Source organism: Thauera sp. ZXT1-4 (genome assembly GCF_052598215.2).
This window is the reverse complement of the sequence record NZ_JBQWSN020000013.1, coordinates 1-100,203: the sequence shown is the minus strand read 5'-3', so window position 1 is coordinate 100,203 and position 100,203 is coordinate 1. Positions and strand designations below refer to the sequence as shown.

At 67.2% G+C, this 100,203-nt stretch carries 83 protein-coding genes, 3 tRNA genes, 1 other RNA gene and 1 riboswitch; of the genes, 51 read left to right on the top strand and 36 right to left on the bottom strand.

The features are described from left to right. Positions 1-149 precede the first annotated feature (149 nt). Positions 150-653 (bottom strand): DciA family protein, encoded by a 504-nt coding sequence (locus tag ACUH78_RS11880; protein WP_435750288.1) that lies wholly within the window; start codon positions 651-653, stop codon positions 150-152. A 42-nt stretch (positions 654-695) separates the two neighbouring features. On the opposite strand from ACUH78_RS11880, the gene secA reads away from it, so the two are divergent. The 6 genes from secA to ACUH78_RS11850 all read left to right on the top strand — a co-directional run bounded on the left by secA (position 696) and on the right by ACUH78_RS11850 (position 11,729). Further along, the gene (gene secA / locus ACUH78_RS11875; protein ID WP_435750289.1) at positions 696-3,431 is read left to right on the top strand and encodes a preprotein translocase subunit SecA; all 2,736 of its coding nucleotides are present in this window, start codon (positions 696-698) and stop codon (positions 3,429-3,431) included. Between the two features lie 342 nt (positions 3,432-3,773). Continuing rightward, a complete protein-coding gene (argJ, locus tag ACUH78_RS11870) occupies positions 3,774-5,012 on the top strand; it encodes a bifunctional glutamate N-acetyltransferase/amino-acid acetyltransferase ArgJ (RefSeq protein WP_435750290.1) in 1,239 nt (412 codons plus the stop codon). 201 nt (positions 5,013-5,213) lie between these two features. After that, positions 5,214-7,274, top strand: a complete 2,061-nt coding sequence (locus tag ACUH78_RS11865; protein WP_445333557.1) for a TonB-dependent receptor plug domain-containing protein — start codon at positions 5,214-5,216, stop codon at positions 7,272-7,274. A 5-nt stretch (positions 7,275-7,279) separates the two neighbouring features. Beyond that, positions 7,280-8,248: an ABC transporter substrate-binding protein gene (locus ACUH78_RS11860; protein ID WP_435751539.1), complete on the top strand. Its 969-nt coding sequence runs from the start codon at positions 7,280-7,282 to the stop codon at positions 8,246-8,248. Next, positions 8,245-9,552: a diguanylate cyclase gene (locus ACUH78_RS11855; RefSeq protein ID WP_418364203.1), complete on the top strand. Its 1,308-nt coding sequence runs from the start codon at positions 8,245-8,247 to the stop codon at positions 9,550-9,552. Before ACUH78_RS11860 ends, ACUH78_RS11855 begins: the two co-directional genes overlap by 4 nt. Before the next feature lie 113 nt (positions 9,553-9,665). Further along, a complete protein-coding gene (locus ACUH78_RS11850; RefSeq protein ID WP_445333556.1) occupies positions 9,666-11,729 on the top strand; it encodes a TonB-dependent receptor plug domain-containing protein in 2,064 nt (687 codons plus the stop codon). A gap of 19 nt (positions 11,730-11,748) precedes the next feature. Here ACUH78_RS11850 and apaG read toward each other — a convergent pair whose 3' ends face one another. Beyond that, positions 11,749-12,132 carry a Co2+/Mg2+ efflux facilitator ApaG/CorD gene (gene apaG / locus ACUH78_RS11845; protein ID WP_445333555.1) on the bottom strand — a complete coding sequence of 128 codons (384 nt, stop codon included), beginning with the start codon at positions 12,130-12,132 and terminating at the stop codon, positions 11,749-11,751. Positions 12,133-12,200: 68 nt separating this feature from the next. On the opposite strand from apaG, the gene purB reads away from it, so the two are divergent. Continuing rightward, entirely contained in the window at positions 12,201-13,577 is a 1,377-nt protein-coding gene (gene purB, locus ACUH78_RS11840; RefSeq protein ID WP_445333554.1) for an adenylosuccinate lyase, read from the top strand. Positions 13,578-13,687: 110 nt separating this feature from the next. Further along, positions 13,688-14,005: a DUF2322 family protein gene (locus ACUH78_RS11835; RefSeq protein WP_418364199.1), complete on the top strand. Its 318-nt coding sequence runs from the start codon at positions 13,688-13,690 to the stop codon at positions 14,003-14,005. A 104-nt stretch (positions 14,006-14,109) separates the two neighbouring features. Here the strand turns inward: ACUH78_RS11835 and secF are convergent, their stop codons facing one another. The 5 genes from secF to queA all read right to left on the bottom strand — a co-directional run bounded on the left by secF (position 14,110) and on the right by queA (position 19,646). Beyond that, entirely contained in the window at positions 14,110-15,042 is a 933-nt protein-coding gene (secF, locus tag ACUH78_RS11830; protein WP_418364198.1) for a protein translocase subunit SecF, read from the bottom strand. Between the two features lie 20 nt (positions 15,043-15,062). Next, complete coding sequence (gene secD / locus ACUH78_RS11825; protein WP_445333553.1) at positions 15,063-16,916, bottom strand: protein translocase subunit SecD; 1,854 nt, start codon at positions 16,914-16,916, stop codon at positions 15,063-15,065. Between the two features lie 144 nt (positions 16,917-17,060). Continuing rightward, the gene (yajC, locus tag ACUH78_RS11820) at positions 17,061-17,387 is read right to left on the bottom strand and encodes a preprotein translocase subunit YajC (RefSeq protein ID WP_418364196.1); all 327 of its coding nucleotides are present in this window, start codon (positions 17,385-17,387) and stop codon (positions 17,061-17,063) included. 92 nt (positions 17,388-17,479) lie between these two features. After that, on the bottom strand, positions 17,480-18,592 hold the full coding sequence (tgt, locus tag ACUH78_RS11815) for a tRNA guanosine(34) transglycosylase Tgt (RefSeq protein ID WP_445333552.1): 1,113 nt from the start codon (positions 18,590-18,592) through the stop codon (positions 17,480-17,482). After that, entirely contained in the window at positions 18,582-19,646 is a 1,065-nt protein-coding gene (queA, locus tag ACUH78_RS11810) for a tRNA preQ1(34) S-adenosylmethionine ribosyltransferase-isomerase QueA (protein WP_435751542.1), read from the bottom strand. Before queA ends, tgt begins: the two co-directional genes overlap by 11 nt. A gap of 80 nt (positions 19,647-19,726) precedes the next feature. Between queA and ACUH78_RS11805 the strand changes: the two genes are divergently transcribed. After that, a tRNA-Leu gene (locus ACUH78_RS11805) sits at positions 19,727-19,811 on the top strand. 165 nt (positions 19,812-19,976) lie between these two features. Here ACUH78_RS11805 and nhaR read toward each other — a convergent pair. Continuing rightward, positions 19,977-20,873 (bottom strand): transcriptional activator NhaR, encoded by an 897-nt coding sequence (nhaR, locus tag ACUH78_RS11800; RefSeq protein ID WP_435749776.1) that lies wholly within the window; start codon positions 20,871-20,873, stop codon positions 19,977-19,979. A 152-nt stretch (positions 20,874-21,025) separates the two neighbouring features. Between nhaR and ACUH78_RS11795 the strand changes: the two genes are divergently transcribed. The 4 genes from ACUH78_RS11795 (at position 21,026) to tilS (ending at position 24,670) form a co-directional block, all read left to right on the top strand. After that, positions 21,026-21,364: an HPF/RaiA family ribosome-associated protein gene (locus ACUH78_RS11795; protein WP_418364192.1), complete on the top strand. Its 339-nt coding sequence runs from the start codon at positions 21,026-21,028 to the stop codon at positions 21,362-21,364. A 99-nt stretch (positions 21,365-21,463) separates the two neighbouring features. After that, a complete protein-coding gene (locus ACUH78_RS11790; protein WP_418364191.1) occupies positions 21,464-22,129 on the top strand; it encodes a Bax inhibitor-1/YccA family protein in 666 nt (221 codons plus the stop codon). 170 nt (positions 22,130-22,299) lie between these two features. Beyond that, entirely contained in the window at positions 22,300-23,265 is a 966-nt protein-coding gene (locus tag ACUH78_RS11785) for an acetyl-CoA carboxylase carboxyltransferase subunit alpha (protein ID WP_418364190.1), read from the top strand. Positions 23,266-23,347: 82 nt separating this feature from the next. Continuing rightward, positions 23,348-24,670, top strand: a complete 1,323-nt coding sequence (gene tilS / locus ACUH78_RS11780) for a tRNA lysidine(34) synthetase TilS (protein ID WP_435749775.1) — start codon at positions 23,348-23,350, stop codon at positions 24,668-24,670. A 3-nt stretch (positions 24,671-24,673) separates the two neighbouring features. Here the strand turns inward: tilS and ACUH78_RS11775 are convergent, their stop codons facing one another. Both ACUH78_RS11775 and ACUH78_RS11770 read right to left on the bottom strand, forming a co-directional pair. Beyond that, positions 24,674-25,279 (bottom strand): response regulator transcription factor, encoded by a 606-nt coding sequence (locus tag ACUH78_RS11775; RefSeq protein WP_418364188.1) that lies wholly within the window; start codon positions 25,277-25,279, stop codon positions 24,674-24,676. Beyond that, complete coding sequence (locus ACUH78_RS11770) at positions 25,272-27,284, bottom strand: sensor histidine kinase (RefSeq protein WP_435749774.1); 2,013 nt, start codon at positions 27,282-27,284, stop codon at positions 25,272-25,274. Before ACUH78_RS11770 ends, ACUH78_RS11775 begins: the two co-directional genes overlap by 8 nt. A gap of 240 nt (positions 27,285-27,524) precedes the next feature. On the opposite strand from ACUH78_RS11770, the gene ACUH78_RS11765 reads away from it, so the two are divergent. The 19 genes from ACUH78_RS11765 to ACUH78_RS11675 all read left to right on the top strand — a co-directional run bounded on the left by ACUH78_RS11765 (position 27,525) and on the right by ACUH78_RS11675 (position 46,556). After that, positions 27,525-28,529: a TRAP transporter substrate-binding protein gene (locus ACUH78_RS11765; RefSeq protein ID WP_435749773.1), complete on the top strand. Its 1,005-nt coding sequence runs from the start codon at positions 27,525-27,527 to the stop codon at positions 28,527-28,529. A 76-nt stretch (positions 28,530-28,605) separates the two neighbouring features. After that, positions 28,606-29,301, top strand: coding sequence for a TRAP transporter small permease (locus tag ACUH78_RS11760; RefSeq protein ID WP_418364185.1), 696 nt, complete (start codon positions 28,606-28,608; stop codon positions 29,299-29,301). Positions 29,302-29,314: 13 nt separating this feature from the next. Continuing rightward, complete coding sequence (locus ACUH78_RS11755) at positions 29,315-30,601, top strand: TRAP transporter large permease (protein WP_418364184.1); 1,287 nt, start codon at positions 29,315-29,317, stop codon at positions 30,599-30,601. A 221-nt stretch (positions 30,602-30,822) separates the two neighbouring features. Continuing rightward, positions 30,823-31,248: a nucleoside-diphosphate kinase gene (ndk, locus tag ACUH78_RS11750; protein WP_153160961.1), complete on the top strand. Its 426-nt coding sequence runs from the start codon at positions 30,823-30,825 to the stop codon at positions 31,246-31,248. A gap of 132 nt (positions 31,249-31,380) precedes the next feature. Further along, on the top strand, positions 31,381-32,517 hold the full coding sequence (gene rlmN, locus ACUH78_RS11745) for a dual-specificity RNA methyltransferase RlmN (RefSeq protein ID WP_435749772.1): 1,137 nt from the start codon (positions 31,381-31,383) through the stop codon (positions 32,515-32,517). Next, the gene (gene pilW, locus ACUH78_RS11740) at positions 32,514-33,323 is read left to right on the top strand and encodes a type IV pilus biogenesis/stability protein PilW (RefSeq protein WP_435749771.1); all 810 of its coding nucleotides are present in this window, start codon (positions 32,514-32,516) and stop codon (positions 33,321-33,323) included. Before rlmN ends, pilW begins: the two co-directional genes overlap by 4 nt. Positions 33,324-33,328: 5 nt before the next feature. Further along, complete coding sequence (locus ACUH78_RS11735; protein WP_445333550.1) at positions 33,329-34,345, top strand: RodZ domain-containing protein; 1,017 nt, start codon at positions 33,329-33,331, stop codon at positions 34,343-34,345. A gap of 10 nt (positions 34,346-34,355) precedes the next feature. Further along, a complete protein-coding gene (ispG, locus tag ACUH78_RS11730; RefSeq protein WP_445333549.1) occupies positions 34,356-35,615 on the top strand; it encodes a flavodoxin-dependent (E)-4-hydroxy-3-methylbut-2-enyl-diphosphate synthase in 1,260 nt (419 codons plus the stop codon). 56 nt (positions 35,616-35,671) lie between these two features. Further along, positions 35,672-36,976, top strand: a complete 1,305-nt coding sequence (hisS, locus tag ACUH78_RS11725; protein ID WP_445333548.1) for a histidine--tRNA ligase — start codon at positions 35,672-35,674, stop codon at positions 36,974-36,976. Between the two features lie 2 nt (positions 36,977-36,978). Further along, on the top strand, positions 36,979-37,623 hold the full coding sequence (locus ACUH78_RS11720) for a tetratricopeptide repeat protein (protein ID WP_418364369.1): 645 nt from the start codon (positions 36,979-36,981) through the stop codon (positions 37,621-37,623). A gap of 3 nt (positions 37,624-37,626) precedes the next feature. After that, a complete protein-coding gene (gene bamB / locus ACUH78_RS11715; RefSeq protein WP_418364178.1) occupies positions 37,627-38,769 on the top strand; it encodes an outer membrane protein assembly factor BamB in 1,143 nt (380 codons plus the stop codon). A 13-nt stretch (positions 38,770-38,782) separates the two neighbouring features. After that, a complete protein-coding gene (gene der / locus ACUH78_RS11710) occupies positions 38,783-40,111 on the top strand; it encodes a ribosome biogenesis GTPase Der (RefSeq protein WP_445333547.1) in 1,329 nt (442 codons plus the stop codon). Positions 40,112-40,225: 114 nt separating this feature from the next. After that, positions 40,226-40,462: an RNA chaperone Hfq gene (gene hfq / locus ACUH78_RS11705; protein ID WP_418364176.1), complete on the top strand. Its 237-nt coding sequence runs from the start codon at positions 40,226-40,228 to the stop codon at positions 40,460-40,462. A gap of 51 nt (positions 40,463-40,513) precedes the next feature. Next, positions 40,514-41,683, top strand: coding sequence for a ribosome rescue GTPase HflX (gene hflX / locus ACUH78_RS11700; RefSeq protein ID WP_418364175.1), 1,170 nt, complete (start codon positions 40,514-40,516; stop codon positions 41,681-41,683). A gap of 14 nt (positions 41,684-41,697) precedes the next feature. Continuing rightward, on the top strand, positions 41,698-43,002 hold the full coding sequence (hflK, locus tag ACUH78_RS11695; protein WP_418364174.1) for an FtsH protease activity modulator HflK: 1,305 nt from the start codon (positions 41,698-41,700) through the stop codon (positions 43,000-43,002). Then, positions 43,002-43,883, top strand: coding sequence for a protease modulator HflC (hflC, locus tag ACUH78_RS11690; protein WP_418364173.1), 882 nt, complete (start codon positions 43,002-43,004; stop codon positions 43,881-43,883). The genes hflK and hflC overlap by 1 nt, the downstream gene beginning before the upstream one ends. A gap of 7 nt (positions 43,884-43,890) precedes the next feature. After that, the gene (locus ACUH78_RS11685; protein WP_418364172.1) at positions 43,891-44,076 is read left to right on the top strand and encodes a DUF2065 domain-containing protein; all 186 of its coding nucleotides are present in this window, start codon (positions 43,891-43,893) and stop codon (positions 44,074-44,076) included. 7 nt (positions 44,077-44,083) lie between these two features. Continuing rightward, positions 44,084-45,241: an ATP phosphoribosyltransferase regulatory subunit gene (locus ACUH78_RS11680; RefSeq protein WP_445333546.1), complete on the top strand. Its 1,158-nt coding sequence runs from the start codon at positions 44,084-44,086 to the stop codon at positions 45,239-45,241. 4 nt (positions 45,242-45,245) lie between these two features. Continuing rightward, a complete protein-coding gene (locus ACUH78_RS11675; protein ID WP_435749762.1) occupies positions 45,246-46,556 on the top strand; it encodes an adenylosuccinate synthase in 1,311 nt (436 codons plus the stop codon). Positions 46,557-46,744: 188 nt separating this feature from the next. Here ACUH78_RS11675 and ACUH78_RS11670 read toward each other — a convergent pair. Continuing rightward, a tRNA-Leu gene (locus ACUH78_RS11670) sits at positions 46,745-46,829 on the bottom strand. A gap of 150 nt (positions 46,830-46,979) precedes the next feature. Further along, positions 46,980-47,064: transfer RNA gene (locus ACUH78_RS11665), tRNA-Leu, on the bottom strand. Positions 47,065-47,103: 39 nt separating this feature from the next. On the opposite strand from ACUH78_RS11665, the gene rnr reads away from it, so the two are divergent. From rnr to ACUH78_RS11625, 8 genes are all read left to right on the top strand, one after another. After that, the gene (gene rnr / locus ACUH78_RS11660; protein WP_445333545.1) at positions 47,104-49,803 is read left to right on the top strand and encodes a ribonuclease R; all 2,700 of its coding nucleotides are present in this window, start codon (positions 47,104-47,106) and stop codon (positions 49,801-49,803) included. Further along, the gene (gene rlmB / locus ACUH78_RS11655) at positions 49,796-50,548 is read left to right on the top strand and encodes a 23S rRNA (guanosine(2251)-2'-O)-methyltransferase RlmB (RefSeq protein ID WP_445333544.1); all 753 of its coding nucleotides are present in this window, start codon (positions 49,796-49,798) and stop codon (positions 50,546-50,548) included. The genes rnr and rlmB overlap by 8 nt, the downstream gene beginning before the upstream one ends. 127 nt (positions 50,549-50,675) lie before the next feature. After that, a riboswitch (cobalamin riboswitch) is annotated at positions 50,676-50,869 on the top strand. A gap of 49 nt (positions 50,870-50,918) precedes the next feature. Continuing rightward, complete coding sequence (gene bluB, locus ACUH78_RS11650; protein ID WP_445333543.1) at positions 50,919-51,746, top strand: 5,6-dimethylbenzimidazole synthase; 828 nt, start codon at positions 50,919-50,921, stop codon at positions 51,744-51,746. A 77-nt stretch (positions 51,747-51,823) separates the two neighbouring features. After that, entirely contained in the window at positions 51,824-53,167 is a 1,344-nt protein-coding gene (locus tag ACUH78_RS11645; protein WP_445333542.1) for a nitrate- and nitrite sensing domain-containing protein, read from the top strand. A gap of 422 nt (positions 53,168-53,589) precedes the next feature. Beyond that, the gene (nirB, locus tag ACUH78_RS11640; RefSeq protein WP_445333541.1) at positions 53,590-56,103 is read left to right on the top strand and encodes a nitrite reductase large subunit NirB; all 2,514 of its coding nucleotides are present in this window, start codon (positions 53,590-53,592) and stop codon (positions 56,101-56,103) included. Between the two features lie 53 nt (positions 56,104-56,156). Continuing rightward, positions 56,157-56,468, top strand: a complete 312-nt coding sequence (nirD, locus tag ACUH78_RS11635) for a nitrite reductase small subunit NirD (protein WP_418364165.1) — start codon at positions 56,157-56,159, stop codon at positions 56,466-56,468. A gap of 61 nt (positions 56,469-56,529) precedes the next feature. Beyond that, complete coding sequence (locus ACUH78_RS11630) at positions 56,530-57,342, top strand: formate/nitrite transporter family protein (protein ID WP_445333540.1); 813 nt, start codon at positions 56,530-56,532, stop codon at positions 57,340-57,342. A gap of 67 nt (positions 57,343-57,409) precedes the next feature. After that, positions 57,410-59,152 carry a bifunctional protein-serine/threonine kinase/phosphatase gene (locus tag ACUH78_RS11625; protein ID WP_445333539.1) on the top strand — a complete coding sequence of 581 codons (1,743 nt, stop codon included), beginning with the start codon at positions 57,410-57,412 and terminating at the stop codon, positions 59,150-59,152. Positions 59,153-59,308: 156 nt separating this feature from the next. Here ACUH78_RS11625 and ACUH78_RS11620 read toward each other — a convergent pair whose 3' ends face one another. From ACUH78_RS11620 to ACUH78_RS11600, 5 genes are read right to left on the bottom strand one after another with little or no spacing between them, the layout of a single operon-like run. Continuing rightward, positions 59,309-59,746, bottom strand: coding sequence for a hypothetical protein (locus ACUH78_RS11620; RefSeq protein ID WP_445333538.1), 438 nt, complete (start codon positions 59,744-59,746; stop codon positions 59,309-59,311). A 56-nt stretch (positions 59,747-59,802) separates the two neighbouring features. Then, positions 59,803-61,692 carry a PHA/PHB synthase family protein gene (locus ACUH78_RS11615; RefSeq protein ID WP_445333537.1) on the bottom strand — a complete coding sequence of 630 codons (1,890 nt, stop codon included), beginning with the start codon at positions 61,690-61,692 and terminating at the stop codon, positions 59,803-59,805. A 30-nt stretch (positions 61,693-61,722) separates the two neighbouring features. Continuing rightward, complete coding sequence (locus tag ACUH78_RS11610; RefSeq protein WP_445333559.1) at positions 61,723-62,850, bottom strand: ABC transporter permease; 1,128 nt, start codon at positions 62,848-62,850, stop codon at positions 61,723-61,725. Between the two features lie 32 nt (positions 62,851-62,882). Then, positions 62,883-65,732 carry a ribosome-associated ATPase/putative transporter RbbA gene (gene rbbA, locus ACUH78_RS11605; protein WP_445333536.1) on the bottom strand — a complete coding sequence of 950 codons (2,850 nt, stop codon included), beginning with the start codon at positions 65,730-65,732 and terminating at the stop codon, positions 62,883-62,885. Between the two features lie 44 nt (positions 65,733-65,776). After that, a complete protein-coding gene (locus ACUH78_RS11600; protein ID WP_445333535.1) occupies positions 65,777-66,844 on the bottom strand; it encodes an HlyD family secretion protein in 1,068 nt (355 codons plus the stop codon). A gap of 297 nt (positions 66,845-67,141) precedes the next feature. Between ACUH78_RS11600 and ACUH78_RS11595 the strand changes: the two genes are divergently transcribed. The 6 genes from ACUH78_RS11595 (at position 67,142) to ACUH78_RS11570 (ending at position 72,938) form a co-directional block, all read left to right on the top strand. After that, positions 67,142-68,290 carry an MlaE family ABC transporter permease gene (locus tag ACUH78_RS11595; protein ID WP_445333534.1) on the top strand — a complete coding sequence of 383 codons (1,149 nt, stop codon included), beginning with the start codon at positions 67,142-67,144 and terminating at the stop codon, positions 68,288-68,290. Between the two features lie 11 nt (positions 68,291-68,301). Further along, on the top strand, positions 68,302-69,138 hold the full coding sequence (locus tag ACUH78_RS11590; protein ID WP_445333558.1) for an ABC transporter ATP-binding protein: 837 nt from the start codon (positions 68,302-68,304) through the stop codon (positions 69,136-69,138). Position 69,139: 1 nt separating this feature from the next. Beyond that, entirely contained in the window at positions 69,140-70,081 is a 942-nt protein-coding gene (locus ACUH78_RS11585; protein WP_445333533.1) for an MlaD family protein, read from the top strand. After that, a complete protein-coding gene (locus ACUH78_RS11580) occupies positions 70,078-70,734 on the top strand; it encodes an ABC-type transport auxiliary lipoprotein family protein (protein WP_445333532.1) in 657 nt (218 codons plus the stop codon). Before ACUH78_RS11585 ends, ACUH78_RS11580 begins: the two co-directional genes overlap by 4 nt. Positions 70,735-70,996: 262 nt before the next feature. Then, a complete protein-coding gene (locus ACUH78_RS11575; RefSeq protein ID WP_445333531.1) occupies positions 70,997-72,010 on the top strand; it encodes a 4Fe-4S binding protein in 1,014 nt (337 codons plus the stop codon). 178 nt (positions 72,011-72,188) lie between these two features. Further along, a complete protein-coding gene (locus ACUH78_RS11570) occupies positions 72,189-72,938 on the top strand; it encodes an MBL fold metallo-hydrolase (RefSeq protein WP_445333530.1) in 750 nt (249 codons plus the stop codon). 12 nt (positions 72,939-72,950) lie between these two features. On the opposite strand, the gene ACUH78_RS11565 is transcribed toward ACUH78_RS11570, so the two are convergent. The 6 genes from ACUH78_RS11565 to ACUH78_RS11540 form a co-directional block, all read right to left on the bottom strand. Further along, entirely contained in the window at positions 72,951-73,841 is an 891-nt protein-coding gene (locus ACUH78_RS11565; RefSeq protein WP_445333529.1) for an ADP-polyphosphate phosphotransferase, read from the bottom strand. Positions 73,842-73,908: 67 nt separating this feature from the next. Beyond that, a complete protein-coding gene (gene mgtE, locus ACUH78_RS11560; protein WP_445333528.1) occupies positions 73,909-75,591 on the bottom strand; it encodes a magnesium transporter in 1,683 nt (560 codons plus the stop codon). A 52-nt stretch (positions 75,592-75,643) separates the two neighbouring features. After that, positions 75,644-77,077 carry a cardiolipin synthase gene (cls, locus tag ACUH78_RS11555; RefSeq protein WP_445333527.1) on the bottom strand — a complete coding sequence of 478 codons (1,434 nt, stop codon included), beginning with the start codon at positions 77,075-77,077 and terminating at the stop codon, positions 75,644-75,646. 83 nt (positions 77,078-77,160) lie between these two features. Further along, positions 77,161-77,967 carry a mechanosensitive ion channel family protein gene (locus ACUH78_RS11550; RefSeq protein WP_445333526.1) on the bottom strand — a complete coding sequence of 269 codons (807 nt, stop codon included), beginning with the start codon at positions 77,965-77,967 and terminating at the stop codon, positions 77,161-77,163. A 4-nt stretch (positions 77,968-77,971) separates the two neighbouring features. Beyond that, positions 77,972-79,429 (bottom strand): hypothetical protein, encoded by a 1,458-nt coding sequence (locus ACUH78_RS11545; protein WP_445333525.1) that lies wholly within the window; start codon positions 79,427-79,429, stop codon positions 77,972-77,974. Between the two features lie 45 nt (positions 79,430-79,474). After that, positions 79,475-81,382 (bottom strand): SLC13 family permease, encoded by a 1,908-nt coding sequence (locus ACUH78_RS11540; RefSeq protein WP_445333524.1) that lies wholly within the window; start codon positions 81,380-81,382, stop codon positions 79,475-79,477. Between the two features lie 207 nt (positions 81,383-81,589). Here ACUH78_RS11540 and ACUH78_RS11535 point away from each other — a divergent pair, with 207 nt between their 5' ends. Continuing rightward, positions 81,590-82,936 carry an MFS transporter gene (locus ACUH78_RS11535; RefSeq protein WP_445333523.1) on the top strand — a complete coding sequence of 449 codons (1,347 nt, stop codon included), beginning with the start codon at positions 81,590-81,592 and terminating at the stop codon, positions 82,934-82,936. A gap of 30 nt (positions 82,937-82,966) precedes the next feature. On the opposite strand, the gene ACUH78_RS11530 is transcribed toward ACUH78_RS11535, so the two are convergent. From ACUH78_RS11530 to ACUH78_RS11520, 3 genes are all read right to left on the bottom strand, one after another. Further along, positions 82,967-85,669 (bottom strand): cation-transporting P-type ATPase, encoded by a 2,703-nt coding sequence (locus ACUH78_RS11530; protein ID WP_445333522.1) that lies wholly within the window; start codon positions 85,667-85,669, stop codon positions 82,967-82,969. Positions 85,670-85,863: 194 nt separating this feature from the next. Beyond that, positions 85,864-87,279 carry a TonB-dependent receptor gene (locus ACUH78_RS11525; protein ID WP_445333521.1) on the bottom strand — a complete coding sequence of 472 codons (1,416 nt, stop codon included), beginning with the start codon at positions 87,277-87,279 and terminating at the stop codon, positions 85,864-85,866. Between the two features lie 29 nt (positions 87,280-87,308). Further along, positions 87,309-88,127: an NADPH-dependent oxidoreductase gene (locus ACUH78_RS11520; RefSeq protein ID WP_445333520.1), complete on the bottom strand. Its 819-nt coding sequence runs from the start codon at positions 88,125-88,127 to the stop codon at positions 87,309-87,311. Positions 88,128-88,473: 346 nt separating this feature from the next. On the opposite strand from ACUH78_RS11520, the gene ACUH78_RS11515 reads away from it, so the two are divergent. Together ACUH78_RS11515 and ffs are read left to right on the top strand one after the other, a co-directional pair. After that, positions 88,474-90,165, top strand: a complete 1,692-nt coding sequence (locus tag ACUH78_RS11515) for an AMP-binding protein (protein WP_418364147.1) — start codon at positions 88,474-88,476, stop codon at positions 90,163-90,165. A gap of 67 nt (positions 90,166-90,232) precedes the next feature. Continuing rightward, positions 90,233-90,331, top strand: an RNA gene (gene ffs / locus ACUH78_RS11510) — signal recognition particle sRNA small type. 103 nt (positions 90,332-90,434) lie between these two features. On the opposite strand, the gene ACUH78_RS11505 is transcribed toward ffs, so the two are convergent. Further along, complete coding sequence (locus ACUH78_RS11505; RefSeq protein ID WP_445333519.1) at positions 90,435-91,337, bottom strand: ZIP family metal transporter; 903 nt, start codon at positions 91,335-91,337, stop codon at positions 90,435-90,437. Between the two features lie 230 nt (positions 91,338-91,567). On the opposite strand from ACUH78_RS11505, the gene argB reads away from it, so the two are divergent. Further along, a complete protein-coding gene (gene argB / locus ACUH78_RS11500) occupies positions 91,568-92,470 on the top strand; it encodes an acetylglutamate kinase (RefSeq protein WP_418364145.1) in 903 nt (300 codons plus the stop codon). A 105-nt stretch (positions 92,471-92,575) separates the two neighbouring features. Here argB and ACUH78_RS11495 read toward each other — a convergent pair whose 3' ends face one another. Beyond that, entirely contained in the window at positions 92,576-93,013 is a 438-nt protein-coding gene (locus ACUH78_RS11495; RefSeq protein ID WP_418364144.1) for an Hsp20/alpha crystallin family protein, read from the bottom strand. 99 nt (positions 93,014-93,112) lie between these two features. Between ACUH78_RS11495 and ACUH78_RS11490 the strand changes: the two genes are divergently transcribed. Beyond that, positions 93,113-93,364, top strand: coding sequence for a cysteine-rich CWC family protein (locus ACUH78_RS11490; RefSeq protein WP_435749744.1), 252 nt, complete (start codon positions 93,113-93,115; stop codon positions 93,362-93,364). On the opposite strand, the gene ACUH78_RS11485 is transcribed toward ACUH78_RS11490, so the two are convergent. The 8 genes from ACUH78_RS11485 to ACUH78_RS11450 all read right to left on the bottom strand — a co-directional run. Further along, on the bottom strand, positions 93,297-93,695 hold the full coding sequence (locus tag ACUH78_RS11485; RefSeq protein WP_445333518.1) for a barstar family protein: 399 nt from the start codon (positions 93,693-93,695) through the stop codon (positions 93,297-93,299). The two genes, ACUH78_RS11490 and ACUH78_RS11485, sit on opposite strands and share 68 nt — an antisense overlap. Positions 93,696-93,720: 25 nt before the next feature. Then, positions 93,721-94,095, bottom strand: a complete 375-nt coding sequence (locus ACUH78_RS11480) for a guanyl-specific ribonuclease (protein WP_445333517.1) — start codon at positions 94,093-94,095, stop codon at positions 93,721-93,723. Continuing rightward, positions 94,092-95,747: a response regulator gene (locus ACUH78_RS11475; RefSeq protein WP_445333516.1), complete on the bottom strand. Its 1,656-nt coding sequence runs from the start codon at positions 95,745-95,747 to the stop codon at positions 94,092-94,094. The genes ACUH78_RS11480 and ACUH78_RS11475 overlap by 4 nt, the downstream gene beginning before the upstream one ends. A 140-nt stretch (positions 95,748-95,887) precedes the next feature. After that, entirely contained in the window at positions 95,888-97,687 is a 1,800-nt protein-coding gene (aspS, locus tag ACUH78_RS11470; protein WP_445333515.1) for an aspartate--tRNA ligase, read from the bottom strand. A gap of 80 nt (positions 97,688-97,767) precedes the next feature. Next, a complete protein-coding gene (locus tag ACUH78_RS11465; protein ID WP_435749740.1) occupies positions 97,768-98,394 on the bottom strand; it encodes a DUF502 domain-containing protein in 627 nt (208 codons plus the stop codon). A gap of 15 nt (positions 98,395-98,409) precedes the next feature. Continuing rightward, positions 98,410-98,664, bottom strand: a complete 255-nt coding sequence (locus tag ACUH78_RS11460) for an FmdB family zinc ribbon protein (RefSeq protein WP_418364137.1) — start codon at positions 98,662-98,664, stop codon at positions 98,410-98,412. Between the two features lie 131 nt (positions 98,665-98,795). Continuing rightward, entirely contained in the window at positions 98,796-99,647 is an 852-nt protein-coding gene (locus ACUH78_RS11455) for a prepilin peptidase (protein ID WP_418364136.1), read from the bottom strand. Positions 99,648-99,650: 3 nt separating this feature from the next. Next, on the bottom strand, positions 99,651-100,203 hold a 553-nt coding region (locus tag ACUH78_RS11450; protein ID WP_445333514.1), incomplete at its 5' end, for a type II secretion system F family protein.

The window sequence follows — 100,203 nt, the reverse complement described above, 5'->3', positions numbered from 1 at the left end:
ATGAAACCGGACAGATCACGTGCTACAAGTCCGGACAGTTTATGTGCTCCCTACATGTCGTGACTGCCGAGTTGTGTGGTGATCAGCGGGCGCGTATGGTGCCGGTCAGCCACTTCCCATGCCTGAACGCCGCGGCCGCAGCGGGCGCGTCATTGCGTTCGGGCGCGGCGTGCGAGGCGCTCGATCGCGCTGCGCAGCTCGGAGTCGGCGGGTAGCGAGGCGGCGAAATCCGTGAGGTGGTCGAGGCTGGCGCCGGAGAGCTTGCGCTGCGTGGCGGGGCGCTCGGGAGGGGGCATAGCGTCGGGGCTGAGAATGCGCACCTTGATGCCCTGCACGCTATGGCCCGCCATGCGCAAGTGCTCGGTCAGGCGAGGCAGGATCTGCTTGAGGCGCACTGCGGCGGCGGCCGTCTGCGCGAAGACCACGAGATGCTCGTCCTTGAGGTTGCCCACCCGGTACTGCGCGATGGCCTGCGCCGGCAGGGCGGTGGCGAGCGCGGACTCCAGCGCGGTTTGCAGGCGGCGCAGCCGGCTGGCGTGGTCCTGCAGCCGGGCGAGGGTTTCGCCGCTGCCAAGAAAGCGTCGTAGCGGATTGCTCATGTAGGGCGAGGCGCGGTCCCGATGGAGGCGCGATGAGGTGCATCGGATTGCCATGATAAACTCCCGCCTTTGCCGAATCGACCTCGACCCCAAAACATGATCTCCGGCCTGCTCAAGAAGATTTTCGGTAGTCGCAACGACCGCCTCATCCGCCAATACAAAAGCACCGTGCGCAAGATCAACGCGCTCGAGCCGGAGATGGCCGCCCTGTCCGACGAGGCCTTGCGTGGCAAGACCGCGGAGTTCCGCCAGCGCGTGGCCGACGGCGAGACGCTGGACGCCCTGCTGCCCGAGGCTTTCGCGGTGGTGCGCGAGGCCGGCAAGCGGGTGCATGGCATGCGCCACTTCGACGTCCAGCTCGTTGGCGGCATGGTGCTGCACAACGGCAAGATCGCGGAGATGCGCACCGGCGAGGGCAAGACCCTGGTCGCGACCCTGCCGGCCTACCTCAACGCGCTTGGCGGCAAGGGCGTACATGTGATCACGGTCAACGACTATCTGGCCAGTCGTGACGCGGAGTGGATGGGGCGGATCTACGGTTTCCTCGGCCTGACCACCGGCTGCAACCTGTCGCGCATGCCGCACGACGAGAAGCAGGCCGCCTACGCAGCCGACATCACCTACGGCACCAACAACGAGTTCGGCTTCGACTACCTGCGCGACAACATGGTCTATGCGGCAAATGAGCGTGTGCAGCGCGGGCTCAACTTCGCGATCGTCGACGAGGTGGACTCCATCCTCATCGACGAGGCGCGCACGCCGCTGATCATCTCGGGGCAGGCCGAGGATCACACCGAGCTCTACCTCAAGATGAACCAGGTCGCGCCCATGCTGAAGAGGCAGGAAGGCGGGCTGGACGACAAGGACGCGGTGCTCGAGCCCGGCGACTACACCGTCGACCTCAAGGCCAATCAGGTGCTGCTTACCGAGCAGGGCCACGAAACCGCCGAGCAGATCCTGGTGCGCATGGGCATGCTGGCCGAAGGCACCAGCCTGTACGACCCGGGCAACATCCTGCTGGTGCACCACCTGTATGCCGCGCTGCGTGCGCACGCCCTCTACCACAAGGATCAGCAGTACGTGGTGCAGAACGGCGAGGTGGTGATCGTCGACGAGTTCACCGGCCGCCTGATGGCCGGCCGGCGCTGGTCGGACGGCCTGCACCAGGCGGTCGAGGCCAAGGAGGGTGTGCGTATCCAGGCCGAAAACCAGACCCTGGCCTCGATCACCTTCCAGAATTACTTCCGCATGTACGGCAAGCTCGCCGGCATGACCGGCACGGCCGACACCGAAGCCTACGAGTTCCAGCAGATCTACGGCCTCGAGACGGTCGTTATCCCGACCAACCGCCCGATGCAGCGCAAGGACGGGAACGACAAGGTCTACCGCACCGCGAAGGAGAAGTGGGATGCGGTGATCGAGGACATCCGCGGCTGCGTCGAGCGCGGCCAGCCGGTCCTGGTGGGCACCACCTCGATCGAGACCAACGAATTCCTCGCTGCGGAACTGAAGAAGGCGAAGATCGCCCACCAGGTGCTCAACGCCAAGCAGCACGACAGCGAAGCGCAGATCGTCGCCCAGGCCGGTCGTCCGGGCATGGTGACCATCGCGACCAACATGGCCGGTCGCGGCACCGACATCGTGCTCGGCGGCAACATCGAGAAGCCGGTTGCTGCCGTGCGCGAGGATGCGAACCTGTCCGACGCCGACAAGGAGGCGAAGATCGCCACCCTGCGCGCCGACTGGCAGAAGGTGCACGACCTGGTGATCGCCAACGGCGGCCTGCACATCATCGGTACCGAGCGCCACGAGTCGCGCCGCATCGACAACCAGTTGCGCGGCCGCGCCGGCCGGCAAGGGGATGCGGGTTCCAGCCGCTTCTATCTGTCGCTGGAAGACCCGCTGATGAAGATCTTCGCCGGCGAGCGCCTGAACGCGATCATGGTGCGGCTGAAGATGCCCGAGGGCGAGGCCATCGAGCACGCCATGGTCACGCGCTCGCTCGAGTCGGCGCAGCGCAAGGTCGAACAGCGCAACTTCGATATCCGCAAGCAGTTGCTCGAGTACGACGACGTCTCCAACGACCAGCGCAAGGTGATCTATCAGCAGCGTAACGAACTGCTCGAGAGCGAGGACATCTCGGACACCGTCCGCGCGATGCGTCAGGGCGTGCTGCACGAGATCTTCCGCCGCTACGTCCCTGCCGACAGCGTGGAGGAGCAGTGGGAGATCCCCGCACTGGAACAGGCGCTGCTCGGCGAGTGCCAGTTGCGCGTGCCGGTGGGTGAATGGCTGAAGGCCGAGCCCAGCCTGGACGACGACGCCATCCTGGAGCGCGTCATTCAGGCCGGCGAGGAAGCCTACGCCGCCAAGACGGCGATCGTCGATCCGGCGGCTTGGCACCAGTTCGAACGCAATGTGATGCTGCAGAGCCTGGACAACCATTGGCGCGAGCACCTCGCCGCGCTGGACCACCTGCGCCAGGGCATCCACCTGCGCGGCTATGCGCAGAAGAACCCCAAGCAGGAGTTCAAGCGCGAGGCCTTCGAGTTGTTCGAGTCCTTGCTGGACACCGTGCGCGCCGACGTCACCAAGATCCTGATGACGGTGCAGATCCGCACCGAGGCGCAGCTCGAAGAAGCCGAGAAGCCGCAGCAGGTCGAGAACGTGCAGTATCAGCATGCCGACTATGACGAGGCACTGGGCACGGGCGATGGCGAGAAAGGAGCGGCGCAGCCGCAGGTCAACGCCGGCCCCAAGGTCGGGCGCAATGATCCCTGCCCTTGCGGCTCGGGCAAGAAATACAAGCACTGCCACGGTAAGCTCAGCTGAGCCGGGCCCGGGGAGGACGACTGTCCGCGCCGGGTAAGGGTGTGAGCGAACGAGGGGGGCGGTTCCGGAAGGAGCCGTCCCCCTCGTTCGTTCAGGCACGCGGTCATGCGCACGTATTTCGGGTCGACGTTTTTCGCTGCGCTGGCCCGCATGAAAGCGGTCATCCGGCGTTGTAGGCATGCCTGTCGCATCGGCTTGCCGGCCTGGCAGACGGGGCGGGGGGGCGTGCGGCGTTTCCGCCGCTTGCGCCAAACCCTTTCCGGTAGCCTGAATCCGCTATCATTCGGCGACTCGACGCCGCCGGCCTTCCCGCTGCCGGTGTGTGCACTTCCGGAGATCCGCATGGCCGTCAATCTGAACACCCCGAACCCCGCCGATCTGCTGCCCGTTGGGGGCGTCCGCCTTGGTGTTGCCGAGGCGGGCATCCGCAAGGCCAACCGCCGCGATCTCACGGTCATCGCGCTGGAAGAAGGGAGCCGCGCCGCGGGCGTGTTCACCACGAACCGCTTCTGTGCCGCGCCCGTTCAGGTGTGCAAGGCGCACCTTGCGGGCGGCGCGATCCGCGCGCTGGTGATCAACACGGGGGTGGCCAATGCCGGTACCGGCGAGCCGGGCCTGGCCAACGCGAATGCCACCTGTGCCGCGCTGGCGCAGGAGATGGGTATCGAGGCCGGCCAAGTGCTGCCGTTCTCGACCGGGGTGATCCTCGAGCCGCTGCCCATGGACCGACTGGTCGCGGGTCTGCCGAGGGCGGTGGCCGACCTGCGCGCCGAGGGCTGGTTCGACGCTGCGCATGCGATCATGACCACCGACACGCTGGCCAAGGCAGTGTCGAAGCAGGTGCAGATCGGCGGCTGCACGGTCACGCTCACGGGTATCAGCAAGGGGGCGGGCATGATCAAGCCGAACATGGCGACCATGCTCGGCTTTCTCGCCTGCGACGCGGCAGTGTCCCAGGCGCTGCTCGAGGGGCTGGTCAAGGAAGCGGCCGACCTGTCCTTCAACAGCATCACCGTGGATGGTGACACCTCGACCAACGACTCCTTCGTGCTCATCGCCACCGGTGCTGCGGGCAATGCCGAGATCACCGACGCAGCGAGTGCCGACTACAAGGTGCTGCGCGATGCGGTGGTCGAGGTCTCGATCGCGCTTGCTCAGGCCATCGTGCGCGACGGTGAGGGGGCGACCAAGTTCATGACTATTGCCGTGGAGGGGGGCAAGGATCGGGAGGAGTGCCGCAAGGTCGCCTACGCAGTGGGACATTCGCCCCTGGTCAAGACCGCCTTCTTCGCTTCCGACCCCAACCTTGGACGCATCCTCGCTGCAATCGGCTATGCGGGTATCGATGATCTCGACGTGTCAAAGCTGCGCGTGTGGCTTGGCAGTCCTGAGGAATCCGTGCTCGTGGCAGAGCACGGCGGGCGGGCGGCGAGCTATGTCGAGGCGGCCGGCGCACGGATCATGCAGCACGCCGAACTCACGGTGCGCATCGATCTTGCGCGCGGCGATGCCGCGGCGACCGTCTGGACCTGCGATTTTTCGTACGATTACGTGAAGATCAACGCGGATTACCGCAGCTGATCCGCAATAAGGCGTTGCCGTTCCGGCCAGCGAGGGCGTGACGTGCTTCACTGGCCGAGCCGGATGCCCCGCTGCAGTGTTTCCGTTCCGGGCACAATCCGGCTCGTGGAGCGCGGAGGCGTCAGGGGACGGAGCGTGGGTAAACCGAGCCTGCAGAGAGAGCGAGGCATGAAGAGATTGTATTCGGGGGGCAGGCGTGGCATGCACAGGACCGTCGCGGCTTTGCTCGCGTCGTCCTGCCTGCTCGCGCCGGCGGTGAGGGCGAGCGGCCCCTTTTTCGACGAGATCCCGCTCGTGCTGACGGCGTCGCGACTTGCGCAGTCGCCGCTGGATGCGCCAGCGCCTGTCACGATCATCGATCGCGAGATGATCGCGGCCTCGGGTTTTACCGAGATCCACGATCTGTTGCGTCTGGCACCTGGTTTTCTGGTCGCCGATATCGCCGATTCGCAGCCTTCGGTCGCGCGTCATGGGCTCGGCGATGCTTACGATCGCCGGATCAAGGTCATGATCGACGGGCGCACCATCAACAGCCCGCTGTGGGGCGACACCCGGTGGGACAGCCTGCCCTTGCGCGTCGACGATATCGAGCGCATCGAGGTCGTGCGTGGGCCGAACGGCGCTGCCTATGGGGTGAATGCCTACCAGGGGGTGATCAACCTCATCACCCGTGCGCCAGCGACGGAGGCGGGCAAGACGGTGATCCTGCGCGCCGGCAAGGACCGCTTCTACGACTACGGGGTTCGCATCAACGGCGCGGCTGAGGGCGCACTCGACTGGAGGCTCTCGGCTTCGCGCCGCTCGGCGGTCAATTTCGAATCCCATTTCGAGAATCTGCCCACGTTCAAGCGCTGGCACGGGGCGGAAAGGCTGACGCGTAATGTGGCGAACTTCAATGCGGCGCTGCAGATGACGCCGCAGGATAGCCTCGCGCTACAGCTGGGCTTCAGCGAGGGGCCGAGCTGGCGCGGATCGCCCGACTACGATGACTTCCCCGAGCATGTCGAACGCGACCGTTCCCTGTATCTGCAGGCCGGTTGGGAGCGCGCGATTGGCATCGACTCCCTGCTGAGTGTGCAGTTCTATCATCAGAACGAGCGTTCCCGGGGCAACTGGCCGGTGCGCCAGGTCGACCCTGCGGGCGTGCTGCACACTTTCGGCACAGACCGCGACAGCGAGGTGCAACGCAACGACCTCGAGCTGCAATACAGCACGCGCCTGTCCGCATCCCTGACCGGCATGCTCGGCCTGGGCCTGCGCTCGGAGCGTGCGCGATCGCTGGGGCTCTTCGGTACGAGCGACTGGCTCGACGCGACCCATGGGCAGATCTTCGGCAGCGTGGAGTGGAGGCCCATCGAGGCCCTACGGCTGAATCTTGGCGGGACCTTCGAGGATCATCACTACAGCGGCGGCTTGTTCTCCCCGCGGCTTGCGGCCAATTACATGCTGGACCAGACGTCTGCGCTGCGGGTGTCGGCCGGCACGGCGTATCGGGCCCCGAGTCTGATGGAGTCGCGTGCGTTCCAGACATACCGTGAAGGGGACCTGATCCGCCGGATCCTGTTCCGGAGCCTGGGGCCACTCGAGGCGGAGCGCATGCGCTTCGTCGACCTGGGCTACATGGCGCAGCTCCCCTCCCTGGGGCTGACGCTGGATGCACGGGTCTTCCGCGAGCACTACGAGCGCTTCATCGACGACCGGAGCTGCAGGACCTACCCGCAGGGCTTCGATCTCGGCACGCTGCCGGACGACTACCAGCTTGCGGCCTGCAAGGCCGAGTCTCCGTCCAATTTCCAGCCGTTCGCGCTCGGCCAGAAGGCCTTCTACTTTTTCAACGGCAACGATTTCCGCATGACCGGTGCCGAGTTCACCGTAGACTGGCGGCGGCCGGGGTGGGGGCGCGTGATTCTGTCGCAAGCCTTCGTCCGCATCGACAAGGGTGCGCCCTACACCGACCAGGACATCCCGAACAGCGCACCGCATGCGACCACATCGCTGCTGCTGATCAAGGAGTTGCCCGACCGCTGGCGGGCCAGCGCCGGCTATTACCACAACGGTGAGTATTACTGGATGAACGGTGGCGACTACATTCCGCGCACAGACCGCTTCGATCTAAAGCTCGCCAAGCGTTTCGGTCCGCCGGGCAGCGAAAACGAGTTCTCGATCACCGCGCTCAGCGTGAAGGGCTCGTATCCGGACTTCCATGGCGGGAAGTACCGCCACCAGCCCCGGCTGTTCGCCTCCCTGCAGATCGGATGGTGATGTCCATGCACGGAATGACCGGTGGCATGCGATGCTGGGCCCGGGCGCTGCGCCCGATGGCCTTCGTCGCTGCGCTGGTCGTGCTCGTGCTCGCAGCCCCTGTGGCGCGGGCGGTGGAGGTTGCGCTGCTGCTGTCCGAGAACAGTGGGCCCGAGCAGCAGTTCGCCGATGCCTTTCGTGCAGCCTTGAAGCCGGGCGCCCATCGTGTCGTTCATGCGGGCGCAGTGCGCGAGGGGATGAAGGTGGATGCGCTCTCGTCGGCCGGTCTGGTGCTGACCACCGGGGCGCTTGCGGCGGAGATTGCGCTGCGGGATACCGATCGACCGGTGCTGATGGTGCTGGTGGGCATCCGCGAGGTGCAGCGGCTACAGGCCGCCTACCCCGCGCGCAGCGTGGGTGCGGTCGTGCTGGACCAACCGCCCGAACGCCATATGCGCTTGATCCGCGCGATCCTGCCCGAGGAGGCAAGAATCGGTGTGCTGATGGGGCCCGAGAGCCGTTTTCAGGAGCAGGAGATCCTGCGTGCGGCCGAGGATACGGGCTTCGTGGTCGAGTTGGCCGATGTTGCGGATCCGAAGGAACTGGTGGGGGCGCTGCAGGCGGTGCTCGATAAGGCTGGGGCCCTGCTGCCGCTCCCGGACGGGCTGGTGTCGAGTCCGGGCGCGGCCCGTACGATCCTGCTGACCAGCTACCGCTATCGGCGGCCGATCTTTGCCTTTTCGTCCGCCTATGTGAGCGCAGGCGCCCTGGCTGCGGTGTTCAGTTCTGCGGAGCACATCGCGAGCGACATCGCGGATCTGCTTGGGTCCGAGTCGGTGCGGGCGGGGGATGTCGCGCCCCTGTTGTCCGTGCTGCGCTTTCCCGAGCGCTTCGACGTGGCCGTGAATCGTACCGTGGCGCGTGCGCTCGGGATCGTCGTTCCGGAAGAGGACGTGCTGCGTGAACGCGTGGCGGGCGGGGAGGGCACGCGATGAACTGGCTGCGCAGCTTTTCACTCGGACGCAGGATGATTCTGGTGCTGCTCATGCCCAGTGTGCTGTTCGCGCTCGTGCTGGGTGGCTTGTTCCTCCACCAGAGCAGCCGCGATCTTGATGAGGCGACCCTGGCACGTGGGCGCGCGATCGTCAGCTTCCTTGGTCCTGCGGCGGAGTATGTGCTGGTCTCGGGCAATCCGATGGTGCTGGAGGGCTTGATGGCGCGGGCGCTGGAACAGCCCGATGTGTCGGCTGTCGCGTTCTATGACGCCGAGGGGGCCTTGCTCGGCGTTGCCGGTCGCGGGCTGGCAACATTGCCTGAAGCAGCTCGCGCGGCGAACGGCGACGAGGTCGTGGTCGAGGTGAACAAGGGGCATCTGAGCTTTGCCGCCGCAGTGCTGAGCCTTGCACCGGAGGTCGAGGATTACCCTGCGCCTGGCGGAGCCGCGCCCGCGGAGCGTCTCGGCTGGGTGCAGGTGGATCTGGATACCAGTGTCCGTGACGCCGCCAAGCGGCGGCTGTTCCTGGTCGTGGGCGCGGTGGCTGCGCTGGCGCTGCTCAGTGCGATGTTCATGGCGCTGCGCCTGGCGCGCTCGGTCGCCAACCCGGTGGAAGCCTTGGTGCGCGCGGTCCGCCGCATGGCCGCGGGCGATCTGAAGACGCGCGTTCCGGCACAGTCGGGGAGTGGAGAATTGCGTGCGCTCGAGTCCGGGTTCAACGCGATGGCGGAGTCGATCGCCGAGAGCCAGCGCACACTGCAGGCGCGTATCGATGAGGCGACCGCACTGCTGGCGCATCAGGCCCGCCACGACCCCTTGACTGGCCTGCCCAACCGGCGCGCGTTCGAGGAGTCGATCGAGCAGGCGGTGACCACGCACCGCCGCGCGGGTGATCAGGTGACCTTGCTGTACATCGACCTGGATCACTTCAAGCCGGTGAACGACACCTGCGGTCACGCCGCGGGCGACCGGCTGCTGTGTGAGCTGGCAGGACTGCTGCGCATGCGCCTGCGGGTCGGCGACCAGGTCTTCCGTATCGGCGGCGACGAGTTTGCGGTGATCCTGCGTGGCTGTGCGCGGGACGATGCCCTCGTGATCGCCACTTCACTGTGCGAGACCGTGGGTGGGCATGACTTCGTGTGCGATGACCAACACTTCATGGTTGGAGCGAGCGTGGGGCTTGCACGCATGGAGGAGGGGCTGGATGACGCATCGATGCTGATGCAGGCGGCCGACCACGCTTGTTATGCCGCGAAACACGCCGGCCGTGGGCGAGTCGTCGAGTATGGACAGCATCGGGTCTGAACCATCGGGGTGCCGGCGGGAGCTCGCCGCCCATTGGCGGCAGGCAGGGAGAGCAGGATGAATCGCAGCAGGGGATCGGACCGCAGTGCAACGGCCAGGGCCGGGTGGGGCGCATGAAGCGTGGCGCCGTGCCCCGTCCGGCCTTGGCGCGTCTGGCTGCGGGGCTTGCTATGGCAGCCGGTGCGGCGGCGCCCGAGACTGTGCGCGCCGACTACGACATCTTCTTCGGCGCGCTCCCCGTCGTGGCTTCCGTCAGCCGCCTGCCGCAGCGCCTGGAAGATGCACCTGGGGCCGTCACGGTGATCGATCGCGCGATGATCCGTGCTTCGGGCGCGCGCTCTCTGCACGAGGTGTTCCGCCTGGTGCCGGGTTTTCAGACCTTCACGCCGAGCGACAAGCCTGCGCGTGTCAACTACCACGGCGTTACGGATGACACGGATTACTCACCGCGCGTCCAGGTGCTCGTCGATGGGCGCTCGTTGCATTCGCCGCTCTTTCGCGGCGGCATGAACTGGGAGCTGGTGCCGGTTGCGCTCGATGACATCGAGCGCATCGAGGTGGTACGGGGCTCGAACACCACCTCGTACGGCACCAATGCCTTCCTCGGCGTGATCAATATCGTCACCGTGGCGCCCGCCTTTGTGCAGGGCTGGTCGGTGGCCACCCGCCAGGGGAGTGGTGGTGTGCGCGATTACAGTGTGCGCGGTGGCGGTGCCCTTGGAGAAAGCGGTCTTTTCCGGTTGAGCGTCGAGGAGCGCGCGGACGACGGCCTGGACTACCGGGCCGTTGCGCCGGCCGATCGCGACTGGCGTGATCAGAACCGCTCCCGCTTGTTCGATTTCAGGGCTGAGTTCCAGCTTGCTGCGCGCAGCTTGCTGGAGCTGCAGTTCGGCCGTGTCGAAGCACGCCACCTTGTTGGGCGGCTCGCGATCAACGACGACGGCACCGCCATCGGGCCCCGTGCATCCGACCCGCTGCGGCCCTCGGATCAGGCATCGACCTGGGTGCAGGCACGCTGGTTGCAAACCTTGTCCGAGACTGCAGACCTTTCGCTGCGCTACACCCATCACGTGGATCGCCTCGATGCGGGTTTCGCGGTCGAGGGTCGGCCGGAGCTGGGGCGTCTAAACCCGAGCGGGGGGCGTGGCGTACGCCATGAACTGGAGGCGCTCCATACCTTTCTGCCCGCCGACTCGCTGCGCATGGTATGGGGCGGGGGCTGGCGGCATGATGCGCTCGAGTCGTCGACCATGCTCCATGGCATCGGCCGTGTCAGCCGTGATGTCGGCCGTCTGTTCGCCAACATGGAGTGGAAGCCGCGCGACTGGTTCACCGGCAACGTCGGCCTGTCCCATGAGTACGATTCGCTCGCGGGCGAACACCTCGCGCGGCGGGCCAGCGCGAGCTTCCACTTCGACGGGCAGAACACGGTCCGTCTGGGCTACGTGCGAGCCTGGCGCACGCCGGGCACGCTCGATTACACGGCCAACCAGATCGACCGACGCGGGCAGATCGAGTGGGCGGGCAACCCAGCGCTACCGGCCGAAGGGCTCGACAGCTGGGAGCTCGGCTACCTCGGAGACTGGTCCGCGGCGCGCATGAGCCTGGACGTGCGTGTCTTCCGGGAGCGCTTGAGCGACCGCCAGATCCACCGCATCAGGACGACTGCGACCGGCCCGGATACGGTGCAGGCAGTTCATGATCTGGAAATTCGTGGTCAGGAACTGCAATGGAAATGGCAGCCGGTCGACGCCACACGGATCGTGGTCGGGCATGCCCATGTCGACATCGACGCCGGGTTCAGCGCGATCGGGAGCGCCCTCAACACCACGACCGGAAGCAATTTCGCCGGCCCTGCGCGGGCCGCCCTATATTTCGCCTTGTCCGAGCAGTCGGCGCCGCGGCGGGCCACTTCGCTACTCTGGATGCAGCGTCTGCCGCTGGGGCTGGACCTTTCGGTGGCGCGGTACTGGGTGCACGACATCAAATGGACCCGTAACACCGAAACCGACAGCTACAACCGCACCGACCTGCGCCTCGCCTATCCGATCAAAGGAATCGCCAGCGGCGGCGAGATCGCCTACACGGTGCAGTCGCTCAACGGCGCACACGCCGAAGAGCGCATGGAGCGCATCGTCGGTCGCCAGCACTGGTTGTCCCTGCGGCTGGATTTCTGACGCACATCTCCCGGCGCGCTCAGTGCAGGGCGCGGGGCATCGCCAGTGTGAAAGGGGGAATTTCCGCTTCGAAACGGTCGGTGCCGTCCCCGAGCATGTGGTAGCGCCCCTGCATGGTGCCGACCGGGGTTTCGAGCACGCAACCGCTCGTGTAGCGGAAGCTCTGCCCTGGCGCGAGCGTGGGTTGCTCACCGATCACCCCTTGGCCGTGTACTTCCTGGACCTTGCCATTGCCGTCGGTGATCACCCAGTGACGGGCGATCAATTGGGCTGGGGCCGTGCCGGTGTTGCGGATCGTCACGTGATAGGCGAACACGTAATGGTTGTCCTCCGGGCGGGACTGTTCGGCGACGTATTCCGCGACGGCAGTGACTTCGATCCGGTAGTGCTCCTGGGTACTCATGGTTTTTTGTTCTCTGGTGCGGGGAGGGGAGGCGTTAAAATATCAGCTTTTTCCCGGAAGCCCACGCCATGTCCAATGCCGTTCCGTCCCCGCTGACCGCCCTGTCCCCGCTCGATGGCCGCTACCACGGCAAGGTCGCCGGCCTGCGCGACCATTTTTCCGAGCATGGCCTGATCCGCAATCGCGTCAAGGTCGAGGTCGAATGGCTGAAGGCGCTCGCGGCCGAGCCCGCGCTGGCGGAGATTGCGCCCTTTTCGGCGGCAACGGTGGCCGAGCTCGACGCTGTGGTGGCGAGCTTCTCGACCGAAGACGGCGAGGCGGTGAAGGCCATCGAGGCCACCACCAACCACGACGTCAAGGCCATGGAATACTGGCTCAAGAAGCGCCTCGGCCACAACGCCGAGGTGATGAAGGTGTCCGAGTTCATCCACTTCGCTTGCACCTCGGAGGACATCAACAACACGTCGCACGCGCTGATGCTGGCCGAAGGCCGCGACCGCGTGCTGCTGCCGGCCCTCGATGCGGTGATTGCGCGCTTCCGCGAAGTGGCGCACGCGCTCGCCGACCTGCCGATGCTGTCGCGCACCCACGGCCAGCCCGCCAGCCCGACCACGCTCGGCAAGGAGATGGCCAACATCGCCGCGCGCCTGATGCGCGCCCGCGCCGCCATTGCTGGCGTCGCGATGTGCGCCAAGTTCAACGGCGCGGTGGGCAACTACAACGCCCACCTGTCGGCCTGGCCGGAATTCGACTGGGAGGGCTTCAACCGGCGCTTCATCGAGTCGCTCGGGCTCACCTTCAACGAGTACACCATCCAGATCGAGCCGCACGATGCCATGGCCGAGTTGTTCGACGCGGTCGCGCGCGGCAACACCATGCTGATCGACGCCTGCCGCGACATCTGGATGTACATCTCGCTCGGCTACTTCAAGCAGAAGCTCAAGGAAGGCGAGGTCGGCTCCTCGACCATGCCACACAAGGTCAACCCGATCGATTTCGAGAACGCCGAGGGCAATTTCGGCCTCGCCAACGCAGTGCTCAAGCACTTCTCCGAGAAGCTGCCGATATCGCGCATGCAGCGTGACCTCACCGACTCGACCGTGCTGCGCAACATGGGCGTGGGCTTCGGCCACACCGTGCTCGCGCTCGACAGCTGCCTGCGCGGCCTGGGCAAGCTCGAGGCCGAGCCCGCTCGCCTGGCGGCCGACCTGGACGAGTGCTGGGAGGTGCTCGCCGAACCGGTGCAGACCGTGATGCGCCGCTACGGCATCGAGAATCCCTACGAGCAGCTGAAGGCCATGACGCGCGGCAAGGGCATCACGCGCGAGGCACTGCACGACTTCATCCGCACGCTCGCCATCCCCGCCGAGGCCCGTGACCACTTGCTGGCGATGACGCCGGCGAGCTATGTCGGCAAGGCGGCCGAGTTGGCGCGGCGCATCTGATCCCTGTTTGACCGGGCCGACCCTTCAAACCGGCCCTTGCTGTGCAATCCGCGTTACAAACCATCCCGGCGCCACCCTCGAGGTGGCGCCGTCACGACAAGGAGCCCGCAATGGCCTTCGCCGACAACCTCAAGACCCTGCCCGGCATCTCCCACCTCGCTGCACTGAACCTGATCGATGCCGCCGACGCGGTCGTCGCCACCATCGAAAACAAGCCCGGCCAGGCCGGTTCGCTGGCGGTCTACAATCACCTTGCCCAGCTCTACGGCGCCATCAGTCCGGAAGCGGCCAGGAAGGGCCTGGAGCTCTACGCCGAGCACAGCGAGGACGCTCGCAGCAACCCCGGAAAGCATCCCAACATCGACCGTTTGATCGGCCTGATTGAGCGAGGAGAGACGCTCAGGGTGAAGCAGGTTTTTGCGATGTGAGATCTTGCGCGGCGCATGAGTGCTCAAGATTTCAGCGTGGATCGCTCCGCCCGGAAAGACAAAGGCGCCCGCAGGGCGCCTTTGTCTTTCCGAAGAGGGCGGCCTCAGACCACCGCCTCTTCCTTCTCCTTCTTCGGCTTGATGAACTGTTCGCGCGAAACGCCCAGCCACATCACCAGCGGGCTGGCGACGAAGATCGAAGAGTAGATGCCGAAGCAGATGCCGATGGTCAGGGCGAGCGCGAAGTAATACAGCGTTTCACCACCGAAGATCAGCATCGAAACCACCATCATCAGGGTGCTGCCGTGGGTGATCACGGTGCGCGAGATCATTGCCGTGATCGCGTGGTCGAGCACGGCCGGCGTGTCCATGTTGCGCTTCTTCTTGAAGGTTTCGCGTACGCGGTCGAACACCACCACCGACTCGTTCACCGAATAGCCCAGCACCGCCAGCACCGCCGCCAGCACTGGCAGCGAGAACTCCCACTGGAATGCGGCGAAGAAGCCGATGATGATGATCACGTCGTGCAGGTTGGCGATGATCGCCGACGCAGCGAAGCGCCACTCGAAGCGTGCGGCAAGATAGACCATGATGCCGATGATCACCAGCAACAGCGCCATTGCGCCGTCGGTTGCGAGTTCCTTGCCCACCTGCGGACCCACGAACTCCACGCGGCGCAGCTGCGCTTCGGGGCCTTCGACGGACTGCAGGGTGGCCATCACGCGCTCGGAGATGCGGCTGGTGTCCAGGTCCTCGCGGTTGGGCATGCGGATCAGGATCTCGCGCGCACTGCCGAAGTTCTGCACTTGCGCGTCGGGGTAGCCGTCGCGCGCGAGCGCCTGGCGGATGTCCTCGATGCGCGGCGGTTCGGCGTAGCCGATCTCGATCAGCGTGCCGCCGGTGAACTCGACCGAGAGGTTGAGGCCGCGCAGCACGATGAAGAACACCGCGAGCACGAAGGCGAGGGTGGAGACGATGTTGAACTTCAGCGCATGGCGCATGAAGGGGATGTCGGATCGCTGACGGAAAAATTCCATGATCTTTTCTTCCTTGCCCCTTAGTTGGCCGACTGGCCCAGGTGCAGCTTGGTTACCTTGCGCTGGCGGCCGTAGATGAAGTTGATCGCCATGCGCGACACCATGATGGCGCTGAACATCGAGGTCAGGATGCCGAGGCAGTGCACCACGGCGAAGCCGCGCACCGGGCCCGAGCCGAACACCAGCAGTGCCACGCCTGCGATCAGGGTGGTGATGTTGGCATCGAGAATGGTGTCGAAGGCGCGGTCGTAGCCCGCTGCGATGGCCGCCTGCGGGCTGGCGCCGTTGCGAAGCTCCTCTCGGATACGCTCGTTGATCAGCACGTTGGCGTCGATCGCCATGCCGAGCGTGAGCGCCATGGCCGCGATGCCCGGCAGCGTCAGCGTGGCCTGCAGCAGCGACAGCAGCGCCACCAGCAGCACCAGGTTGAAGGTGAGCGCAACCACCGAAACCAAACCGAACAGGGTGTAGTACACGATCATGAACACCGCGATTGCGAGGAAGCCCCAGATCACCGAGTTGGCGCCCTTGGTGATGTTCTCGGCGCCCAGGCTGGGACCGACGGTGCGTTCCTCGATGATCTCCATCGGCGCGGCGAGCGAGCCGGCGCGCAGCAGCAGGGCGACGTCGTTGGCCTCCACCGTGGACATCTGGCCCGAGATCTGCACCCGGCCACCGCCGATTTCGCTGCGGATCACCGGCGCGGTCACGACCTCGCCCTTGCCCTTTTCGAAAAGCAGGATGGCCATGCGCTTGCCGACGCTCTCGCGCGTGACGTCGCGGAAGATGCGCGCGCCGGCGGCGTCGAGGGTGAGGTGCACCGCGGGTTCGTTCGTCTGGCCGTCAAAACCGGGTTGCGCATCGGTAAGACGGTCACCAGTGAGCACGACCTGCTTCTGCACCAGCAGTGGCGAACCGCCGCGCTCGTTGTAGAGCTCGGTGCCGAAGGGCACGCTGCCAGCGAGCGCCTGCTCGATCGCGCCGGGGGTGTCATCCACCATGCGCACTTCCAGGGTTGCGGTGCGGCCCAGGATGTCCTTGGCCTTGGCGACGTCCTGCACCCCGGGGAGCTGCACCACGATGCGCTCGGCCCCCTGCTGCTGAATCACCGGCTCGGCGACGCCGAGTTCGTTGATGCGGTTGTGCAGGGTGGTGATGTTCTGCTTGATCGCGAACTCGCGCATGGTCTGCTGCGCCTGTGCGGTGAGCGTTGCGACGAGCTTGAAGTCGTCTGCGGCGTCGTCGCGGTCGGCGAGCTGCAGGTCGTTGGTCGAGTCCAGGATGGCGCGCCGGCCAGCTTCGCGCTGCGCAACATCGCGGAAACGGATCACGACCGTGTTGCCCTCGCGGGTGATGCCCGCGTGGCGCACGCTCTTGTCGCGCATCAAGGTGCGCAGGTCGCCCGTGGTGGAGTCCAGACGCTTGGTAAGCGCGCCGGGCATGTCGACCTCGAGCAGGAAGTGCACCCCGCCGCGCAGATCGAGGCCGAGATACATCGGCAGGGCCTGGATCGAGGTGAGCCAGGTCGGTGAGGCCGACAACAGGTTCAGCGCGACGACGTAGGATGGGTCGGCAGGGTCGGGGTTGAAGGCCTGCTCGATGACGTCCTTTGCGCGGAGCTGCGTTTCGGTGTCGCGGAAGCGGGCACGCACGCTATTTGCGTCGGAGAAGATGCCGGTGTGCTCGATGCCCGCTGATTTCAGTGCATTGCCGACACGGTCGGTGGTGGTTGCGGGGTCGAGCCTGAGTGTGGCCTTGGCGCTGGACACCTGCACCGCCGGCACCTCGCCGTAGAAGTTGGGCAGGGTATAGAGCAGGCCCCAGATCAGCACGAGGCCGATCAGGATGTTCTTCCAGAGAGGGTAGCGATTCATCGTCGGCGGGAGAGTGGGTGGAGCGAGGCCCGGGGCGCTGCTGCGGCCTGTCTGGCCTGCTGTGTGCAGGCGGTGAAGGCGGCGGGCAGCTGCGGCGGACTGGCGACGTGCCGACGGCGGGACCGTCGGCTGTCGCCGCGGAGATTACAGCGCCTTCAGCGAGCCTTTGGGCAGCACGGTGGCGACGGCCTGTTTCTGCACGGCCACCACGGTGTTGGGGGCGACTTCGACCTGCACGAAACTGTCGCCTACCTCGACGATACGGCCAGCGATACCGCCGCCGGTCACGACCTCATCACCCTTGGAGAGCGCCTCGACCATGGCCTTGTGCTCTTTTGCGCGCTTCATCTGCGGGCGGATCATCAGGAACCACAGCACCACGAACATCAGGATCAGGGGCAGCAGGCCCATCAGGCCACCCGTAGGGTCGGCAGCGCCAGCGGCTTGGGCGTAGGCATTTGAAATCAGCACGTTGAAACTCCGGTTAGGCAGAAAAGCGTTGAAGTATAGCAGTAGCCGGGACGGTGCCCGGAATGGGTGAGACGGTGCAGGCGCGCAGGGGTTCAGGCGGTTCCGGTCGCTCGCTCGCTGCGGAAGCGCTGCACACAGGCTGCGAAGGTGCCGGCGGCGATGGCCTCGCGCAGCTCCGACGTCAGCGTCTGGTAGTAGCGCAGGTTGTGCACCGTGTTGAGCATGCTGCCGAGGATCTCGCCGGTGCGGTGGAGGTGGTGCAGGTAGGCGCGGCTGAAGTTTCGGCAGGTATAGCAGTCGCAGGAGGGATCCAGCGGCCGCGTGTCGGCCTTGTGCACCGCGTTCTTGATCTTGATGTCGCCGTAGCGGGTGAACAACCATCCGTTGCGCGCATTGCGGGTCGGCATCACGCAGTCGAACATGTCGATGCCGGCGGCGACGCCGTCAACGATATCCTCGGGCGTGCCCACGCCCATCAGGTAGCGCGGCTTGCCTTGCGGCAGGCGCGGCGCGGTGTGGGCGAGGATGCGCGCCATGTCTTCCTTGGGTTCGCCCACCGACAGGCCGCCGATGGCGAAGCCGTGGAAGCCGATCTCCTCGAGCACGCCCTGCGATTCGTCACGCAGGTCCTCGTACATGCCGCCCTGGACGATGCCGAACAGCGCGTTCCTGTTTTCCAGGCGATCGAACTCGTCGCGCGAGCGCTTGGCCCAGCGCTGTGACAGGCGCATAGACTTGGCGGCCTCGTCGCGGGTGGCGGGGTAGGGCGTGCATTCGTCGAAGATCATCACGATGTCTGAGTTCAGCACCGTCTGGATCTGCATCGAGATCTCGGGCGTCAGGAACAGCTTCGCGCCGTCGATCGGGCTGGCGAACTTCACGCCTTCTTCGGTGATCTTGCGCAGCGCGCCGAGGCTGAAGACCTGGAAGCCGCCGGAGTCGGTGAGGATGGGCTTGTCCCAGGCCATGAAGCGGTGCAGGCCCTGGTGCTCAGCGATGATGTCCAGCCCCGGGCGCAGCCACAGGTGGAAGGTATTGCCCAGGCAGATTTGCGCGCCGATGTCGGCGAGCATGGCCGGCGTCATCGCCTTGACCGTGCCGTAGGTGCCGACCGGCATGAAGACCGGGGTTTCGACCAGGCCGTGGGCAAGTGTCAGGCGGCCGCGGCGGGCGCCGCCGTCGGTGGTCAGGAGTTCAAATTGCATCGTTTTCGGATTCGTTGCGGCGGGTGATGAACATGGCGTCCCCGTAGCTGAAGAAGCGGTAGCGCTGCTCGACCGCGTGCGCGTAGGCGCGGCGCATGCTGTCGAGGCCAGCGAAGGCCGCGACGAGCATCAGCAGCGTGGACTTGGGCAGGTGGAAATTGGTCACGAGCGCATCGACCACCTGGAAGCGGAACCCGGGGAGGATGAAGATCTCCGTCTCCCCGCTGCCGGCTTCGATCGGGCCGTCCTGCGCCGCGGCTTCGAGCGCGCGCATGCTGGTGGTGCCGACTGCGATCACACGTCCGCCCGCTGCACGGGTGGTGGTGATAGCGTCAACGGTTTCCTGCGGAATCACGTAGCGCTCGCGGTGCATGCGGTGCTCGCCGAGGTCGTCCACGCGCACCGGCTGGAAGGTGCCGGCGCCCACGTGCAGGGTGAGCCAGGCGCACTTTGCACCACGTGCGGCGATACGTTCGAGCAATGCCTCGTCGAAATGCAGGCCGGCGGTGGGCGCGGCGACCGAACCCGGTTCGCGTGCATACACGGTCTGATAGCGGTTCTCGTCGGCTTCACCGGCGGCGCGCTGGATGTACGGCGGCAGCGGGAGCTTGCCGTGGCGCTCGAGCAGGTCGAAGAGGTTTTCCCCGCGCGGGAAACTCAGGTGGAAGAACTCGCCCACACGGCCCAGCACCTCGACCTCGAAGGCGTCTGCCAGACGCAGTCGGCTGCCAGTCTTGGGTGACTTGCTCGCGCGCACCTGGGCGAGCGCCTCGTGCGGGCCGATCGCGCGCTCGATCAGCACCTCTATCTGGCCGCCGCTGTCCTTGACGCCGTGCAGACGGGCATGGATCACGCGGGTGTCGTTGAAGACCAGCAGGTCGCCGGGATGGATCAGGTCGGCCAGTTCGCCGAAGTTTGCGTCGGAGAGCGCGGGTGCAGCGCCGGTGTGGGGGTTCACCACCAGCAGCCGGCTCGCGCTGCGCTCGGGCAGCGGTTCCTGCGCGATCAGTTCGGTCGGCAGCGCATAGTCGAAATCGTTGAGCGTCAGGGGCATGATGTGGGAGGTCTGGCGTCTGGTTGGCGTACGGCCTGCTTGCCGCGCCGAGGATTGTTCGGAGATAATGCGCGACCCGTGCCGGGATGGCGGAATCGGTAGACGCAGCGGATTCAAAATCCGCCGCCGCAAGGTGTGTGGGTTCGAGTCCCACTCCCGGCACCAGCTTCAAGCGCTCTCATCGCTGCAGGCGGCTCTTGCGTGCACGGCTGAATCGTCGATCCAGTCCGAGCGCTGCGGCCGGCCCGCGATTCTGTAGCGTGCGTGGCGGAAAATCAAATCTGCCGCCCGGGCCCAGCCGCGGGTTGCGGTCCCCCGCAAACGACGCATTCAGCCGAATTTTGTCTTCTCCCGCGCGGCATCGCTGATGGCGCGGACTGCCGGATGCGTCAGCCTGCGTTCGACCGAGATCGCGTAATAGGTTTCCGTCACGCCACTGGCGTCCCCCAGGAGTACCAAGCCACTCTGGCGGCACAACTGCTCGCCGACCAAGGATGCGCTGGGGAAGATACCTGCGCCGGCCTCCGCGAACGCGCGCATCAGCGCGCTGTCGTCGAATTCGCCCACGATGCGTGGATGCAGGCCGGCCGCTTCGATCCAGCGCAGGAGCGGGCCGCGCACGCTTGCTTCCACCCCCGGCAGCAGCAGGGGGGCGCCGTTGAGCTGTGCCGGGAAGTCGCCCTGCAGCGATGCTGCCAGTTCAGGCGCGGCATAGAAGCCGATGGTCGACTCGCCCAGCGCATGGCTGAACCCGCGTACGCCCATGTTCGGCGGCAGTGGGCTGTCCGCAAGCACCACGTCGAGCTTGTGGATCGCCAACTCACCGAGCAGCGCATCGAACTTGCCTTCCCTGCACACGATTCGCATGGGGTCGGGCAGGTCCAGGGACGGCGCGAGCAGCAGCCAGGCGATGGCCTTGGGGACGACGTCGGCGATCCCCACGCGGAAGGGTACGGTGCGGCCGGTGGCGCGGCTGCGCAGGGCTTCTTCCAGTTCGCTGCCAAGGCGGAAGATCTCTTCCGCATAGTCCAGCACCATGCGCCCGGTTTCGGTCAACTCCAGCCCCCGCCCCTGGCGCTTGAAAAGGTTGACGCCGAGGTCCGTTTCCAGACTGGCGATCTGGCCCGACAGAGTTTGTGGGGCGAGTCCGGAACGTTCTGCCGCGCGCACGATCCCACCCGCACGTGCCACGGCCCAGAAGTGGTGCAGCTGTTTGTAGTTGAGCATGGCAGTGTCCCCGGATGGCTGGCGTGGTCAATACTTCGAAAAAATCAGATGAACATTCTGTTGAACTGAGATTTTATCGAACAGTCTGAGCGGTAGTATCCATCGGAGCACAGGGCCCGATGGATCCGTGTGACAACAACAGGAGACTGAACATGCGTATCGACCTGCAATGCGATGGTGTTGAAGCCGCCCCCGGCCTGCGCGAATACGTGGCGCGTCGAATGAAATTCGCAGTCGGCCGTTTCCGCGACCACATCCAGTGGGCGCGCGTGAAAGTCGCCGACGTGAACGGTCCCAAGGGCGGCGTCGACAAGCGTTGCGTGGTACAACTGCGACTGCGCAACCTGCCCGACGTGGTGTTCGCCATCAACCAGCTCGACGTGCGCGCCGCGGTCGATGAAGCGGCCGACCGGGTCGCCCGCGTACTCGCGCAGCGCGTGCGCCGCCATCAGCGTCCCGATCGCACGGCCGGGGCCGTCATGCCGGCCTGAGTTTCGCCGCAGGCCATCGCCTGAACGGCCGGGCAGTGCCACGTGTCGGGACCGGCCCCAAAACAATTCACACTCTCTTCCTTAGGAGGACATTCGATCATGGAAAACCGCATCACAGGCTTCGGCCGTGCCGAGGCTTCGGTCCTGCAGACCAACAAGGTCATCCGCAACACTTACATGCTGCTGTCGCTGACGCTCGCGTTCTCGGCGCTGACTGCCGGTGTGTCGATGGCGATGGGCGCGCCGCGCCTGGGCATCCTGATCACCCTGGCCGGTTACTTCGGCCTGCTGTTCGCCACGACCAAGTTCCGTAACAGCAGCCTCGGTGTCGTCTTCGTGTTCGCGCTGACCGGCTTCATGGGCTTCACGCTCGGCCCGATCATCTCTGCCTACCTGTCGCTGCCGAATGGCAGCAGCATCGTGATGCAAGCCATGGCCGGCACGGCGGCGATCTTCCTGGGCCTGTCCGCCTATGCGCTGACCACCAAGAAGGACTTCTCCTTCATGGGCGGCTTCCTGATGGTGGGTATCCTGGTGGCCTTCCTCGCTGGCCTGGGCGCGATCTTCTTCTCGATCCCGGCGCTCTCGCTGACCGTGTCCGCCGCCTTCGTGCTGCTGATGTCGGGGCTGATCCTGTATGAGACCAGCAACATCATCCATGGTGGTGAAACCAACTACATCATGGCAACCGTGTCGCTGTTCGTGTCGATCTTCAACCTCTTCACCAGCCTGCTGCACCTGCTGGGCTTCGCCAACAACGAGTGACCCCCTCCTCCCCGGTCACGACCGGGCCGAGGCGCACCGGGGCGGCTGCCGCAAGGCGCCGCCCCGGTGTTCTTTTGAGGTCTGCCTGCTTTTGCGCCGCAGCATGCAGTGCTCGCGTGGCACAACGCAGGCGTTACAATGGCGGACATTTTTGACTTGGACAGGCCGGGATGAAGACCACCTTTCTCGATTTCGAAACGGCGATCTCCGAACTTGAGGAAAAGATCGACCAGCTGCGTTTCGTGCAGGACGATCCGGCGGTCGACATCTCCGACGAGATCAAGCGGCTCGAGACCAAGAGCCAGTCGCTGACCAAGGATCTTTACGCCAAACTGACGCCCTGGCAGGTCGCCCAAGTGGCGCGTCACCCGCAGCGTCCCTACACGCTCGATTACGCGAGCCTGATCTTTACCGACTTCCAGGAACTGCACGGCGACCGCAGCTACGCCGACGACAAGGCCATCGTCGGCGGCCTGGCGCGCTTCAATGGCCAGGCCTGCGTGGTGATCGGCCATCAGAAGGGGCGCGATACCAAGGAAAAGATCGCGCGCAACTTCGGCATGCCGCGGCCCGAGGGCTACCGGAAGGCCATGCGCCTGATGAAGATGGCCGAGAAGTTCGCGCTGCCGGTGTTCACCTTCGTCGATACGCCGGGTGCCTATCCCGGCATCGGCGCCGAGGAACGCGGCCAGTCAGAGGCGATCGGCCACAGCATCTACCTGATGGCCGAGCTCAAGACGCCGATCATCAGCACCATCATCGGCGAAGGCGGTTCGGGTGGCGCGCTCGCGATCGCGGTGGCCGATCAGGTGCTGATGCTGCAGTACTCGGTCTACTCGGTGATCTCGCCCGAGGGCTGCGCCTCCATCCTTTGGAAGAGCGCAGAAAAGGCCGCTGATGCTGCCGAGACCATGGGCATCACCGCACAGCGCCTGAAGTCGCTCGATCTGGTCGACAAGGTCGTGGACGAGCCGGTGGGCGGCGCGCATCGTGATCCGCGCGTGATGGCGGCGACCCTGAAACGCGCACTGACCGATGCCTTACGCGAGCTCGAGGTGCTGACGCCGTCCGAGCTGGTTGCTCAGCGCTACGAGAAGCTGATGCGCTACGGTCGCTTCAAGGACAAGGCGGCCTGAGGCCTTATCGCGCCTGGGGCCGGCGGCATTGCGCTTGCGCCTCGGGTGGCGCGTGTCCTGGAGCCGGCGCTGGCAGCGCACCGTGACCGTCACCGACGTACCCGCCGCAGTTTCGGCTGCGCTGCGCCTTGCAGGCGTGGGGCAGGGGAGCCGGCTGTGCTGTGCGCTCTCCGGGGGGGTTGATTCCGTCGTCCTGTTCGAGGCCTTGCGCGTAGTGCAGGGAGCGCTCGGGTTTTCGCTCAGCGCAGCCCACGTTCACCACGGCCTGAGCGGGAACGCACCGGCCTGGGCCGAGGCTTGTCGGGTGCGCTGCGCGCAGGCTGGCGTTCCGTTTCAGATCCTTGCGGTGGAGGTTGTACGCGATGGGGGGCAGGGGCTCGAGGCCGCCGCCCGCAGCGTGCGCCTGGCGGCACTGCGGGCGTTGCCCTGTGACTGGCTGGTGTTCGGCCATCACCAGGATGATCAGGCCGAAACCCTGCTGTTCCGTCTGTTCCGTGGCGCAGGTGTGCGGGGCGCCTCGGCCATGCAGGCGCTGCAGCCTGCCGCAGGCGGAGTCCCCGGCAGCCTGCGCCCCCTCCTGGGGCTGCGTCGGGCGCAGATCGTCGGCTGGGCGCGCGCTTGCGGCCTCGACTGGGTGGAGGACGAAAGCAACGCTGACCTGCACTTCACCCGCAATGCGATCCGCCATCGCCTGCTGCCGGTGGCGGGCGAGATCTTTCCCGCCGCGGTGCCTGCGCTGGCACGCGCAGCCGCGAATTTCGCAGAGGCCGATACGCTGCTTGGGGCGCTGGCGGAAATCGATCTGCAGGCCTGCGGAGGGGAGGCGCTCTCGCGTACCGCGCTGCGCGGGCTGAGTGCCGCGCGTCAGGCCAACCTCGTGCGCTGGCGGATGCAGGCGGCGGGCGTGCAGGCGCCCCCGGCGCGCAGACTGGCTGAAGCGCTACGCCAACTGGACGCGCTACCCGCCGAACGCGCGCTCGACATCGGGCTCGGTGCGTGGGCCTTGCGCGCTTACCGCGACCGTGTGTGGCTGGAGCCGGCGCAAGGACCGCTGCCCGCGCCCCGCGCGTGGGTGGGCGAGGCGGTGCTGCCCTGGGCCGGAGATTCGGTGCGTTTCGAATCCGTGGTGGGTGAAGGGCTGAGCCTCGCGCGCCTGGAGGGTGCAGCGCAGCGTGTGCTGGCGCCGCGGCAGGTCGGCATGCGGCTGCGCTTGTCCGCACAGCGTCCGCGGCGAGAGCTGCGCAAGCTGTGCCAGGAGGCCGGCATCCCGGTCTGGCTGCGTGAGCGCCTGCCGGTGCTCTGGGTGGACGGGGTGCCGGCCTGGGTCGGCGGCCTGGGGGGGGCGGTGGAGTTCTCCGCCGCTGAGGACGAGCCTGGAGTGGTGTTGCGCTGGCCGGCGGGCTGAGTATCAGCCGCGCAGCGTGGTCAGCAACTGCGCCAGCTCGACCGCCGAGCGCACCGCCATCTTGTCGAAGATGCGCGAGCGATGCGCCTCCACCGTACGCATCGAGATCGCCAGTTCGTCGGCGATGACCTTGTTGTACTTGCCCTCGAGGATCAGGTTCATCACCTCTCGTTCGCGCTGTGTCAGCGTCGACAGCCGCGCTTCCACCGTTTCCCGACTGGCGGCTGCGCGCAGGCGCTCGTTGTCGGCGGCGAGGGCTTTCTCGACCAGATCGACGAGGTCATGATCGTTGAATGGCTTCTCGATGAAGTGGAACGCCCCTTTCTTCAGCGCCGAAACGGCCATCGGTACGTCGCCGTGACCGGTGATGAAGATAACCGGCAGCTCGCAGCCGCGCGCGAGCAGGGTGTCGAAGCACTCCAGGCCGGTCATGCCCTGCATGCGGATGTCGAGCACGATGCAGCCGCGCCACTCCGGCTGCCAGGCCTGCAGGAACTCCTCGCCGCCCGGCCAGGTCCGGCACGCGACGCCGCGCGTCTTGAACAGCCATTGCAGGGCATCGCGAATGGCTTCGTCGTCGTCGATGATGTGGGTGCAGGCATCAGTCATGCGCGTCGTTCTCAACGGGGAGCGATAGGGTGAAGATGGTACCGCCCCCGGGGCGGGCACCGAAAGCCAGGCGGCCGTGGTGGAGCTCCGCGATCGAGCGGCAGATGTTCAGCCCCATGCCCATGCCCTCCTGCTTGGTGCTGAAGAAAGGCTCGAAGAGCCGCGCTGCGGCCTCCTCGCTGATGCCCGTGCCGCGGTCGCCGACGGCCACGTTGACGAAGCGGCCTTCCTGGCCCGTGCAGATGTCGACGCTGCGCGCGGCGAGCGGGGTGTCATGCATCGCATCCATCGCGTTGCGCACCAGGTTGACCAGGATCTGCTCGATCATCACCGCGTCCGCAGGCACGCTTGGCAGTGCGGGGGCCAGCTGAACGCGCAGCTGAACATGGCGCTTGCGCGCGTCCGCCTCGATCAGGCCGACTGCGTCGCGCACCACGCCGTTCAGGTCGAGCGGCACCCGCTTGGGCTCCGAGCGGCGCACAAAGTCATGCACCCTGCGGATGATCTCACCCGCACGTCGTGCCTGCCGGCCGATGCGCTCCTGAATGTCGAGCAGTTCTCCACGGTCGATGGGCTGCGCGCTCTCGAGGCGATTGACGCAGCCGCTGCTGTAGCTCGCGATCGCTGCCAGCGGCTGGTTGAGTTCGTGCGCGAGCGTGGAGGCCATCTCGCCCATGGTGATCAGGCGCGAACTCTGCTGCAGGCGCTCCTCCTGCTGCCGTGCCTGCTCGCGTGCACGCTTCTGCTCGGTAATGTCGAGCACTGAACCCATCCATCCCGAATGCCGGCCAGCGGCGTCGATGAGCGGCGCTTCGAAGACGAGCGCGTCGAGCGCCTCACCGTTCTTGCGCCGCAGCCGGACCTCGGTGCCCTCGGGGTCGCTGCCCGCAGCCATGATCTGGCGATGCAGCTCGAGGGTCTGCTCCAGGTTCTCCGGGTCCCAGTACGGCATGGGTGGCCGGAGCCCGATCAGCTCCTCGCGCTCGAAGCCTGTCATCCGGCAGAAGGCGGAGTTGACGTAGGTGAGCCGCCCGTCCAGATCACGGGCGCGCATGCCGGTGAGCATCGAATCCTCCATCGCCTTGCGGAAGGCTGATTCGGAGCGCAGTGCGAGCTCGGCCTCCTGACGTCGGGCGAGCTGGCGGCGCAACTGGGTCACGCTCCAGACGATGATGATCGCGAGCAGGACGATCGATGCCCCCAGCAACATCGGTATCCAGCGCGTGTCGGATCGGTACGCGGTGATCTGCAGCATCAACCCATGACCTGGGGGGTCGAAGGGCATGGTGTAGGCGAGGCTGGAGGAGACCGGTGCAACCTTGGATTTGGAGGCGATCTCCCTTTCGTCGGCATCGAGCACGGCCACCCGGTAGCGTTCGGAAAACCACCACGGCAGTTCGCGCATGACCAGGTCGGGCAGCGAATAGACGCCTACCACGACGCCGAGCGGTTCGTCATCAGACCAAACCGGCACATACACGTCGAACAGCGGCAGGCCGCCGGGGCCGATGTAGTGCGCCCCATACACTGCGCGCCCGATGCTGCTCGCGAGGCGGAAACCCGTTTCGCGCGCGTCGGCCTGGCTTTCGCCGTTGCCGCTGCGGGCTGGAGGGGGGCGGTCGCCCGTCAGCGGTGGGATGGCGCCAGCCAGCTTGCCTTCGGGGGATAGCCACAGGATGCGGATCAAGCCACGCTCCTGGCCGAGAAGGGCTGCGACGCGGGCCTCGGTCTGGGGCTCGAGTGCTTGCGGGCCGAACAGTTCGGGGCCGATTTCCTGCAGATGGATCTCGTTGCGGTCGAGATGGAAGCGCAGGTTCTGCTCCATCCACAGCACGTCGTTGATCAGGGTCGTGCGCTGCTCGTCGGCGTCGTAGGCGCGGGTCAGCCAGACCAGGGCGGCAATGGCAGCGAGGAACAGCGCGAGGCTCAGGTACGGCAGGTACTGCAGCCACTGGCGGCGCGGGAGGTGCGGGAAGGGCGAAAGATGGGAGACTGGGGCGTTCATGTGCCGGGTGGAGAGGCGCCGGGTAAAGAAGAGGTGTCGGGGCGAGGGTGGCTGAGGAGGGCGGGTCGTGGCAGGCGGCCTGCGGTTTTCACGGTTGCGGACATCCACAATAGCAGTCCGCCGGACCCGAAAGGATACTGATTCAGGGCACAGCAAAACTTATCGCCGTGTCCCTCACGCGCCCGGCAGCCGCCGGAACGCTCAAGGAATTCAAGCCGTTCTCTCGGAGGAGATGTGTTCATGAAGATTCGTGCGCTTCTGGTTGGCCTGGCGGCCGTGGGACTATCGGCAACTGCGGTTGCAGCAGACCCGATCGTGATCAAGTTCAGCCACGTCGTGGCCCAGGACACGCCCAAGGGTAAGGCCGCGGAAAAATTCAAGGAGTTGGCCGAGCAGTACACCAACGGCGCGGTCAAGGTCGAGGTCTACGCCAACAGCACGCTGTACAAGGACAAGGAAGAGATGGAAGCACTGCAACTCGGCGCCGTCCAGTTGCTCGCACCGTCGCTCGCCAAGTTCGGCCCTCTGGGTGTGCGTGAGTTCGAGGTTTTCGACCTGCCCTACATCTTCGACGGCTACGCCACGCTGCACAAGATCACCAAGGGGGCGGCCGGCCAGCAACTGCTCGCCAAGCTCGAGCCCAAGGGCATCAAGGGGCTGGCGTTCTGGGACAACGGCTTCAAGTCCCTCTCGGCCAACTCGCCGATCCGCACGCCCGACGACCTGAAGGGCAAGAAGATGCGCATCCAGTCGTCCAAGGTGCTCGAGGAGCAGATGCGCACCGTCAAGGCGCTGCCGCAGGTGATGGCATTCTCAGAGGTGTACCAGGCGCTGCAGACCGGCGTGGTCGATGGCACCGAGAACCCGCATTCCAACCTGTTCACCCAGAAGATGCATGAAGTGCAGAAGCACATGACGCTGACGGACCATGGCTATCTGGGCTATGCCGTCATCACCAACAAGAAGTTCTGGGAGGGCCTGCCCGCAGAAGTTCGCACCCAGCTCGACAAGGCGATGGCCGAGTCGACCGACTATGCGAACCAGATCGCGAAGGAAGAGAACGACAAGGCTCTCGAGGGCGTGCGTGCTTCCGGCAAGACCGAGATCTACACGCCGACCGCAGAAGAGAAGGCTGCCTTCATGAAGGCACTTGCCCCGGTGCACAAGAAGATGGAGTCGCGCATCGGCGCCGACCTGATTCAGTCGATCTACAAGGAAACCGGCTTCGATCCCTCCAAGCTGTAATCGAGTCTTCTAGACGCCCAGTAGCGCCCGTCAGGCCACGCAGACCAGACGGGCGTTTTTTCGGGGGAAAACAATCATGAACAAGCTTCTCGACCGCCTCGAGGAGTTCATCATCGGCGCCCTGATGGCAGTGGCGACGATCGTGATCTTCATCTCGGTGGTGCACCGCTATATGTCCGGGTACGAAATCCCGGGGCTGCAGGACTGGCTGCTCGAGCTGAACGTCGGCTGGGCGCAGGAGTTCTGCATCATCCTTTTCGTGTGGATGGCGAAGTTCGGCGCCGCCTATGGCGTGCGCACCGGCATCCACGTCGGCGTCGACATCCTGGTGAACAAGCTCACTGGTGCTTCGCGAGCCGCCCTCATCCAGACCGGTCTGGTGTGCGGGGTGGTCTTCACCGGTCTCATCGGCCTCTTCGGCGCGCTCTTCGTGTGGGAGAACGGCCTGGCCTACGAGACCCTGACCCTGCTCGGTCGTGACGCCGGAGATTTCTTCGAAGGTCCGACGACGCCCGATCTCGAGTGGCCGACCTGGATCGTGTACTCCGCAGTGCCGCTGGGTTCCTTTCTGATGTGCTACCGCTTCGTGCAGGTGATGGTGAGCTTCGCCCGTACAGGCGAATTGCCCACGCACGATCACGGTCATGTCGAAGGTCTGGACGAAGACGACGACGAAAGCGTGCTGCTCGGCGGAGAGGCGATCTCCATCGCCGAGGACATCGAGCACGCTCGCCATGACGGGGACGTGAAGCGTCCGGGTCAGGGCAAGTGAGGAGGACGAAGAAATGACCAATACGATTGCAATCTTCGGCCTGCTCGTCGTCCTCATGGCGATCGGCATGCCGGTGGGTGTGGCGCTCGGCCTCACCGTGCTGAGTTTCATGTTCATCTTCACCGACGTGCCGCTAGAGTCCGTGGCGCTCAAGATGTTCACCGGCATCGAGAAGTTCGAGATCATGGCGATCCCGTTCTTCATCCTCGCGGGCAACTTCCTCACCCACGGCGGGGTGGCGCGGCGCATGATCAACTTCGCCACCGCCATGGTCGGCCACCTGCGTGGCGGCCTGGGCATGTCGGCGGTGCTGGCCTGCGCGCTGTTTGCCGCGGTGTCGGGTTCGAGCCCGGCCACCGTGGTGGCGATCGGCTCGATCCTCATTCCGGCCATGATCAAGCAGGGCTACCCGGTGCGCTTCGGTGCCGGCGTGGTGGCTTCGGCCGGCGGTCTGGGCATCCTGATTCCGCCGTCCATCGTCATGGTGATGTATTCGGTGACGACCAACTCCTCGGTCGGTGCGCTGTTCATGGCGGGCGTGATTCCGGGCCTGCTGCTGGCCTTCATGCTCGGGCTGACTACCTGGTACGTGGCGCGCAAGAACAACTACCCGGTGATGCCGTCGGCAACTTGGGGCGAGCGCATCAAGCACTTCCGCAAGGCCTTCTGGGGCCTGATGCTGATCGTCGTGGTGATGGGCGGTATCTACTCGGGCATGTTCACCCCGACCGAGGCTGCGGCGATGAGCGCGGTGTATGCCTTCTTCATTGCGGTGTTCGTGTATAAGGATCTGACCTTCAAGCAGATCCCGCGGGTGCTGCTGGATTCGGCGAACATGAGCGCGATGCTGCTGTTCATCATCGCCAGCGCGGTACTGTTCTCCTTCATCCTGACCAGCGAGCAGATCCCTCAGCGCATGGCCGACGCCATCGTCGCCAGCGGCATGGGGCCGATCGGCTTCCTGATCGTGGTGAACATCCTGCTGCTGGTGGCTGGCGCGCTGATGGAGCCGTCATCGATCATCCTGATCCTGGCGCCGATTCTTTTCCCGGTTGCGGTGGCGCTGGGGATCGATCCGATCCACTTCGGCGTCATGATCGTGGTGAACATGGAAATCGGCATGATCACGCCGCCGGTAGGGCTGAACCTGTTCGTCGCCAGCGGCGTGACCAAGGCCGGCCTGACCGAGATGAGCAAGGCAGTCATGCCGTGGCTGTACACGATGCTGGTGTTCCTGATGCTGATCACTTACATCCCGAGCATTTCCACCTTCCTGCCCAAGGCGCTCGGCATGATGTAAGCGTCCTGGCCCGGTCGCGTCAGGCGATTCGGGGGGCTGGTCGCTGCAATCCCCGCGGGGCGGTCAAGCCCGGCGGGGATTTGCGCTTTTGACGGCCGCGCATTTGCGCCGGCTTACATTCGCACGCACCGCGTGCGCATCGGTGTCACGCGAAACCTGTTAAAATTTCGCGCTTTTTTCTTAACCTCGCGCTTCGTACAAGCGCAGTCCCGGAGTTTTCCATGGCAATCGAACGCACCCTGTCCATCATCAAGCCTGACGCCGTCGCCAAGAACGTGATCGGCCAGATCTACGCCCGCTTCGAAGGCGCTGGCCTCAAGGTCATCGCCGCCAAGATGGCTCACCTGTCCGAGCGTGAGGCCGGCGAGTTCTACGCCGTGCACAAGGAGCGTCCCTTCTTCAAGGATCTGGTGTCCTTCATGACCTCAGGCCCGGTGATGATCCAGTGCCTGGAAGGCGAGAATGCCATCGCCAAGAACCGTGAACTGATGGGCGCCACCGACCCGAAGAAGGCCGACAAGGGCACCATCCGCGCCGATTTCGCCGAGTCGATCGACGCCAACGCCGTGCACGGCTCCGACGCGCCCGAGACGGCTGCCGTGGAAGTGGCGTTCTTCTTCCCGGGCATGAACGTTTACTCGCGCTGAGCGGTCCGTACCAACGGCCCGTCGCGCACGCTTCGCGGTGCCTTCCGCACCGCGTGCGGCGTGTTCGGGCCGTTTGCATTACGGTCGGTCCGTCATTGCGGGCCTCCGCTACCGACAAGTGAAGTTTCAGGCATGAGCACTCCCAATCCGGTCAATCTGCTCGATTTCGACGTCGACGGCCTCGTCGCCTGGTTTGCCGGGCTGGGCGAGAAGCCGTTCCGTGCCCGCCAGGTGATGCGCTGGATGCATCACGAGGGTTGCGACGATTTCGATGCGATGACCGACGTCGCCAAATCCCTGCGCGCCAAGCTCAAGGACATCGCCGTGATCCGCCCGCCGGTGCCGGTGCGCGACTCGATCTCGGCCGACGGCACGCGCAAGTGGCTGCTCGACGTGGGTAACGCCAACGCGGTCGAGACCGTGTTCATCCCTGAAACCAGCCGCGGCACGCTGTGTGTGTCGTCGCAGGCCGGCTGTGCGCTCGACTGCGCTTTCTGCTCGACCGGCAAGCAGGGCTTCAACCGCAACCTCAGCGCGGCGGAGATCATTGGCCAGCTCTGGCTGGCCAACAAGCTGCTCGGTGCCGCCCGCGATGAAGCGCAGGATCTCGAAACCGGCGAGAAGGACAACGGGCGCATCATCAGCAACGTCGTGATGATGGGCATGGGCGAGCCGCTCGCCAACTTCGACAATGTCGTCACTGCGTTGCGCCTGATGCTCGACGACCACGCCTACGGCTTGTCGCGCCGCCGCGTCACGGTGTCGACCTCTGGCATCGTGCCGGCGATGGATCGCCTGCGCGAGGAATGTCCGGTGGCGCTTGCGGTCTCGCTGCACGCCTCCAACGACACGCTGCGCGACCGTCTCGTGCCGATCAACCAGAAATATCCCTTGCGCGAACTGATGGCCGCCTGCCAACGTTACCTCGAGCGCGCGCCGCGCGATTTCGTCACCTTCGAGTACGTGATGCTCGACGGCGTCAACGATAGCGATGCGCACGCGCGAGAGCTGGTGGCGCTGGTGCGCGACACGCCGTGCAAGTTCAACCTGATACCGTTCAATCCTTTCCCGAACTCGGGTTTCCAGCGTTCACCCGCGGAGCGTATCCGCCGCTTTGCCGGTATCCTGATCGACGCCGGAATCGTGACCACGACGCGCAAGACCCGCGGAGACGATGTCGACGCAGCTTGCGGTCAGCTCGCCGGACAGGTTCAGGACAAGACCCGGCGCACGGTTCGGCTGCAGCCGGTCATGGAGGAACGCAAATGAAATCCAGATGGATGCTCGCCGCACTCGCGGCCGCCACGCTCACGGTGGGGGGGTGCGCCACGCAGCAGGGGGGCGGGGTAGCCGAGCCGTCTTCCACAGGGAGTCGGCCGATGTCGGACCTCACGCCGACCACCCCGCTCGAGCGCAGTGCGCGCGTACATGTGGACCTGGGCATGGCCTACTTCGAGATCGGTCGCTACGACGTGGCGATCGACGAAGCGCGTGTCGCCCTCGCCAGCAGCCCTTCGTATGCGCCGGCCTTCCACCTGCTCGGCTTGGCCTACATGCTCATCGAGGAGAACACCGGCGCGCGCGAGAACTTCGAGCGTGCGCTGCGTGAAGCACCGGGCGATCCCGATTTCAACAACAGCTATGGCTGGTTCCTGTGCACCCAGGGGCAGATCCCGCAGGGGCTGGAGCGGCTCGCGATCGCTGCGCGCAACCCTTATTACCGCTATCCCACCCGCCCGCTCACCAACGCTGGTCTGTGTCATTTGCGTGCGAACGAGGATGCCGCGGCGGAGGTGCAGTTCGTGCGTGCGGTCCAGGCGGACCCGGCCAACGGTGACGCGATCTACCAGCTCGCTGACATCGCTTACCGGGGCGGTCGTTACGAAGAGGCGCGCAGCCATCTCATCCGTCTCCACCAGCAGCAGGGGCCGAGTCCCGCGTCTGCCTGGCTGGGCTTGCGTACCGAGCGCCGCCTGGGCAACGGAGATGCCGAACAGAGCTACGCCGCGCAGTTGCGCAGCCGCTTCGGCGAATCGCCTGAAACCAAACTGCTGGAGCGGGGGGCGTACGAGTGAGCGACATGCAAGATCAGAGCCTGCACAAGCCTGCGACCATGGTGTCCTCGCCCGGGACAGTGTTGCGCGGCGCGCGTGAAGCGCGCGGGGAGAGCGTGGGCGAGGTGGCCTTTGCGCTCAAACTCAGCCCGCGCCAGATCGACGCGATGGAGAACGACGATTTCGCTGCCCTCCCGGGCATGGCCTTCGTGCGTGGCTTCATGCGCAACTATGCGCGCTACCTCGGTATCGACGCAGCGCCCCTGCTGGAGGCGGTGCAGCGCCTGGTCGATGTCGATACCCCGGACCTGTCGCCGATCCGTAATGCCGAAGGGCAGATCCCCATGGGGGACGCGCGTCGTAGCGGAGGCTTTCCCTTTGGCGTGGTGGTCGTGCTTCTGGCGGTGGCCCTTGCCGTCGGCTGGTATTTCGATTGGTTCCGTACCGAGCCGGTGACCGCGGTTCTGGAGCCCGCGCCCGACTTCGTGCCGGCTCCGGTGCAGCCGCTCGACATGCCGCTTGCGGAGCCGGCGCTGCCGCCCGCAGCGGCGGAGGACGATTCGGCTGCACAGCAGGCGGCTGCCGTGACGCCGGATGCCGGCGGTGCAGCGGACCAGGTCGACGGAAAGGACTCGGCTGCTGAAGCGTCGGCTCCGGCTCCGGCTCCGGCTCCGGCTCCGGCTGTGGCGCCGGCAGCCGAAGCGACCGCCCCCGCAGGCGTTGAGAACGAAACGAACGCAGCGGATGCGGCGGGTACCGAAGCGCCGGAGCCCGCCGCCGCGCTGGTGGATGGGGCCGAAGCGACTGCCGGAACGCTTGGCTTCCGGTTTGCGGCCGACTCGTGGATCGAGGTGCGTGACGGCAAGGGCACGATCCTGCATTCCGGCGTCAACCGGGCGGGGAGCGCGCGCACGGTGCAAGGCACGCCCCCGTTCGCGCTGGTGGTGGGCAACTCCGCCAGTGTGACCCTCGAACACGACGGCAAGCCGGTCGATCTCGCGGCACATACGCGCGGCTCGGTTGCACGTCTGACCCTTCCCTGAAGAACGACCCATGAATCCGCAACAGGACCTCGAACCGATCGAAACCGGCGCACTTGGTCGCCACCGCACCCGCGCGGTGCGGGTGGGGCAGGTGCTCATCGGCGGTGATGCGCCGGTGGTGGTGCAGTCGATGACCAACACGGACACCGCCGACGTGCTCGCCACCGCGATGCAGGTTGCCGAACTGGCGCGAGCGGGTTCCGAGATCGTTCGCATCACGGTCAACAACGAGGCCGCAGCGGCGGCGGTGCCGAAGATCCGCGATCGTTTGCTCGCGCTCAACATGGACGTGCCGCTGGTCGGCGATTTTCACTACAACGGTCACAAGCTGCTCACGGATTTCCCGGCCTGTGCCGAGGCGCTCGCCAAGCTGCGCATCAACCCGGGCAACGTGGGTGCGGGTGCCAAGCGCGACCCGCAGTTCGCCGCCATCGTCGAACTCGCCTGCCGCTACGACAAGCCGGTGCGCATTGGCGTCAACTGGGGCAGCCTCGACCAGTCGGTGCTCGCGCGCATCATGGACGAGAATGCCAAGCGTGCGGAGCCGCGCGACGCCGGCGCGGTGATGCGCGAGGCGCTCGTCGTTTCCGCGCTCGAATCCGCCGCCAAAGCCGAGGAATACGGCCTCGGCCGCGACCGCATCATCCTCTCCGCCAAGGTCTCCAGCGTGCAGGATCTGATCGCGGTGTACCGCGACCTCGCGCGCCGCAGCGACTACGCGCTGCACCTCGGGCTCACCGAGGCCGGCATGGGCAGCAAGGGCATCGTCGGCTCCACCGCCGCGCTTGCGGTGTTGCTGCAGGAGGGCATCGGCGACACCATCCGCATTTCGCTCACCCCTGAGCCGGGCGGCAGCCGGACGCAGGAGGTTGTGGTCGCGCAGGAGATCCTGCAGACCATGGGCCTGCGCGCCTTCACGCCCATGGTTACCGCCTGCCCGGGCTGCGGGCGGACCACCAGCACCTTCTTCCAGGAGCTTGCCTCGGGCATCCAGGCGTATGTGCGTGCGCAGATGCCGGTTTGGCGCGACCAGTACGATGGCGTGGAGAACATGACGCTCGCCGTGATGGGCTGTGTGGTCAATGGTCCGGGCGAGTCCAAGCATGCGAACATCGGCATCTCGCTGCCCGGTACCGGCGAGTCACCGGCGGCGCCGGTATATGTGGACGGCGAAAAGGTGGTGACCTTGCGCGGCGACAACATCGCAGCGGAATTCAAGGCCATCGTGGACAACTACGTGGCCACCCGATACGTCAAGAAGGGCGCCTGAGCGCCCCGATCGAGAACGACAACCGCGTTTCAGCGCGAAACAGAAGAACAGAACAGATGAGCCAGACCTTGCAGGCCGTGCGCGGGATGAACGACATTCTCCCCGCCGATGCCGAAACCTGGGAATATTTCGAAGACATCGTCCGCGACTGGCTGCAGAGCTACGGCTACCGCCCCATCCGCATGCCGCTGGTCGAGCCCACCCCCTTGTTCAAGCGCGCGATCGGCGAAGTCACCGACATCGTCGAGAAGGAGATGTACTCCTTCGAGGATGCGCTCAACGGTGAGCAGTTGACCTTGCGCCCGGAAGGCACTGCCTCCTGCGTGCGCGCTGCGATCCAGCACAGCCTGATCCCCTCGGCCGGGCCGCAGCGGCTGTACTACTACGGCCCGATGTTCCGTCATGAGCGCCCGCAGAAGGGGCGTTACCGACAGTTCCATCAGATCGGCGTGGAGGCGCTCGGCTTCGCCGGCGCGGATACCGACGCCGAGCTGATCCTGATGTGCGCGCGCTTGTGGGAGGACCTTGGCCTGGAGGACGTTTCGCTCGAGATCAACTCTCTCGGCGCGCCTGAGGAGCGGGCGTTGCATCGCGCCGCGCTGATTGCCTATCTCGAACAGCACCAGGACCGACTCGACGAGGACGGCAAGCGTCGCCTGCACACCAATCCGCTGCGCATCCTGGATACCAAGAACCCCGAGCTGCAGGCGATTGTCGAGGCGGCCCCCAAGCTCGCCGATTACCTTGGCGAAGAATCGAAGGCGCATTTCGATGCGGTGCAGGTCTTCCTCAAGGATGCCGGCATCCCCTACCGCATCAATCACCGCCTGGTACGCGGTCTGGACTATTACAACCGCACCGTGTTCGAGTGGGTCACCACCCGCCTCGGCGCGCAGGGAACGATCTGTGCCGGTGGGCGCTACGACGGCCTGTTCGAGCAACTGGGCGGCAAGCCCCAGCCGGCCGCAGGTTTCGCGATTGGCATCGAACGCCTGCTGCTGCTGTGGCAGGCTTGCGGTGGTGAGGCCGAGCGGCCGCTTCCCGACGCCTATGTGGTCAGCGTGGGCGAGCAGGCGCAGCGCGTGGCGATGCGCGCCGCGGAATCGCTGCGCGAGCATGGCTTCGCGGTGCTGATGCACTGCGGGGGCGGCAGCTTCAAGTCGCAGATGAAGAAGGCCGACGCAAGCGAGGCGCCGGTGGCGATCGTGATCGGCGAGGACGAGGCTGCGGCGGGCGAGGTCGGCCTCAAGCCCTTGCGCGGTGCGGGCGCGCAGCAGAGGGTTGCGCTCGACGGGCTGCCCGAAGCGATGGCGGCATTGCTGTATTCCGAAGAACCCGAACAGGATGAACAAGGGGCTTGATGATGGCGGTCTACGATCTCGAAGAACAGGAACAGATATCCGAGCTCAAGGCGTGGTGGGCCCAGTATGGCAACTTCGTCGTCACCCTCGCGGTGCTTGCCGCGCTGGCCTCGGTGGGGTGGCAGGCCTGGCAGTGGTATCAGAACCGCAACGCGGCCGAAGCAGGCACGCTGTATTACGCGGTCCAGCAGGCGGCCGAGAAGCAGGATGCGCAGAAGGCGCGGGAAGCCGCAGGCCGGCTGATCGGAGAGCATGGCGGCAGCGTCAGCGCGCAACTGGGCGCGCTGCTCTCGGCGGCGATGCAGTTCGAGGCGGGCGATCTGGACAACGCGCGCGCCCAGCTCGAATGGGCGGCCGAGAAAGGGTCGGATCCGGCCCTGCGGGATCTCGCCAGGCTGCGCCTGGCAGCCGTCCTGTTGCAGGCCGGTGAGCCCGAGGCCGCACTTGCGCGCTTGCAGGCTGCGCCGACCGTGGCTTTCATGGCACGCTTCGACGATCTGCGTGGCGACATCCTCGCGGCGCAGGGAAAGGCGGCCGAGGCGCGCGCAGCGTGGCAGGCTGCGATCGATGCGCTCGCCGCACAAGGGGATGATGCCGCCAGCCTGCGTGAGGTGGTGCGCGTGAAACTCGAATCGCTTGGAGCCTGATCGATGAAAGCAATGAACGCTCGGCTCCTGCCCCTGCTCGCGGCTGCGCTGCTCGCGGGCGGCTGCTCATCCCTGAACCCCTTCTCCAGTTCGGCGCCCAAGCCGGCGGCGCTGCAGGATTTCACCCCGAGCGCCGAGCTTGCGGTGAGCTGGCGGGCCAGCGTCGGCAGTGCGGGTGAGTACCGCTTCCAGCCCGCAGTCTGGGGGGATAGCGTCTATGCCGCAGGGCATCGGGGCACGGTCGCCCGCTTCGAGGGCGGTCGCCAGGTCTGGGGCGCCGATACCGATATGCGTCTGTCCGCTGGCGTAGGTACGGACGGACGCCTGGCTGCGGTCGTGACCACCGACGGCACCGTGATCGCGCTCGACGCCCAGACTGGCGCGGAACGCTGGCGCGCACCGGTAGGGGCGGAAGTGCTCGCGCCCCCCGCGGTCAGCCTCGAGTTCGTGATCGTGCGTGCTTCGGACAATCGCCTCATCGCCCTCGACGCGCGCGACGGGAGCCAGCGCTGGACCTATCAGCGCAACAACCCGCCGCTTGCGCTGCGCAGTTTCGCGAGCGTGGTCATTGAAGGCCCAGTGGTGCTCGCCGGCTTTCCGGGGGGCAAGCTCGGCGTGATCAACCTTGCCAATGGCGGCGCGATCACTGAACTCAACGTGGCGTTGCCGCGCGGCGCGACTGAACTGGAGCGTGTGGCCGACATCGTCGGCACGCCGGTGGTCGGACGGCGGGAAGTGTGCGCCGTTGCCTACCAGGGGCGTGCCGCCTGCTTCGATACGTCGAGCGGAAATCCCCTGTGGGCGCGTGACTTCTCGAGCAGCGTGGGGATGGACCGCGACGCCCGCTTCGCGATGATCACCGACGACCGGGATGCGGTACATGCGCTCGACGCGTCCAGCGGCGCCAGTGTATGGAAGCAGGATGCGCTCGCGCGCCGTGCAGTTTCGCGCCCGCTGATTGTCGGCGATCACGTGATCGTGGGCGATGTCCAGGGTTATGTCCATGCACTCACGCGCGATACCGGCAGCTTCGCCGCGCGCGACCGTGCGGGCAACGATGCGATTTCCGCCGATCCGGTAGCGTATGGTCGCGGATTCGTCGTGCAGGGCGCGGGTGGTGACATCACCGCCTACGAAGTCCGTTGAGGCAAGCGAACCCGTGAAACCCACCATTGTTTTGGTCGGCCGTCCCAACGTCGGCAAGTCGACCCTGTTCAACCGCCTCACGCGTACCCGCGACGCGCTGGTCGCCGACCAGCCTGGCCTGACCCGTGACCGCCACTATGGGGTGGGACGCGTCGGTGAGCGCGACTACCTTGTGGTGGATACCGCAGGCTTCGATCCTGTGGCCAAGGACGGCATCATGCACGAGATGGCGCGCCAGGCCGAACAGGCGATCGCCGAGGCGGACGTGCTGCTGTTCCTGGTCGATGGTCGTGCCGGACGAACTCCGCACGACGAGAACATCGCTGCGCGCCTGCGCCGCGCGGGGCGCCCGGTGCATCTGGTCGTGAACAAGGCCGAGGGGATCGACCGCGCGATGGTTGCCGCTGACTTCCATGCGCTCGGGCTGGGCGACCCGCTGCCGGTATCGGCCGCGCACGGCGATGGCGTCAAGCAACTTGTCGAGCTTGTGCTCGCGCCCTTCCCGGTAGACGACGAAAAGGCGTCCTCCGAGGATGAAGGGCCGCGTGTGGCGATCGTCGGGCGTCCCAACGTCGGCAAGTCCACGCTGGTCAATACCTTGCTCGGCGAGGAGCGAGTGATTGCCTTCGATCTCCCGGGTACCACCCGCGACGCGATTTCCATTCCCTTCGAGCGCGGTGGCAAGCGCTACACTCTGATCGACACCGCCGGGCTGCGCCGTCGCGGCAAGGTGTTCGAGGCGGTTGAGAAGTTCTCCGTGATCAAGACCCTGCAGGCCGTGCAGGAGTCCAATGTGGTGGTGTTGGTGCTCGATGCCGCGCAGGATATCTCGGATCAGGATGCACACATCGCCGGCTTCGCGCTCGAGGCCGGGCGCGCGCTGGTGGTGGCGATCAACAAGTGGGATGCGGTGGATGACTACCGGCGCGAGCGCCTCAAGGCCGACATCGCGCGCAAGCTGTCTTTCCTGTCTTTCGCGCGCTTCCACCAGATTTCCGCGCTCAAGTCGCAGGGCATCGGGGGGCTGCTCGCATCGGTGGATGCCGCCTATGCCGCCGCCACGGCCAATCTGTCCACGCCGCGCCTGACGCGCGCGCTGCAGCAGGCCGTCGCGCGCCAGGCGCCGCCGCGACATGGCATGGCCCGCCCAAAGATGCGCTATGCGCACCAGGGGGGCATGAACCCGCCGGTGATCGTCATCCACGGCAACGCGCTGGACGATATCCCGCAGTCCTACGAGCGCTATCTGGAGCGCTGCTTCATGGAGGCCTTCAAGCTCCAGGGTACGCCCTTGCGCGTTCAGTTCCGCACCACGCACAATCCTTACGCAACCCGGAGTTGACGAAATTCCGGCGAGAGCCTTTTTCCACACCCGGATTTCGTAGCATACTGCCATGTCGCAGCGCAGCAACAAATCCACAACATTCTTATAAACACAATATAAAGAGGTTCAATAATGAGCAACAAAGGGCAACTCCTGCAGGACCCCTTCCTGAACACCCTGCGTCGCGAACACATCCCCGTGTCGATCTATCTGGTCAATGGCATCAAGCTCCAGGGCCAGATCGAGTCCTTCGATCAGTATGTCGTGCTGCTCAAGAACACCGTCACCCAGATGGTCTATAAGCACGCCATCTCCACTGTGGTGCCTGCGCGCCCGGTCGTCATCCAGCAGGAAGAGGGCGGCAACTGAGCCCCGTGACGAAGCTGCGAGCCGGTCGCGCGCCGGCCGCAGGAGGCGCGCATGTTTGAGCGCCCCGCGTCCGGCGAACGCGCGGTCCTGGTTCAGCTTGATCTTGGCCAGGGTGCGATCGAGGAGCGGCTCTCCGAACTGAAGCTGCTCGTCGGCAGCGCCGGCGCGAGCGTCGAGGCGGTCGTCCAGGGGCGGCGTGCGGCGCCCGACTCCAAGCTCTTCGCCGGCAGCGGCAAGGTGCAGGAGGTCGGCGAGGCGTTGCGCGCCCACGGCGCGGACATCGTGATCTTCAATCACGCGCTGTCGCCGGCGCAGCAACGCAACCTCGAGCGCGAGCTGCAGTGCATGGTGATCGATCGCACGGCGCTCATCCTCGACATCTTCGCCCAGCGCGCGCGCAGCCACGAAGGCAAGCTACAGGTGGAACTCGCCCAGCTCGAGCATCTGGCTACCCGCCTGGTGCGCGGCTGGACACACCTCGAGCGGCAGAAGGGCGGCATCGGCCTGCGCGGCCCGGGCGAAAAGCAGCTCGAAACCGACCGCCGCCTGCTGGGTACGCGGGTCAAGATGCTCAAGTCCCGGCTCGCGCAGATCGAGAAGCAGCGCAAGGTTCGGCGACGCGCCCGGGAACGCCGAGACGTTCTCTCTGTCTCTCTCGTCGGGTACACCAATGCGGGCAAGTCCACCCTGTTCAATGCGCTGACCAAGGCCGGCGCCTATGCAGCCGATCAGCTCTTCGCCACCCTCGACACCACCTCCCGCCGGCTTTACGTCGGCGGCGACCGGAGTGAGGAGGGGGCAGGCGTGAATGTGGTGCTGTCGGACACGGTGGGTTTCATCCGCGATCTTCCGCATGCGCTGGTTGCGGCCTTTCAGGCCACGCTCGAGGAAACGGCGCAGGCAGACCTCCTGCTGCATGTCGTCGATTCTGCGAGTGAGGATCGCGACGCGCAGATCGAGGCGGTGAACCTGGTTCTCGCCGAGATCGGTGCGGCCGACGTGCCGCAGATCCTGGTGTGGAACAAGGTCGACCTCACGCGGGCGGCTCCAGCGGTCGAGCGTGGGGACTGTGATAAGATCAGGCGCATTTTTTTGAGCGCCCGAACGGGGGAAGGTCTCGACCTGCTTCGCGACGCGCTCGCCGAAGTGGCGCGCCAGACCTTTGGTGACAAGGCCGGCCGGAATGACGGCACGGCGGAAGGAAGACCACAACAACCGTGATAACAGGCATTCTCATGTCACTCAACGATCCACGCTGGGGTAGCCAGGGCGGCGGCGATGGCGACCGCGAAGACGGCAACCGCGGCGACGACCATCGCAATGACGATCTCCGCGGCGACCGCAATCGCGGAGCGAACCAAGGCCCGCCCGACCTCGAAGAGGTATGGCGCGATTTCAATCAGCGCCTGACGGGCATGTTCGGCGGCAAGCGCAATGACCGTCGCCCTGCCGGCGGTGGTGGCAATGGCGGGGGCGGCGGTCCGCAGTTGCCGAGCTTCTCGTTCAAGCAATTCGGTGGTGGCATCGGTGTGCTGCTCGTGCTTGTGCTCGTCGTCTGGCTTGCCAGCGGCTTCTACACCATCGACGCCAACCAGCGCGGCGTGGTGCTGCGTTTCGGCGAGTACGTCTCCACGACCGAGCCAGGCCTGCGCTGGCGCCTCCCGGCACCGATCGAATCGCATGAGGCGGTTGACCTGACCGGCGTGCGCACCGTCGAGGTAGGGTATCGCGCGTCCGAGCGCAACAAGGTGCTGCGCGAAGCGCTGATGCTGACCGATGACGAGAACATCATCAACATCCAGTTCGCCGTGCAGTGGGTGCTTAACAGCCCCGAGAACTACCTGTTCAACAACCGCTTTCCCGATGAGGCAGTGGCGCAGGCGGCCGAAACCGCGATGCGCGAGATCGTCGGCAAGAGCCGCATGGACTTCGTGCTGTACGAAGGACGTGAGGAGATCGCTGCGACTGCGCACGAGCTGATGCAGCGCATCCTCGATCGCTACGAGACGGGGATCCAGATCAGCCGTGTCACGATGCAGAACGCCCAGCCACCGGAGCAGGTGCAGGCTGCATTCGATGATGCCGTCAAGGCCGGTCAGGACCGCGAGCGACAGAAGAACGAGGGTGAGGCGTATGCCAACGACGTCGTTCCGCGTGCGCGGGGTACAGCGTCGCGCCTGATCGAGGAAGCCAATGCCTACCGTGAGCGCGTGGTCGCTAACGCAGAAGGTGAGGCGAGCCGCTTCAATCAGGTGTTCGCGGAGTACAGCCGCGCGCCGGAAGTCACGCGCGAACGCCTGTACATCGAGACCATGCAGCAGGTGCTTTCCAATACCTCCAAGGTCATGGTCGATGCGCAGGGCAACGGCAACCTGTTGCTGCTGCCGCTCGACAAGCTGATGCAGCAGAGCAGCACCGGTCCGGCGCCGGTCAAGGTCGACCCGCAGTCGGCGGCGGGCCTGTCCGCAGATGCGCCGATGCCATCTTTCGACCCGCGCAACCGGGATGGAATGTTCAGTCGTGAGCGGGGGGTTCGGTGATGCGTGACAAGATGTCCCTGATTGGTGGCGTGCTGGTGTTCGCCGGCCTGATTGCCTCGATGTCGTTGTTCACCGTGGATCAGCGCCAGTATGCGATCGTGTTCCAGCTTGGCGAGATCAAGGAGGTCATCTCCGACCCCGGTCTCAACGTCAAGCTGCCCTTCATCCAGAACGTGCGCTACTTCGACAAGCGCATCCTGACCATGGATACGCCGGAGCCGGAGCGCTTCATCACCTCCGAGAAGAAGAACGTGCTGGTCGACCACTTCGTGAAGTGGCGCATCATCGACCCCCAGCTGTACTACGAGTCGGTGGCTGGTGACGAGGCGCGGGCCCGCACCCGGCTGACGCAGACGGTGAACGCCGGCCTGCGTGAGGAATTCGGCCGCCGTACCGTGCATGACGTGGTGTCCGGGGAGCGCGATGCAATCATGGAGCAGATGCGCGAGCGCGCCGACCGCGACGCCCGCACCATCGGCGCGCAGATTGTTGACGTGCGTCTGAAGCGCGTCGATCTGCCCAATGAGGTGTCGGAATCGGTCTACCGCCGCATGGAGGCAGAGCGTACGCGCGTGGCCAACGAACTGCGTTCTCTGGGCGCCGCGGAAGCCGAGCGCATCCGCGCGGATGCCGACCGTCAGCGCGAGGTCATCATCGCCGAAGCCTACCGATCCTCGCAGGAGATCAAGGGTGAAGGCGACGCGAAGGCGACGTCCATCTATGCCGAGGCCTTTGGCAAGGACACGGACTTCTATGCCTTCTACCGCAGCCTGGAAGCCTATCGTTCCAGCTTTGCGGGCAAGGACGATGTGATGGTCGTAGACCCGAGCTCGGATTTCTTCCGTTTCCTCAAGGACTCAGGGGGCGCTGCGCGCAACTGACGCCCGCATGGGAAATTCGCTCCTGACCGCCTTCGCGCTGATGCTGATCATCGAAGGCCTGTTACCCTTCGTCGCGCCGGCCGCCTGGCGCGACACCTTTTTGCGCCTCGCCAGCATGGCGGACGGCCAGATCCGCTTCATCGGGCTGACCTCCATGCTGCTGGGGGTGATCCTGCTCTTCCTCTTCCTCTGACACGCTCATGCGCTGGGTATTGCCCGATCACATTCAGGACGCCCTGCCGTCCAACGCTCATCAGCTCGAAACCCTGCGCCGCAGGCTGCTCGACGCTTTCCGGTTGCGCGGCTACCAGCTCGTGATGCCGCCCATGCTGGAGTATCTGGACTCGCTGACCACCGGCGCCGGCCAGGATCTCAAGCTGCGCACCTTCAAGCTGGTCGATCAGCTCTCTGGACGCACGATGGGTGTGCGCGCGGACATGACGCCGCAGGTCACCCGCATCGACGCCCACCTGCTCAATCGGCAGGGGGTGTCGCGGCTGTGCTACTGCGGCAGCGTGCTGCATACCGTGCCCTCGTCGCTCACCGCCACGCGCGAGCCGATCCAGGTCGGTGCCGAGGTTTACGGCCATGCCGGCGTCGAAGCCGACATCGAGATCCTGCGCCTGCTGGCGGAGGTGCTGCGCCTGGCCGAAGTGCCCGCCTCGCGCATCGATATCAGCCACGTCGGCCTGTTTCACGCGCTGGTCGCGCGTACCGGCCTCGTCTCCGAGCGTGAGGTCGAACTCTTCGACCTGATCCAGGCCAAGGACGTACCGGAGCTGCGCAGGATGCTCGCTGACGTGCCCGAGCCGGTGCGTGGCGCGCTGCTCGCCCTGCCGGGTCTGTATGGTGGCGCCGAGGTGCTGGATGAGGCGGCTGCGCGGCTGCCGCAGGATGCAGAGATCGCTGGCCCGCTCGGAGAACTGCGTGCGCTCGCGCGTGCCCTCGCCGATCTGCCGGTGAGCTTCGATCTATCCGACCTGCGCGGCTATCACTATCACAGCGGCATCGTGTTCGCCGCTTATGGTGCGGACTCGCCTGCAGCGCTTGCGCTGGGTGGGCGCTATGACCGGGTGTCCGAAGCGTTTGGGCGCGCGCGTCCGGCGACCGGATTCAGCCTCGATCTGCGCGAGCTTGTCTGGCGTCTGCCCCAACTGGCGCCGATGACGGGCGCGATTCTGGCGCCCCTCGAAGGCGACGCGGCGCTGGCGGAGGAGGTGGGGGCATTGCGCGCGCGTGGCGAGATCGTCATGAATGCGCTGCCCGGGCACGAAGGAACTTGGAACGAAGCCGGCTGCGACCGGCAACTGGTGAAGCGGGGCGATCGCTGGGCGATCGTGCCGTTACAGGGAGAGTAAAAAAATGGCAAAGAACGTCGTCGTCGTCGGCACCCAGTGGGGAGACGAAGGCAAGGGCAAGATCGTCGATTGGCTGACCGACCATGCGAAGGGCGTCGTGCGCTTCCAGGGCGGACACAATGCCGGTCATACGCTGGTGATCGGGCAGACCGAGTACAAGCTCAACCTCGTGCCCTCGGGTATCGTGCGTGAGGGCGTGGCCTGCTTCATCGGCAACGGTGTCGTGCTCGATGCGCATCACCTGCTGTCCGAGATCCGCACGCTGGAGGCCGGCGGCATCAAGGTGCGCGACCGTCTGCGCATCAGCCCGGGCTGCCCGCTGATCCTCGGCTACCACAGCGCGCTCGACCGCGCGCGCGAAGCCGCCAAGTCCGCGGACGACAAGATCGGCACCACCGGCAAGGGCATCGGCCCCACCTACGAGGACAAGGTGGCGCGCCGCGCGCTGCGTGTGTACGACCTGTTCGATCGTGCGCGCTTCGCCGCCAAGCTCAAGGCCAATCTCGAATATCACAACTTCGTGCTGACGCAGCACCTCGGTGCCGAGCCGGTCGATTTCCAGGCCGTGTTCGACGAGGCGATGGCGGACGCCGAAGAGTTGCTGCCGATGGTGGCCGACGTCTCCGCCGAGCTTTACGCGATCAACAAATCGGGGGGCTCGCTGCTGTTCGAGGGTGCGCAGGGTACGCTGCTCGACATCGACCACGGCACCTATCCCTTCGTCACCTCGAGCAACTGCGTGGCCGGACAGGCCGCGGCGGGCTCGGGCGTCGGGCCCAGCCGCCTGCACTACGTGCTGGGCATCACCAAGGCGTATTGCACCCGCGTCGGCGGCGGCCCGTTCCCGACCGAACTCGACATCGAAACCAAGGGCGTGCCGGGCGAGCAGATGTCGACCAAGGGTCGCGAGTTTGGCACCGTTACCGGTCGCAAGCGCCGTTGCGGCTGGCTGGATCTTGCTGCGCTCAAGCGTTCGATCATCATCAACGGCGTGACCGGCCTGTGCATCACCAAGCTCGACGTGCTCGACGGCCTCGAGGAACTCAAGCTCTGCACCGGCTACATGCTCGACGGCAAGCGCATCGACCTGCTGCCCATGGGCTCGGAAGAGGTCACGCGCTGCGAGCCGATCTACGAAACCATGGCGGGCTGGAGCGGCACGACCTTTGGTGCGCAGAGCTGGGACGCTCTGCCGCAGGAGGCACGCGCCTATCTGCACCGCATCGAGGAGATCTGCGAGATCCCGATCGACGTGATCTCCACCGGCCCCGAACGCGACGAGACCATCCTGCGGCGCCACCCGTTTGGTGCCTGATCGAGGTTTGCAGCCGAAGCAGGCCCTCGCGGGCGTGCTCAAATCTGTGGGGGCGGGCGTGTCCGCGAGTGTTGCCTGCACCGCAGGCGTTCGTGGATGCGCCCGCTCCCACAGTGCTTTCGAGTCGCTTCGCGTGAGCAGAGCGGTGAACGAAAAAAGCCGGCTTTCAGCCGGCTTTTCCCTGCAACTGGTGCCCAGAAGAGGACTCGAACCTCCACGCCTCGCAGCGCTAGTACCTGAAACTAGTGCGTCTACCAATTCCGCCATCTGGGCAGGGACGCGCATAATAGCAAAGTCGCTCGCGTGCGTGAAGCGATTTGTCGGTTTCTCTGCTGCGAGCCCCGAAGCCGTACGACAGTGGACAGAGACGGACAACAACAGACAACAAAAAAGCCGCTCCGAAGAGCGGCTTTCCTGTGAAACTGGTGCCCAGAAGAGGACTCGAACCTCCACGCCTCGCGGCGCTAGTACCTGAAACTAGTGCGTCTACCAATTCCGCCATCTGGGCAAGAAGACGCGCATTATAAGCACGAAATGAAGATTGTCAATGACTCGCAAAACGAAACAAACTGAAAAGAAACGTGGCAACGCTGCCGCACCTGCAACAAAGAAAGCCCCTGCGGCGCGCAAGTCCGAGCCCAGGAAGGCGTCCTGTGACCGGGCTGGCGCTGCCGCCAAGCGCGCGGACGCGCGCACGGCGCCGCAGACAGCCAGCCACGAAAAGCCCGTTCGCGGTCCGGGGCGCAGCCGCGCGGCGCGCAAGGCCGCCGCAGTACAGGCGAGCGCGATCCGCCTCGCGGACCCCTTCCACGCCCGCGAGGCGATGCAGTACGAGAACCCGCTCCCCAGCCGTGAGTACGTGTTGCAGGTTCTCACCGATCGCGGTGTTCCGATGCCGTTCTCGGAGCTCAGTGCCGCGCTCGATATCGCTCCCCATGAGCTGGAGCACTTCGATCGCCGACTGCGTGCGATGGAGCGCGACGGCCAGCTCATCCGCAACCGGCGTGATGCTTACCTGCTGCCTTCCAAGGCGGACCTGATCAAGGGCCGCGTCGAGGGGCACCCCGACGGTTTCGGCTTCGTGCGTCGCGATGACGGTGAGCCCGACATCTTCCTCGGCCCCAAGGAGATGCGCGAGGTACTCCATGGCGACCGCGTCATCGTGCGCATTTCCGGCACCGATCGGCGTGGCCGCCCCGAAGGCAAGCTGGTAGAAGTGCTGGAGCGCGCCAACACTCGCGTCGTCGGCCGCGTCATCAACGAGCACGGCGTAATGATCGTCGTGCCCGAGAATCGCCGCCTGGCGCAGGACATCCTGGTCGCCCCCGGTGGGCGCAAGAAGCCCGAGCCGGGCCAGATCGTCACCGTCGAGCTGGTCGAGCAGCCCACCAAGTACGCCCAGCCGATCGGCCGCATCGTCGAGGTGCTCGGCAACTATGCCGACCCCGGCATGGAGATCGAGATCGCGCTGCGCAAGCACGACCTGCCCTTCGAGTTCTCGTCCGAGGCCAAGGCGCAGACGCGCAAGCTGCCCGACGTTGTGCGCAAGAAGGACTGGGCCGGCCGCGAGGACCTCACCAAACTGCCGCTGGTGACCATCGACGGCGAGACCGCGAAGGACTTCGACGACGCGGTGTATTGCGAGCGCCAGGGCAAGGGCTACCGCCTGATCGTCGCGATTGCCGACGTCTCGCACTATGTGGACGCCGCCAGCGCGCTCGACAAGGACGCCTTCGACCGTGGCAACTCGGTGTACTTCCCGCGCCGCGTCATCCCGATGCTGCCCGAGAAGCTCTCGAACGGCCTGTGCTCGCTCAACCCCCAGGTCGAGCGCCTTGCGATGGTCGCTGACATGGCCATCTCGGCCACCGGCGAGATCAAGAACTACCGCTTCTACCCCGCAGTGATCTGGTCGCACGCGCGCCTGACCTACACCAAGGTCGCCGCCGCGCTGTACGAGCAGGATCCGGCGGTGCGCGCCGAACTCTCCGCGCTGCTGCCCCACCTCGAGAACCTCGACAAGCTCTTCCGCGTGCTGCTCAAGGCGCGCGCCAAGCGCGGCGCGATCGACTTCGAGACCACCGAAACCCGTATGATCTTCGACGATAACGGCAAGATCGCGCAGATCGTGCCCGAGGTGCGCAACGACGCCCACCGCCTCATCGAGGAGTGCATGCTCGCCGCCAACGTGTGTGCGTCCGACTTCCTCGCCACCCGCGAGCACCCGGCGCTGTACCGTGTCCACGACAGCCCCTCCGAGGACAAGCTCGCCAAGCTGCGCGAGTTCCTCAAGGAGTTCGGCCTCGGGCTGGGCGGCGGTGACGAGCCGCGCGCGAGTGATTTCGCGAAGCTGCTCGAGCAGGTCAAGGATCGCCCCGACGCCCAACTGCTGCAGACCGTGATGCTGCGCTCGTTGAAGCAGGCGATGTACAGCCCGGACAACGTCGGCCACTTCGGCCTCGCCTACGAGTCCTACACCCACTTCACCTCGCCGATCCGGCGCTATCCCGATCTGCTGATCCACCGCGGAATCAAGGCCGCGCTCGGCGGTGACCAGTACCGCCCGGGCGACTGGGAGCAGATCGGCCTGCACTGCTCGATGACCGAGCGCCGCGCCGACGAGGCCACCCGTGACGTGGTCGCCTTCCTCAAGTGCTACTTCATGCAGGACCGCGTCGGTGAGGAGTTCACCGGCAGCGTGTCGGCGGTCGTGCCCTTCGGCCTGTTCGTCGCGCTCGACGACATCTTCATCGAGGGCCTGCTGCACATCTCGGATCTCGGGAGCGACTACTTCCACTACGACGAGATGCGCCACGCGCTCATGGGCGAGCGCACCGGCAAGCAGTTCCGCCTCTCCGACCGGGTCAAGGTGCAGCTCGTACGGGTGGATATGGCGACCAACAAGATCGACTTCCGCCTCATTGAAGGGCAGCTGCCGGCCGAGCCGAAGGCGCCTGCGCAGCCCGTCGAAGTGCCAGCCGCGGCTGCGGCGCCGGCAGAGAGCAAGAAAGCGCGCAAGCCGCGCGCCGCCCGTGCGAAGAAGTCTGCCGGCGCGCCGCCCCTCGAGGTGAGCGCTGTCGTGTCGGAAGCCGCCGAGCCGAAGCCCCGCAAGGCGCGTACGAAGAAGTCCGCCGCCGAACCAGTCGCCGTAGCCGCAGCCGAAGCGCTAGAATCCGCGCCCGCAACCGCGGCTCCGGCACGACGCGTCCGCCGCAAGACCACCACCAAGGGCACCGACCGTGGCTAAAGCACCCGAGAACACTCCCACCAAGCTGATTTACGGCTTCCACGCGGTTTCTGCCAAGCTGCGCCACGCGCCCGAATCGGTGCTGGAGATCTACCTCTCCGGTGACCGCAAGGACGCGCGGGTGAAGAAGTTCATTGCCCAGGCCGAGGCTGCCGGTGCGCGCATCCTGCAGAGCGAGGGCGACAAGCTCGACGGCATGGTGGGCACCCGCCGCCACCAGGGCGTGGTCGCCAAGGTCGACGCCACCCGGCGCGAGATCAAGCTCGCCGATGTGCTCGACAGCCTGGACGAGAACGCGCTGATCCTGGTGCTCGACGGCGTGCAGGATCCGCACAACCTCGGCGCCTGCCTGCGCGTGGCCGACGCCGCCGGCGCGCACGCGGTGGTGGCGCCCAAGGACCGCGCGGTGGGCCTCAACGCCACCGCGATCAAGGTCGCCAGCGGCGCCGCCGATACCGTGCCCTACATCACCGTGACCAACCTTGCCCGCGCCCTGCGCGAGATGCAGGACGCCGGCGTGTGGGTCGTCGGTGCCGCAGGCGAAGCCGACCAGTCCATCTACGACATCGACCAGAAGGTGCCGGTGGCGTGGGTGCTCGGCGCCGAAGGCGACGGCCTGCGGCGCCTCACCCGCGACACCTGCGATGCGCTTGCCCGCATCCCCATGCACGGCAGCGTCGAAAGCCTCAACGTGTCGGTGGCAAGCGGGATCTGCCTGTTCGAGGCGCGCCGCCAGCGGGGCTGAAAGCGGCCGGGTGCTTTGACCGTTTGCTTGTCCGGTCCGCGCCCGGCATTCAGCGTGCGGGTGCTGCAGGAACGCACTGACCCAGCGCACGTCTTTTGCCGCGGCAGCCCGTTTGCGGCTAAGCTTGCGCCCCTGTTTGCTTCGAGGTGCCCGCGCGCTGCGCGGGAGAATCGGGAAGGTGGTGCAAACCCACCGCGCGCCCAGCGCCGTGAAGGGGATTGTCCGGGCAAGGTTCGCCCAGCCACTGGTCCGCAAGGACCGGGAAGGCGTCCGGATGAGTTGATCCGCAGCCGGAAGACCGGCCTCGAAGTGCACCCAGCAGCCGCCTGGTCGGTGGCTGTCCACTGCTCGACGACAAGGGGAATACTTCATGAGCAGCCCGACGCAGGCGCATGCCGCGCCGGCGCGTACCCACGCGCCCGCATTTACCCAAGAACCGGTCACGAACGACCTGGCCGGCAGCGCCGGCCCCGCGCGCTTCCAGGCCGATCCGCGCTTCGATGCGGCCGAGCGCGACGCGGTCTATCGCGCCATCCATACCCGCCGCGACGTGCGTGGCGAGTTCCTGCCCGATCCGATCCCCGACGAGGTGCTCGCGCGTGTGCTCGATGCCGCTCATCACGCGCCCTCGGTCGGCTTCATGCAGCCCTGGGATTTCATCGTGGTGCGCTCGCGCGCGGTGCGCGAGCAGATCCATGCTGACTTCCTTGCCGCGCACGCCGAGGCCGAACAGATGTTCGACGAAGGCAAGCGCGACACCTACCGCAACCTGAAGCTCGAAGGCATCCTGGAATCGCCGGTGAACATCTGCATCACCTGCGACCGCAGCCGCCATGGGCCGGTGGTGATCGGCCGCACCCACATCGGTGCGATGGACGTGTACAGCGCGGTGTGTGCGGTGCAGAACCTGTGGCTGGCCGCGCGTGCCGAGAACCTCGGCGTGGGCTGGGTCAGCATCCTGCACCCGCAGGCGCTGCGCGAGGCGCTGGGCATCCCGCGTGAGATCGTGCCGATCGCCTACCTGTGCATCGGTCACGTGAGCGCGTTCCACGCCCGGCCCGAACTCGAGGCTGCGGGCTGGTTGCCGCGCATGCCCTTGCCCGAGTTGCTGCATTTCGATGGCTGGCAGGGGCCCGCGGACGAGGCTGGCGAACAGCTCATCGAGCAGGTGCGGAAGCTGCCTCCTCACCCGCGCTGACGCTGGCTGCGCACGGCTCTTGCTTGGTTCTACCCCTGCGGCCTCGGCCGCAGAACAAGAACCCTCGGGAGCCCCGTATGAAATCGACCCTGGCCTTTCTCGTCGCTGCTCGTCGCAGCGAGATCCACGAGCTGGAACAGCTTGCGCGCAGCTGCGAGCTCGTCCAGCTCGTGGGCGAACTCGTGCACCGCCTGCAAGGCGAGCGCGGCGCCTCGAACCTTTTTCTGGCTTCCGCGGGCGTGCGCTTCGGTCCGGAGCGGAAAGAGCATGCCGAGGCAAGCCGCAGCGCGGAGGCGGCCGTGCGCGCCTGGCTGGGGCGGCCGGAGATCCGTGACGCCGTGCCAGGTTTCGCTGTGGCCGGCGGCGCTCGGCTGTTTACCCGTATCGCCCTTGCGCTGCACCGCGTCGACATGCTCCCCGATCTGCGCGAGGCGATCGTGCGCCAGCGCTGCTCAGTCGCCGAGGCGACAGCGCACTTCAGGCGGACCATCGCCGCCCTGCTGGCGCTGGTGTTCGAGGCGGCGGACGTGGCAGCCGATCCCGCGATTTCACGGCTGCTCGTGGCGCTGTTCAACCTCATGCAGGGCAAGGAACTCGCTGGCCAGGAGCGTGCGCTGGGCACTGCAGTGTTTGCTGCGAAGGCCGATCCGGCAGTGGATGGTCCCCCGCTGCTGTACCTGATCGAGGGCCAGGAGGCGTGCTTCCAGCGCTTCGAGGCCTTTTCTCCGGAGGATGTGCGGACGGCCTGGCGGGGCGTGCAGCAGGCGATGCCGCTCGTCGAACTGGAGCGCCTGCGCCGCAAGCTGCTTGCAGATGGGCAGGATGCTGCGGGCGTGCCCGAGCGGGCCCAGGACTGGTTTGCCTGCTGCTCGCTGCGCCTCGACCGCGTGCGGGAGGTCGAAGCGCTGCTTGGTGTGGCACTGAGGACGGAATGCCTGCGGCGCAGCGAGGCCCTGCAGGCAGATCCGGATGACCCGCAGCGGCTCGCATCTGCACTGGACGGACTGGACGGACTGGACGCCGCAGGGGCCACGCCCGGCGTGCGCATGGGTGAAGAAGGAGCGGAGGAAGGACGCGCCGGTGAGTTCGGCGGGCTGAATGGTGGGCTGGAGGGCGGGGCGGGCAGGCCCGCGGTGCCCGATCCGATGGGGCCGCGTCTGGCCGCTTCGATCGTCGACGTACTGCATGCGCAGTCGCGCCGGCTGCAGGCGATGACTGACGAACTCGCTGCCGTACGTGCGAGCCTGGAGGAGCGCAAGCTCGTCGAGCGCGCGAAGGGGGTGCTGATGCGCCACCAGGGGCTCGCCGAGGATGAGGCCTACCGCCTGCTGCGGCAGACGGCGATGAACCAGGGGCGCCGCATCGTCGAGGTTGCCGAGGCCGCGCTCGCGATGGAGGCATTTCTGCCGGGGCGGAGCTGAGGACAGCCTGCTGCGTTGCGATGGCTGGGCTCCCGCCGCGGCATTGCGTTGCGGGGCATGAGCCATGCGCGCCTGAGCTGCTGGTGCGGATTGCACCATCGGCGTGCATCGGGGTTCGACTGCTGCACTGCAGCAGTGCGGTCGAAGAGCTTGCGAGGCCGGACGTTCGTGCGAGCTGCAGCGCAGAAACCGGATCTATGCCCCGGATTCCGGGCCTGTCCCGCGGCCTGCCCGGCTTGGCATGTTTGATGCTTTGAAGTGTTCAGCAACCGGCCAAAGGCGGTCGGGCACCCGGCAGCGAGCGCTGCCCAGAACTTTCCAGCTTCAGGACAACGGCGTCCATTCCGCTACGGCCCAAAGGGCTGGGCGGAGTGGACGCCGTTTCCGTTTCGAACGTACTGGCCTTGTCGCGGAGAAGCACCATGAAGAAGATGAAACTCGTCCTTGTCGGCAACGGTATGGCTGGCGTGCGCACGATCGAAGAGCTGATCAAGCTCGCGCCCGACCTCTACGACATCACCGTGTTCGGTGCCGAGCCGCACGGCAACTACAACCGCATCCTGCTCTCGCCGGTGCTGGCCGGCGAGATGACCCTGCCCGAGATCATGCTCAACGATCTCGACTGGTACCGCGACAACGGCATCAAGCTGCATGCGGGCAGCACGGTGACGAAGATCGACCGGGTGAGGCGCAGGGTGGTCGCCGAAGCCAAGGACGGCAGCGTCACCGAGGCCGACTACGATCGGCTGCTGCTCGCTACCGGCTCCACGCCCTTCATCCCGCCCATCCCCGGCAACGATCTGCCTGGCGTGCTCGGTTATCGCGACATCGCCGATACCGAGGCGATGATCGAGGCCGCCGGCAAGTACCGCCACGCGGTCGTCATCGGTGCCGGCCTGCTCGGCCTGGAGGCCGCCAATGGACTGATGCTGCGTGGCATGGACGTGACCGTGGTGCACATCGGTGACTGGATCATGGAGCGCCAACTCGACAAGGTGGCAGCCGACATGCTGCAGGCCTCGCTCGAAGCCAAGGGCATGAAGTTCCTGCTCGCACGCCAGACCGAGGCGCTGCTGCCGGCGCGCAGCGCCCATGGCGACACCGGTGGCGAGGAGGGTGCCGGGGGTGCCGGGCGCGTGGGTTCGGTGCGCTTCAAGGACGGCATGGAGATCGCCGCCGACCTGGTGGTGGTCGCCGCAGGCATCCGGCCCAACTACGCGCTCGCCGAGTCGGCCGGCCTGTACTGCGGCAGCGGGCGGGTGCGTGGCATCCACGTCTCCGACACCCTGCAGACCGTCACCGACCCGCGCATCTACGCGGTCGGTGAGTGCGTGGCGCACCGTGGCGTCGCCTACGGCCTGGTGGCGCCGCTGTTCGAGCAGGGCAAGGTGTGCGCCAACCACCTCGCCAACCATGGCATTGGGCGCTACCTCGGCTCGGTGACCTCCACCAAGCTCAAAGTGACTGGCATCGACGTATTCTCGGCGGGCGACTTCAGTGGCGGCCCGGGCACCGAGGACATCGTGCTGCACGACAAGCTGGGCGGCGTGTACAAGCGGGTGGTGCTCAAGGACGACCGCATCGTCGGCTCGGTGCTGTACGGCGACACCGCCGACGGTTCCTGGTACTTCCAGCTCATGAAGGACCGCCAGAGCGTTCATGAGCTGCGCGGCCAGCTCATGTTCGGCCAGAACCGCTTGGGCGACGCCGGCCACAAGGGCGAGAACCGCGCCGCCAGCATGCCCGACAGCGCCGAGGTGTGCGGCTGCAACGGTGTGTGCAAGGGCACTATCGTCAAGGCGATCAAGGAGAAGGGCCTGTTCTCCCTCGACGAAGTGAAGAAGCACACCAAGGCGGCATCGTCCTGTGGCTCCTGCACCGGGCTGGTCGAGCAGATCCTCGCGTCCACGGTGGGCGGCGCCTACCAGGCGGTGAGTGCGAGCGACAAGCCGGTGTGCGCCTGCACCGAGCATTCGCACAAGGTGGTGCGCGAGGCGATCTACAAGCACCACCTCGTCACCAAGGAGGCGGTGTTCGGCATGCTCAACTGGAAAACGCCCGACGGCTGTGACAAGTGCCGCCCGGCGATCAACTACTACCTGATCTCGTCCTGGCCGCACGAAGCGAAGGACGACCCGCAGTCGCGCTTCATCAACGAGCGCGCCCACGCCAACATCCAGAAGGACGGCACCTACTCGGTGGTGCCGCGGATGTGGGGCGGGGTGACTACGCCGGCGGAGCTGCGCGCCATCGCCGACGCCGCCGAGAAGTACAAGGTGCCCACGGTCAAGGTCACCGGCGGCCAGCGCATCGACCTGCTCGGCATCAGGAAGGAGGACCTGCCTGCGATCTGGGCCGACCTCAACGCCGCTGGCATGGTCTCCGGCCACGCCTATGGCAAGTCGATCCGCACCGTGAAGACCTGCGTCGGCGCCGAGCACTGCCGTTTCGGCACCCAGCTCGCCATCGACATGGGCATCAAGCTCGAGAAGATGCTGTTCGACATGTACGCGCCGCACAAGGTCAAGCTCGCTGTCTCCGGCTGTCCGCGCAACTGCGCGGAGTCCGGGATCAAGGACGTGGGGGTGATCGGCGTCGATTCCGGCTACGAGATCTATGTCGGCGGCAACGGCGGCATCAAGACCGAGGTGGCTCAATTCCTGTGCAAGGTCGGCAGCGACGAGGAGGTCATGGAGTATTCGGGCGCTTTCCTGCAGCTCTACCGCGAGGAGGGCTGGTATCTCGAACGCACCGTGCATTGGCTCAACCGTGTCGGCCTCGACTACGTGAAGGCGCAGGTCGTGGAGGACGCCGAGAACCGCCGCCGGCTGCACGCGCGCCTGCTCGACGCCCTCAAGAACGCCCGCGACCCCTGGCAGAGCAGCCGCGAGGGCGAGGCGGCCAGGCAGTTCATCCCGATCCGGGTCGAGGCGTGATCGGCGCCATCGTCCCGCTTGCCACCTGACCCATCCGAACGAAGGAATCCATCATGACCGACTGGAAGCGCATCTGCCTGCTCGAAGACATCCCCCGCCTCGGCGCGCGTGTCGTGCAGCGCCCCGGCGAGGAGGACATCGCCATCTTTCGCAACGCCGAGGACGAGGTCTTCGCGCTGCACGACAAATGCCCCCACAAAGGGGGACCGCTGTCGCAGGGCATCGTCCATGGCCGCAAGGTCACCTGCCCGCTGCACGGCTGGAACATCGGCCTCGAGGACGGCCAGGCGGTGGCGCCCGACAGCGGCCATTGTGGCCGTTTCGCGGTGAAGGTCGAAGGTGGGGAGATCTTCCTCGCAATCTGAGACCCCGTATCCCCAACCCCACACGCCTGCAGAACGACAACGCACACAGAGAGAAGAAATCATGGCCTACCTTGCTCCCTCCGAATTCGTCACCAAGATGGTCGACGCTGGTGAATCCAAGATCTGCATGGCGCCACGCGACGTCCTGATTCGCGCTTTCATGGCGGGCGCCATCCTCGCCCTGGCCGCGGTGTTCGCGGTCACCGCTACCGTGATGACCGGGCAGCCGCTGGTTGGCGCGATCCTGTTCCCGATCGGGTTCTGCATGCTCTATCTGCTCGGATTCGACCTGCTCACCGGCGTCTTCGTGCTCACCCCGCTGGCCTGGCTGGACAAGCGCCCCGGCGTCACGATCAAGGCGATCCTGAAGAACTGGGGCCTGGTCTTCATCGGCAACTTCGCCGGTGCGCTGACCGTGGCCTTCATGATGGCCTTCGTGTTCACCTATGGCTTTTCGACCGAGCCCAACGAGATCGGCCAGAAGATCGGCCATATCGGCGAGGAGCGCACGCTCGGCTATGCGCAGTATGGACTCGCCGGCTGGCTCACCATCTTCATGCGCGGCATGCTGTGCAACTGGATGGTGTCGACCGGCGTGGTGGGTGCGATGATCTCGACCACGGTGAGCGGCAAGGTGATCGCGATGTGGATGCCGATCATGCTGTTCTTCGCGATGACCTTCGAGCACTCGGTGGTGAACATGTTCCTGTTCCCCTCCGGGCTGATGATGGGCGGCGAGTTCTCGATCATGGACTACATGATCTGGAACGAGATTCCGGTGGTGCTCGGCAACCTTGTCGGCGGTCTCGCCTTCACCGGGCTCACGCTCTACACCACGCATGTGCGCACCGCGCCCAAGCGCAGCTTCAGCTGATCCGCTGCGTGGGCTGTCGAATCCTCCCCGGCGCGGCGAGGCGCCGGGGTTCCATCGTGGATCGAACATGAGCACAGGACTCGCCGTTCGCGTCGGCCAGCATTCGACGGCCGGACGCAAGCAGCGCAACCAGGACTTTCACGGCGTCTGCATGCCGCAGGGCGCCGAGCTCGCCGCCAAGGGCATCGCGTTGGCGCTTGCCGATGGCATCAGCAGCAGCGACGTGAGCCTGGCCGCCGCCCAGGCCGCGGTGGATGCCTTCGTCACCGACTACTACTGCACGTCCGCGGCCTGGTCGGTGCGCACCGCCGCGCTGCACGTGCTCTCCGCCACCAACGCCTGGCTGCACGCGCAGACGCGCCGCAGCGAACACCGCTTCGACCGCGAGCGCGGCTATGTATGCACCTTCAGCGGGCTGATCCTCAAGTCGACCACCGCGCACCTGTTCCACATTGGCGACGCGCGCATCCACCGCTTGCGCGATGGCCGAATCGAGCGGCTCACCGAGGATCATCGCGTGCGCGTGTCGGCCGAAGAGAGCTATCTCGCCCGCGCCCTCGGCATGGATCGTCGGGTGGATGCGGATTACCGCGCGCTCGCGCTCGAGCGGGGCGACCTCTTCATGCTCTCTACGGACGGTGTGCACGACTACGTGGACATGGGCTTTGTCGCCAGCGCGATCGCCGCGGCTGAAGGGCTTGATGCCGCGGCGCGCACGATCGTGGGCGAGGCCCTGCGCCGCGGCAGCCCCGACAACCTCACCGTGCAGCTGGTCGAGATCACGGCCCTGCCCGATGCGCAGGCGGGCGAGCTCGGCCGCCGACTCGCCGAGCTGCCGCTCGCTCCGGCGCTGCAAGCCCGCATGCGGCTCGACGGCTACACCATCGTGCGCGAATTGCATGCCAGCGCCCGCAGCCATGTCCATCTGGCGGTGGACGACGAGAGTGGGGTGCGTGTGGCCATCAAGACGCCGTCCATCGAGCTGCAGCAGGACCCCGCCGCACTCGAGCGCTTCCTGCTCGAGGAATGGATCGCGCGCCGGATCGACTCGCCTCACGTGCTACGCCCATGGCTGCCGGAGCGCCCGCGCAGCTGCCTCTATGTGGTCACCGAGTTCGTCGAAGGCCGCAGCCTGCGCCAGTGGATGACCGACCATCCGCGGCCCGCGCTCGACGCCGTGCGGGACATCGTGCGCCAGACCGCGCGCGGGCTGCAGGCCTTTCACCGCCAGGAGATGCTGCACCGCGACCTGCGCCCCGAGAACATCATCATCGACGCCTCGGGGACGGTGCGCATCATCGACTTCGGTGCGGTGAGCGTGGCCGGCATCGCGGAGTGCGCTGGCGCGGGCGAGGTCATTGAGATGGCCGGTGGCGTTCCCGGCGACAGCGCCTACGCCGCGCCCGAGTATTTTCTCGGCGAGCCCGGCTCCATGCGCGCCGACCTGTTCTCGCTGGCCGTGATCGCCTACGAGCTGCTCACCGGCCGGCTGCCCTACGGCGTCGCGCCGGCGCAGTCGCGCACGCGCGCGGCGCAGCGCCGGCTGCGCTACCGGTCGGTGGTGGACGACGAGCGCGAGATTCCAGCCTGGGTCGACGATGCGCTCGCGCGTGCGCTCGACCCCGACCCGGCGCGGCGGCAGGCGGCGCTGTCGGAGTTCGTGCATGCACTTCATCACCCCGACCCCGATCACCTGCGCCGCCTGCGACCGGCGCTCATCGCGCGCGACCCGGCGAAGTTCTGGAAGCTGCTCGCGATCGTCGCCTTGCTGGCGAATCTGGTGTTGCTGCAGCGGCTTTTCGGGGGTTGAAGAGGTTTCGGGGGCAGAAAAGAAAAAAGCCCGGAAATCTTTCGATTTCCGGGCCAAATCCACACCAAAGGAGGAGGGTGGAGGAGACAGGTGCAATACTAGGCGAGATTTTTGTGCAGTGCAACAAAAAATAGTGCTTCATCCATAAGTGAATTTTTACTTGCTGTCGATCCGGCCCATGTTTGAAGCGCTGGCGAGCAGGGATTCGAGCGCCGCGCTCACCGGCATCGCGCTGCCGGCCTGTTTGAGCGCGTGCGTGCTGTCCTGCTGCCAGCGCGAGAACACATGCTGGATGTCGGCGATCAGCGCCGAATGGTTGGCGACCGCCATCTCGGCGAGGTGCAGCGCGGCGCAGTTGCGGTGCTGCAGGGCTTTCCAGCCGAGGTCGCCGGCGTTGACACCGAATTGCTGCCAGTCCGGTGCGTCGAGCGTGCGCGTGACGGCGGATTCGATGTCTTTGGCGCAGCCGTCGAGCATGCGGTTCTGCGCCTCGCTCCAGCGCAGGGCGTTGCGCCGCAACAGGTCGCACAGGCTGAAGTTGAGCTCGAGGTTGGCCTTGAACAGGGCGAGGGTGGTGTGGGGGTCGAATTGCATGAATCAATCCTCGGTGAGGGGACGAACGCCAGCGCGTGAGGGGATGGGGTGAGGGGTCATTTCTCGTGCACATAGCGCCCGGGGGCGTCTTCAAGTTCAGGATAGCCCTGCTCGGGGGCGCCGAGCGCGGGCGGGGCGGTGGGCGCCCCCGAGCGCGCCGCGAGCCAGGCCTGCCAGGCCGGCCACCACGAGCCCTCGTGCCGCGGTGCGCGTTGCAGCCAGTCCTCGGGGGGCGTGTAGTTGTCACCTGCGGGGCGGGTGAGAAGCTGATAGTTGCGCCGCGGATGACCGGGCTCGCTGACGATGCCGGCGTTGTGACCACCGCTGGTGAGCACGAAGCGGATCTCGGCCGGCACCAGGTAGTGCAGCTTGTACACCGAGCGCCAGGGCGCGACGTGGTCGGTGAGGGTGGCGACGCAGAAAACCGGCAGGTCGATGTCGGACAGCGCCACCGGCCTGCCGCCCACCGGGTAGCGCCCCTCGCTGAGGTCGTCGTTGAGGAAGAGCCGGCGCAGGTACTGGCTGTGCATGCGCGCGGGCATGCGCGTGGCGTCGGCGTTCCAGGCCATGAGGTCGTTCATCGGGGCACGCTCGCCCATCAGGTATTCGCCGACGATGCGCGACCACAGCAGGTCGTTGGAGCGCAGGATCTGGAAGGCGCCCGCCATCTGGCCGGCGGTGAGGAAACCGGTCTCCTCCATCTGCGCCTCGAGCAGGCTGACCTCGCTCTCGTCGATGAAGAGCGCGAGCTCGCCCGGCTCGGTGAAGTCGGTCTGCGCGGTGAACAGCGTCATCGAGCCCAGCCGCTCGTCGCCGTCGCGCGCCATCGCAGCGGCGGCGATCGCGAGCAGGGTGCCGCCCAGGCAGTAGCCGGTGGCATGCACCTTCTGCCCCGGGACAATGGCATTGATCGCGTCGAGCGCGGCGAAGAAGCCGAGCTGCAGGTAGTCGTCCATGTCGAGCTCGCGCTCGTCGACGCCGGGGTTCTTCCACGAGATGCAGAACACCGTGTGGCCCTGATCGACCAGATACTTGATCAGCGAGTTGTGCGGCGACAGGTCGAGGATGTAGTACTTCATGATCCACGCCGGCACGATCAGCACGGGCTGAGGATGCACCTTTGCGGTGGTGGGCGTGTACTGGATGAGCTCGATCAGGCGGTTGCGCAGCACGACCTTGCCCGGGGTGGCGGCGACGTCGCGGCCGACGACGAATTCGTCCGCTCCGGCCGGAGGCGCGCCCGAGAGGCTGCGCTCGAGGTCCTCGACGGCGTGCACCGCGCCACGCACCAGGTTGGCGCCGCCGCTGGCCAGCGTCTGGCGCAGCACCAGCGGGTTGGTGGGCAGGAAGTTGCCCGGCGAGAACATGTCGAGCAACTGGCGTGCGGTGAACGCGACCACGTCCTCGTGATGGCGCGACACGCCCGAGACGCCGCGGGTGGCGGCGTCCCACCATTCCTGGGTGAGCAGGAAGGACTGGTGCATCAGGTTGAAGGGCCACTGGTGCCATTCCGGCGCCTTGAAGCGGCGGTCCTGCGCGGGCGGTTGCACGCACTCGTGCGTGGGCGTGCCCGGTGGCGTGGCGGCGGCCTCCTGTGCGTAGCGCAGCAGGCGGCGCATCTGTTCGAGGGCCAGGTTGGCGAGCTCGATGCGCTTGCCCGGCGACAGCGCGAGGTGGCCCGCCCAGTCCGCGCTCGCCAGCATCAGGGCGATCGGCGACACCGAGGAGGTGGCGCGGGCGAGCGCGGCGTGCACGCGGCGGTCGAGCGGGTTGCGCTCGGGCGGCGGGGCGAAAGGCTCGGCGAGGCTGCGGCGCGCCCGGGCTGCGGGCGTGGCTGCCGGCGCTGGCACCGGGCGGGTCGCCGGGCGCGCCTGTTTTGCGGCGGGGGCGGATTTGCGACGGGTGCGGGGGGCTTTGGTGGTGGCCTTGGGCGTGGGGTCGGTCATCGGCGTTCTCCTGGTTGCGGACCTCGTGGGTCAGTTCTGCATCGTTCCGATCGTGTGGCGCAGGCGGTGGTGGGCGAGGGTGAGAAATACCGCGCCGATCGCCGTCACCATGACGAAGGATGGCCACACCACGTCCACCCCCGCGCCACGAAACAGGATGGACTGCGCGAGTGACACATAGTGCGTGGTCGGCGCCAGCGCCATGATGGTCTGGATGGCTTCGGGCATGCTCTCGCGCGGGGTCACGCCGCCGGACAGGATCTGCAGCGGCAGCAGCACCAGGATGGACATCAGCCCGAACTGCGGCATGCTGCGCGCGATCGTGCCCATGTAGATGCCGATCGAGGCCGCGGCGAACAGGTAGAGCAGGGTGCCGGCGCCGAACAGCACGGCCGAGCCGGTCACGGTGATGCCGAGCACGCCCTTGACCATCACCTGCAGCGAGAACGACGAGGCCACCAGCACCACCACGCCCATCGACCAGATCTTGGACAACATGATCTCGAGCGAGGTCACCGGCATCACCAGCAGGTGCTCGATGGTGCCGTGCTCGCGCTCGCGGATCAGTGCCGCGCCGGTGAGCAGGATGCCCAGCATGGTGACGTTGTTGATGATCGCGTTGATCGCGGCGAACCAGCTCGCCTGCAGGTTTGGATTGAACATCGCGCGCGGCACCAGCTCGACCGGCTGTGGCACCGGGGCGCGCACGCGCTGCACGAAGGCGCGCACCTCGTCGTCGATGATGCTCTGGATGTAGCCGGTGCCGGTCTGTGCCTGGCTCTGGCGGGTGGCGTCGACGTTCAACTGCAGCGCCGGGCTGCGGCCGGCGAGCACGTCGCGCTGGAAGTCGGGCGGGATGTCGAGGACGAAGGTGTGCAGCCCGGCGTCCATGCCGCGGTCCATGTCGGCCAGCCCGACGTGCACGGGCGGGATGAACTGCGGCGGCTGCAGCGCGGCGATGATGCGGCCGGACAGCTGCGAGCGGTCCTCGTCCACCACCGCGATCGAGGCGCGGTTCAGGCTCTCGGGCTTGGCGCGCGCATCGGCGTAGATCGAGGCGCTGAACATGAACACGATCAGGAACATCAGCGCCATGTCGCGCGACAGGCTGCGAAACTCCTTGACGCCGAGGTGCCAGGTGTTGCGCAGGTGGGTCATCGCCTTCGTGCTCATCTCGCCCTCGCTTTTTCTCACGTCGCCTGCTTTTTCAGCAGCGCCGCCGACAGCAGCGTGAGCACCGGGATCGCCAGCAGCAGCGGGACGAAGGCGCCGCCCAGCTCCGCGAACCCGAGCGCCTTCGAGAAGGTGCCGCTGGCGATGGTGAGGAAGTGGGTGGTGGGGTAGATCGCGCCGATCCAGTAGCCGCCGCCCTCGAGCGAGCTCACCGGGTCCATCAGCCCGGAGAACTGGATCGCCGGCAGCAGGGTGCCGATCGAGGTGCCGGCGAGCGCGGCGACCTGGCTGTTGGTCAGCGTGGAGGCGAGCAGGCCCAGGCCGGTGGTGGCGGTGACGTAGAGCAGCGCGCCAGCGGCCAGCGCGAGGAAGCTGCCCTTGAACGGCACCTGGAACAGCGTTACCGCGAGCCCGAACATCAGCACGAAGTTGAACATCGACAGCGCGATGTAGGGCAGCTGCTTGCCGACCAGAAACTCGAGCTTGGTCACGGGTGTGGTGTACACGTTGAGGATGGAGCCGAGTTCCTTTTCACGTACCACGCCGAGCGCGGTGAGCATGGCGGGGATGAACACCAGCAGCAGCGGGATCACCTTGGGCACCATCGACACCAGGCTGAGCAGCTCGGGGTTGTAGCGGTAGCGCGGCTCCACGCTGGCGAGCGCGCGCACCGGGCCGGCGCCCGACTCGGCGATCACGTCGGCGAGCGTCTGCGCGTGCACGCCGGCGACGTAGGCGCGCGCGAGCTCGGCGCGCAGCGGCATCGAGCCGTCCAGCCACACCGCTACCTGCGGCGCCTTGCCACGGGCGAGGTCGCGGCCGAAGCCGGGCGGGATCTCGACCGCCATCGCCAGCGTGCCCGCACGCATGCGCGCATCGAGGTCGGCGTGGCTGGCGAGCGGTGGCTGCTCGAGGAAGTAGCGCGAGCCCGCGATGCGCAGCGTGTAGCGCTGGCTCGCCACGCTGCGGTCGTGGTCGAGCACTGCGTAGTGCAGGTCTTCCACGTCCATGGTGATCCCGTAGCCCATGACCAGCATCAGCACCAGGCTGCCGAGCAGCGCCAGCGTGAGCCGCACCGGGTCGCGGCGCAGCTCGGTGGCTTCGCGCGCGGAAAAGCTCAGCAGGCGGGCGAGGCTGAAGCGGGCGATGCGGTCGGCATCGTGCGTTGGCAAAGGCCGCTGGCGAGCGCGGTCGCCGCCGCTGACGCTGCCGCTGACACCCTCGCCCTCGCCAGCGCTGGCGGAGGCAACGCTGGGCGGCCGGGGCTCGGCCGCCGCCTCGCCGCTCGCCTCCTCCAGGTAGCGGATGAAGGCCTCTTCCAGGTCGTCGGTGCCGCGTGCTGCGGCGAGCGCCGCCGGGCTGTCGCTGGCGAGGATGCGGCCGGCGTGCATCAGCGAGATGCGGTCGCAGCGCTGGGCCTCGTTCATGAAGTGGGTGGTGATGAAGATGGTGACGCCATCCTTGCGCGACAGATCGACGATCAGCGCCCAGAAATGGTCGCGCGCCACCGGGTCGACGCCCGAGGTGGGCTCGTCGAGGATCAGCACGTCGGGCCGGTGCAGCACCGCCACCGCAAGCTGCAGGCGCTGGCGGATGCCGAGCGGCAGGGCGTCGGGCTGGGCATCCATGACCGGGTCGAGGTCGAAGCGCTGAGCGAGCTCGGCGATGCGCGCCGCGCCCTCGGCCGCGGGCAGCTCGAACAGGCGCGCGTGCAGGTCGAGGTTCTGCCGCACCGAGAGTTCGCCGTAGAGCGAGAAGCCCTGCGACATGTAGCCGACGCGGCGGCGGGTGGCGATGTTCTTCGCGTCGAGCCGGCCGCCGAGCAGCAAGGCCTCGCCGGCGCTCGGTTCGAGCAGGCCGGTGAGCATCTTCATCGTGGTCGACTTGCCGCAGCCGTTCGAGCCGAGAAAGCCGAAGATCTCGCCGCGCCGCACCTGCAGATTGACGTCGTCCACCGCGACGAAGTCGCCGAAGCGCATCTGCAGGCCGCGCGCCTCGATGACGATCTCGCCCGCGCTGTGCGGCGGAATTTCGAGGCGGTGGTGGTCGCGCCTGCGCGCCTCGGGCAGCAGCGCGATGAAGGCTTCTTCCAGCGTGTCGGCGCCGCCGGCGGCGCGCAGTTCGTCCGGTGTGCCGGTGGCGAGGACGCGCCCGGCGTCCACCGCCACCAGCCAGTCGTAGCCCTCGGCCTCTTCCATGTAGGCGGTGGCGATGAGCACGCTCATGCCCGGGCGGTCGGCGCGGATGCGCTCGATCAGCGCCCAGAACTGCCGGCGCGACAGCGGATCGACGCCGGTGGTGGGCTCGTCGAGGATGAGCAGGTCGGGGTCGTGGATCAGCGCGCAGCACAGGCCGAGCTTCTGTTTCATGCCGCCAGAGAGCTTGTTGGCGGGGCGGTCGGCGAAGGCGCTCATGCCGGTGGCGGCGAGCAGGTCGGCGATGCGGCGTGCGCGCTCGGCCGCGGACTGGCCGAACAGGCGGCCGAAGAAGTCGATGTTCTCGAACACCGACAGCGTGGGGTAGAGGTTCCTGCCCAGGCCCTGCGGCATGTAGGCGATGCGCGGGCACACGCGGGCGCGGTGGCGGGCGTCCGCCATGTCGCCGCCGAGCACTTCGACCCTGCCGTGCTGGATCTTGCGCGCGCCGGCGATCAGGCCGAGCCAGGTGGATTTGCCCACGCCGTCCGGGCCGATGAAGCCGACCATGCGCCCGGCGGGAATGTCCAGGCTGACGGCGTCGGCGGCGAGGGTGTCGCCATAGCGGTGGCGGACCTCGCGCAGACGCACCACCGGCGGCGCCGGGGCGGGCGAACCCGCGGCGGCGGGGGGCGCAGCACAGTCGGCAGACGTGGCCGGCGGGGGCCTCATAGCTGTGCCTGCCGAGCGCGGCGGCGTCTCGCCCTGGCCCAGGCTCACGGCAGCCTCACCTGCAGCTCGGCCGGCCAGTCACGCTCGGCATCCATGCGCACATGGGCCATGCCGGGCAGGCCGGTCTTGACCTGTTCGGGGTACTTCGCCAGCAGATCGGGGTCGATGCGCGCCTTGACGCGGAACACCATCTTCTGGCGCTCGCTCTGGGTCTCGACCGTCTTCGGCGTAAATTGCGCGACGCTGGCGACATAGGAGACCCTGGCCGGGATCACGAAGGCCTGCGCGGCGTCGAGCACGATGCGCACCTCGGTGCCGAGCGCGACACGGCCGGCGGCCATCTCGGGCAGGAAGAAGGTCATGTACACGTCGCCGACGTCCACCAGGCTCAGCACCTTGCCGCCGCCGCCCACCACCTCGCCCGGCTGCACCACGCGGTACTGCACGCGACCGCTGCGCGGGGCGCGCAGCTCGCCATCGGCGATCTCGGTGGCGATGCGCGCGACCACCGCCTCGGTGGCGCCGATCGCGGCCTCGGCCTGCTGCACCTGCGCCTCGGCGGCGCGCACGCCGGCGCGGGCGGCGGCGATCTGGGCCTGGGCGACGCTGATGTTGGCCTCGGCGCTGCGGGCGCGGGCGGCATCGTCCTCGACCTTCTGCGCCGAGGTGGCGCGGTCGGCGAGTAGGGCGCGTGAGCGCGCTGCGGTGCTGCGCGCGATGTCGAGCTCGGCGCGGCGCTGCACCAGCACCGCCTCGGCCATCGCGACGTCGGCCTGGCGCTGGGCGACCAGGGCGCGGGCGGTCTCGCGCGCGCTGACGGCGTTGGCGACCTCGGCGCGCGCCTGGGCGAGCTGGGCCTGCAGGCCCCTGACGTCCATGCGCGCGACCACGTCGGCCTCGCGCACGAAGTCGCCCTCGTTCACCAGGATCGCGTCTACCCGACCGGGCGCCTTGGCGGCGACGTCGACCTCGGTGGCCTCGATGCGGCCGTTGCCGCGCACGAAGCTGCCGTCGTCCGCGGCAGGGCGGAGGAACTGCCACGCGCCCGCCGCCGCAATGACCACCACGCCGACCCCGATCCAGGCGAGCCGGCTGCGTTGTGCTGTGTTCATGGAAATCACCTTGGAATCATGCCGCCCGTGTTACCGCGCGTGCATCTCGGTGCAGCGTCGTCGGGCGCCGTCAAGCGCTTGGCAACAGGGGCGCAGAACGCTGCCCTTGATGCCGGATGGGGGAATTATGCGCCCGTCTGCGGCGTTGCACCAAGCCGGCGCGCCGGATGCGATTGCTTCGTCCGGCGATTGCCCCGCCCGGCGGGCCTGCGGACAGCGGCTGTTGTATCATCGCCTCCTTGTCAACCGAGGCCCTTGTAGCGCATGCCGCGAAGTCCCGAACCTGCAGACCGTTCCATGCCCGCGTCCGGCCCCGGCGAGATCGAGTTTGTTGCGACCGAGGGCGGCGCGCGGCTGTGCGTACGCGGCGAGTGGACGCTCGCGCACCACGGGACGCTCGCCGAGCGCGTGCGTGCGCTGAGCGCGCAGGCGGGGGCCGGCGAGGCGGCGACGGTGGATGTCGACGGCCTGGCGGCGCTCGACACCGCCGGCGCGCGCCTGCTGCACGCGCTGCTCGGCCCCGAGCGCATCGCCGCGCTGCTCGCCGACGAAACCGCCCTGCCGCGCGAGCGGCGCGCGCTGCTCAAAGCGGTGGCCGATGCGCTTGCCGAGCCGCCCGTGCCCGCGGTCGGCACCCAGGGCAGCGCGCTCGGCGACGTGCTCGCCGATACCGGCGAGGCCATGGTGGCGTTCTGGCGCCACCTCGCGGGTATCACCGGCTTCATCGGCCTGATCCTCGAGACCGCGCTGCGCGTGGCGGTGCAGCCGCGGCGCTGGCGCATGACCGCGCTGGTCGCCAACCTCGAGCGCACCGGGCTCGACGCGGTTCCGATCATCGCGCTGCTGACCTTCCTGATCGGCGCGGTGGTGGCCTTCCTTGGCGCCACGGTGCTGCAGAACTTCGGCGCCAGCATCTTCACGGTCGATCTGGTGGCCTACTCCTTCCTGCGCGAATTCGGCGTGCTGCTGACCGCGATCATCGTCGCCGGCCGCACCGCGAGCTCCTTCACCGCGCAGATCGGCTCGATGCGCGCCAACGAGGAGATCGACGCGATCCGCGTGCTCGGCCTCGATCCGGTCGAGCTGCTGGTGCTGCCGCGCGTTTATGCACTACTGATCGCGCTGCCGATGCTGACCTTCGTGGCGATGGTGTCGGGCCTGGTCGGCGGCATGCTGGTGTCGGCGACCACGCTCGACATCTCGCCGGTGCTGTTCCTGTCGCGCATCCAGGACAACGTCGGCCTCATCCACTTCTGGGTCGGCATGGCCAAGGCGCCGATCTTCGCCTTCCTGATCGCGGTGATCGGCTGCCTCGAGGGCTTCCGGGTGCAGGGTAGCGCGCAGTCGGTGGGCGAGCACACCACGTCCGCGGTGGTGCAGTCGATTTTCGTGGTGATCGTGGTCGATGCGATCGCGGCGCTGTTCTGCATGGAGATGGGCTGGTGAGCGCGGGGCTGGTGACACCGGAGCAGGCGAGTGCCGCCGTGAAGGGCGCGGACAACATCGTCGAGGTGCGCGGCGTGCGCAACCAGTTCGGCGCCCAGGTGGTGCATGACGGGCTGGACCTCGACGTGCGCCGCGGCGAAATCCTCAGCGTGGTGGGCGGCTCGGGCACCGGCAAGTCGGTGCTGCTGCGCACCATCGTCGGCCTCAACCGGCCGCGCGAAGGGCGGGTGCATGTCTTCGGCGAAGACCTGCTGAGCCTGCCCGACGCGCGTCGCAAGCAGGTCGAGCGCCGCTTTGGCGTGCTGTTCCAGAAGGGCGCGCTGTTCTCGTCGCTGACCGTCTCCGAGAATGTGGCGCTGCCGCTGATCGAGCACGCGGGCCTGTCGAAGCGCGAGGCGGCGGAACTCGCCGCGCTCAAGATCGCGCTCGCCGGGCTGCCGGCGATCGCCGGCGACAAGTTTCCGTCGGAGCTGTCGGGCGGCATGGTCAAGCGTGCGGCGCTGGCGCGCGCGCTCGCGCTCGACCCCGACATCCTGTTCCTCGACGAGCCCACCGCCGGGCTGGACCCGATCGGCGCCGCGGCCTTCGACCAGCTCATCCTCACGCTGAGGGATGCGCTCGGGCTCACCGTGTTCATCGTCACCCACGACCTCGACACCATCTACACCATCACCGACCGCGTCGCCGTGCTGGCGCAGAAGAAGGTGCTGGTCAACGCCGGCCTGGACGAAGTCGCCGCCACCGACGACGCCTGGATCCGCGAATACTTCCACGGCCCGCGCGGCCGCGCCGCTGCCACCGCGGTGGCTGGCGCGCAGGCCGTGCCTGCAGCAACGGAGAACAACTGACATGGAAACCCGCGCCCATCACGTGCTGATCGGCCTCTTCACCGTGCTCGTCGTCGGCGCCGCGCTGATGTTTGCGCTGTGGCTGGGCAAGAGCGACGCCGACCGCCAGTTCGAGATCTACGACATCGTGTTCCAGGAGGCCGTGTCCGGGCTGTCCAAGGGCGGCACGGTGGAATTCAACGGCATCAAGATCGGCGACGTGGTCAGCCTGCGTCTGGACCCGGACGATGCGCGCCGCGTGATCGCGCGCGTGCGCGTCGATGCCGCTGCGCCGGTGCGCACCGACACCGAGGCCCGCCTGGTGCCGGCCGGCATCACCGGGCTGACGATGATCCGCCTCACCAGCGGCGACGATCCGGGCAGCGTGCCGCTGCAGGCCGAGGACGACGTCGTGCCCCGCCTCGTGGCCGTGCCCTCGGCCTTCGGTCGCCTGCTCGCCGACGGCGAGGACGCAGTTACCAACGTCAACGAGCTGCTGGTGCAGGCGCGCATGTTGTTCTCGGCCGAGAACGTGGCCGCCATCGGCCGCACCCTCGACAACCTGGAGCAGACTACCGCTGCCCTGGCCGCGCAGCGCGACGACGTCAACGCGGTGCTCAAGCAGGTCACCCAGGCCAGCGTGGAGGCCAGCACCGCGCTCGCCGAGGCCACGCGCGTGCTCGGCACCGCCAACCGCCTGGTCGAGCAGCAGGGCACCCAGACCCTGGACAGCGCGCGCGAGGCGATGCTCGCCTTCGAGCGCGCGATGGGCTCGGTCGAGGCCCTGATCGCCGACAACCGCGCGCCGCTCGACGGCGGCCTGCGCGGCCTGGCCGAGATCGGCCCGGCGGTGGCCGAGCTGCGCACCACGCTCGCCTCGCTGCGCGCGATCACCCGCCAGCTCGAGGATCGCCCCGCCGATTATCTGCTCGGCCTCGAGCCGACCAAGGAGTTCACGCCATGAGAATCCCGCACCCCGCACTGCTGCCGTGTCGCCGGCCAAGCGTGCACGCTGCCGGTCGCTGGCTGGCGATCGGCGCCGCGGTGCTGCTGCAGGCCTGCACCATCCTGCCCAAGGCCGAGCCGCTCGAGGTCTATCTGCTGCCCTCCGCCGCGCCCCTTGCCGCATCCGCCGCGCAGACGGTGCCGTGGTCGCTGCGCATCGCGCGCCCGGCGGCCGGCGTGCAGCTGTCCGGCCAGCGCATCGTCGTCGTGCCCGAGGGCAGCCGCGTCAGCGTCTACAAGGGCGCGGGCTGGAGCGACCCGGCGCCGGTGCTGGTGCGCAACCGCCTGCTCGACGCCTTCCGTAGCGACGGCCGGGTTGCCGCGCTGAGTACCGACGACAAGCAGCTGCAGGCCGACTTCGAGCTCGACAGCGAGTTGCGTGCCTTCCAGAGCGAGTACCGCGACGGCCGCCCCGAGGTGGTGGTGCGCCTCGATGCGCGCCTGGTCGACACCGGCTCCCGCCACATCGTCGCCAGCCACAGCTTCGAGCAGCGCGTGGTGGCGTCCGATGCCGCGGTGCCGGCCGTGGTGCAGGCCTTCGGCGCCGCGAGCGACCGCCTGACGGCGGAGGTGGTCACCTGGACGCTTGGCGCGGGCAGCGCGGCACGGTAAGGGGGCGCCCGCGCTGCCGTGCTCGGGCCCGCAGGCAGCGACCATGGCAGGATGGTGGCGCATTGCGGCTGCCATGGCGGCAGCCTTGTCTGGCAGTCAAGGCCGGGTGTGGCAGTCTGCCGGGCAGGGGGCTCGCAGCATGCCCAGGTTTGGCGCGGCTTCGAGGCCGGGCTCGCGCGCCCGCCCGCCTGGCATGAAAAATGAATGCTGCTCACGATCCGGCAGCGCGACCGCGCCTGCCGCAATCTCTCTGGCCTCGTCGATGACCCCCGACCGTTCCTCCGTATCGACCGCCCGCCGCGTGATCCCGATCGCCGTCGCGCCCCTGCCGGCGGCGCGCCGGCTACAGTGGCGCCGCCGCCTGTTCCAGGCCGGTTTCTACCTGCTCTTCATCTTCGCGCCGGTGTTCGACCTGTTCCGCTTCGACCTCGAGGCGGACCACGCCTGGCTGCTGGGTTTCGAGTGGCGCCTGGGGCTGGACGACTTCCTCGCCAAGCGCGCCACCACGCTGGAGGCGGGCGGCAACCTGCTGTTGCGGCTGTTCCTGCCGGTGTTCGGCGTCGCCGCGGTGGTGCTGTGGGTGGCGTGGAAATGGGGGCGGCTGTTCTGCGGCTGGCTGTGTCCGCATTTTTCCATCGTCGAGTTCCTCAACGAGCTGTTCATCCGCGCGAGCGGCAAGCCCACGTTGTGGGAGAAATCGCCGCTGCCCGCGGTGCGGCCGGACGGCTCGCGCCTGCGCCGCGATCCGCGCTGGTGGCTGCTGGTGGTGCCGGCGGGCGTGCTGCTCGCGTTCTCGTGGGCGGTGGTGCTGCTCACCTACGTGCTGCCGCCCGCCCAGATCTACGGCAACCTGCTTGCGCTCGAGTTCACGCGCATCCAGACGATCTTTCTCGTCATCATCACCACGGTGCTGAGCCTGGATTTCCTCTTCGCGCGCCATCTGTTCTGCCGCTCCATGTGTTCGGTGGGCGTGTTCCAGAGCCTGATCTGGATGAAGAACCGCGACGCGATGGTGGTCGGCTTCGACCGCGCGCGGGCGAGCGCCTGCAGCACCTGCCTGCCCGAGCGCGAGTCGGCCTGCAACGCGGTGTGCCCGATGCGGCTCAAGCCGCGCAGCATCAAGCGCCACATGTTCACCTGCACGCAGTGCGCGCTGTGCCTCGAGGCCTGCGCCGAGACGCAGCGGGACAACCCGCAGGGGCCGCTGCTGACCTGGGTGAGCGGCGAGGCTGCGCGGCAGAACGAGGCGGGTTTCAGCGCGGTGGTGCGCGACTGAGCCGGCTGCGGGATGCTGGCCTTGGAGCGCGGTCCTGCTGCGCCCGGAGCGAAGGAACGGGGGGCTGGCCTGGCGGGTGGCGCGGACGGCCTGGCGGCGAAACGAGGCCGTTTCGCGCTCGACGCCCGCTGTTGTACCGTACGCCCGACGCCCCGCTTGCCGAGACAAGGAGCCCGCAATGATCTTCCGCCAGCTGTTCGAACCCATCTCCAGCACCTACACCTACCTGCTCGGCTGCGAGGACACCGGCGAGGCGGTGCTGATCGACCCGGTGCTGCCGGCCTGGCAGCGCGACCTGGAAGAGCTGCGCCGGCTCGGGCTCAAGCTCGCCTACACCCTCGACACCCACATCCACGCCGACCACATCACCGCCGCGCGCAAGCTGCGCGAGGAGGCGGGCAGCCGCATCGCGCACCCGGCCATCGACGGCCTGCCCTGCGCCGACCTCGGCGTGGAGGAGGGCGTGTCGCTGCAGGTGGGCAGCGTGCGCATCGAGCCGATCTTCACCCCGGGCCACACCGACGGCCACCATGCCTATCGCGTCGGCGAGCGCGTGCTCACCGGCGATGCGCTGCTGATCGAGGGCTGCGGCCGCACCGACTTCCAGAATGGCGATGCGCGCGCGCTTTACCACAGCGTGCGCGGCAAGCTGTTCGCGCTGCCTGACGACACGCTGGTGTATCCCGGGCACGACTACAAGGAACGCCGCGTGTCCTCGATCGCCCAGGAAAAGGCGCGCAACCCGCGCCTGGGCGGCGAGCAGAGCCTGGCGACCTTCGAGAAACTGATGGCCGAACTCGGGCTCGCGTATCCGAAATTCATCGACTACGCGGTGCCCGGCAACCGTGCCTGCGGCGAATGCCCGGGCGGCGTGCCCGAGGACCTGCAGCAGTACTGCGAGCAGATCGGCCACAGCCCGCAGGGCTGAGGCCGAGACTGGTCAGACCTCGCCGGCTTCGAGCTGGCGGCGGATCTCGCGCAGCTTCTCGCGCCGTTGCGGCGTGGTCTCGGGGTAGCGCATGTCCAGCCCGGCCAGGGTGTCGACCAGGATCTGCGACACGATCAGGCGGGCGTTCTTCTTGTCGTCGGCCGGCACCACGTACCACGGGCAGTCGGCCGTGCTGGTGGCGGCGAGGCAGTCGGCGTAGGCGGCCATGTACTTGTCCCAGTGCTGGCGCTGCTCGATGTCGCCCTCGTCGAACTTCCAGTTCTTGTCTTCCTCGTCGATGCGCGCGATCAGGCGGTCGCGCTGCTCGTCCTTCGACAGGTGGAGGAAGATCTTGACGATGCGCGTGCCGTTGCGGTGCAGGTGGGCCTCGGAGTCGGCGATCGAGCGGTAGCGGTCGCCCCAGAAGTCCTTCGCCGCGAGCGTGTCGTCGGGCAGCTTTTCGCCGCGCAGGATCTCGGGCAGCACGCGCACGATCAGCACCTCCTCGTAGTACGAGCGGTTGAAGATGCCGATGCGCCCGCGCTCGGGCAGGGCGACGTGGGTGCGCCACAGGAAGTCGTGGTCGAGCTCGGTGGCGCTCGGGTGCTTGAAGCTGAACACCTGGCAGCCCTGCGGATTGACCCCCGACATGACGTGGCGGATGGCGCCGTCCTTGCCGGCGGCGTCCATGGCCTGGAAGATCACCAGCAGCGAGTAGCGGTCGTGGGCGTAGAGCATCTCCTGCAGTTCGGACAGGCGCTCGGTGCCGGCCTCGAGCATGTCCTTGTAGGCGTCCTTGGAATCGTAGAAAGGCTTGACCTGCGTGGGCCAGTCGGCGAGGTCGATCTTGTGGCCACCCTTGACGCGAAAGTCGGCGATGTCGATCTTGTGGTGCTTGCTCATGGGATGCTCCGGTTGAATGCGGCGTTGGGTGAAGGGCGAAACAGGCCGGGGCCTGCGGGGCGGCGGTTCATAGCAGCAGCACCGTCGCCAGCCCGAGGAAGGCGAAGAAGCCGACCACGTCGGTGACGGTGGTCAGGATCACGCTGCCGGCGAGCGCGGGGTCGATGCCCAGGCGGTGGTCGAGGAGGAGCGGGATGGCCAGGCCGGCGACCGCGGCGCACAGCAGGTTGAGCAGGATCGCCGCCGCGATCACGCCGCCGATGCCCCAGTCACCGAACCACACCACGGCCAGCGCCGCGACGACGGCGGCCCACAGCATGCCGTTGAGGATCGAGACCCCGATCTCGCGATTGAGCAGCACGCGCACGTTGCCCTTCTGCACCTGCTTGAGCGCGAGGCCGCGGATGACGAGGGTCAGCGTCTGGCTGCCGGCGATGCCGCCCATGCTGGCGACGATCGGCATCAGCACGGCGAGCGCCACCAGTTGCTCGAGCGTGCCCTGGAACTGGCCGATCACCCAGGCCGCGAGGAAGGCGGTGAGCAGGTTGATGCCGAGCCACACGGCGCGCCGGCGCGAGCTCACCAGCACCGGGGCGAACATGTCGGCCTCGTCGTCGAGGCCGGCCATCTGCATCACCGTGCGGTCAGAGTCCTCGCGGATCAGGTCGATGACGTCGTCGACCGTGATGCGGCCGATCAGCCGGCCTTCGCCATCGACCACCGGCGCCGACATCAGGTCGAGATCCTGGAACTGGCGCGCGACCTCGCGGCTGTCGGTGTCGACCGCGATGCCGGCGATGTCGGTGTGCATCAGCTCGGCGACCCGGGTCTCGAGGCTGGCGGTGACCAGCGCGGACAGGCGCAGCGCGCCCTGGTAGTGGCCCTTGCGGTCGACCACCATCAGCATGTCGGTCTGCGGCGGCAGGGTCTCGAGCAGGCGCAGGTAGCGCAGCACGGTGCCGGCCTTGACCTCGGCGCGGACTTCGATGGCGTCGGCGTTCATCAGGCCGCCGGCGGACTCTTCCGGGTAGGACAGCATCGACTCGAGCTGCTCACGGCGCGCGCCGGTGGTGGCGAGCACCAGCCGGCTGCCGAGCCCGGCAGGCAGGGTCTGGATGAGGTCGACCAGGTCGTCGAGCTCGAGATGCTGCACGGCAGCGATCAGGTCTTCGAGGTCGAGCTCCTGCGCCAGCGCGGCGCTGATCTCGTCGTGCAGGAAGCTGAGCACGCGCCCGGCGCGCTCGGTCTCGACCATGCTCCAGGCCTGGCTGCGCTCGGCAGGCGGCAAGGCCTCGAGCAGGCCGGCGACCTTGGCCGGGTGCATGCGGTGCAGCAGCTTGCCGACGCGCTTGAGCTTGCCGCGCGCCAACGCGTCCAGCACCGCCTCGAGCTCGCTGCCGGCCGCGGCGGGGGCTGTGTCGGCGGTCGCTGCGGAGGTGTCCGCAGGGTCTTCGGTCTGGTCCTCACGGGCCTCGTGTGTGAGCGAGGCGCGCAGCTCCGCACCCAGGTGCGCGAGCACGCGGCCTTCCAGTGCGCCGCCGATCTGCTGCCACAGCGCCCGCCGGCGCTCGGCCGCAAGGCTCTCGAGCAGGGCCGCGATCTTGGCCGGATGCATTCGCTGCAGCAGCTTGCGCACACGCTTGTTGCGGCCGTCGACGAGCGCCTCGATCACCTGCTCACCGAGCGTATGCGCGCGCGCTTCCTTTCCCGCGCCGGGGATGTGGTCGTCATGGCGGGTTTCGTCGTTCATGCCCCCAAGGATACGCGTCCGCAAGCGGCGGCGCGACGCGGCCGGGGCGCGCTCACAGCACCGGCGCGGTGAGGTGGGCGGTGCGCGAGGCGGCGCGGAACCACCACGGCAGCGCGCGCAGCTCGTCCAGGCTCATCTCGCGCGAGCGTGCGAAATCGGCCTCGAACATCCTCGCCATGTCGCCGCCGAAGGCCTCGTCAAGCACCCAGGCGGTGATCTCGAAGTTGAGACGGAAGGAGCGGTTGTCGAGATTGACCGTGCCTACGGCCGCGCCGCTGTCGTCGATCAGCAGGGTCTTGCCGTGCAGGAAGCCCGCCTGGTAGCGGTGCACGTGCACCCCGGCCTCGAGCAGCGGGCCGATGAAGGCATAGGCGGCCAGCCAGGTGAGCAGGTTGTCGGGGCGCTCGGGGATCAGCACGCGCACATCCACGCCGCGCAGGGCGGCGAGCTTGAGCGCGTTGAGCACCGACTCATCGGGGACGAAGTAGGGGCTGGCGATCCAGGCCCGCGTGCGCGCGGAGGCGAGCGCGTGCTGCACCATCAGGCTGGCGGTCTCGAAGCGGTCGGCGGGGCCGCTGGGGAGCATCAGTACGGGCACGCCGTTGGCGGCGGCGGGCGCAGGCTGCCATTCGAAGTCGAGCAACTCGCCGCTGGCCCAGTGCCAGTCCTCGAGGAAGGACAGCTGCAGGCTGAACACCGCTGGCCCGGACACTTTCATGTGCGTGTCGCGCCATTGGCCGATGCGGGGGTCGCGGCCAAGGTATTCATCGCCGACGTTGAAGCCGCCCACCCAGCCGTGCTGGCCGTCGGCGACGATGATCTTGCGGTGGTTGCGGAAGTTGAGCTGGAAGCGGTTGCCGGAACCCTGGGTGGAGTGGAAGGGGCGAACCTCGACACCGGCGGCGCGCAGCTCCGCGATGTAGCGCCTCGGCAGGCGGTAGCTGCCGATCTCGTCGTAGAGGAAGTGCACTCGGACGCCCGCCCGTGCGCGGGCCTCGAGCCTGCGCTTGAGTTCGCGCCCGAGCGTGTCGTCACGCACGATGTAGAACTGCACCAGCAGGTAGTGCCGGGCGTTGTCGATGCCCGCAAGCATGCTGTCGAACGCGGCCTCGCCGTCGATCAGCAGCTCGGCCCGGTTGCCGCCGAGCAGGGGGAGCTTGGCCAGGTGCTGCAGGACGTCGAGCTTTGGCTGGTCTGACGGCAGGTCGGTGGCGTGCTCCTCGACCAGGGCCATCTTGCTTGCGAGCTCGCGGTAGAGCCGGCTGTCGTCCTCGCGGCGGCCGATGACGTAGCCGTTGAAGCGGTTACGGCCGAATACCCAGTAGACCGGCACCGTGACGTAGGGGAAGGTGCTCAGCGAGACGATCCAGGCCACCGCGCCCGGCGCGGTGCGGGTGGACATCAGTGCGTCGATCGAAGACAGAATGCCCAGCGTGTGGGCAACGAAGACCGCCGCGAACACGGCGCGCTTGCGGGTGATCGGCATGCTTGGCTCGGCGATGGAGGCTGCACCAATGTACAAGGGGGTTGCGCGCGAATGCAAACATCCGTGCGGCGACGCCTGCGGCTTCAGGTGCGCGCGGGCGGGGGCACCAGCCGCGGCCGTGCGCCGATGCGCGCGAGCGCCTCGCGGCCGCGTACGGTGAGGTCGGAGACGAAGCGGAACTGCTGGCGCGGGTCGACCGGGTAGGCGCGGATGCGGTACAGGGTGCCCCAGTCCTCCTCCTGCGTGACCACCGCGATCGGGGCGTCGAAGTAGAGGTAGGGGCTGGTCAGGGCGACGTCCTCGAGCACCGCGCGCGCCAGGCGCGCGTCGTGGTCGGGGGTGACGTGGAACGCCGCCGCGCACTGCAGCACCGGGCTGCCGTTGTTGGCGTTGCGCACCGCGCTGGTCCACAGCTTGAGGTGGGGCACGGTGATGAAGTCGTCGTCGGCGGTGACCAGGGCCACCGTGCGCATGCCCACGCGCACCACCTCGCCGTAGTGGCCGTCGAGCTCGATCCAGTCGCCCGGGCGGTAGGGCTGCTCGAAGGCGGCGACCACGCCGGCGATGAGGCTACTGGCGTAGTCCTTGAGCGCGAAGCCGATCGCCAGGCCGGCCGCGCCCAGCAGCGCCACCATGTTGCGCAGCGAGGGCTCGACGATGATGGGCAGCGCCAGGCCGAGCGCGACCACGATCAACACCAGACGCAGCAGTGGCACCGAGGCGAGCAGGTAGTGGCGCGCGCGCCCGTGCAGGCGGTTGGCGAGCCAGGGCAGCGCCCACTGCTCGGCGCGGATCAGCACGAAGGTGCCGCCGAGGATGAGCGCGAGCTCGATCCAGGCGTCGCGGTCGAGCGCGTTGAACAGGCGGGCGAGGTCGGGGTTGTCGTCCATGGTGTCAGAAGGCGTCGGTGAGGTAGCTTCGGCCGCGCAGGAATTCACGCACGGTGAGATAGGCGAGCGGGGCTACGCGCCAGCGGCCCTCGGGCGGCTGCGCTGCCTCGCCTGAGGCGTGGTTCCCCGCAGGTGCGTCCTCGCGCGCCACGAGGCCGAGGGCCTCCAGGCGCAACAGGCGCGCGCGCAGGCGCGGCGCGGGGATGGGGAGCAGCTGCGGCAGCCAGTGCGCGTGCAGGCCGCCGTGCACCAGCAGGGCGTGAAAGATGAAGGCATCGTCCTCGCCGCTGCCGGCAGGCAGGGCCGGGGGCTCGGGCTCGTCGGCGAGCCAGACGACTTCCTCGCCGAGGATGCGCTCGCGGCCGGCGCGCGCCTGCGCGTCGCGCGCGCCGGCCGCCGCGGCTTCAGCGTGCTGCGCTTCGGGCGCGGCGCACAGCCGCCGCCGCCAGTAGTGCCAGGCCAGGCCCGGGTTGCCGCGCGCGTGGGCGGCAAGCTGGCGCAGCTCGGGGGCGACCTGGCATGTGTCGTCTTCCGCCACCTCTTCGGCTGCGCCCCGTGCGGAGGGGGCGCCGTGGCCTGCGGCGGCTTCCCCGGACTGTGTGGCCGCGGGCAGCAGCGGCTTGCCGCTGCGCGCACTGCGAAACTCAATCCCGCCCTCGCCGCCGCGGGGGCGCACGAAGTGCTCGGCCAGCGCCTCGCCATCAAAGGCCTGCAGGGTGAGGGCGCTGCCCGCGGGCAGGGGCCAGATGCGCTGCACGAAGGCGAAGGCCCAGCTGTCGCAGCCGATGAGGCCGCTGCCCAGCCGGCCGGAGAAGGCGGCATCGAGGAAGTCGCGCAGCAGCGCGAGCCCGTCCGCGTGGCGCAGGAAGCAGCGCTCGAGCCGCGGCAGCACCCAGGGACGCGGGCCGGTGTCGGGCGCCGCGGCGTGGGCGAAGGGGGCGGCGATGGGGCCGGCGAGTGGGTGGGCGAGTGGGTGGGCGAGTGGGTGGGCGAGGTGCTCGAGCCAGCGCGGTGCGCCGCCGAGCAGCGCATCCGCGGCAGGCGGCTCCAGCACGCGCGCGCCGTGGGCCGTGGCCCAGTGCGTGAGGATCTGCCCATGGTCGCACGGGGGCGGGCACACCAGCACGCGCACCTGCGGGCGCCCATCTGCCGGCGCTTGGGCGATCGGGATCGCGTCCTCGGCGAGCTGGCGCGACAAGGCCTCGGCTGCGCCCGACCAGTCGAGCGGCGGGGCGAGGTTCTCCAGTCGCACCCGGGGCAGGCTGCGCAGCTCGGCTTCCGCCCGGGCCTGCACGCTGTCGCCACTGTCGCTGCCGTCGCCGCGCAGCAGGCGGGCCAGCGCGCGCCAGCGCCGGCGCAGGGCGGCGGGCTGCGAGTCGCCGGGCAGGGCGTAGGCGTCGAGGGGGACGACCTGCCATGGGCTGGTGGAGGGCGGGGCGGAGGCGTTGCGGGGTGGGGGCATGGGAAAGGCAGGTGAGGGCAGGTGAGAGACGCAGGGGCGGGGTGCTCAGCCGCGCAGCGGCCACACCAGCAGGAGCATGGGCACCGAGATTGCCACGACCAGCAGCTCGAGGGGCAGGCCGAGGCGCCAGTAGTCGCCGAAGCGGAAGCCGCCGGGCCCGAGGATCAGCGTGTTGTTCTGGTGGCCGATCGGGGTGAGGAAGGCGCAGGAGGCGCCGATCGCGACCGCCATCAGGAAGGGGTCGGCGCTCACGCCCAGGGCCGTGGCGGTGCCGATCGCGATCGGGCACATCACCGCCGCGGTGGCGGCGTTGTTCATCAGGTCGGACAGGAACATGGTGACCACCAGCACCAGGCTGAGGCCGACGATCGCGTCGCCGCGCGCCACGCCCTCGAGCAAGGCGCGCGCGATGAGGTTGGCGCTGCCGGTCGACTCCATCGCCCCCGCGACCGGGATCAGCGCACCCAGGAGCACGATCACCGGCCAGTCGATGCTCTCGTACACCGCGCGCAGCGGCACGGTGCGCAGGGCCATCGAGGCAAGCACGCCGAGCGCGAAGGAGATCGCCGCCGGCAACAGGCCGAGGGCGGCGCCGCCGACCGCGAAGGCCATGACGAGCCCGGCGACCCAGGCCTTGCCGCGGTCGGGGATGCGCAACTCGCGCCGCGCCAGCGGCACGCAGCCCGAGTCGGCGGCGAACTCGCTCAAGGCTTCGAGCGGGCCCTGCATCAGCAGCAGGTCGCCAGCCTGGATCTTCAGGGTCCTCAGCCGGGCCTTGGAGCGCGCGCCCTCGCGCGACACGGCAAGCAGGTTGAGGCCGTAGCGGGTGCGCAGCAGCAGGTCCTTGGCCGAGCGGCCGATGAGGCCGGCCTCGGGGCGGACGACGAGCTCCATCAGGGTGATCTCGTCGTCCTGGGGTGATTTTTCCGCTTCGGCTTCGGCGTCCTCGCCCGCGCTGCCGGCCTTGTGTTCCGCCTTGTGTCCGGCTTTCTCGCCGGCTTTGTCCCGGCCGTGGTTCTTCTCGTCCTTGTCCTCCTGCCCGGTCTCGTCCTCCGCGCTCGACGAGCCCGCCTCCTCCAGCTTCAGCCCCAGCGTGGACAGGACCTCAGGCAGGGCGTCGACCTCGGCCTCGATGACGAGGATGTCGCCTGCAAGCACCCTGCGCCCGGACTGGGGGGCGTTCATGCGCACCTCGTTGCGCACCAGGCCGATGACCTGCGCGTCGGCCCCGTCCAGCGTGCGCTCGATCTCGCGCAGGAGCAGGCCCGCCGCCTTGCTGTCGGGCAGCACGCGCACCTCGGTGACGTAGGCGCCGGTCTCGAAGCCTTCGGTGCTCGCCTTCTCGCGCGCGGGGACGAGGCGCCAGCCGAGCAGCACGATGAACAGGATGCCGCCGAGGGCGACGGCCAGGCCGATCGGGGTGAAGTCGAACATGGCGAAGCTGCCCGTGCCCTGCTGGGCGCGGAAGCCGGACACGATCAGGTTGGGTGGGGTGCCGATCATCGTGGTCATGCCGCCGAGGATGGTGCCGAAGGCCAGCGGCATCAGCACCCGCCCGGGCGGCAGCGACAGGCGCCCGGCGAGCTGCATCGCCACCGGCATCAGCAGGGCCATCGCCCCCACGTTGTTCATGAAGCCCGACAGCAGCGCCCCGAGGCCGACGAGCGCGGCCAGGCTCGCGACCATGCCCGCCTTGGCGGGCAGCAGGCGGGCGGCGAGCACATCGACCGCGCCCGAACTCTGCAGCCCGCGGCTGAGCACCAGCACGCAGGCCACGGTGACCACCGCCGGGTGGCCGAAGCCGGAGAAGGCCTCGGCGGGTGCGACCAGCCCGGCGAGCACGCAGGCGAGCAGGGCACCCGCCGCGACCATGTCGTGGCGCCAGCGCCCCCACAGGAACATGCCGACGGTGGCGGTGAGGATGGCGAGGATGAGGAGCTGTTCCTGGGTCATCGGGCCGGCGCGAAGCGGGGGTGGGAGGCCCCAGCTGGGTTCGCGGCGGGCGGCCCGGGCCGGGTCGTGCCGAATTCGAAGCCGGGGGGCGAACGGAGGGCGAGCTCGGGGCGAGCTTCCGGGGGGGCAGGTTTGCAGGCATTGTGCGCCGCGCTAAGCTGCGGGTGCAATCCCCGCAGCATCCCCCGAAGCCGACCAGGAGCCCCGATGCCGGACCCGTCCCCGCACGCCGAGTCGTCCGCGCCCAGGCATCCCGACTGGATGGAGAGCCTCTACGAACGCCTCGCCGAGGATGACGAGGGGCGCGTGTGCAAGGCGATCTCCGAGGACGCCTGCCGCGCGTCGCCGGGCAACTTCTTCCGTACCCTGGTCGCCAACACCCTCTCCAGCCTCGCCGACCGCATCGCCAGCGCCAAGACCACGCTGCCCTGGCTGCTGCTGCAGCTCGGTGCGCCGGGCTGGATGCTGAGTCTGCTGGTGCCGATCCGTGAGTCGGGCTCGATGTTGCCGCAGATGCTGATCGGCGCGGGGGTGCGCCGCCAGCCGGTGCGCAAGTGGGTGTGGGTGTGGGGTGGCGCGCTGCAGGGCCTGTGCCTGCTCGGCATGGGTTGGGCGGCGCTGGCGCTGGAAGGGGCCGCGGCCGGCTGGCTGGTGATCGCGCTGCTGGTGCTGTTCAGCCTCGCGCGCGGCGCGTGCTCGGTGGCCTACAAGGACGTGCAGGGCAAGACCATTCCCAAGACGCGGCGCGGGCGCCTGTCGGGCTGGATCAGCGCGGTGTCGGGCCTGGCGGCGCTGGGCGTCGGCCTGGCGCTGGGCGCGCTGCAGGGCGAAGGCTCGACCGCGCTGTTCGCCGGGCTGCTGGTCGGCGGCGCCGTGCTGTGGTTCGCCGCGGCGGCGGTGTTCGGCCGCATCGTCGAGTCGCCCGGCGCCACGGAAGGGGGCGCGAACGGGGTGGTGGAGGCGTTCGCCAGGCTCACCTTGCTGCGCGACGACCGGCCCTTTCGCGCGTTCGTGATCGCGCGCGCGCTGGCCATGGGCTCGGGGCTTGCTGCGCCCTTTTACGTGGCGCTGGCGCGCGAGGAGCTGGGCGACGCCCTCAGCCTGCTCGGCGTCTTCATCGCCGTGGAGGGGCTCGCCGGGCTGCTGAGCTCGCCGCTGTGGGGGCGCTGGGCCGACCGTTCCAGCCGAAGGGTGTTCGCCGCCGCGTGCGCGCTGGCCGGTGCGCTGACCGTGGCCGTGGCGCTGTGGTCATGGCTGCCGATGCCGGCGTGGGCCGCGAGCTGGTTCTATCCGCTCGCCTTCTTCGGTCTGGGGCTCGCGCATGCCGGCGTGCGCCTGGGGCGCAAGACCTACATGGTGGACATGGCCGAGGGCAACCGGCGCACTGACTACGTCGCCGTGAGCAACTCGGTGATCGGGGCGCTGCTGCTCGTCTCGGGGGTCATCGGCGGCGTGGCCGCCACCGTGTCGGTGGAGGCTACGCTGGTGCTGCTCGGTGGCGCCGGCCTGCTCGGCGCCTGGCTCAGCCTGGGCTGGAAGAACGTTTCGGGCTGAACCACCGGGGCGTGCGCCCGCCGGGCGGGTTCAGCGCGCGCGCGCGCGCAGCACCGCCTTCTCGCCCTCGATGATCAGGAACACCAGCACGCCGATCGCCATTGGCGGCAGCCAGTGGCTGGCCGGTAGCGGCGTGGTGCCGAACCAGGTGTTCATGAAGGGCAGATAGACGAAGCCGAGCTGGAGCACGCCGAGCAGGCCGACCGAGACGATCGCGCCGGGGTTGGTGAACATGCGCTCGAGCGCCAGGCTGGAGGCGTTGATGAAGCGGCTGTTGAACAGGTACCAGGCCTGCGCCACCACCAGGGTATTTACTGCCATCGTACGTGCCGCGTGCAGTTCCATGCCCTGGGCAAGGGAATACTCGAAGGACAGGATCGTGGCGCCGCCGATCAGCAGCGAGACAAAGCCCACCCGCAGCAGCATGACGCGGTCCATGATCGGCGCGCCGGGCTTGCGCGGCGGGCGCTGCATGACGCCCGGCTCGGCGGGCTCGAAGGCGAGCGCGAGCGCGAGCGTGACCGCCACCACCATGTTCACCCACAAAATCTGCACCGGCGTGAGCGGCAGGGTGAGGCCGAGCACCACCGCGGCGAGCATGACGAAGCCCTGGGCGCCATTGGTGGGGAGGATGAAGAGAATGGCCTTTCTCAGATTGTCGTAGATCGTGCGGCCCTCCTCGACCGCACGCTCGATGGTGGAGAAGTTGTCGTCGGCGAGCACGATCTCGGCGGCCTCCTTGGTGGCCTCGGTGCCCTTGATGCCCATCGCCACGCCGACGTCGGCGCGCTTGAGCGCCGGGGCGTCGTTGACGCCGTCGCCGGTCATCGCCACCACCTCGCCGCGCGCCTGCAGCGCCTTGACCAGGCGCAGCTTGTGCTCGGGGCTGGTGCGGGCAAAGATGTCACAGTCCTGGGCGATCTGTTGCAGTTCGTCGTCGCTGGCGGCCTCGATCTCGGCGCCGGAGACCACCTTGAGTGCGTCGGCGGAGCCCAGACCCATCTCGATGCCGATCGCGCGCGCGGTGCCGGCGTGGTCGCCGGTGATCATCTTCACGCGAATGCCGGCCTCGTGGCAGGAGCGGATGGCCTCGATCGCCTCGGGGCGCGGCGGGTCGATGATGCCGATGAGGCCGAGGAAGACCATGTCCTCGTGCAGATCCTCGAGGTGGAGCTCGTCCTTGCTTTTCTGGACCTCGCGCGACGCGGCGGCCAGCACGCGCAGACCTTCAGCGCTCAGGGTCTCGATCTGCGCTTCCCAGAATCCGCGGTCGAGCGGCGCCTGTGCGCCGTCAGCGCCGAGTTCATGATGACAGCGGTCGAGCAGGCGGTCGGGCGCACCCTTGAGCAGGATGCGGCGTCGGCCGCAGGGACCGGTATTGAGCGTGGCCATGAACTTGTTGGCCGACTCGAAGGGGATGCTGGCATGGCGAGTGTGCGCGGCGGCATCGAAACCGGCCTTCTCGGCGAGGGTGCGCAGCGCGCCCTCCGTGGGCTCGCCCGTCACGCGCCATTGCCCACCCTCTTCGGCGATGTGGGTGTCGTTGGCGACCGCGGCGACCTCGATCACCGCGTGCAGGTGACCATGGTGCTCCAGGTTGGCGGACTCGCCCCCCAGGGTAATCTCGCCCTCGGGCCGGTAGCCGGTGCCGCTGACGTCGAACAAACCGCCCCGTGTGACCACGTGCCGCGCGGTCATCTCGTTCTTGGTCAGCGTACCGGTCTTGTCCGAGCAGATGACGGTGACCGAGCCCAGTGTTTCGACGGCGGTGAGCTTGCGGGTGATCGCGTTGCGATGGGCCATGCGCTGCACGCCGAGCGCAAGCGTGATGGTGAGGATCGCCGGCAGTCCCTCGGGGATGGCCGCCACGGCAAAGCCGATCGCAGCGAGGAAGACTTCGGCGAGCGGCTGATCGTGCAGGAACACGCCGATCGCGAGCATCAGCACCGCCAACGCAACGATGACCACCGACAGCAGCTTGCTGAACTGTGCCATCTGCCGCGTGAGCGGAGTCTGCAGGGTCTCGACCTCGGCGATCATGCGGTTGATGCGGCCGAGCTCGGTGTCGGTGCCGGTGGCCACCACCACGCCCACGCCGCGCCCGGCAGCGACCAGGGTGCCGGAGTAGGCCATGCCGAGGCGGTCGCCCACGCCTGCGTCGGCGGCGACCGCCTCGGTGGTCTTGTCGGCGGGGACCGATTCGCCGGTGAGTGCGGATTCCTCGATGCGCAGGTTGGTGGCATCGATCAGCCGCAGGTCGGCCGGCACGCGCGCGCCCGAGCGCAGGCGCACGATGTCGCCGGGCACCAGCCCGTCGGCGTCGATGCTGCTCCATTGCGCGTCGCGGCAGACGTCCGCGCGCAGGGACAGCATCCTGCGGATGCCTTCGAGCGCCTCTTCGGCCTTGCCCTCCTGGATGAAACCGATAATGGCGTTGATGACCACCACGCCGAGAATGACGCCCGTGTCGATCCAGTGGCCGAGCGTGGCGGTGATCGCGGCGGCGCCCAGCAGCACGTAGATCAGCACGTCGTTGAAGTGCTTGAAGAAGCGCTTGAGCACGCTCTCCTTTGACGGTTCAGGCAGGCGGTTGGGACCCACTGCGGCCAGGCGGCGGACGACCTCGTCGCTGTCCAGGCCCTGCGCACCGCTGCCGAGTGCGGCGAGTACGTCTGCGGGAGCGCGTGCGTGCGGGCGCTGGAGCGTGTCGTGCGGGGGTGTTTCTGAACTCATGGGAGCGGCTCCGGGCCGTGCCTTCACGCGCCGCTTCGAGGGCGGAGTTGGCCGGTGATGTCAGTGGTTCTTACGCAGCGCTCAGATGGAATTGCTGCGCTGCCATATCAGAGCAGACCATACCGCCTCCCGAAGTTCAAAAAAAGACCCTGCGCAAGGCAGGGTCCAGGATTGTGGACGATGTGCAGACAGGCTCATTCACTGTCGTAGCCGAGCAGGCGCGATTCGATGATGCGCTGCGCAACCGTCTCGGGTACCTCGCTCTCCCAGTCGCCGCGTCCGCGCCGCAGTCTTGCGAGGACGTCGGCGATGTCGATGTACAGGTGTTCCTCGTCGAGCGGCCGTACCGCCACCAGCTTGTCGTTTTCCTTCAGGTGGGCGAGCAGGTGACGCAGGTTGTCCGGGACCTGGACGTTGTCGAGCGTGATCGTCGCAGCGGCGTCGGTGCCGCGCGGGCGGGAAGGGTAGACATACACGTGAGTGTTGTCCGGGAACAGCTTGCCGAAGGCCTCGAGGATGCCGCCTTCCAGACCCTCGTAGTACTTCTCGTCGAACAGGAAGGCGAAGTCGCGCACCGACAGCACGATACCGATCGGCTTCTGCGTATAGCGGCGCAGGTAGGCGCGCAGGCGGAAGAAGCGCACGTAGTCGGAGATCATCACCGTGTAGCCTTGCGAGGCGAGCAGGTCGATGCGGGCGAGGAAGTCGGCCCCGTCCACGTTGTCGCCGCTGATCAGGGAGTTCATGGTGATCTCGGCGAGGGAGACGATCTCGTTCTCGTCCACCGCGGCGAGCTGGCTGAACTGACGCAGGCCGGCGGCCATCATGTCGACATTGACCAGGGTGACCGGCTTGAAGCTGCCGCGCATCACCATCACCGGCTTGCGGTAGAGGAGCTCGCCCGGCACCACTACGTCGCCCTGCGGGCTGAACACCACCGCGCGCGTGAGCCAGCTGCGGATCAGGTGCAGGTTCATCAGGCGATTTTCCACTTCCTCGAAGTAGGGGCCGGAAAAATGGATCAGGTCGACTTCGATCCGCTCCGAGCCCAGCCCGTCGGCAAGGCCCTCGATGACCCACTCGGGCTGGTCATGATGGAAGAATGCGCCGTGGATGAGGTTCACGCCCAGGATGCCGAGCGCCTCGGACTGCAGGGCATTGTCGTTGTCGAGCATGCGGACGTGCATGACCACGTCGCTGGGTTCCGCGCCCGGGTGGAGCTGGAGCCGGATGCCGACCCAGCCGTGGCATTCGTTCTTCTGCTTGAAGCTGCGGGCGGTCACCGTCGCGGCGTAGGCGAAGAAGGTGGTGTTCTTCGGCCGAACGTGCGCGAGCCGCTTGACCACCTGGCTGAACTCCTTGTCCAGCATCTGCAGCAGGCGGGCGCGGCTCACGTAACGGTCCACATGACCGTAGATGTCGTCGCTGACCGCCATGTCGTAGGCGGACATCGTCTTGGCGACCGTGCCCGCGGCCGCGCCGACCTGGAAGAAGCGGCGCGCGACTTCCTGGCCGGCGCCGATCTCGACGATCGAGCCATATTTGTACTTGTCGAGGTTGACCGCGAGGGCCTTCTGATCGGTGGTGAGCGTGTTGTCGCGCTTGCGCATGGGGAGCTTCCTCGCGTCGGGCGGGGGGGTTACTTGAGCTTGAAGCCGAGCGCGTGCAGGGCTTCGACCAGGCGATCGCGGCCGGACAGGCTTTCTGCCCCGGACACGCGTTTCGCGGAGTGCAGGCGCCAGGTGCCGCGCACGTTCATCTGCTGCTCGGCATAGAAGTCCGCCATGTTGCGGTCGTAGGCGTCGAGGCCTGTCTGCTGTGCGTCATTGCTGTACCGCTCGTGATGCAGCACCACGTGCTGCGGAGGGCGGGGCTTTACTGCGGCAGGGTGCGCTGGATCGGGGTGGCCGACGCACATGCCGAATACGGCGAAGGTTTCGGGCGGAAGGCCGAGCAATTCGGCGACCGCCTCGGGCTGGTTGCGCATGCCGCCGATGTAGACGGTGCCCAGGCCGATGGATTCTGCTGCGGCCGCCGCATTCTGTGCGGCAAGTGCGGCGTCGATGACCGCGGTGACGAACATCTCGGTGTAATCCAGCCCCTCGGACGGACGTTCGAGCGTGCGGGCAATCTGGCGCAGGCGGGCGAGGTCGGCCAGCCACACCAACTGCAGCGGGGCCTCGCGCACATGCGCCTGGTTGCCGACCAGCTCGGACAGTCGTCCGCGCCTGGCGGGGTCGCGTACCGCTACCACGCTCCAGAGATTGAGGTTTGAGGAGCTGGCTGCCGATTGTGCGGCGGCGATGATCGTGGCGAGCGCATCGTCGCTGACGGGAGTGCCCAGATAGGCGCGCACCGAGCGGTGCGACAGCAGTTGCTCGACGAAGGGATTCAGCCGGGCCAGTGCCGGTGCCTCGTCCTTGCCATAGCGTGCGATCAGGCTGGGGTGGGTGCTCATCGGGCTTCCTCTCGGGGGTTCTAGCGGTGGCCGGGCGCGGCGCAGGTCCGAAGTATACCGGCAGCCGGGTGGGCAGATGGCGGACTGCGGCGGGGAGGGGTGGTTCGTGCGAACGGTGGCAGGCGTTCAGGGGCGTTCAGAGGCCATGACGTGTGAGGCTGGCGAGGCGGCCGCCTGGCCGCAATGGGGTGTATCGTTCTGTGCATGCTCGTGCGGAACGACGTGAAAGGACAAAAACTTTGATCTCGGTTCACGAATTACGTTAACGTCAACGTAAAATATTGGTTTTTGGCAGGGTGCTACCCGGCCGGGCAAGATTTCAACGACGTACTCGAGAGGAGAGCTCATGAACGCTGTCACCGAATTTCTCGCTGCACGCGACTTCCTTCTGGAGCATCGCAGCGACTATGCCACCGCCTATGCCGGCTTCAAGTGGCCGAAGCTGAAGGAGTTCAACTGGGCGCTGGACTACTTCGATGCACTGGCAAAGGGCAACGACAACCCTGCGCTGTGGATCATCGAGGAGGACGGCAGCGAGTCGAAGCTCTCCTTCGCCGAAATGTCCGCGCGCTCCAACCGTGTCGCCAACTGGCTGAGCAAGCAGGGCGTCAAGCGTGGCGAGCGCATCCTGATCATGCTCGGCAATGAAGTGCCGCTGTGGGAAACCATGCTCGCCGCGATCAAGCTGGGCGCGGTGGTGATCCCCGCGACCACGCTGCTGACCCCGGAAGACCTCGTCGATCGCGTCGAGCGCGGTCAGGTCAAGCATGTGGTGATCGGCAAGGCCCACACGGAGAAGTTCGCCGACCTGCCGGGCAGCTTCGGCCGCATCGTCGTCGGTGGCGCGACCGAAGGCTGGAAGACCTTCGAAGACGCCTATGCCGAAACCGAAGTGTTCACACCGGACGGCGTCACCCGCGTCAGCGATCCGCTGCTGCTCTACTTCACCTCCGGCACCACGTCCAAGCCCAAGCTGGTGCTGCACACCCACCAGTCCTACCCGGTTGGCCATCTGTCGACGATGTACTGGATCGGCCTCAAGCCCAACGATCGCCACATGAACATCTCGTCGCCGGGCTGGGCCAAGCACGCCTGGAGCTGCTTCTTCGCGCCCTGGAACGCCGGCGCCTGCGTTTTTCTGTACAACTACAACCGCTTCAACGCCAAGGCCCTGCTCGACGTGCTGGTGAAGTACGAAGTCACCACCATGTGCGCGCCTCCGACCGTGTGGCGCATGCTGATCCAGCAGGATCTGGCTGCGGTGAAGACCCAATTGCGCGAGCTGATCGGCGCTGGTGAGCCGCTCAACCCGGAGGTGATCGATCAGGTGAAGAAGGCCTGGGGCATCACCATTCGCGACGGCTTCGGCCAGACCGAGACCACCGCGCAGATCGGCAATACGCCCGACCAGCCGCTCAAACCCGGTTCCATGGGCCGTCCGCTGCCGGGCTACAAGATCGCCCTGCTCGACGCCGACAGCAAACCTTCGGTCGAGGGTGAGGTGGCGCTGGTGATGGGCGAAGACCGTCCGGTCGGCCTGATGGTCGGTTATGCCGGTGATGCGGCCAAGACAGCCGAAGTGATGCGCGATGGCCACTACCGCACCGGCGACGTTGCCAGCATCGACGAGGAGGGCTACATCACCTACGTCGGCCGCGCCGATGATGTGTTCAAGGCCTCCGACTACCGCATCAGCCCCTTCGAGCTGGAGAGTGTGCTCATCGAGCACCCGGCAGTGGCTGAAGCCGCGGTGGTGCCGAGCCCGGATCCGGTACGTCTGGCAGTGCCCAAGGCCTTCGTGATCCTGGTCGCGGGCCAGGAGCCGAGCAAGGAACTCGCCAAGGACATCTTCGCCTTCACCCGCGAGCGCCTGGCGCCGTACAAGCGCATCCGCCGCCTGTCCTTCGCCGACCTGCCCAAGACCATCTCGGGCAAGATCCGCCGCGTGGAACTGCGCAAGGCGGAAGAGGCACGTGGCGAGGCCGTTCGTGGCGAGCTGGAGTTCTTCGAGGAAGACTTCCCCGAGCTCAAGGGCTGACAGGGCTCCTGCAGCGCAGCAAGCCGGGCGCCCGCTGCGGCCGGCTTGCTGCTACAATGCCGGCCGTGGCGGGTCTCCCCGCATTGCAGCGCGGTGAACCTGGTCAGGGCCGGAAGGCAGCAGCCACAGCCGTTTCCTGCAAGTGCCGGGGGTCAGGCTCGCCACCCCGAACATAAAAGCGAAGGGCGCTCCTTGTGGGCGCCCTTCGCCTTTTAATGACCGCGTTCGTGCGCAGCGCACCGCTTGCGCTGCACGTGGGCCAAGCTGGTTCAGCCGAGCATCGTGTCCATCATCATCATCAGCACGAAGCCGACCATCAGTCCGCCCGTCGCCAGGGTTTCGTGGCCACGACGATGCGACTCGGGAATGATCTCGTGGCTGACCACGAACAGCATCGCGCCGGCGGCGCCCGCGAGACCCCAGGGCAGGATCATCGCCGAAACCGAAACCATCATCGACCCGGCGATGGCGGCGATCGGTTCGATCAGGCCCGATACCGTCGCGACACCAAAGGCCAGCCAGCGGCTGTAGTTGGCGCTCACGAGGGCGATGGCCACGATCAGTCCTTCGGGCACGTTTTGCAGTGAAATACCGGCTGCAACCGCGTTGCCCGATCCTGCGCCGGTGCCGTTCAGGCCGGCGGCCACGCCGATGGCGAGCCCCTCCGGGATGTTGTGCACTGCGATTGCGAACACGAACAGCCAGACGGCGCCACCGCTGCGCCTGCCCTCGGGGAAATGCGTGTGAGGGAGGGCGCGATCCAGGGCCAGGAGCCCACCCGCGCCAAGCAGGACTGCCAAGGCCACGAGCAGGCCGGCGCCGGTTTCAGAGCCGGTCTGCAGTTGCGCGGCGTCGAAGGCCGGCAACAGCAGCGAGAACACGCTCGCCGCGAGCATCACGCCCGCGCCGAAACCGAGCAGCATGCCCTGCACGCCTGCACGGATATTGCGCACCACCAGCAGAGGAACAGCACCGAGAGCGGTCGCTGCCGCCGCCATGGCGCCGCCGGAGATTGCGCCCGACACCGGGAGGTCGAAGCCCTCCAGCCCGCGTACGAACTGGGCAATGAGCAGAGCCAGCCCGACTAGAGCGATCAGCCAGCCGGTGAGCGCACGCAAGGCGCCTGCCGGGCTGGCAGGCTGGAAATGCAGGCGGGCGACTTTATCAACCATGGTGAACTCCTCGTGCTCCACGCGCGGTGCATGCACCGCCTCGATGACTCCAGTATGGTGCTTGCCTGGCAATAGAGCCAATTGAGCACGGTTAAACCGGCGATAGGGGGGATGCATCCGCGGCGGGACGGGCGCTGGAGCCGCGCTGGAGTATCGGCCGGGCGGGGCGTGCCCTTTCGGTTCTCACCCGGGGCAACTAGAATCGCGCTGTTCGATCAAGGAGCCTCCCGATGACCCAGTCCCCCGCGCTACAAGACGTTACCCCCGCCCGCAAGGCCGAGATCCTCGCCGAGGCCCTGCCTTACATCAAGCGCTTCTTCGACAAGACCATCGTCATCAAGTACGGCGGCAACGCGATGACCGATCCGCACCTCAAGGACTGTTTCGCGCGCGACGTGGTGCTGCTCAAGCTGGTCGGCTTGAACCCGGTGGTGGTGCACGGCGGCGGTCCGCAGATCGAGAACCTGCTCGCCCGCGTCGGCAAGAAGGGCGAATTCATCCAGGGCATGCGCGTGACCGATGCCGAGACCATGGAAGTGGTCGAGATGGTGTTGGGCGGCCAGGTGAACAAGGAGATCGTCAACCTCATCAACAAGCACGGTGGCAAGGCGGTGGGGCTGACCGGCAAGGACGCCGGCTTCATCCGCGCACGCAAGCTGCTGATGCAGAAGCACGGTGCGCCGCAGGGTGACCTGATCGACGTCGGCCAGGTGGGCGAGATCACCGGCATCGACCCGAGCCTGATCTCCTTCCTCGACCAGGGCGACTTCATTCCGGTGATCGCACCGATCGGCGTGGGTGAAGAGGGTGAAACCTACAACATCAACGCCGATGTCGTTGCCGGCAAGTTGGCCGAGATCCTGAAGGCCGAGAAGCTGGTGCTGCTCACCAACACACCGGGAGTGCTCGACAAGGCGGGCAATCTGCTTACAGGGCTGACGCCGCGCCAGATCGATGATCTGGTCGCGGACGGCACCCTGTCGGGCGGAATGCTGCCGAAGATCGGTTCAGCGCTGGATGCCGCACGCAACGGCGTCAAGTCGGTGCACGTCATCGACGGGCGCGTCGAACATTGCCTGCTGCTCGAGATCCTGACCGACCATGGTGTCGGGACGATGATCAAGAGCAAGTGAGAACGCAGGCGGGGCGGTACGACGGGTTCCGCCCCGCCTGCCTCGGCGTACACTCCGGCGGGCTGGAGTCGCTTGGGCCAGCCGGGCTGCGCGCTTGCCTGTGGGTCAGTCGATGGTGAGTCGTCTGGCTTGTGCTTCGGCCTTCTTCGGCAGGACGAGCTCGAGAACGCCGTCGTTGAACTTGGCCGAGGAGTTCGCTTCGTCGATCTCCTGCCCGAGCTGAAAGCTGCGTGAAACCTTACCGAAGTAGCGCTCGGTGCGCAGCACCTTCTCGCCTTCCTTGACCTCCTTCTCCTGCTTGCGCTCGGCGCTGATCGAAACGACCGGGCCGTCGATGTGCACATGGATGTCTTCCTTCTTCATCCCCGGCAGCTCGGCGTGCACCTCGTAGCCCTTCTCGGTCTCCTTGACGTCCACCTTCATCTGCGGCGCTTCGGTGGCGATGCCGCCGACCGGGGCGCCGCCGAAATCGACCGGGCGAACGAAGAAGCCGCGGAAGAAGTCTTCGAGCGGGTCGGTGCGACGGGTGAGATGATTGCTCATGTCCGGTTCTCCTCATCTGAAGTCTGGCCGGTTGTTCCGGCTTCAGATCAAATATAGGCGCGGGTTCAGCGTTTTCAAGTCTTGCCGGGAGCGGCCCGGATGACCGTGCAGGGAGTCGAAATGAATGAACCAGGAAATGCGTGCCGCGCTTGCGGCGCGCCGTTCGTGTGCGGTATGCGCTCGGGTGAGGCAGCCTGCTGGTGTGCAGCCTATCCAGCGGCGCTTGGGGTGCCCAAGGGCGGTGAGGGGGCGGGCTGCTACTGTCCGCGCTGTCTGGGCGCCCTTATCGAGGAGAAGCGTGCGGAACTGGGGGGGATGTACTGCCGTCCGCTGGGCCCTCGAGAAAGCTGAACTCGAAGGAGACACCCTCTCCGCGCCAGTAATCGCCGGCCTCGGAGAGCACCTCTTGCAGCGTGTCGAGGGTCTCCGGCGATGCATGCCGCAAGGCGGTGGTGTGGGCGATCGTCAGGCGGTAATGCGCGGCGGGCAGCCAGGACAGATCGGTGAGACTGTCGGCGAGCGCATCCCAGTTGTGCCCGAACCAGTCCGGGAAGCGCAGGGCGTTGGCCACGCGGCGGAGGAGCTCGGCCTTCCCCTCACAACCGGCGAGGTCGATGTGGAGGTCGAGCACGCGGTCGGAGGGTGGTTGCGCGGGGGCGGGAGGGGGAGACGGCAGTGGCATGGGATGGACTTTGTGCGCGGGCCGCTCAGGGCAAGGGTTCGATCTTGCGGAAGCTGCGGTAGTGGTCTGCGGTGTAGTAGAACACTTCCGGCGGATCCCCTCCGGTGACGATGCGGCGTGCGCCGCGATCGCGCGCACCGGGCGTCGGTACCGTGTACTCACGGTAGAAGCCGCGTGGTTTGCCGGGAAGCAGGCGCTCGCGATTCTGGAAGGTGCTGCCGTCCTTGCGGTAGGGGAAGGGGCCGCCGCGCTGGATGAGTGCGAGGGTCTCGATCGCTTCGGGCGGCAGCCCTGCGTGCGAGGGCAGGGTCGTTTGGGGGCTGGCCTGGGGCGAGCAGCCGAGCAGCGCACCCAGCAGCGCAATGAGCGGAAGCAGGCCGAGCCAGCGCGAGCGCGTCATGCCGTTCGGCCCTTTCGCGCGCGCGCGGGTGCGCGATCCGGGCGGATGCCGTAGCGCTTCATGAGCGCGTGCATGAACTCGGTGATCGCGGTCAAGCGGGGGTTGGCCGGCGACAGACGGTGAGCACGGCTGATCAGCCCGCGCGCCTGGGTGGCGAAGGCTTCGTTCCAGCCCCGATTCTCGATGTGGCGAAGCAGCGCCAGGGCGGCATTGAAGAGCACGTGCGGATTGCCCGGCATTTTGCGTGCCGCGTTCATCATCTCGCTCACTGCGCCGTCGAAGTCGCCCGCATGCGCCTTTTCTGCACCGGTGCTGACGAGCGTTTTGACTTCGGCCTGCACGCGTGCTTCCACCTCCCGCGACAGGTGCTCCAGCCCTCGCGCCTGTAGCGTGGCGCGGGTGCTCGCGAGGGTGCGGTCGTCGCCCGCGGTGCGCATGAGGTCGGCGAGCAGCTCGTTGCCTTCATTGCCAAGCTGCTGGTCGAAGCAGGCCTTCATGAGGTCCTGGCGCAGGCCGACAGAGAGCTCGCGCAGGCGCGCCGGATTCCGCAGCGCACCCGTCATTGCGCTGCGGGCCTGGTCGCGGTCTTGCAGGTGGGCATGGATGAGGGCGTTGCCGATCGCGGAGCAGAGTTCGCCCTTGGGCTGGCGGGCCAGGTTGCGCTCGAGGTCTTCCAGGGTTTCGCGCGCTGCGTCCAGTTTCTGCTGCGCGAGCTGGGCCTGTAGCAGGCGTACGTGGTCCTCCGGGTCGCGGAATTCGGAGTGCTTGCTGCGCTGGACGACCTCGCTCAGGCTGTGCTCGGCAGTCGCGGGGTTGCCGGCCTGGAGCGAGAGCTCGCCCAGGTGGCGCAGGCGACTGGTGCGGTAGGGAGAAAGCTCGCTTGCGCGCTGCAGCGCAGTACAGGCCTCGTCGGGGCGTTCGCTCTCCTCGTGCAGGCGTGCGAGGAGTTCGTATGCCTCGATGAAGCGGTCGTGATGGGCGATGAGTTCGGTGAGGATGTGCTCGGCCTCGATCCATGACTTTTTCGTTACCAGCACGCGTGCAAGGCCGAGCGAGGCCCAGGGGATGGCGCGGGCGGCGAGAATCTCGCGGTAGAGCGCCTCCGCCTCGGCGATCTGCCCGATCCCCGCATGCAGTTCGGCCTGCAGGCGCATGAAGTCGATCAGGTACTGCGGATGCTCGTCGCGGGCGAGGCGGCAGTATTCGATCGCGCCTACCGGGTCACCGATCCGGGCCAGTTGCCAGGCAGGGAGAAAGGCGTCGCGCTTGGCGAAGGCGCGCAGCAGCCGGACGCGCAGGGTTTCAGCCGTGAGCGGCTTGAGGATGTAGTCGTCGGGCGCGAGCTCGCAGGCGCTCGTGACGCGTTCAAAGTTGCGCTCGCCGGTGATCATGACGAACAGCGTCTCGCGCGGAATGATCTCGTGCTGACGCAGATCTTCGAGCAGATGCTGTCCGTCCTGACCTTCCCCGAGGTTGTATTCGCACAGCACGAGGTCGTAGTGCTGCTCGCGCAGGCGACGGATGGCCATTGTGGCAGAGGCCGCGAACTGCGGTGTTTCGACGCCGATCGAGCCGAGCATGGTGCGCAGTTGCGCGCGCATGCTCGCCTGACTTTCCACGACCAGCACATCGATATTCTGGGGAAGCAGCATGAAAGGGTCACCGGATGCACGCCGACGGCGTGCCATGACCGAAGATTACGGCAGCCAGCGCAAAGGCTGAAGCCCCTGCAACGAAGAAAGAAGGTCTTCCTTGCAGGGGCTTCGCATGGGAGCGGGTGTCTGCCGGTGGATCAGCCGCGCTCGACCTCGACTTCGGTCTGCACCTTCTGGCGCAGGCGGATGTGCAGTTCGCGCAATTGCTTCTCGTCCACGCCGCTCGGCGCGTCGGTGAGCAGACACTGGGCACGCTGGGTCTTGGGGAAGGCGATCACGTCGCGGATGGATTCGGCGCCGGTCATCATGGTGACGATGCGGTCGAGGCCGAAGGCCAGGCCGCCGTGCGGCGGCGCGCCGTACTTGAGCGCGTCGAGCAGGAAGCCGAACTTGGCCTGCTGCTCCTCGGGGCCGATGTTGAGCGCCTCGAACACGCGCGCCTGCACGTCGGCGCGGTGAATACGCACCGAGCCGCCGCCGATCTCCCAGCCGTTCAACGCGAGATCGTAGGCCTTGGCGAGGCACTCGCCCGGGTTGGACTCGAGCAGGTCGATGTGCTCGTCCTTCGGGCTGGTAAAGGGGTGGTGGCAGGCGGTCCAGCGCTTGTCATCCTCGTCGTACTCGAACATCGGGAAGTCGACCACCCACAGCGGACGCCAGGCCTCGCCGGTAACGTAGCCTTTCTCGTGGCCGAGCTTGATGCGCAGCGCGCCCATGGCGTCGTTGACCACCTTGGTCTTGTCGGCGCCGAAGAAGATCAGGTCGCCCGACTGCGCGCCGGTGCGCTCGAGGATGGTGGTGAGCGCGGTCTCGTGCAGGTTCTTGACGATCGGCGACTGCAGGCCCTGCTCGTTGGGTTGGGTGACGTCGTTGACCTTGATGTAGGCGAGGCCCCTGGCGCCGTAGATGCCGACGAACTTGGTGTATTCGTCGATCTCGCCGCGGGTGAGGCTGTTGCCGCCCGGCACGCGCATCGCGGCGACGCGGCCGCCCGAGGTGGCGGGGCCGCTGAAGACCTTGAAGGCGACGTCCTGCACCGCGTCGGTGACGTCGGTGAGTTCCAGCGTGACGCGCAGGTCCGGCTTGTCCGAGCCGTAGCGGCGCATCGCCTCGGCATAGCTCATGCGCGGGAAGGGCGCGGGCAGCTCGACGTCCATCGCTTCCTTGAACACGTAGCGGATCATCTCCTCGACCAGCGCGGTGATCTCGTGCTCGTCCATGAACGAGGTCTCGAGGTCGACCTGGGTGAATTCGGGCTGGCGGTCGGCGCGCAGGTCCTCGTCGCGGAAGCACTTGACGATCTGGTAGTAGCGATCGTAGCCGGCGACCATCAGCAGCTGCTTGAAGAGCTGCGGCGACTGCGGCAGGGCGAAGAACTGGCCCGGATGCACGCGCGAGGGCACCAGGTAGTCGCGAGCGCCTTCCGGCGTGCTCTTGGTGAGCATCGGCGTCTCGACGTCGATGAAGCCGGCGCCGTCGAGGAAGCGGCGGAAGGCCATCGTGGTCTTGTAGCGCAGCATCAGGTTCTTCTGCATCTGCGGGCGACGCAGGTCGATGACGCGGTTGGTCAGGCGCACCGTCTCGGACAGGTTCTCGTCGTCGAGCTGGAACGGCGGCGTGGCGGCGGCGTTGAGCACCTCGATGTCGTGGCAGAGGATCTCGATCTCGCCCGAGGTCAGGTTGGCGTTCTCGGTGCCGGCGGGGCGGCGGCGCACCTTGCCGCTCATCTTGAGGACGAACTCGCTGCGCACCGATTCTGCAGTCTTGAACATGTCGGCGCGGTCGGGGTCGCACACAACCTGCACCAGGCCCTCGCGGTCGCGCAGGTCGATGAAGATGACACCGCCGTGGTCGCGGCGGCGGTGGACCCAGCCGCTGATGGTGACGATCTGGTCGAGGTCGGCGGCAGTGACTTTTCCGCAGTAGTGAGTTCGCATGTCGGGTTCCGGATGTCGTCCTCCGGCGGCCAGCCGGAGGCTACGGTAGTTTCAGGTTCGGGGTGTGTGTGGCCGGGTCGTCATTTCTCGAGCTGCGCCGGAAGGTGGGGCGGTTTGCGCGAGGGGGGAGCGACTACCCCCATGGAAATGATGTACTTCAGTGCTTCGTCCACGCTCATGTCGAGTTCGATCACGTCGATGCGCGGAAGCATGAGGAAGAATCCCGAGGTCGGGTTCGGTGTGGTCGGCACGTAAACGCTGACGTAGTCACCCTGCAGATGGTTGGCTGCATCCCCTCCGGGTTTTCCGGTGAGAAAGGCGATCGTCCATGTGCCGTGGCGCGGATACTGCACCAGCAGGGCCTTGCGGAAAGCCTGGCCGTTGCTCGAGAAGAGCGTGTCGGACACCTGCTTGACGCTGTAGTAGATCGACTTCACCACCGGAATGCGCGCAAGCAAGGCCTCCCACAGCTGCACGATCTTCTGCCCGAGCACGTTGGCTGCGACGAGGCCGGTGAAGAAGACGATGAGCAGGCTTGCGGCCACGCCTGTGCCGGGCAGGTCGAAGCCGATGTATTTGCGCGGGTGATACTGCTCCGGTAGCCAGAGCAGGATCGCGTCGAGCGAGCTGACGATCCAGGCGAGCACCATGAAGGTGATCGTCAGCGGAATCCAGATCAGCAGTCCGGTGATGAAGTATTTTTTCAAGGGGACAGGCTGCCGTCAGTGACAGGCACAACCGCCGCCGCAGCCGCCACTCGATGTGCTCTCGGCGGGTGCAGGGGCGGGGGCGCTGCCACCCTTGAAGTCGGTCGCGTACCAGCCGGAGCCCTTGAGCTGGAAGCCCGCGGCAGACAGCAGTTTGGCGTAGCCTTCGGCTCCGCAGGACGGGCAGGTGGACAGCGGTGCATCGCTCATCTTCTGCAGGTGGTCTTTCTGGAAACCACAGCTCGGACAGCGGTATTCGTAGATGGGCATGAGAGGCTCCCCGAAAACAAGTGCGCAAGTCTAACGCAATGCAGCATAAGGAAAAAGCGCGCCACGGACTTCCGTGCGCGCGCTTCAGATGGGGGCGTGAGCGGAGGGCTTCAAGCCTCGTCGCGCCTGCTTCAGAGCAGGCCGAGGTAATGCTGCGTAAGCGCCTCGCCCCAGAACAGTGCAATGATGCCTGCTGCGGCAAGATAGGGGCCGAAAGGGATCGGCACGTTGCGACCGTGGCGCGCGAAAACGATGAGCGCGACGCCGACGAGCGCACCCACCAGAGAGGAAAGCAGGATCGTCAGCGGCAGCACCTGCCAGCCCAGCCAGGCGCCAATTGCGCCGAGTAGCTTGAAGTCACCGTAGCCCATGCCCTCCTTCCCGGTCGTCAGCTTGAATAGCCAATACACCGACCACAGCGCGAGGTAGCCTGCCATGGCGCCGATCACAGCGTCGGAGAGCCCGGTGTAGGTGCCGGGCAGGTTGAAGGCGAGCCCCAGCCATAGCAGTGGCAGGGTGATGTCGTCCGGGAGCAACTGGGTGTCGAGGTCGATGAAGGTCAATGCGATCATCGCCCAGATGAACAGCAGGGCACCGATCGCGGCAAGCCCGAAGCCGAAGTGCCAGGCGGCGTAACCGGACAGCGCTGCGGTCAGCAGTTCGGTGATCGGATAGCGCTTTCCGATACCTGCGCCGCAATGGCTGCACCGACCCCGCAAGAGCACGTAGCTGATCACCGGAATGTTCTCCAGTGCAGTGATCCGGTGGCCGCAATGCGGGCAGCGCGAGCGGGGCGTGGCAAGGTTGAAGCGCTCGCCCGCCGGTGTGTCCTCGCCGCGCAACTCTGCTGCCTGCGCCTGCCAGTCGCGCTCCATCATCACCGGCAGGCGGTGGATCACCACGTTGAGGAAGCTGCCGACGAACAAGCCGAGCAGAGCCATCAGGGCGGTGAAAGCCGCCACGTTGTTGAGCAGATCCAGCATCGATCAGACGACTTGGCCGAGCTTGAAGATCGGCAGGTACATGGCGACCACGAGGCCACCGATGATGGTGCCGAGAAACACCATGATCAGAGGCTCGAGCAGTTGCGAGAGGCCGGCCACCGCATCGTCCACCTCCTGCTCGAAGAAGTCGGCGACCTTGCCGAGCATGGAGTCGAGCTGGCCCGATTCTTCGCCGATGGACACCATCTGGACCACCATGGTGGGAAAGACGTTCGCGTTCTGCATGGCAACCGTGAGGCTTGTCCCGGTGCTGACTTCAGCTTGAATCTGCCGTGTCGCCACCGTATAGACGTAGTTCCCCGATGCCCCGCCCACGGAGTCCAGGGCTTCGACGAGGGGAACCCCGGCGGCGAACATGGTGGACAGCGTCCGCGTCCAGCGTGCCACGGTGGCTTTGCGCACAATCTGTCCGATTACGGGAAAGCGCAACAGGGCTCGGTCCAAGGCGATCTGCATTGCAGTGGAGCGCTTGTACAGCCACCTGAATCCGTGTTCGCTTAGCCGGAAATCCAGCCTAACGCATTGATGTAATTGT

Bases quoted from the DNA above. Each gene is read 5' to 3' on its own strand.
- ACUH78_RS11765 (WP_435749773.1), top strand. From the start codon at position 27,525: ATGAAGATTCGTGCGCTTCTGGTTGGCCTGGCGGCCGTGGGACTATCG.
- ACUH78_RS11795 (WP_418364192.1), top strand. From the start codon at position 21,026: ATGCGTATCGACCTGCAATGCGATGGTGTTGAAGCCGCCCCCGGCCTG.
- ACUH78_RS11515 (WP_418364147.1), top strand. From the start codon at position 88,474: ATGAACGCTGTCACCGAATTTCTCGCTGCACGCGACTTCCTTCTGGAG.
- ACUH78_RS11865 (WP_445333557.1), top strand. From the start codon at position 5,214: ATGCACAGGACCGTCGCGGCTTTGCTCGCGTCGTCCTGCCTGCTCGCG.
- ACUH78_RS11850 (WP_445333556.1), top strand. From the start codon at position 9,666: ATGAAGCGTGGCGCCGTGCCCCGTCCGGCCTTGGCGCGTCTGGCTGCG.
- ACUH78_RS11505 (WP_445333519.1), bottom strand. From the start codon at position 91,337: ATGGTTGATAAAGTCGCCCGCCTGCATTTCCAGCCTGCCAGCCCGGCA.
- ACUH78_RS11540 (WP_445333524.1), bottom strand. From the start codon at position 81,382: ATGACCCAGGAACAGCTCCTCATCCTCGCCATCCTCACCGCCACCGTC.
- ACUH78_RS11535 (WP_445333523.1), top strand. From the start codon at position 81,590: ATGCCGGACCCGTCCCCGCACGCCGAGTCGTCCGCGCCCAGGCATCCC.
- ACUH78_RS11680 (WP_445333546.1), top strand. From the start codon at position 44,084: ATGCGCTGGGTATTGCCCGATCACATTCAGGACGCCCTGCCGTCCAAC.
- mgtE (WP_445333528.1), bottom strand. From the start codon at position 75,591: ATGAACGACGAAACCCGCCATGACGACCACATCCCCGGCGCGGGAAAG.
- ACUH78_RS11615 (WP_445333537.1), bottom strand. From the start codon at position 61,692: ATGACCGACCCCACGCCCAAGGCCACCACCAAAGCCCCCCGCACCCGT.
- ACUH78_RS11455 (WP_418364136.1), bottom strand. From the start codon at position 99,647: ATGCTGGATCTGCTCAACAACGTGGCGGCTTTCACCGCCCTGATGGCT.
- ACUH78_RS11575 (WP_445333531.1), top strand. From the start codon at position 70,997: ATGACCCCCGACCGTTCCTCCGTATCGACCGCCCGCCGCGTGATCCCG.
- argB (WP_418364145.1), top strand. From the start codon at position 91,568: ATGACCCAGTCCCCCGCGCTACAAGACGTTACCCCCGCCCGCAAGGCC.
- hfq (WP_418364176.1), top strand. From the start codon at position 40,226: ATGAGCAACAAAGGGCAACTCCTGCAGGACCCCTTCCTGAACACCCTG.
- argJ (WP_435750290.1), top strand. From the start codon at position 3,774: ATGGCCGTCAATCTGAACACCCCGAACCCCGCCGATCTGCTGCCCGTT.
- ACUH78_RS11790 (WP_418364191.1), top strand. From the start codon at position 21,464: ATGGAAAACCGCATCACAGGCTTCGGCCGTGCCGAGGCTTCGGTCCTG.
- ACUH78_RS11620 (WP_445333538.1), bottom strand. From the start codon at position 59,746: ATGCAATTCGACCCCCACACCACCCTCGCCCTGTTCAAGGCCAACCTC.
- ACUH78_RS11645 (WP_445333542.1), top strand. From the start codon at position 51,824: ATGAAATCGACCCTGGCCTTTCTCGTCGCTGCTCGTCGCAGCGAGATC.
- ACUH78_RS11595 (WP_445333534.1), top strand. From the start codon at position 67,142: ATGCCCGCGTCCGGCCCCGGCGAGATCGAGTTTGTTGCGACCGAGGGC.
- ACUH78_RS11860 (WP_435751539.1), top strand. From the start codon at position 7,280: ATGCACGGAATGACCGGTGGCATGCGATGCTGGGCCCGGGCGCTGCGC.
- hflX (WP_418364175.1), top strand. From the start codon at position 40,514: ATGTTTGAGCGCCCCGCGTCCGGCGAACGCGCGGTCCTGGTTCAGCTT.
- tgt (WP_445333552.1), bottom strand. From the start codon at position 18,592: ATGCAATTTGAACTCCTGACCACCGACGGCGGCGCCCGCCGCGGCCGC.
- aspS (WP_445333515.1), bottom strand. From the start codon at position 97,687: ATGCGAACTCACTACTGCGGAAAAGTCACTGCCGCCGACCTCGACCAG.
- secA (WP_435750289.1), top strand. From the start codon at position 696: ATGATCTCCGGCCTGCTCAAGAAGATTTTCGGTAGTCGCAACGACCGC.
- nirB (WP_445333541.1), top strand. From the start codon at position 53,590: ATGAAGAAGATGAAACTCGTCCTTGTCGGCAACGGTATGGCTGGCGTG.
- ACUH78_RS11630 (WP_445333540.1), top strand. From the start codon at position 56,530: ATGGCCTACCTTGCTCCCTCCGAATTCGTCACCAAGATGGTCGACGCT.
- ACUH78_RS11735 (WP_445333550.1), top strand. From the start codon at position 33,329: ATGCAAGATCAGAGCCTGCACAAGCCTGCGACCATGGTGTCCTCGCCC.
- ACUH78_RS11675 (WP_435749762.1), top strand. From the start codon at position 45,246: ATGGCAAAGAACGTCGTCGTCGTCGGCACCCAGTGGGGAGACGAAGGC.
- ACUH78_RS11480 (WP_445333517.1), bottom strand. From the start codon at position 94,095: ATGACGCGCTCGCGCTGGCTCGGCCTGCTTCCGCTCATTGCGCTGCTG.
- queA (WP_435751542.1), bottom strand. From the start codon at position 19,646: ATGCCCCTGACGCTCAACGATTTCGACTATGCGCTGCCGACCGAACTG.
- ACUH78_RS11770 (WP_435749774.1), bottom strand. From the start codon at position 27,284: ATGAACGCCCCAGTCTCCCATCTTTCGCCCTTCCCGCACCTCCCGCGC.
- secD (WP_445333553.1), bottom strand. From the start codon at position 16,916: ATGAATCGCTACCCTCTCTGGAAGAACATCCTGATCGGCCTCGTGCTG.
- ACUH78_RS11545 (WP_445333525.1), bottom strand. From the start codon at position 79,429: ATGCCCCCACCCCGCAACGCCTCCGCCCCGCCCTCCACCAGCCCATGG.
- ACUH78_RS11570 (WP_445333530.1), top strand. From the start codon at position 72,189: ATGATCTTCCGCCAGCTGTTCGAACCCATCTCCAGCACCTACACCTAC.
- hflK (WP_418364174.1), top strand. From the start codon at position 41,698: ATGTCACTCAACGATCCACGCTGGGGTAGCCAGGGCGGCGGCGATGGC.
- ACUH78_RS11460 (WP_418364137.1), bottom strand. From the start codon at position 98,664: ATGCCCATCTACGAATACCGCTGTCCGAGCTGTGGTTTCCAGAAAGAC.
- apaG (WP_445333555.1), bottom strand. From the start codon at position 12,132: ATGAGTACCCAGGAGCACTACCGGATCGAAGTCACTGCCGTCGCGGAA.
- bamB (WP_418364178.1), top strand. From the start codon at position 37,627: ATGAAAGCAATGAACGCTCGGCTCCTGCCCCTGCTCGCGGCTGCGCTG.
- ACUH78_RS11525 (WP_445333521.1), bottom strand. From the start codon at position 87,279: ATGCGCAAGCGCGACAACACGCTCACCACCGATCAGAAGGCCCTCGCG.
- ACUH78_RS11760 (WP_418364185.1), top strand. From the start codon at position 28,606: ATGAACAAGCTTCTCGACCGCCTCGAGGAGTTCATCATCGGCGCCCTG.
- rlmN (WP_435749772.1), top strand. From the start codon at position 31,381: ATGAGCACTCCCAATCCGGTCAATCTGCTCGATTTCGACGTCGACGGC.
- hflC (WP_418364173.1), top strand. From the start codon at position 43,002: ATGCGTGACAAGATGTCCCTGATTGGTGGCGTGCTGGTGTTCGCCGGC.
- ACUH78_RS11835 (WP_418364199.1), top strand. From the start codon at position 13,688: ATGGCCTTCGCCGACAACCTCAAGACCCTGCCCGGCATCTCCCACCTC.
- ACUH78_RS11775 (WP_418364188.1), bottom strand. From the start codon at position 25,279: ATGACTGATGCCTGCACCCACATCATCGACGACGACGAAGCCATTCGC.
- pilW (WP_435749771.1), top strand. From the start codon at position 32,514: ATGAAATCCAGATGGATGCTCGCCGCACTCGCGGCCGCCACGCTCACG.
- ACUH78_RS11530 (WP_445333522.1), bottom strand. From the start codon at position 85,669: ATGAGTTCAGAAACACCCCCGCACGACACGCTCCAGCGCCCGCACGCA.
- ACUH78_RS11585 (WP_445333533.1), top strand. From the start codon at position 69,140: ATGGAAACCCGCGCCCATCACGTGCTGATCGGCCTCTTCACCGTGCTC.
- ACUH78_RS11610 (WP_445333559.1), bottom strand. From the start codon at position 62,850: ATGACCCACCTGCGCAACACCTGGCACCTCGGCGTCAAGGAGTTTCGC.
- ACUH78_RS11475 (WP_445333516.1), bottom strand. From the start codon at position 95,747: ATGCTGCTTCCCCAGAATATCGATGTGCTGGTCGTGGAAAGTCAGGCG.
- ACUH78_RS11490 (WP_435749744.1), top strand. From the start codon at position 93,113: ATGACCGTGCAGGGAGTCGAAATGAATGAACCAGGAAATGCGTGCCGC.
- ACUH78_RS11880 (WP_435750288.1), bottom strand. From the start codon at position 653: ATGGCAATCCGATGCACCTCATCGCGCCTCCATCGGGACCGCGCCTCG.
- ACUH78_RS11685 (WP_418364172.1), top strand. From the start codon at position 43,891: ATGGGAAATTCGCTCCTGACCGCCTTCGCGCTGATGCTGATCATCGAA.
- purB (WP_445333554.1), top strand. From the start codon at position 12,201: ATGTCCAATGCCGTTCCGTCCCCGCTGACCGCCCTGTCCCCGCTCGAT.
- ispG (WP_445333549.1), top strand. From the start codon at position 34,356: ATGAATCCGCAACAGGACCTCGAACCGATCGAAACCGGCGCACTTGGT.
- hisS (WP_445333548.1), top strand. From the start codon at position 35,672: ATGAGCCAGACCTTGCAGGCCGTGCGCGGGATGAACGACATTCTCCCC.
- cls (WP_445333527.1), bottom strand. From the start codon at position 77,077: ATGCCGATCACCCGCAAGCGCGCCGTGTTCGCGGCGGTCTTCGTTGCC.
- rbbA (WP_445333536.1), bottom strand. From the start codon at position 65,732: ATGAGGCCCCCGCCGGCCACGTCTGCCGACTGTGCTGCGCCCCCCGCC.
- nirD (WP_418364165.1), top strand. From the start codon at position 56,157: ATGACCGACTGGAAGCGCATCTGCCTGCTCGAAGACATCCCCCGCCTC.
- ACUH78_RS11785 (WP_418364190.1), top strand. From the start codon at position 22,300: ATGAAGACCACCTTTCTCGATTTCGAAACGGCGATCTCCGAACTTGAG.
- ACUH78_RS11755 (WP_418364184.1), top strand. From the start codon at position 29,315: ATGACCAATACGATTGCAATCTTCGGCCTGCTCGTCGTCCTCATGGCG.
- ACUH78_RS11565 (WP_445333529.1), bottom strand. From the start codon at position 73,841: ATGAGCAAGCACCACAAGATCGACATCGCCGACTTTCGCGTCAAGGGT.
- rnr (WP_445333545.1), top strand. From the start codon at position 47,104: ATGACTCGCAAAACGAAACAAACTGAAAAGAAACGTGGCAACGCTGCC.
- bluB (WP_445333543.1), top strand. From the start codon at position 50,919: ATGAGCAGCCCGACGCAGGCGCATGCCGCGCCGGCGCGTACCCACGCG.
- ACUH78_RS11495 (WP_418364144.1), bottom strand. From the start codon at position 93,013: ATGAGCAATCATCTCACCCGTCGCACCGACCCGCTCGAAGACTTCTTC.
- ACUH78_RS11720 (WP_418364369.1), top strand. From the start codon at position 36,979: ATGGCGGTCTACGATCTCGAAGAACAGGAACAGATATCCGAGCTCAAG.
- secF (WP_418364198.1), bottom strand. From the start codon at position 15,042: ATGGAATTTTTCCGTCAGCGATCCGACATCCCCTTCATGCGCCATGCG.
- ndk (WP_153160961.1), top strand. From the start codon at position 30,823: ATGGCAATCGAACGCACCCTGTCCATCATCAAGCCTGACGCCGTCGCC.
- ACUH78_RS11855 (WP_418364203.1), top strand. From the start codon at position 8,245: ATGAACTGGCTGCGCAGCTTTTCACTCGGACGCAGGATGATTCTGGTG.
- ACUH78_RS11485 (WP_445333518.1), bottom strand. From the start codon at position 93,695: ATGCCACTGCCGTCTCCCCCTCCCGCCCCCGCGCAACCACCCTCCGAC.
- ACUH78_RS11580 (WP_445333532.1), top strand. From the start codon at position 70,078: ATGAGAATCCCGCACCCCGCACTGCTGCCGTGTCGCCGGCCAAGCGTG.
- ACUH78_RS11550 (WP_445333526.1), bottom strand. From the start codon at position 77,967: ATGGACGACAACCCCGACCTCGCCCGCCTGTTCAACGCGCTCGACCGC.
- ACUH78_RS11600 (WP_445333535.1), bottom strand. From the start codon at position 66,844: ATGAACACAGCACAACGCAGCCGGCTCGCCTGGATCGGGGTCGGCGTG.
- nhaR (WP_435749776.1), bottom strand. From the start codon at position 20,873: ATGCTCAACTACAAACAGCTGCACCACTTCTGGGCCGTGGCACGTGCG.
- ACUH78_RS11625 (WP_445333539.1), top strand. From the start codon at position 57,410: ATGAGCACAGGACTCGCCGTTCGCGTCGGCCAGCATTCGACGGCCGGA.
- ACUH78_RS11520 (WP_445333520.1), bottom strand. From the start codon at position 88,127: ATGAGCACCCACCCCAGCCTGATCGCACGCTATGGCAAGGACGAGGCA.